We start from the raw sequence: 88,066 nt of genomic DNA on the forward strand, positions 1-88,066 counted from the left end.
CGCGTGCGGCGACCGCCGGTCCGTCTCCACCCGAATGTGTAATGCGACGGCAGCGTGGCAGTCTCGGAGAATCGTGCAGCCGATGGTTCGCGACCGGATCTGTGAGGTGCTGCGAATACGCATGACACCTGTCGCACAGGAGACACGGCCCAAGAATGCCACGGGCATTGCCACATGGAGCAATATCGGGACCGCACGAACACCGTTAAGGGTTTAGTCCCGCGTACGGCGACCGCCGGTCCGCATCCACCCGAATTTGAGATGCGACGGCGGCGTCCGGCATCCGGACCGTCATGGGAGTTCGTGAATGCTCGGCTGGTTCAAGGCCCTGATGCCCAGGGAAGATCGCTTCTTCGATCTGTTCGCGCGGCATTCCCAGACGCTGGTTGCCGGGGCCGAAGCGCTCCAGGGCGTGCTGGAGGGCGGTGAGTCCGTGCCGCGCTACTGCCAGGTCATCGTGGATCGCGAGCACGAGGCCGACGGGATCACCGCCGAGGTGCTGCTGGCTGTGCGCCGCAGCTTCATCACCCCCTTCGACCGGGGCGACATCAAGGACCTGATCCAGTCGATGGACGATGCCATCGACCAGATGAACAAGACGGTGAAGACCATCGCGCTCTACGAGGTCCGCAGCTTCGAGCCCCTAATGCGCGAGATGGGCGGGACGGTCATCGAAGCGGCGCGCCTCACCGCCGAAGCGATCCCCTTGCTTACCGCGATCGACAAGCACGCTGCCCGCCTCAACACCCTCACCGAGCAGATCACCCGCGTGGAGGGGCGCTCGGACGAGATGCAGGAGCGCGGTCTCAAGGCCCTCTACCAGGCTCACCGCAAGGATGGCGGCGACGGCGACACCATGGCCTACCTCATCGGCGCCGAGATCTATGGCCACCTGGAGGATGTCGTCGACCGTTTCGAAGACGTCGCCAACGAGATCAGCGGCATCGTAATCGAGAACGTTTGAGGCGATGACCGAAGTCACCCTCGCCTTCCCGCTCCTCGTCGGCCTGATCGCGGTCGCGCTGCTGTTCGATTTCCTGAACGGCCTGCACGACGCGGCCAATTCCATCGCCACCATCGTGTCGACGCGGGTGCTGCGCCCGCAATACGCGGTGCTCTGGGCCGCGTTCTTTAATTTCATCGCGTTCCTGTTCTTCGGTCTGCACGTGGCGCAGACGCTCGGAACCGGCATCATTGATGCGGGAATCGTGACCCCGCAGGTCATCTTCAGTGCTCTCGTGGGCGCGATCGTCTGGAACGTCGTCACCTGGATCTTCGGCATTCCGTCGAGTTCGTCGCACGCGCTCGTGGGCGGCCTCCTGGGGGCGGGCCTGACGAAAGTCGGGCTCAGCGCTGTGGTTTGGAGCGGGGTCCTGAAGACGGCGGCGGCCATCGTGCTCTCACCGCTCGTCGGCTTCCTGCTGGCGCTGCTGCTGGTGCTGATCGTCTCCTGGATCTGCCGGCGCGCGACGCCCTTCGGGGTCGACCGCACGTTCCGCATCCTGCAATTCGCCTCCGCCTCCCTCTACTCCCTGGGGCATGGCGGCAACGACGCACAGAAGACCATGGGGATCATCGCCCTCCTGCTCTACTCGCAAGGGTATCTCGGGGGCGAGTTCCATGTCCCCCTCTGGGTCGTGCTCTCCTGCCACGGCGCCATCGCGCTCGGCACCCTCAGCGGGGGCTGGCGCATCGTTCACACGATGGGCTCGAAGCTGACGCGGCTCAACCCGATGCAGGGCTTCTGCGCCGAGACCGGCGGCGCGATCACGCTCTTCGCCGCGACCTTCGCGGGGGTGCCGGTCTCGACCACCCACACGATCACGGGAGCCATCGTCGGCGTCGGCGCGGCACGCCGGACCTCCGCCGTGCGTTGGGGCGTTGCCAGCAACATCGTCGTCGCCTGGGTGTTGACCTTGCCGGCGGCGGGACTGGTCTCGGCAGCCTGCTACGCGATCACCACCCTGTTCCGCTAGACGATCGGGTTCGCCGTGCCGTCCTCATCCCCGAAAGGCGCCAAGGCTGCGCCGAAGAAGAATACGCCGAGGACGGTCGCACAGGCGAAGGCCGAGCCCAAAGCCCTGAAGGCGAAAACCCAGGACGCAAAACTCCAACCGGCGAAGGCGCCGGGGCCAGAGGCCCCTCCACCCAAGGCGCCATCCCTGAAACTGAAGCCGGCCAAGGCGCCCTCCCCCAAGGCGCATACCTTCCTCGTCGGCGTGAAACGCCGGCGCGAAGCCTTGCGCGTCTATGCGGTGCTCACGGTGTCGGAAGCGGTGGCACTGGCCATCGTCGAGGCGGTGAGCGGCGAGGACGTCACGGTCGAGCCGGTCGGGCGCCTCTCGAAGAAGCTGGCCCGACCGCTCAAGCTTCTGACCGGCGAGCCGCGCCTGATCTGAGACGGGTCATACCAAATCCGTTTGATCCCCTCGGGATGGCGGATTTGGACTTCGCTCAAGCGCCGCGCGGGCTTGCTGATACGTCATTCGCTTTGATCACGCTTTGATCAAGTGGATGACGTATCAGTCGTCCATCTTCAGGGCGGCGATGAACGCCTCCTGCGGGATCTCGACCTTGCCGAATTGGCGCATCTTCTTCTTGCCCTCCTTCTGCTTGTCGAGGAGCTTGCGCTTGCGGGAGATGTCGCCGCCGTAGCACTTGGCGGTCACGTCCTTCGAGAGGGCCTTGATGGTCTCGCGGGCGATGATCTTGCCGCCCAATGCCGCCTGCACCGGGATCTGGAAGAGGTGGCGGGGGATGAGGTCCTTCAGCTTCTCGCACATGGCCCGGCCGCGATGCTCGGCGCGGGTGCGGTGGACGAGCATGGAGAGCGCGTCCACGGGCTCGGCATTGACGAGGATCGACATCTTCACGAGGTCGCCCTCGCGGTAGTCGGAGATGTGATAGTCGAAGCTGGCATAGCCCTTCGAGATCGACTTCAGGCGGTCGTAGAAGTCGAACACCACCTCGTTCAGCGGCAGGTCGTAGACGACCATGGCGCGTTTTCCGACATAGTTCAGGTCGACCTGGGTGCCGCGCCGGTCCTGGCACAGCTTCAGCACGCCGCCGAGATACTCGTCGGGCGTGAGGATGGTGGCGCGGATCCACGGCTCCTCGATGGCGGTGATCTTCATCACGTCCGGCATGTCGGCTGGGTTGTGCAGCTCCTTGATGGTGCCGTCCGTCATCTGCAGGCGGTAGACCACGGAGGGCGCCGTCGAGATCAGGTCGAGGTTGAACTCGCGCTCGAGGCGTTCCTGGATGATCTCGAGGTGCAGCAGCCCGAGGAAGCCGCAGCGGAAGCCGAACCCCAGGGCCGCGCTGGTCTCCATCTCGTAGGAGAACGAAGCGTCGTTCAGGCGCAGCTTGCTCATCGCGCTGCGCAGGGTCTCGAACTCGGCCGCGTCCACGGGGAAGAGCCCGCAGAACACCACCGACTGCACGTCCTTGAAGCCCGGCAGCATCTCCTTGCAGGGGCGCTTGTCTTCCGTGAGGGTGTCGCCGACGCGGGTGTCGGCAACCTCCTTGATCGAGCCGGTGAAGAAGCCGACCTCGCCGGGGCCGAGTTCGCCGATATCGGCCATCTTGGGCCGGAACACGCCGATCTTGTCGACGCCGTGCACGGCGTCGGCCCGCATCATGCGGATGTTCATGCCCTTCTTCAGCACGCCGTCGACGATGCGCACCAGCACGACGACGCCGAGATAGACGTCGTACCAGCTGTCGACCAGCAGCGCCTTCAGGGGTGCGTCGCGGTCGCCCTTGGGGGGCGGGAGGCGGGTGACGATGGCCTCCAGCACCGCCTCGATGTTGAGGCCGCTTTTCGCCGAGATCGCCACGGCCTCGGAGGCGTCGATGCCGATCACCTCCTCGATCTGGGCGCGGATGCGCTCGGGCTCGGCGGCCGGCAGGTCGATCTTGTTGAGGACGGGGACGATCTCGTGGTTGGCGTCGAGGGCCTGGTAGACGTTGGCGAGCGTCTGCGCCTCGACGCCCTGGCTCGCATCCACCACCAGCAACGAGCCTTCACAGGCGGCCAGACTCCGCGACACCTCGTAGGCGAAGTCCACGTGGCCGGGCGTGTCCATCAGGTTGAGGATGTAGTCCTTGCCGTCCTCGGCCCGGTATTCCAGGCGCACGGTCTGCGCCTTGATGGTGATGCCGCGCTCCTTCTCGATGTCCATCGAGTCGAGCATCTGTTCGCTCATGTCGCGCAGCGCCACCGTGCCGGTGGTCTGGATCAGCCGGTCGGCCAGCGTCGACTTACCGTGGTCGATATGCGCGACGATGGAGAAGTTGCGGATGTTGTCGATGGGGGACGTGGTCATCGAGGATGCGATCTCCGGCGCGCGCGGCCCGCCGTCAAGGGACGGACCCGGCGCACGGTCTCATGAGTGAGGGAAACTGATCGCTCGCAGATAGCAGCGCAGGCCCCGTGCGCCAAGCGCGTGCGCCGAACCGCGATGTTTCAGACCGCGGACGAAGCCGGGCCGCACCCGTGGGGATGGATGCCCGGCGCTTTGCCGGCGCGACCCCGGTCCGCCGAGGGTATCGGTAGTTGCCAGCATTGACGGAATGCAATCGGCGTGGCGGCCATGGGGCCGGTCAGGTGATCGCGCCCGCACGGCACCGACGAATGACAGCATTCCGGCCACCAGACCTTCCTTGTTCGCCGCCCACGACATCCCGAAGACCAAGACGAAAACAAATCAACCTTCGAATGGTGAAAGGAACCAACGCGATACTATTTCACTCAATATTATTCGCCAATCATGCATAGACGCCGATTTTAAATTATCTTTAATCATTCAGTATTTATAAAAATTTACAAATAGATCACGGCAGATCTTTCCCGGTTTAACAAAAAGCAAGACTCAATGATTCCATCAGTGCGAAAGCTCATCCTGTTGGCGGCGAGCGCTTTGGCTCTGGGATTCAATCCGGCGAACGCCCAAGGAATCGAGGCGGAAAAACTGAATTACCGCCGTCCGACCTCGATCCCGTTTCCAGACGATGCTCCGTATTCGCCTCAGATGGCGACACTCGGCAAGATGCTGTTCTTCGATCCGCGCCTGAGCGGCAAGCAGAACCTCAGCTGCGCGAGCTGCCACAATCCATCCTTCGGCTTCGAAGTCCCGGTGCCCGGCGCGATCGGAGCGACGAACAAGCCCCTGGCCCGCAAGGCGCCGACCGTACTGAACGCAGCCTGGCTTCCGACGCTTTTCTGGGACGGGCGCGCGCCGAACCTCGAAACGCAGGCGATCGGCCCGATCACGGCCAGTGCGGAGATGGACGGGAAGTTCCCGGAGATCATCGCCCGCCTGAAGGGCACGCCGGAATACGAAGCCTGGTTCGGCAAGCTGTTTCCCCGCGACGGCGTCACCCAGGACAACATCCTGACCGCGATCGCCACCTACGAGCGGACGGTGGTGTCGGGATGGGCGCCCTTCGACCGCTGGGTCGAGGGTGACGCGACGGCGATCTCGGCGTCCGCCCAGCGCGGCTTCGCGGTGTTCACCGGCAAGGGCCAATGCGCGGCCTGCCACGCCGGGTGGAACTTCACCGACAACCAGTTCCACGATCTTGGTATGCAGACGAAGGACATCGGCCGTGCGGCCTTCGAGCCCGACAACCCGTTGGCCAAACACGCGTTCAAGACGCCGGGCCTGCGCAACCTGACCTACCGCGCCCCCTTCGGCCATGCGGGTCAGTTCGCGACTCTCGACCAGATCGTCGCCTTCTACGAGACCGGCGGCATCGTGCGGCCCTCGAAGTCGCCCCTGATGAATCCCTTCCGGCTCGAATCGCAGGAGCGCGAGGATCTGATCGCCTTCCTGCATTCGCTGACCGCGGAACAGACGCGTATCGCCCTGCCGAACCTGCCGAACTGACGCCCGAGACAGGACGCACCACGATGTCGATCCGCTACAAGATCCTGCTTCCGCTCCTCGGCTTCATGCTCCTGGCGGGCCTCCTGGCCGGTGTCACCGGCCTGCTCGGTCTCCGGGTGGCCGGCGACCTGTCGACCCTTGCCGAGCGCACGACCGAGGTCAGCGACGCGAGCCGCGCGGCCCGCGACCGCTTCCGCCGCATGGAGGAACTCGTCGGCCGCGTCAGCGCGATGACCGACCTCATCGACATGGCGCCGGTCAACGCCGAGTTCACGGCCGCAAGCGACAAGCTGACCGTCCTTCTCGAAAGCCTGACCACCAATGCCCTGTCCGAGCGGATGCGGATCCTGTCACGAAGCACGGAAGCCGAGGCGGGAGAGTGGCGCAGCGACGCGGAGGTCGTGCTCGGCCTCCGGTCGGCGCGCGAGGTCCCGACCCTGGAGCGCCTGTCCCAGCGGAGCCAGCAGTTGCGGCAGCACTTCGACGAGGCCGTAACCCTGGCCGCCGAGGATGCGCGTGCGCAGATTCAGGCGACCCGCGAGGCGACGGCCTGGGAGATCTGGGCGATGCTCGGACTGAGCGGCGCGGCGGTCCTGGCCGGTTCGGGCACGGCCTGGTGGCTTGCCGGCAATCTGGCGCGGCCGCTGATGAGGCTGACGGCGGAGACCTCACGCCTCGCTGCCGGCGATACGCGGGTCGACCTCGCGGCCGCGATCCGCCGGGACGAGATCGGCGACATCGCCCGGGCCGTCGTGGCGATCCGCGACATGTCCCTCGCGAAGGCCGCGCGGCAACTCGAGACCACCGAGGCCGCACGCATGCGGGCGGAGGAGGTGCGGCGGACCTTGTTGCGTGACCTCGCCGATCGGTTCGAGACGTCCGTCGGCGGGATCGTCGCGGGTGTGTCGCAGGCCGTGGCCGGCCTTCAGGCCTCATCCGGCTCCATGCGGTCGGCCGTCGAAGGAACGGCCCTGCGCTCCTCCAGCGCGGCGGATGCCGCGCGGCAGACCTCCGACAACGTCGACGCCGTGGCGGCCGCGGCGGACGAACTGGGCTCGACGGTGAACGAGATCGGCCGGCAGGTCGTGCAGGCCGCCGGGATCTCGTCGACCGCCGTCCACACCGCGACCCGCACCGCCGAGACCATGGCGGCCTTGTCCAACGCCGCGACCCGGATCGGCGACGTCGTCGGCCTGGTGTCGACCATCGCGGGTCAGACGAACCTGCTGGCCCTCAACGCCACGATCGAGGCGGCCCGCGCCGGAGAGGCGGGCCGTGGCTTCGCGGTCGTGGCGACCGAAGTGAAGGAACTGGCCTCCCAGACCGCCAGGGCGACCGAGGACATCGGCCGCCAGATCGGAGCGATCCAGGCGGCCACCAGCGGAGCCGCGCAGGCGATCCAGGAGATCACCGCGCAGATCCAGGCGATGAGCGGCGTGACGACGAGCATCGCCAGCGCCATCGAGGAGCAGGGTGTCACCACGCAGGAGATTGTGCGCAGCATGGCGGAAGCGTCAGCCGGTGCCGGCCAGGTGACGGCCGACATCTCGGAAGTGGCCCATTCGGCGGATGGCGCCGGACAGGCCGCTCACGCCGTGGCGACGGCCGCCGACGTCCTGGCCGGACAGGCGCGCACGCTGCAGACGGAAATCGACCAGTTCCTGCGCAACGTCCGAGCCGCGTGAGCGGATCGCCGGTCCCGGGCGACGGCCTATTCGGCCTTCGCCTCGCCCCGGCGCGCCTCGGTCGCCATCGTCACCAGCACCTTGCGCAAGGCACCCATCTCACGAACCGGCTCCGGGTATAGCACCCGCGAGGTCCGGTCCGCGGCTAGAAGGTCCATGCCCTCCGGATCGAGGCCGGTGAGGCGCCAGGGGCCCGGCTCGGCGCCGGAGGCGACGGCGTAGAGCGCGAGGGCGTCGGCGTGATCGGCGTTCATGTGCTCGACGGCGCCGGCCTCGCCGGCCACGAGCCCTTCGGCGCCCGCGAGATCGAGGCGCAGTTCATCCGCCCTCAGCACAGCGGCCTTGGCAAAGCCCCCGTTGAGATGCCCGGCGCCCGGCTCCAGGGCGAAGAACCCGAAATCCGGAAAGTCCGCGTACAGCTTGGATTTCGGGTGCCGCGCGACGAAGCGGGCGCGGGCGCGCGGTTCGGCCGTCTGCGTCACGCGCCCCGTCACCGTCAGGCGCGGATGCGCGAGCGGGTCGCCCTTGCCGCCGGCGCTGAACAGCAGCGAGGCGCGCGGGTCGGCCAGCAGATTGCGGGTGTGCGCCGAGAGGCGCGAGAGCAGCATCAGGGGGGTGCCGTCGACGTCCGTGGCGATGGTCACCAGGGAGACGAAGGGCGTCCCGTCCTCCGGATCGAGGGTGGCGAGCGCGCCCGAGCGGATCGAGCGCAGGAGATGGCGGGCCAGCCCGATCGCGTCGAATGGCGCCTCGGCGGCCGGCAGCGGCACCGCCGGCCCGCGCCGCTCGCCTCCCGTGTTCGTCTCGCCTTCGGCCATGGATACTCCCCCGATTCGATGCCCGCGAACCGGCGCTCAGGCCGCGTTCAGCCGGGCGATCATAGCCAGGGTTTCGGGCTCCGCACGAGGGCGCCGGACTGCGGCCCGTTGGCATCAGTCAAGCCGCAAACGAACAAACGACCGAGGTCGCTCGCTTTTATCGCATAGAGTCATTACACAGCCTGACTCTCCGCGCGAACGCGGCCCGCCTCCCCGGCACGGTCGCCACCGCGTTTTTGCCGATCCCTGCCCACCGTCCGCGACGGGGGACGGGGTGGGATGCGGAGGGGTGGGCGCCATCAGACGTCCGCCGATCCGCATCCGAGCAACAGGACACGCGCATGCCGACCATCGCCCTCGTGGACGACGACCGAAACATCCTCACCTCAGTCTCGATCGCCCTCGAGACCGAAGGCTATCGCATCCAGACCTACACCGATGGCGCCTCGGCGCTGGACGGTCTGAAGCATTCCCCGCCGGACCTCGCGATCTTCGATATCAAGATGCCGCGCATGGACGGGATGGAGCTTCTCAGGCGTCTGCGGCAGAAATCCGACCTTCCGGTGATCTTCCTCACCTCGAAGGACGAGGAGATCGACGAGCTGTTCGGCCTCAAGATGGGCGCCGACGATTTCATCCATAAGCCGTTCTCGCAGCGCCTGCTGGTCGAGCGCGTGAAAGCCGTGCTGCGCCGCTTCGCCCCCAAGGACGGTCCGGGCGCCGCCGCCCGCGAGGCCGATGCCGCCGCCCGCTCCCTGGAGCGCGGCCTCCTGATGATGGACCCCGAGCGCCACACCTGCACCTGGAAGGGCGAACCCGTCACCCTGACGGTAACGGAGTTCCTGATTCTCCAGGCCCTGGCGCACCGGCCCGGCGTCGTGAAGAGCCGCAACGCCCTGATGGACGCGGCCTACGACGATCAGGTCTACGTGGACGACCGGACCATCGACAGCCACATCAAGCGCCTGCGCAAGAAGTTCAAGGTGACCGACACGAGCTTCGACATGATCGAAACGCTCTACGGCGTCGGCTACCGCTTCAAGGAGAGCTGAGCGCCCGCCCGGGCCTCAGGCGCTCCCTCCCCGCAACGCTGTTCCCTCACCACCGGACGCCCGTGGCCACCACCGACCAAGCCGAAACCCCGTCGCGCGGCATGCTGGGATGGCCGCGCCAGATCTGGAACGGGATCGGTCAGCGGGCCTCGTCGAGCCTGACGCGGCGCATCGTCGTGCTCAACCTCGTCGGGCTCATCGCCCTGCTGTTCGGCTTCCTCTACCTGAACCAGTTCCGCCAGGGGCTGATCCAGGCCCGGGTGCAGAGCCTGCTGATCCAGGGCGAGATCATCGCGGGCGCCATCGCTTCATCGGCCTCGGTCGAGACCGACGCGATCCGGATCGACCCCGACAAGCTGCTCCAGCTCCAGGCCGGCGAGGCCGAGGAGCCCTCCTCCCCCCTCACCTTCTCGCTGAACCCCGAGCGCGTCGCCCCGCTGCTGCGCCGCCTGATCACCCCGACGGGCAACCGCGCCCGGGTCTACGACCAGGAGGGCGGCCTCCTGTTCGACACCCGTACCCTCTCGGCCCGGGGCGAGATGAGTCGCAGCGACCCGGATGTCCGCCCGCGCAAGGGCACGTGGCTGGAGAAGGCCTGGGAGGCCGTGCAGTCGAAGTTCGCCGGGAGCACGCCGTCCCCCGGTGTCACCGAGGATGTCGGCCCTGCCAGCGGGCGCAGCCTCAAGGAGGTGCAGGTGGCGCTCGGCGGCGCGCGCGGCAACATCGTGCGGCGCAATCCGGCCGGGGAGACCATCGTGTCCGTCGCGGTGCCGATCCAGCGGGCGAATTCCGTCCGCGGCGCCCTGATGCTCTCGACGCAAGGGGGCGACATCGACCGGGTCATCGCCTCGGAGCGCTTCGGCCTGCTCCAGGTGTTCCTCATCGCGGCGGCCGTGATGCTGGTCCTGTCCATCCTGCTTGCCGGCGCCATCGCGGGGCCGGTGCGGCGCCTCGCGGATGCGGCCGAGAAGGTGCGGCTCGGCATCAAGTCGCGGGAGGAAATCCCCGACTTCACCAGCCGCACCGACGAGATCGGCCACCTCTCGGGCGCCCTGCGCGACATGACCCAGGCGCTGTACCGGCGCATCGACGCCATCGAGAGCTTCGCGGCGGACGTCAGCCACGAGCTGAAGAACCCGCTGACCTCGCTGCGCAGCGCCGTCGAGACCCTGCCGCTGGCCAAATCCGACGATTCGCGCACCCGGCTGCTGGCGATCATCCAGCACGACGTGAAGCGCCTCGACCGGCTGATCTCCGACATTTCGGACGCCTCGCGCCTGGATGCCGAGCTTGCCCGCGCGGAGGCACGCCGCGTCGATATGCGCAAGCTGATGACCACCGTGGTCTCTGTAGCCAACGAGCGCCGGCGCCCGAAGGACGCCCCGATCCAGTTCGACGTCGACGCGGCGGCCGGCGATGGGGAATCGCCCCTGACGATCTTCGGGCACGACAGCCGGCTGGGCCAGGTGGTCAACAATCTCCTCGACAATGCCCGCTCATTCTCACCCCCCGACGCCAAGGTGCGGGTGGCCCTTCGGCGCGTCCGAAACGACGTGGAGCTGATCGTCGAGGACGAGGGGCCGGGCATCCCCGAGCACGCCCTGGAGCGCATCTTCGAGCGTTTCTATACGGATCGCCCCGAGCAGGGCTTCGGCCAGAATTCCGGCCTCGGTCTCTCCATCTCCCGCCAGATCGTCCAGGCCCACCGGGGCACGATCCGGGCCGAGAACCGGCCGGGCCCCGCCGACGAGGAGGGCGAGCCCACCGTGCGAGGCGCTCGCTTCATCGTGCGCCTCCCGGCGGCGGCCCGCTGAGCGCGAAGGGCCTCCCGATGGCGGACGCCGTCGCATGGGTCCATGCGAGTTGCGTGGCCGTCGATGGCGCCGGCATCCTGATCCGGGGGGCGTCGGGGTCGGGCAAATCAAGCCTCGCCCTGCTTCTGCTCGACCGTGTCGACGCGGCGCGTGGGAACGCCGGCCTCGTCGGCGACGATCGGGTCGGTCTCACGCGCGAGGGCGAACGGATCCTGGCCCGGCCGCACCCCGCGCTCGGTTCCCGTATTGAAGTGCGCGGCCTCGGCCTCGTGCCGGCCGCAAAAACCCTGACCGATGCGCCGGTCCACCTCGTGGTCGATCTCGTGGAGGCCTGCCCGCGCCTTCCCGATGCACCGATGCAAGGGGTGACCCTGCTCGGCTTCGCCCGGCCGGGTCTCGTCCTCGACCGTGCGATGCTGCGCGCCGGACTCGGCCCTCGCCTCGTGCTCGACGCGCTCGCGGGGTGCCCCGGCGTGGCCCGCATGCCGCAGGACCCCGTTCTGTTCCTGTCGCCCGCCACCGAACCGTAGCGCCGGGGCCACCACCGTGGCATGATCATGACGTTCGAGCACACAAAATGCCGCATTCACCTTGCGCTCGACCTTGCGCTGCACAAGATGGCGGCTCCGCTCACAAGGCGTTGGAACCCGCGTCGATGATTGGAATGGTGCTCGTTACACACGGGCTGCTGGCAACGGAGTTCAAGGCTGCCCTTGAGCACGTCGTCGGGCCGCAGAAGCAGATCGAGACCATCACCATCGGTCCCGAGGACGATATGGAGCTGCGCCGGCTCGACATCATGAATGCGGTCAGCCGCGTCAACAGCGGCAAGGGCGTCGTGGTGCTCACGGACATGTTCGGCGGCACGCCCTCGAACCTCGCCCTCTCGTGCATGAACGGCGGCGAAGTCGAGGTGGTGGCCGGCATCAACTTGCCCATGCTGATCAAGCTCGCCAGCGTGCGCGACGCCGAGCCCCTCGGCGAGGCCGTCCTGCACGCACAGGAGGCGGGCCGGAAGTACATCAACGTCGCGTCCCGCGTGCTCGCCGGCAAATAGCCTTCCTTCCCCTCGCGCCACAGCTTACAGCCATTCCAAGGCCCTGCTCCGCCAGCGGGCCCGCCGGAGCCGCTTCAAGCGGCGCGGGACGCCACGGAGGGGATGGCCAACGCCCATGAGCGACGACGACATCGACGACCTGCCGACCGTGCCCGAGGGTGGCCTGCTCCAGGTGCTCCCGATCATCAACCGGCGTGGCCTGCACGCGCGAGCCTCCGCCAAGTTCGTGCAAACGGTGGAGCGCTTCGACGCCGCCGTCACCGTGACACGCTCCGGCGAGACGGTGGGGGGGCGCTCCATCATGGGACTGCTGACGCTGGGCGCCGCGCAGGGCACCTCCATCGCGGTGGTGGCCTCGGGCAGCGACGCCGAGGCCTGCATGCAGGCCATCAGCGATCTCCTCGCCAACAAGTTCGGCGAGGACGAGTAGCCCCGTTCAGGCGGAGCGCTCAAGCCGCTCCGGCGCGGCGTCCGCCTGACGCCAGACCAAGGCGGACGCACCGGCGCCGAGGGTGATCGTGGCCGCGACGACCTTGTCCGCGCGCCGGGTCAGCGTCACCGTGACCTGATTGCGGCGGGCGAACAGGCGCGTCACCACCCGCACCATCGCGGCCTCGGAGGGGTCGCCGATGATGGGCGCGGACGACGCCTCGGCATCGAGCAGAAGAAACGCCTCCACCGCGTCTCGCACCTGATTCGGATCACGCACACGCTCGATGCGGGCAGGCTCGACGTGGGCAAACTCCGGCGCGTGAACGGGACGCACGCCGACGAGGCTATGCGCCGGGATCGTGCCGCGCGCGGTCACGGTCCGGAGACGGGACGCCGGTTCGGCCTCCGGGATCGCCGGAGCGACCGGCGTGTCGAGCTCCAGGGTGGCGCGGGGCCGGATCGCCTGCAGCGCGGTCACGAGCGCCGCGCGAACCGGCTCGACGCTGCCGGGCGCGAAGGTCGGAGCGAGCGCGCTGCCGTAGGGCTGCCAGACCACGATCCGGCCATGCCCGAAAAGCGTGTGCGGCATCGCCAGGGGAATCACGGCGCCGAGCCGGTCCGGACCGTTCCCCACTGCCCAGGCCAGGGCGAAGATGAGGTCCCGGCCGCCCGCCTGATGCTGGGCCGCCGAGAGGAGATAGTCCGGGTCGGCCCGGACGGGATCCGCGACGCCGGCGCGGGCAAGCAGCGCCCGCCAGGCCGCGATTTCGCCCGCGCCGATGGAAGCCGCCCGGCGCAGGTCGACGCGCCAGGCCACGGGAGTCTCCTCAGCGACGACCTCGACCACCGCGTCGGTCGACAACGCGCCGCCCTCGATGACCGTGAAGCGGTGTCTCATGTCTCGATCCGATCCCGAATGCGTCCCGATGCGGGACACTCTCGCGCCGTGCGGCGCCCTGTGGGGCTCAGGTTTCAAGAACGGGACCGCCCGATTCCGGACAGCGAGCGCGGTCTCAGCCGCCGGGAATCGCGAGGGGATTGTCCGTCAGCGCCGCGGCGTCCGGGCCGTCGACGCGCGGGCGGCCGAGGAAGGCGTCCCACAGGCGGGTGACGAAGGCCGGGTCGAGGTCACGCACGATGAGCACCAGGCGTGAGCGGTGATCCGCGTCCGGCCAGGCCGTGAGATGCACGGGCGCATGGATGACGTGCTGGACCCCGTGCACCACAAGGGGTCGTTCCGGCGCGTCCGCGAGGGCCACCAGGCCCTTGAGGCGCAGGAGATTCGGGCCGTGGCTGGAACGCAGCAGGTCCAGGAACATCTCGAAGGCCGCGCGCGGCACCGGTGCGTCGCTGGTCAGGCTGAAGGCCCGGATCGCGGCATCGTGCCGGTTCACGTCGTGATGGTGGTGGCCGTGATGGTGTCCATGGTCGTGATGGTGTCCATGCTCGGCCCGCTCGGACTCGGCGCCGAGCCAGGCGCGCACGTCGTCGCTCTTTCCGTCGAGGCCGAACAGGCCGCCGAGAAGCTCGGACGGCGGCACGGACGCGTCGCGGAACGGAGCCGAGGGGTTCAGCGCCCGCAACCGAGCTTCCAGCGCATCGCCGTCCTCACCCGCCAGATCCCGCTTCGTGACGACGATCTGGTCGGCAACGGCCACCTGCCGCACCGCTTCGGCATGCGCGTCGAGGGTCGAGGCCCCGTTCACCGCGTCCACCACGGTGACGACGCCCTGTAGGCGGTACCGGATGACGAGGTAGGGATGGTAGATCAGCGCGTGCAGGATCGGAGCGGGGTCGGCGAGCCCCGTCGTCTCGATCACCACCCGGCGAAAGGGTTGGATGCGGCCGTTGTCGCGCTTGCGCAGCAGATCTTCGAGGGTGGCGATGAGATCGCCGCGCACGGTGCAGCAGAGGCAGCCGGCGCCGAGCAGGACCATGCCCTCGTCGATCGTCTCGATGAGCAGGTGGTCGAGGCCGATCTCCCCGAACTCGTTGACGATCACCACCGTGTCGGTGAGCGCCGGATCGCGCAGCATCCGATTCAGCAGCGTCGTCTTGCCCGCCCCGAGAAACCCTGTGAGGACGGTCAGCGGAATCGGCTCGGGCGCACGGGGATCGGGCTTGGACAGGTCGGTCATGTCCCTGACCTAGCCTTCCGGGACGCGCCGCTCAATCCTACGGCGGTGTAATATTATAACACCGCTGATCGCCGGGTGCGTCCGGGCACGGGTAGGGTCAGTCGTCCGCCTGAGCCTTGCTCGCCGACCGGGTTGATTTTCCCGCCGTCGCGGGCTTCGCGCTCGAGGCCTTGGCGGCGGGCTTCGCCTTCGCCTCCGGCTTGGCCTGGGGCTTCACGGCGGCTTTCGCGGCCGGCTTGCGGACCGTATCGACCTTCAGCTTAGGCGCGCCCTCCATGACGGGGGTGGATTCCGCAGGGGCGAAGGCACTCGCCGTAGCGGGGACGCCGCCTTTGCCACGGGCCAGGGCCTTCTTCGCCTCGGGCTTGGCTGCCTTGGCCGCGCCGGCTGCCGGTCCCTTGGCCTGCCGGGCCGCCTGAGTGGCCTCGCGCTTGGCAGCGATCGCCTCCAGCTTCGCCTTGCGCGCCTCGGCGAGCTTGGCGGCCTTCTCCGCCTTCTCGGCCTCCTCCTGCTCGTTGAGCGCGATGGCGCCCTCAGCGGGGTCGCGACCGATCCAGACCAGGATCGGCTGCAGCGGCGCGCGGGGCGGCAGGGCGCGGTTGCGCAGAGCCGCGCTGTTCATGGTGGCGAAGGCGAGCGCGGCGGAGGGCGGCGCGGCGGCGGCCATCAGTTGGGCGTTGGCGTTGTCGGCGCTGGCGCCGGCCGCTCCGGCGCTCGCCGTGATGGCACCCTGTCCCTCGTCGACAGGCAAGGCCTTGCGCTTGTCGCAGATATAGGGCCGCAGGTCCGGCGGCTCGCCGAGGTTGGAAGTCGGCAGCGCGTCGAGGGTTTGGGCGGTCCAGCCGGCGCTTTGCGAGAATCCGTAATCGAACAGGTCCGAGGCCTTGAGGTCGCGTTCGCGGGCACTCGGCTGGCCCATCACCACCGTGATGATGCGACGGCCGTTGCGGGTGGCGCTCGCCACCACGTTGAAGCCCCCCGAGCAGATGAAGCCGGTCTTCATGCCGTCCGCGCCGGCATAGCGGCCCAGCAGTCCGTTGTGGTTGGCCATCACCGAGCGGCCGAACTGGATGGCGCTGATGGAGAACAGGGCGCGGCTCTCGGGAAAGTCGCGGATGAGGGCGCGGCCGAGGATCGCCATGTCGCGGGCCGTGGTCCATTGCCGGGCGTCGGGGAGGCCGTTGGGGTTGGTCCAGCGGCTCTCGCGCATGCCGATGCGCTGGGCGGTCTCGTTCATCATTTGGGCGAAGCCCTCGATGGAGCCACCGAGATTCTCGCCGATCGCCCAGGCGACATCGTTGGCCGACTTGACCATGATGATCTTGAGGGCGTTGTCGAGAGTGAGCTTGGTGCCCGGGCGGAAGCCCATTTTCGAAGGCGGCTCGGCGGCGGCGGCGGCTGAGATCGTGATCAGCGAATCGAGGGAGAGCCGGCCCTGCCGTACAAGGTCGAGGGCGACGTAGGTGGTCATCAGCTTGGTGATCGAGGCCGGGAACCACGGATCGGTGGCCGCCTGCCCGTAGATCACCTTGCCGGAATCGACCTCCACCACCAGGATCGGCGACGTCACGGCACCCGCCGGCGCGGCGGCCAGCACACTCGCCGCCATCGCCAGGCCAGCGGCCAGGCGCCTCAACAATCCGTTCGACATCTGACCTGTCTCAAGAAGGTATGCCCCCGGCCCGACGAATATCGGCCCGCGCGGGTCGGCCGGTCAACGGCCAAGCTTGAGGCAGGCCGACGGAAGATCGTCGTCAAGCATGGTACGACTTGGCCGTGACTGAACGCCTAACAACCGGCGTTCCGTGGCGAGAGCATGGCAAAGCGCTTCGCGGATGCGAGATCCGGGCGGTTTCATGGTATGACCGCGTTCGGCGCATGGGTGCGGCCCGCGGCCTGTCCGTGGCCCCGGATGGCCGCCACCCCTATGTGCGATGCGTCGGTCAGGGTATTTCGAAAATCGGAGCGTCGCCGCCCGGCAGGGCCGGGTCGGCGCGGGAACGTGATGGCGTACGCAGTCAAGGAACTTTTCCACACCCTTCAGGGCGAGGGCGCGCAGGCGGGGCGGGCGGCGGTGTTCTGCCGGTTCTCCGGCTGCAATCTCTGGTCGGGCCGCGAGGAGGACCGCGCCACCGCCGCCTGCACCTTCTGCGACACCGATTTCATCGGCATGGATGGCGCGGGCGGCGGACGCTTCGCGACGTCAGATGACCTCGCGGACGCGATCGCGCGCACCTGGGAGGGCGGCCCGCGACACCGCTACGTGGTCTTCACCGGCGGCGAACCCCTGCTGCAGCTCGATCCGGCGCTCATCGCCGCCGTCCATGCGCGCGGGTTCGAGATCGCGGTGGAGACCAACGGCACGCTTCCCGCACCCGCGGGCATCGATTGGATCTGCGTCAGCCCGAAGGCCGGCAACCCCATCGTGCAGCGCAGCGGACACGAACTGAAACTCGTCTTCCCGCAGGCCGAGGCCCTCCCGGAGGCCTTCGCGGAGCTCGACTTCCACCACCATTGGCTCCAGCCGATGGACGGGCCGGAGCGGCTCGCCAACACCGCCGAGGCCGTCGCCTATTGCCGGCGCGACGCGCGCTGGCGCCTCTCGCTCCAGACGCACAAGATCATCGGGATCCCGTGAGGCTCCTAACCCCGCTCGCAGCATGAAGTTTCCGCAATGAAGATCACGCAAGCCTTCACCTTCGAGGCGGCCCACCGCCTGCCGAACGTGCCCGAGACCCACCGCTGCCACCGCATGCACGGGCATTCCTACCGGGTCGAACTCACCCTCTCGGGCGCCGTCGATCCGGCCACCGGCTGGGTGGTGGATTTCTTCGACGTGGAGCACGCCTTCGCGCCGGTGCTGGCCCGCCTCGACCATTACTGCCTCAACGAGATCGAGGGGCTGGAGAACCCCACCGCCGAGCACATCGCTGCCTGGATCTGGGAGCGCACCAAGGCGGCGCTGCCGGCCCTCTCCTCCGTGAAGGTCTACGAGACGCCGATGTCCTGGGCCGAGTACGAGGGCGAGGCCCTGCGATGAGGGACTCGGCGATGGGCGGGGGCGCCCTGGTCCTGTTCTCGGGCGGACAGGATTCCACCACCTGCCTCGCCTGGGCGCTCGCGCGCTTCGACCGGGTCGAGACCCTCGGCTTCGATTACGGACAGCGCCACCGCATCGAACTCGACTGCCGGGACATTCTGCGCCGGGGGATCGCGGCCCTGAAGCCCGAATGGGCGGCGCGGCTCGGGGACGACCATACGCTCGCCCTCGACGCCCTCGGTCAGGTCTCCGAGACGGCGCTGACCCGCGACACCGCGATCGCCTTCGCGGATGGCGGCCTGCCCAACACCTTCGTGCCCGGCCGCAACCTGCTGTTCCTCACCTTCGCGGCAGCCCTCGCCTATCGCCGCTCCCTGACCCACCTCGTCGGCGGCATGTGCGAGACGGATTATTCGGGCTACCCGGATTGCCGGGACGACACCATCAAGGCGCTGCAGGTGGCGCTGAATCTCGGGATGGACCGCCGCTTCGTCCTGCACACGCCGCTGATGTGGATCGACAAGGCCGAGACCTGGCGGCTGGCGCAGGATCTCGGCGGACAGGCCCTGGTGGACCTCATCGTGGAGGACAGCCACACCTGCTACCTCGGCACGCGCGGCGACCGCCACCCCTGGGGCCACGGCTGCGGCCAATGCCCGGCCTGCGACCTGCGCGCCAAGGGGTTCGCCAAATTCACCGCCACGGACGCGACAGCGGCAAGCTGAACGCCTCACCGCGTCGCCGGTGGCGGCGCATCGTCGGTGCGACGCGATACCAGCACGTCGCGCTCCGCACTTAGGAAGTCGATCAGGCGCTCCCTGAGGCGCCCCGGCGGGCAGTGCCGGGTCGGCACACGAACAGGCTGGTCTCCGCCGCGAGCTGAGCCATAGCCCGGCTGACATGCGGATCGCAGATCCCCGGGGCCTCGGCGGCCCGGGTCATTCCGCCATGGCGCATCACCGCGTGGAAGAGATCGGGATGCGCCCGATTGATCATGCCCTGTCTGGATGGAAACGCGCCGATGCGTCATTTGACGGCATGGCTCCGGGATGGTTGTCAAGGCGCCCGCGTCCGGCGCTTCGCCCCCGTTCAGGTCTCAAGCCCATGCTCAACCTCTTGCTTCCCGTGGCGCTCTCCGTCACGGCGGGCGCCTGCATCGTGCTTCAGCAGGCCCTGATCGCGAACCTGAGGATCGCCCTGAATTCCTCGGCCTGGGCGGGCTTCGCGAGCTACTTCGTCGGACTCCTGTCCATGGTCGTACTGGCCCTGGCCCTGCGCGATCCACTGCCGGCGACGAGCCTGACCGCGCGCATCCCCTGGTGGGCATGGAGCGGGGGGTTCTTTGGCGCGGTCTTCATCGCGCTGGCCACGATTCTCGTGCCGGAACTCGGGGCGGCGACCTTCCTGGCGCTCCTCGTCACCGGCCAGATGCTCGCCTCGGTGGCCTTCGACCATTTTTGGCTGGCTCGGCCTCGCCCAGCGCGCCGTCGACGGGCCGCGGCTGATCGGCGTGGCGCTCCTGATCGGTGGCGTCGTCCTCATCCGGCGCTGAGGCTTCGGCTCAACCGACCCCAGTGGCGGTCATCCGCACGCGCAGCACCTCCACGTCGGCGTGGTTGCTCGACAGGAGGTCGGTGATGTCGCCGTCGAGCAGCGCCTTCACGTGGCGGCACCGGGTGCCGTAGCGTCCGGCCATGCAGGTGCAGCGCAGGTGCGGGCCGTTGGAGCGATCCTCAAGGGTCACGGCGTAGCGGTTGCCGCTGCTGCCGCGCACCGCGAAGTGCAGGCCCGCGGAGGCCGTGGGACGCGCCCCCGCCGCGACGCGGGCCCGCGCCGTCAAGGAGGCTGGCTGGTCCTGCGGCGGCGGTGCGCGGTCGGGCCCCGCCGGGACCGTGGTGATCGGCAGGCGAAGCGTCCGCGACAGGGCGGGCACGTCCTGCGCGCCCGTCTCCCGGACAGCGGCGAGGGCGATCTCCGCGCAGGCATAGGCATCCTCGCCGGCATCGTGGTGGGCGAACCGGATACCGAGGCGCGCCGCGACCTTGCCGAGGCCGCAGCCCTCCTCAGCCGGAAACACCCGCCGGGCGATCTGCACCGTACAGAGGTAGGAGAAGGCCGGAGGCCGGACCCCGTAGGCCGCCAGGGAGGCGCGCAGCACGCCGAGGTCGAAGCCCGCATTGTGGGCGAGGATCAGCCCCGAGGCGAGATCGGGCAGGAACTCCGCCATCACGGTTGGGAAATCGGGCTTGTCGCGGACGTCGGCCGGGAGAATGCCGTGGACGCGGATGTTGCCGGGCGAGAAGCGCAGGTCCGGCGGGCGGATCAGGCGGGATTCACGCCGGACCACCCGGCCGCCGGCGATCCAGGCGAGGCCGACCGCACAGGCGCTGTCGCGCCGCTCGTTGGCGGTCTCGAAATCGAGGGCGATGACGGTCATGCGGTGGCCGAGAAATCCTCTGCCGGCCGGGCGCGGCCAGGCGCCCACGGGTGCGGGGCTCACCGAGTCTAGGCGCCCGCGATTCCCGGCTCAAGCGCTGGCAACGAGCGCCAGCCATGCCGCCTCGCTGATGACCTCGACGCCGTGCTTCTCGGCATCCTTGAGCTTGGAACCCGCCCCCGGCCCCGCCACGACGAGGTCGGTCTTGGCCGAGACCGAGCCGGAGACCTTGGCTCCCAGGCGCTCGGCCGTGGCCTTGGCCTCCGAGCGGGTCATCTGCTCCAGGCTGCCGGTGAACACCACCGTCTTGCCCGCGAAGGCGGTCGCGGTGGCGGGGGCCGCCATGGGTTCAGTCCTCACCTGATCGAGCAGAGCACGGACCGCCGTGTCGTTGTGCGGCTCGGCAAAGAAGGCGATCAGCGAATCCGTCGCGACCGGGCCGATCTCGCCATCATCGGCGAAGTGGCGATAGGCATCGCCCGGCCGCTGCCCGGCCGCCCGCGCGATGCCGGCCGCGATGGCATCCTCGTCGCCGTAATGCTCCAGCAGGATGGCGCGCTGGGGCACCGACAGGCGCACGTGCCCCTGCGGCTGAGCCTCCGCCGCCTCGTCCTCAGCGGCCTCCGCCTCGCCACCCGCGCGGGGGTACCCCACCTCCAGCAGGCGGTCGCGGGTGGTCGGGCCGATGCGGGGCAGCGCCGAGAGTTCGATCCAGGCCGGCCCGGCCTGGTCGCGGGCGGCCGCAGCGACCCCGTCCATCAGGGCGGGCATGTCGGGGAACCGCTTGGCCAGGGCCTTGGCGGTGGATTCGCCGATCTCCGGAATGCCGAGGGCGAAGAGGACGCGGTTCAGCGGTAGGCTGCGGCGGTCCTCGACCGAGGCGAGGAGGTTCTTGATCGCCTTGTCCTCCTCCTCGCCCTTCTTCTTGGTCGGCTTCTTCGGGGCGGGTACCCCTTCCGCCCGGCGCTCGGCGGACAACGCCTCGCGCCGGGCCACGATGGCGGCCTTCAGGGGCTCGAATTCGAGTCGGAAGAGGTCGGCGGGCTGGCGCACCAGACCGGCCTCGAACAGCACCTCGATATAGGTCTGGCCGAAGCCCTCAAGGTCGAAGCCGTTGCGCGAGACGAAGTGCTTCAGGCGCTCGACGCCCTGCGCCGGGCAGATCAGGCCGCCGGTGCAGCGGCGCACGGCGTCGGGCTTGCCCGTGCGCGGGTTGATCTCGCGCACCGCCCGGCTCTCGCAGGCGGGGCAACGGGTCGGGAATTCGTAGGGCTTCGAATCGGCGGGGCGCTTCTCCAGCACGACGTCCATCACCTTCGGGATCACGTCGCCGGCCCGCTGGACCACGACGGTGTCGCCGACCCGGATGTCGCGCCCGTCGCGGATCGGTTCGCCGTCGCCGCCGACCCCCTGGACGTAGCCCTCGTTGTGCAGGGTGGCGTTCGACACCACGACGCCGCCGACCGTGACGGGGCGGAGCTTGGCCAGCGGGTTCAGGGAGCCGGTGCGCCCGACATTGATCTCGATGTCCTCGACGACGGTCAGCGCCTTCTGGGCGGCGAACTTGTGGGCGAGCGCCCAGCGCGGCGAGCGCGAGACGAAGCCGAGGCGGCGCTGCAGGGCGAGGTCGTCGACCTTGTAGACAACGCCGTCGATATCGTAGCCGAGGTCGGCGCGCTCGGCCTCGATGCTCCGGTAATGCGCGATCATCGCCTCGGCGTCGGCGCAGAGTCGGGTGCGATCGTTGACCGGCAGCCCCCAGGCCCGGAACCGCTCCAGCACGCCGTGCTGCGTCCCCTCGAAGGCCGGCACCACCTCGCCCCAGGCATAGGCGAAGAACTTGAGCGGCCGCGAGCGGGTGATCTCGGGGTCGAGTTGGCGCAGGGAGCCGGCCGCCGCGTTGCGGGGATTGGCGAACAGGGCCTTTCCGGCCGCCGCCTGGCGCGCGTTGATGGCGGCGAAATCCGCGTGGCCGAGATAGACCTCGCCCCGCACCTCGCAGACCCGCGGCACGTCCGCCCCGGCGAGTTGCTGTGGAATATCCGCGACCGTGCGGGCATTGGCGGTGACGTCCTCGCCGACCTCGCCGTCGCCGCGGGTCGCCGCCGTGACGAGGCGCCCATCCTCGTAGCGCAGGGCCAAGGAGAGACCGTCGATCTTCGGCTCGGCGGTAAAGGCCAGGGGCTCGGCCTCGGGCCGATTCAGGAAGCGTCGGACCCGGGCGACGAACTCCGCCACCTCCTCGTCCGCGAAGGCGTTGCCGAGGGAGAGCATGGGCACCGCGTGCCGCACCTTCGCGAATTTTTCGGATGGTTTGGCGCCCACGGACGCGCTGGCGGCGCCGGTTCCGGCGAGGTCCGGAAACCGCGCCTCGATCTGCTCCAGCCGGCGACGCAGAGCGTCGTATTCCGCATCCGTGATCTCGGGGGCGTCCTCCTGGTGATAGAGGCGGTCCGCCTCGGCGATCCGTTCGGACAGGTCCGCGTGCTCGGTCCGCGCCGTCTCGGCGGTCATCGTCTCAAGGCTGTCGACGGCGGTCTCTGTGGGCATGGGGATGCTTCGTGATCGGGGGCGGGCGCGACGGCGGCTTATAGCAACCGACAACCGTCGCGGCACCGGCCAAGGTTCCGGCCGGAGCGCAGCTCTGCATAGGGGTGTAACCCGTGCGTCGGCCGAGCGAAGAGGTCTCGACACTAAGGCGCCGCGATGGATTCGCGGGACCGGCTGCGACCCCACGCCGCCTCACGGATCCTCACCGGCCCCTATCTTCCGACACGAACACCCAACGATCCCGGATCGCCATGCCAGCCCTGCCTGCCTTCTCCGCGCCCTGGCGCGACCGCGCCGGACGCGTCTCCGGCCTGAAGCTCGCGACCTTCCTGTTCGCCCTGGCTCCCGGCCTGTGGCTTGCCGGCGCCTACGCGGCCGATGCCCTCGGGGCGAAGCCCATCACCGCGCTGCTGCACGGCACCGGCGAATGGGCGGTGCGGTTCCTCATGCTCTCGCTGGCGGTGACGCCCCTGCGCCGCATCGCTCACGCGCCGAAGCTCATTCTCGTGCGCCGCATGCTCGGCCTGACGGTGCTGGCCTACGGGCTGATCCACCTGATGCTCTACGTCGTTGATCAGAACTTCGTGCTGACCAAGGTCGTCAGCGAGATCGTGTCCCGGATCTACCTCACCATCGGCTTCGTCGCGCTGCTCGGCCTCACGGTGCTCGGCATCACCTCTACGGACGGGATGATCCGGCGTCTCGGCAAGGCCTGGCCGCGCCTGCACAAGACCGTCTACGTCATCGCGATCCTGGGCCTCATCCACTACTTCCTGCAGGCCAAGATCGACGTGTCCGACCCGGTCTTCTGGACCGGCGCGTTCCTGCTGCTGATGGGTCACCGCGCCATGCAGCGCCTGGGCTGGCCGACCAACCCGCTCACCCTCCTGGGCCTCGCGGTCGCCGCCGCCCTTGTGACGGCACTGCTGGAAGCGGCTTGGTACGGCGTCGCCAGCGGCATCCCGGCGAGCCTCGTCCTGTCGGCCAACCTGGACTTCCCGGAGACCATCCGGCCGGCCTGGTGGGTGTTGGCCCTCGGGCTCGCCGTGCCCATGCTGAACGCCGTCCGAGCGCGGATGGACAAGAGCGGGCGCGGCAAGCCGAAGCCCGCACCGGCCATGCGCCCGGCCCCGGCGCGGGAGGCGGTGGCGGCGCGCTGACGTCACGGGTGCCCGGGGCTTGCTCCGGCTGGCCGGCACGCGCATGAAGCGGCCGGCGTCACGGAGGGAGCAGCCCGCATGTGGACACGGATCTTGACGGTGACGGCCCTCGGCCTCGGCGTCTCGGCGAATGCGGCGCGCGCCGCGTGCACCCTGCCCGAGGCCCCTCCGGCGGCGTCCCGTCCGGCCAAGCCGCCACTTCCGGCCAAGCCCGCCTGCCTCGAGGCCAAGGGCGGCTGCCCGGGCTGGGAGGCCTACAGCTACAACGACGCGATCAAGGCCTACAATGAGAAGGCCGCCGCGTTCCGCCCCCTGGCCGAGGCCTACGTCAAGGCGCTCAATGCTTACGTGAAGGCGAGCAGCGACTACGCGCAGTGTGAGGTGAAGGCCTTGCAGCCGGGATGATCGCTTCCGGGCTCGCTTGACCCCCGCCGGGGGCGATGCCACAGCCCGGCGCAGTTTCTCCTTCGATCGCCAGACTGGACGGCCCGATGCCCGAATCCCTCGACCTCCTCGTTCTCGGCAACGCCATCGTCGACCTCATCGCCCGCACCGAGGAGGACTTCCTCGCGGCTCAGGGCGTGCCCAAGGGCGCGATGCAGCTGATCGACGAGGCACGGGCGGAATCGCTCTTTGCCGCCATGGGCCCGGCCACCATCGTGTCGGGGGGCTCCGGCGCCAACACGGCCGTGGGCGCGGCGATGCTGGGCGCTAGGACCGGCTTCGTCGGCAAGGTCCGCGACGACGAGCTCGGCGGCCTGTTCGCGCACGACCTCAAGGCCACCGGCGTCCGCTTCCCCGTCGCCGCCGCCAGCGACGGCCCCGCCACCGCCCGCTGCTTCATTCTGGTCACGCCGGACGGCGAGCGCACCATGAACACGTATCTCGGTGCCTGCCAGGGCCTGTCCCCGGCCGACGTCGACGCCGCCACCGTGGCGAGCGCCCGCGTGGTCTATCTCGAGGGCTACCTCTGGGACCCGCCGGCCGCGAAGGACGCGTTCCGCAAGGCCGTGACCATCGCCCACGAGGCCGGCAACGCCGCGGCACTGACGTTGTCGGACGCGTTCTGCGTCGGGCGCTACCGCGACGAGTTCCTGGGCCTGATCCGCGACGGCAGCATCGACATCCTGTTCGCCAACATGGCCGAACTGCAGAGCCTCTACGAGACCGACGACGCCGAGGCCGCCATCAAGGCCCTGCGCGACGAGAGCGCGGCCCGCGGCAAGGACCTGCTCGGCCTCGTCACGCGCTCAGCGGACGGCGCCCTCGTGATCCAGGGCGGCAACGTGCAGGCCGTCTCCGCATCGCCTGTGCACGAACTCGTCGACACGACGGGGGCGGGCGACCTTTTCGCGGCCGGCTTCCTCGCCGGACATGCCCGCGGCCTCGACCATGGCGCCAGCGCCCGCCTCGGGGCGCTGGCCGCCGCCGAAGTGATCCAGCACATCGGCGCCCGGCCGCAGCACGATCTCGTCGCCCTCGCCAAGGCGCAGGGTCTGCTCTGACGCCGTCGCTCCGAGCGCTTCGGGTCGGCGGCCCCCGGGGTCCGCGCGGGGTCCATCCCGCGCGGATCGGCGTTCACAGCCGCAGCAGGACCTTCCCGACGGCTTCGCGCCGCTTGAGGATGCCGAGCGCCGCCGCGTAGTCGGCGAGCGGGTACACGCCGTGCACCTTCGCGGTGAGGCGCCCCTCTGCCACCCAGGCGAGCAGCTGCTCCTGGTTGGCCCGGTGCGCTTCGGGCTCGCGATCCACGAATACACCCCAGTGCACGCCCTGGATGTCGATCCCCTTGAGAAGCGCCAGGTTGAGCGGGATGCGCGGAATGTCGCCGGCCGCGAAGCCGATGACGAGGTAGCGGCCCTTCCAGCCGAGGGACCGCAAGGCGGGCTCGGCATACTCGCCACCGATCGGATCGTAGATCACGTCGACGCCCTGCCCGTCAGTGAGCGTGCGCAGGGCCTCGCGCAGATTGTCCGCGGCGTAGTCCACCGTACGCGTGGCGCCGTGGGCCTGCGCGGTCGCCAGCTTTTCCGGGGAGGACGCGCAGGCAATGACCTGGGCCCCCATGATCGCCCCAAGCTCCACCGCCGCGAGGCCGACCCCGCCGGAGGCGCCGAGCACCGCCAGCGTCTCACCGGGCTGCAGCCGGGCGCGGTCGCGCAGGGCGTGGAGCGAGGTGCCGTAGGTGATGGTCAGTCCGGCTGCCTGCTCGTCCGAGACGCCCGCCGGCACGGACGTGAGATGCCGGGTGGCGACCGCGATCCGCTCGCGGCAGGTGCCGAATTTCTGGTGGACGATGACGCGGTCGCCGACCGAAAAGCCCTCGGTCCCGTCGCCCAGGGCCTCGATCACACCGCAGGCCTCGCCGCCGGGCGAGAACGGCAGGTCGGGCTTCACCTGGTAGCGCCCGGCGATGATCAGGGTGTCGAAAAAGTTGAGCGCCGCGAGCGTGATGCGGACCAGAGCTTCACCCGGTCCCGCCACCGGATCGGGCAGATCCGCAAGCTCCAGATCCTCCGGTCCCCCGAGCCGGGTGCACAGCAGCGCCTTCATGCCCAAACCTCCGCCTGAACTTCGTTCCCGGGCGCTTGCACCGGCGCGGGCGCTCGCGCAAGCGCCCGGATCGGGTCAGGGGCGTTCGTATATCCCGGCGAGGCTGCCCTTGGCGAGAACGCGTCCCGCCATCGCCTCCAGCAGTGCCCCCCGGCCGGGATGCTCGGGCAGGTCCAGGGCGCGGTCGAGGGCATAGGCCTGGAACAGGTAGACGTGCGGCCCGTGTCCGGTGGGCGGATCGGGCGGCAGCCAGCCCGGCTTGAGGAAGCTGTTCTGGCCGAGGTCGAGGGCCGATTCGGGCTGGCTCGCAGCGCCCTCCGACAGCGGCGCGCCGGGGTCGAGGTTCCAGGCGATCAGGTGGACGAGGGGGCTGGGCGTCGGGCTGCCGGCATCCTCGCAGAGGAGGACGATCCGCGTCGTGCCGGGCGGCAGGCTGGTCCAGGCCAGCGGCGGCGATGCGCCCGGTCCATCGGCCGTGAAGCGTGCCGGCATGGGGCTGCCATCCGCGAAGGCCAGGCTGGTGAGCGCGAGGCCCTCGGGCACCGCTGCGAAGGCGGTCCGATAGGCGGTCTTGTCGAGCCCGGCCTTCAGGCCGGACAGGGCAGCGCCCACGGCGTGCGGAATCTTTTCGAGCAAGGTCGGTCTCCCAAGAACTATGCCGACCAACCGCGCATGCCTCGGAAGGTTCAGGCCGGGTTCCCGGTGTCGGCCGGGCGCTGCGCCGTGATCATGTAGTTCACCGCCGTATCCCGGCTCGCCCGCCAGGACCCATCCAGGGGGTTGAGCACCACGCCGGTCGTGTCGGTGACGGTCAGGCCGCCGGCATTCACCGCGCGGGCGAGTTCGTCGGGGCGCACGAACTTGTCCCAGTCGTGGGTGCCTTTGGGCAGCCAGCCGAGAACGTACTCGGCCCCCACGATCGCCAGCGCGAAGGAGCGCAGGGTCCGGTTGAGGGTGGCGGCGAACAGGAGACCGCCCGGCCTCACCGCCCGGGCCGCCTGCGCCACGAAGGCCGGCATGTCGACGACGTGTTCAACGACCTCCATCGCGAGCACGATGTCGAAGCGCTCGCCCCCGGCCACCACGTCCTCGATGGTGCGGGCGCGGTAATCCACCGGCACGCCCTCGGCATCGGCATGGGCCTGCGCGACCTTGATGTTCGTGGGCGCCGGATCGAGCCCGGTCACCCGCGCGCCGAGGCGGGCCAGCGGCTCGGACAGCACGCCGCCGCCGCACCCGATATCCACGACGGCCAGGCCGTCCAGGGCGAAGGGCGCGCGCGGATCGCGCCCGAAATGCCGGCAGGCCGTATCGCGGATATAGGCGAGGCGGACGGGGTTGAAGCGATGCAGCACCCGCATCGGCCCGGCCTCGTCCCACCACGTCGCCGCGATGGCCTCGAAGCGGGCGACCTCGTCGCGGTCGATGGAGGCACCTGTGGGTCCGGTCATCGTCTCGGCATGTCTCGTGCGGGGTGGGCGCGCACCATTGTTGACACGCCCGGGCGGCCCTTGTACGCGCCGAAGCCCTGTCCGGTACAGCAGCCAAGCGACGCGGCCGGGCGTGCGGGTCAAGGAAATCCGTCTCGCGCCCGCCGAGTCCCTGGTCACGCCGAATCCCTGGCGAACGCGACGTGTCGCGGACGCGACAGGCTCCGTCTGGTGAGAACATGCCCCGTCTGGTGATGAAGTTCGGCGGTACGTCCGTCGCGAATGTCGAGCGCATCCGCAACGTGGCGGCCCACGTGGCACGCGAGGTCGCGGCCGGCTACGAGGTGGCCGTCGTGGTCTCGGCCATGTCGGGCAAGACCAACGAGCTGGTCGCCTGGGTCAAGGACGCGAACCCGATCTACGACGAGGCCGAGTACGACGCCGTGGTCGCCTCGGGCGAACTCGTCACCGCCGGCCTGCTGGCGATCGCGCTCCAGAAGAACGGCATCAAGGCCCGCTCCTGGCAGGGCTGGCAGATCCCGATCCTGACCTCCGACGCCCACGGCTCCGCCCGCATCGAGGGTATCGACGGCGCCCGCCTCGATGCCGGATTCCAGCGCGGCGAAGTCGCGGTCATCGCCGGCTTCCAGGGCATGCACCAGGATACCGGCCGGGTCACCACCCTGGGCCGCGGCGGCTCCGACACCAGCGCCGTGGCCATCGCGGCCGCCATCGGCGCCGAGCGCTGCGACATCTACACCGACGTCGACGGCGTCTACACAACCGATCCGCGCGTGGTCCAGAAGGCCAGGCGCATGGAGCGCGTGACGTTCGAGGAAATGCTGGAGATGGCGTCGCTCGGCGCCAAGGTCCTGCAGGTCCGCTCCGTCGAGCTCGCCATGGTCCACCGCGTGCCGACCACGGTACGCTCCTCCTTCGATCCGCCGGACAATGCCCGGCCCGGCACCCTCATCTGCGACGAGGACGACATCGTGGAACAGCAGATCATCACCGGGATCGCCTTCTCCCGGGACGAGGCGCAGATCACGCTTCGTCGCGTGAAGGACAGCCCCGGCATCGCCGCCGCCATCTTCGGGCCGCTGGCGGATGCCAACATCAACGTCGACATGATCATCCAGACCGTGTCGGGCGACCAGTCCACCACCGACATGACCTTCACGGTCCCGTCGGCCGATTACGAGCGCGCCCGCAAGATCCTCGACGCGCAGAGCGGCGCGATCGAGTTCGGCCAGATCGAGGGCGCCACCGACGTGGTGAAAGTCTCGGCGATCGGCGTCGGCATGCGCAGCCACGCCGGCGTCGCCGCCAAGGCTTTCCGCGCCCTAGCGCAGAAGGGCATCAACATCCGTGCCATCACGACCTCGGAGATCAAGTTCTCCGTGTTGATCGATGCCGCCTACACGGAGCTTGCCGTTCGCACGCTCCACTCGCTATACGGCCTCGACCAGGCCTGACGTCCCGGAGCGCGCGAACGCCAAGCGCGCTAACCGGATCCGAGGCCGAAGCCGGATCGAGGAGACCATGCCCGCTGCGCCCGGAGGCCCGCGCCTGCTTCTGCGCCGCCTCCGCGAAGCGATGGCGGAGCCGGTCAGTCCACAGGCGCGTCTCGACCGCATCGTCACGCTGATCGCCGCCAACGTGATCGCGGAGGTGTGCTCCGTCTACGTGCTCAGCGATGACAATATCCTCGAACTGTTTGCAACCGAGGGGCTGAACCGCGAGGCCGTCCACCTGACCCGTCTGCGGGCGGACGAGGGCCTCGTCGGCCTCATCGCCAAGACCGCCGAGCCGCTCTCGCTCTCCGACGCCCAGTCGCACCCGGCCTTCTCCTACCGCCCGGAGACGGGCGAGGAGGCCTACCACGCCTTCCTGGGCGTGCCGCTCCTGCGCGCGGGCAACACCCTCGGCGTCCTCGTCGTCCAGAACAAGACGTACCGCGTCTATTCCGAGGAGGAGATCGAGGCGCTCCAGACCACCGCCATGGTGCTCTCGGAGATGATCGCGTCGGGCGAGTTGCAGGCGCTCGCGCCCGGTGCCGGCTCGGCCGCCCGCCGGGCGGTGAGCCAGCGCGGCGTGGCGCTGGCCGACGGCATCGGGCTCGGGCACGTGGTGCTGCACGAGCCGCGCATCGTCATCAAGCAGCTCATCGCCGAGAACGTGGACCGCGAGGTCGAGCGCCTGGAGCAGGCCATCGGCGAGGTCCGCTCGGCCATCGACGATCTCGTCACGCGCGGCGACAGCATCGGCACGGGGGAATCCCGCGAGGTGCTCGAGACCGTGCGCATGTTCGCGCACGACAAGGGCTGGCTGCGCCGGATGCGCGAGGCCGTGCATTCGGGCCTCACCGCCGAGGCCGCCGTGGAGCGCGTCCAGTCGGACAACCGCGCCCGGATGATGCGCCAGAGCGACCCCTATCTCCGCGACCGCCTTCACGACCTCGACGATCTCGCCAACCGCCTGCTGCGGACCCTGATCGGCGCGGAGGGCAACGGTGCGCAGCGCGTCCTGCCCGAGAACGCGATCCTGGTGGCGCGCTCCATGGGTCCGGCCGCGCTCCTCGATTACGACCGCACCGCTCTGCGCGGCGTCGTGCTGGAGGAAGGCGGTCCGACGAGCCACATCGCCATCGTGGCGCGGGCGCTCGGCATCCCGGCGGTGGGCGAGATCGCCAACGCCACCGCGCTCTGCGATGCCGGCGACGCGATCATCGTCGACGGCGCCACGGGCGAGATCCAGGTGCGGCCCGGCCCCGAGATCGAGGCGGCCTATGCCGAGATGGTGCGCCTGCGCGCCCGCCGGCAGGAGCAGTACCGGGCGCTTCGCGACGTGCCGGCCGTCACCCTCGACGGCACCAAGATCGGCCTGCAGCTGAATGCCGGCCTCCTCATCGACCTGAGCCACCTGCACGAGACCGGAGCGGACGGCATCGGCCTGTTTCGCACCGAGCTGCAGTTCATGGTGGCCCAGCGCATGCCCTCGGCCGCCGAGCAGCAGACGCTCTACGAGGCCGTGTTCGCCGCCACCGGCGACCTGCCCGTCACGATCCGCACCCTCGATATCGGCGGCGACAAGATCCTGCCCTACATGCCGGCTCTGGAGGAGGAGAATCCCGCGCTCGGCTGGCGCGCGATCCGCATCGGCCTCGACCGGCCCGCCCTCCTCCGGGTGCAGCTGCGCGCGCTCCTGAAGGCGGCTGGCGGACGCCCCCTCAAGATCATGTTCCCGATGGTGGCCACGGTGGACGAGTTCACCCGCGCCAAGGCCATCGTCGAGCGCGAGAAGGCGCACCTGCGCCGGCACGGCCATGCCCTGCCCAGCGACTGCAAGCTCGGCGTGATGGTGGAGGTGCCCTCGCTCCTGTTCCAGATCGACGAGATCTCGAAGGCCGCCGACTTCCTGTCGGTCGGCTCCAACGACCTCATGCAGTTCCTGTTCGCGGTGGACCGCGAGAACCGCCGCGTCGCCGACCGCTTCGACACCCTCAGCGTCCCGGCCCTGCGGGCCTTCCGCGTCATCGCCGAGCGGGCGGCCGCGGCCGGCTGCCCGGCCACCGTCTGCGGCGAGATCGGCGGGCGTCCGCTGGAGGCCATGGCGCTGATCGGTCTCGGCTTCCGCCACCTCTCGATGTCGCCCGCCGCCATCGGCCCCGTGAAGGCCATGGTGCTGGGCCTCGACGCCAAGGCGGTGGCGGCGCTGATCGACACCGAACTCGCCCGTGCGGGGGACGGTGCCTCCCTTCGCCCCGCGCTGGCCGCCTTCGCGAAGGCGCACGGTGTGCCAATTTAGGTCCGGCGTGCCTATCTGAACGGGTCGTGCCGCGGCCCCGTCGTCGAACGAGGCCTCCGGCCCGACGAGCCCTTGTCCCCATGAGAGTTTCCGAAGGGCGATGACCCCAATTCCTCCCGACCGTCTCGATGCGATCCTGACGCGCCACGACATCGTCACCGCCACGCTGAGCGCCGGATCGGCCGATTCCGACACGTTCGTGCAATTGTCGCGCGAATTGTCGGAGTTGGAGGGCGTCGTCGCCGCGATCCACGCCTATCGCGCGGCGGCGCGGAATCTCGCCGACATCGAGGCACTGATCGACGAACCGGGCAGCGATTCCGAGATGCGGGCGCTGGCCGCCGACGAGAAGCCGGAGGCCGAGGCCGGCCTGGAGGCGGCACACCGCGCGCTCCAGCTCATCCTGCTGCCGAAGGACTCGGCGGACGAGAAGAGCGCCATCCTGGAAATCCGGGCCGGTACCGGCGGCGACGAGGCCGCCCTCTTCGCCGGCGATCTCTTTCGCATGTACGGCAAGTATGCCGACGCCAAGGGCTGGAAGGTCGAGGTGATCTCCGAGAGCGAGGGCACCGTCGGCGGCTACCGCGAAGTCATCGCCGAGGTGAAGGGCAAGGGCGTGTTCGCCCGTCTGAAGTTCGAGAGCGGCGCCCACCGGGTCCAGCGCGTGCCCGACACCGAGACCCAGGGGCGCATCCACACCTCCGCCGCCACGGTGGCGGTGCTGCCCGAAGCCGAGGAGGTCGACATCGTGATCAACGACGCCGACCTGAAGATCGACACCATGCGTTCGCAGGGCGCGGGCGGCCAGCACGTCAACAAGACCGAATCGGCGATTCGCATCACCCACATGCCGAGCGGCATCGTCATCTTCGTCCAGGAGGAGCGCTCGCAGCACAAGAACCGCGCCCGGGCGATGTCGCTGCTGCGCTCCAAGCTCTACGACGCCGAGCGCACCGCCAAGGACGCGGCCCGGGCCGCCGACCGCAAGTCGCAGGTCGGCTCCGGCGATCGCTCCGAGCGAATCCGCACCTACAACTTCCCCCAGGCCCGCGTCACCGACCACCGCATCAACCTGACCCTCTACAAGCTGGAAGAGGTCCTGGCCGGCGAGGCGCTGGACGAACTCGTCGACGCCCTCGTCATAGAACATCAGGCGGAATTGCTGGCGGCCGAAGGCATGGCCTGACGGCGCGGGCGACATCCGGCATGCCGACGGTGCGCTTCGATCCGACACTCAGCCGCAGCGCGGCCCTCAAGCAGATGACGGAGGCGTTGGCGGCGCAGGGCATCCTCGGCAACGATGCCCGCTTCCTCGTCCTCGACCTGCTCGGGCTCAGCACGACCGAACTCATCCTGCACGGCGACCGGCCGCTGGGCACGCCCGATGCGAGCCGGCTCGAAGCGGGCCTGGCGCGGCGGATTTCCGGAGAGCCCGTGGCGCGCATCGTCGGCGCCTGGGAGTTCTGGGGCCTGCCCTTTGGGCTCTGCGCCGAAACTCTGGTGCCCCGCGCCGACACCGAGACCCTGGTGGAGGTGGCCCTTGCCGCCCAGGCCGACCGCCGCCGCCCCTTGCGCGTTCTTGACCTCGGCACGGGCTCGGGCTGCATCCTGGTGGCTCTGCTCAGCGAATTGCCGAACGCTTTCGGGATCGGGCTCGACCGCGCGCACGCGGCCCTGGTGCAGGCCCGGACCAACGCGGACCGGAACGGCGTCGGCCGGCGGGCGGCTTTCGTCCAGGCCGACTGGACGGCCGGCCTGGACGGGGCCTTCGATCTCGTCGTCTCGAACCCGCCCTACATTGCCAGCCCGGCGATTCCGGGCCTCGCCGTGGAGGTCCGGTGTCACGATCCCCTAGCCGCCCTCGACGGCGGGACCGACGGGCTCGATGCGTATCGCCACATCCTACGCAATCTGACCCTGGGACCGACCCGACTCGCACCGGGCGGCACGCTGGCGTTCGAGATCGGCTACGATCAGGCTGAGGCCGTTCAACGGCTCGGGCTGGAGGCCGGGTTCGGGCCGGGGCGGGTCACGCGTGACCTCGCGGGCCATGCCCGCGTCGTGTGTTTCCGGCCGGACTGAACCGGTTTGGAGAACGGGACTTGTGGGGTGGACGCGCGAAACTTATCTACGGATCGGTAAGCGGCGCAAAAAGAGCTTGTTGCCACGCGCATCAACCGCTAGTCTCCCGTGCAGATCGCGAACGGTCCATTAAGATGGACTGCGGTAAGGTGGGTAGCGGCTTCGTTCCGCAACGCTCTTAGACGGTCTCCCCACGATCAGGCTGGCGCGCGCAGGACGAGGCGTAGAAGCTTGGTCAACTTCGAGCCTGAGACCCGAAGGACGCCTGAACGCTCAGAGCGCTTCGGCCGAGGGACAGACGGCAAGCACGGCGAAACCGATCACGGATAAACCGGACCCGGATCACGCGGCGCCACCGACGAGCCACAGCCAAGGTGTCGTCGTCATCGCCTGGAACCGCCGCATCATCAGACGCTCCGAGACGAACGAGGGTCAATCGAGACCGATGAGACCAAACCAGAATAGACGGATGCGCGGTCGTAACCGCCCCAAGGGTCCCAATCCGCTCACGCGTTCCTACGAATCCAACGGGCCGGACGTCAAGATTCGCGGCACCGCTCAGCACATCGCCGACAAGTACGCCCAGCTTGCACGCGATGCGCAAGCCAGTGGTGACCCGGTTGCGGCTGAGAATTACTTTCAGCACGGCGAGCATTATTTTCGGATCATTTCCGGAGCGCAGGAGCAGGCCCGCCAGCAGGTCGGCGGCTACGCTCGTGGCTTCGACGATGCCGACGATGACGGCGACGATGACGGCGCTGGCGCGCCCCAGGGCTACGCCGCCTCCAGCTACGGCGCGAACGGCTACAACGACGAGTACGCGGAGACCGCACCGGCGGCCCAGCCGCAGACCTACGAGCCGCGGCAGGACACGCGTGGCGAGGCCCGCCCCGATACGCGATCCGATGGGGCCCAGGACGGCAACCGCCAGAACCGCCGTGACCGCTTCGCGAACCGGAACGATCGTCAGCAGCGCTTCGAGAACCAGCGCGACGGATATCGTCCGGATTCGAACCGGCAAGACGCGAATCGACAGGACGGCAACCGGCAGGATTTCGCCCGTAACGATGCCCCGCGTGGGGATTACGGTCGCCAAGATGCCAATCGCCAGGATACCGGTCGCCAAGATTCCGGTCGCCAAGATTCCGGTCGCCAAGACTCAAGTCGCCAGGATGCCAATCGGGCGGATTTCAGCCGTCAGGAGCAGCCGCGCGCGGAGTTCCCGCGCCAGGACTATTCCCGGCAAGACCAGCCACGACAGGACCAGCCGCGACAGGACCAGCCCCGCCAGGAGTTCGGGCGGTCCGGTTCCGCTCGGGGTGAGACCCCGCGCTACGGGAACGGTCGGGCCGACAACGGCGGGAACGAGCCGAGTCGGCTCGATCAGAACGCCCCGGATGCAGGCCGTCAGGAATTGCCCCGTCAGGAAATCCCTCGGCAAGAGCTTCCTCGGCAGGAGCAATCGCGTCCGGTCCGCACGAACGAGGCTCCGCCCCGTCGCAGCCGCCGTCGTGACGAGCAGGAGCCGCGCGACGCCGAGGATGTCGCCGCGCTGCCGGCCTTCCTGATGACGCCGCCCCGCCCGGTGCCCGCGGTCGAACCCGCGTCCGAGCCGGTGCCGTCGCAGTCCCCATCGAGCCCCGCCTCGGACGAGCCTCCCCTGCCGCCGAAGCCCCGGCGCCGCCGCCGCGCCCGCTTCGAGGGTTCGGAGGGCTCAGAGGGGAATGAGACCTCCGGCGACGTCTCGCCGATCACCGAGTAGGCGTCTGCCTAATCAAGCGCTTCAGGAAAGCCGTCCCGGTTCGGGGCGGCTTTCTCGTGTCTGGGGTCCGCGCCAGTCGAGAAAGGCCACCACGCGATGGCGGTGGCGTAGATGGCGCGCCGCTTCGCCGTAGGGCGCGAGGTCCCAGGTCCAGCGACGGTCGGGCGTCCCGGGGTCGACACCGTGCAGGAGATCGAGCCGGTCGGTGATCCGGCCCACGCGGTCCTCTTCCAGTTGCTCCACATCCGTGAGGAGGCAGACCCGGGCGGCGAGGCGCGCCAATCCGTCGAGATGGGCGCCGACGATGCGGGCCCCGAGTTCGGCCGGAACCGGTCCCGCCCGGTCGAGGGGCAGGATCGGCAGTTGCGAGAGAACGTTCGCCGAGACCACGAAATCCACGCGGTCACCGCCGCAGAGCGCCGGCAGGGGATCGCCTCCGTTGCGCCCGCCCGTCAGGTCGGCCGTGATCAACCGCACGTTGGGGAAGGCCCGCGCCTGCCGGCGCGCCGGCCAGAGATGCACGGCATCCACGAGGTGGACCGCCTCGAAGGTCTGCGCGAGGTGGGCGAGCGGCACGTCCTGCAGGAGGCCGGACCCGAGCACCACCGCGACCCGCCGCTGCTGCAGCCCGGCGCAGGACGCGATCACCGCAGCGCGCGCCTGTTCGAGGTGGCTCGCCCAAGCCGCCCGGCAGCGCCGGGAGCGCGAGAGCAGCAGCACGCTCTCCCGCAGGTGGCGACGATGCGCCAGGGGCACCGGCGTGGTCATCAGGTGAAGCAATTCGATCAGCATGGATGTCGCTTCAAAGATTGCCCGATCGGGAACCGTGGCACGCGGCTGCCGTTGCGCTTGGGCCCTGGCGAGCGCGAACCCGCGCCTGCAATCTTCCCGGAGCGACCGTGTCGAACCTCGTCCGTATCCTACTCGCGATCTTTCTGCCCCCAGTCGCGGTCCTGATGACCAACGGCATCGGCCTGCAATTCCTGCTCAACATCCTTTTGACCATCTTCTTCGTCCTGCCGGGCACCATCCACGCCCTCTGGCTGGTGCTGCGCGAGCGCTGAGAGGATGATAGCCTTCCACCTCGCCGGGGCGCCGCGAACCGGCCTTCGGCGTGATGGGATCATGAGGTTGCGATGAGCACACGCGGGTTCACCGGGCGCAAGCCGCCGGAGGCGACGCGAGAGCGCCTTCCGCCAGGGCAGTACCTGACCGACGATTTCCCCGTCCTGCAGATCGGCCCAAATCCTCGCATCGATCTGGCGACCTGGTCCTTCACCCTGCGCGAGGGTTCGCGGCCCCTGAAGAGCTGGACCTGGGACGAGTTCAACGCGCTGCCCCGCACGCGCTGGGGCGGGGACATCCACTGCGTGACGAAGTGGTCGAAGTTCGACACCGCCTGGGAAGGCGTGAGCTTCGACGCGCTGTTGGCCGCTGCGGGGATCGAAGCCCCGACTGAGTTCCTGCTCGCCGAGGGCTACGACGATTACACCACCAACGTCCCGGTGACGGATCTCGTCGGCGGCAAGGGCATGGTGGCGACCCATTACGACGGCAAGCCGATCCCGACCGACCATGGTGGCCCTGCCCGGCTCCTCGTGCCGCACCTCTATTTCTGGAAGAGCGCTAAGTGGGTGAAGGGCCTGCGCTTCACGAAGCGCGACGAGGGCGGGTTCTGGGAAATGCGCGGTTATCACATGTACGGCGATCCCTGGCGCGAGCAGCGCTTCACCGGTGACTGATCCGGACCCGAGGCCCCTCCCCTGGCAGACCGCCACCCTCACGGCGATCCGGCCGATCACCCAGCGGGTGAAGAGCTACCGCTTCCAGGTCGGTTTCGACCGGCCGGTGTTGGCCGGTCAGCATGTCGATGTCCGGCTCACCGCGCCGGACGGCTATCAGGCCCAGCGCAGCTACTCCATCGCCTCCGCGCCCGCCGGCGACGGCACAATCGAGCTGATGATCGAGGGCCTGCCGGACGGTGAAGTCTCGGGCTTCTTCGACGCGGTAGCGGAGATCGGCGATACGATCGAGCTGCGTGGACCGATCGGCGGCGCCTTCGTCTGGCGACCGGAGGATGGCGGCCCCCTGCTGCTGGCCGGCGGCGGCTCGGGCGTGGTGCCGCTCCTGGCGATGCTGCGCCACCGCGCGGCGGCGGCGCCCGGCGTCCCGGCCCTCCTCCTCTATTCGGTGCGCGAGGCGAGCGAGGTCATCGCCGCGGAGGAACTGGCCGTCCGTGCCCGGGACGAGCCGCATTTTCAACTGATGCTCAACCTCACCCGCGCTGGCGGCCGCCGGGTCGACGCGGCGATGATCGCCGAGGCGCTCGAACGGCTCGGGCCGCCCCGCCACGCCTATTTGTGCGGCGGCAATCCGTTCGTCGGGGCGGTGGCGGATCTGCTCCTCGACGCCGGACTGGACCCCGCCCGCGTCCACACCGAGCGCTTCGGCGGCTGATCGGGCCCAGACTTGTCGCTTCACCGGCCTCGGTCGTAGATTGTCCGAGCAAGCGGAGGTTCGAGCCATCATGGCGAAGGAATCTGACCAGCACACCGGGCAGTGTCACTGCGGCGGCGTCCGTTTCCGGGCGACATTGGTCGACGGGTTCGACACGCTGCGCCGGTGCACCTACTCGTATTGCCGGATGCGCGGTGCCGTCGTCGTCTCGGCGGAGATCGGCGGCGTCGAAATCCTGCAGGGCGAAGCGTTGCTGACCTCCTATCGCTTCAACACCGGCACGGCGCAGCACTTCTTTTGCGGGCGCTGCGGGATCTACACCCACCACCAGCGCCGCTCGAACCCGAACCAGTACGGCGTCAACGTCGCCTGCCTCGACGGGGTCAGTCCGTTCGATTTCGCCGAAATTCCCGTCTTCGACGGCGTGAATCACCCGAGCGATACCGGCGGTGTGACCCGCCGCGCGGGGACGCTGCGCTTCGCCACCGAGACCTAAACGTCGATCAGGCGGTCGGCGACCTCCTCGGCGAGCGAAAGGCTCGACGTCAGCCCCGGGCTCTCGATGCCAAAGAGATGGATCAGGCGGCGGAACCCGTGCTCGCCCGGACCGTCGATGTGGAAATCGGCCGCCGGCTCGCCCGGGCCGGTGAGCTTCGGACGGATGCCCGCGTAGTCCGGCGTCAGTACGCCCTCCGGCAGGCCGGGCCAGTAGCGGCGGATGGCGCTGGCGAAACGATCGGCTCGGGCCGGATCGACCTGATAGTCGAGGGTGTCGACCCACTCGACATCCGGCCCGAAGCGCATGCGCCCGGCGAGATCCAGGGTGAGGTGGATGCCGAGGCCGCCTTCCACCGGCGCCGGATAGATCAGCCGTGCGAAAGCCGGGCGTCCCAGGCAACCGAAATAGCTGCCCTTGGCCAGAACCTGGCGCGGGATGCGCGCGGCCGGGTAGCCCTCGACCGTGCCGGCCACCGCCTGCGCGCCGAGGCCGGCGGCGTTGACCACGGCATCGAACGGCAGGGCCTCACCGTTGACCGCGACGCGCCATCCATCGGGGGCCTGCGCGATATGCGCGACCCGGCTGTTGAAGGCGACGGCCCCGCCGGCATCTTCGAGATCGCCCTGAAGGGCGAGCATCAGGGCGTGGCTGTCGACGATGCCGGTCACGGGCGAATGGAGGGCGGCGACGCAGGCGAGGTTCGGCTCGAGCGCCCTCGCCTCGGACCCGTCCAGCATGACGAGGCCCGGAACGCCGTTGGCCTCGCCCCGCGCGGCGATCGCGGCGATCGCCTCACGCTCCGAATCGTTCGTGGCAACGATGAGCTTGCCGCAGCGCCGATGCGGTACGCCGTGGCTCTCGCAGAAGGCGTAGAGCAGGGCGGCCCCGGCGACGCAGTGGCGCGCGCGCGACGATCCGGCCGGATAGTACATCCCGGCATGGATCACCTCGGAGCTGCGGGCCGAGACGCCCGTTCCGATCGCGCCTTCGGATTCCGCGACGATGACCGAATGCCCCCGGCGCGCGAGCGCACGGGCCGTGGCGAGTCCGACGATTCCGGCACCGACGACGAGGATATCCATGGCGGCGGACATGAGCACGAGGGCGAGGCGGAAGACAACCGCCCGAATCACGTGCCGGGCAAGCGCGAGTCGCGCGCCAGATGCCGGTCGGGAAGAATCCGCCGCGCCCTGCCTTTGCCTGGTAAAACCACGACGTCTCGGGCGGCGGCATCGGCATGCCCGGTGGGCGAGGGTCGCGCATGCATGTGCGGTCATGGCGCTGCGTCGAAGTTCCAGCTACAAGGGCGTCCATCCGTAACCGTTCGAGGCCGGAATCACGTCGGTTCGGAGGATCGCGCCCCTGGGCGCATCCCTCCCCGGCGGGTTCTTCGCCTGCTTGCCCGCTAAGGCTTCCGTCACAGTGCCCTTCCCGACCCTGCCGGCCCCGCTCGCACGAGCACTGACCGCGCGCGACTATGAAGACCCGACGCCCGTCCAGAGCGCCGTCATCGAGGCGGCCGCGCAGGGGCGCGATCTCCTCGTCTCGGCCCAGACCGGCTCGGGCAAGACCGTGGCCTATGGCCTCGCCTTCGCCGAGACCCTGCTCGACGGCGCCGAGCGTTTCGGCCCCGCCGGCGCGCCGCTGGCCCTCGTCATCGCCCCAACGCGGGAACTGGCGCTGCAGGTCGAGCGCGAACTGTCCTGGCTCTACGCGGAGACCGGCGCGCGCGTCATCTCCTGCGTCGGCGGCATGGACCCCCGGCGCGAGAGCCGGCAGCTCAACGACGGCGCCCACATCGTCGTCGGCACCCCGGGCCGCCTGCGCGACCACCTGGAGCGGCGCAACCTCGCGACGCAGGATCTGCGCGCTGTCGTCCTCGACGAGGCCGACGAGATGCTCGACCTGGGCTTCCGCGACGACCTCGAGTTCATCCTGTCGGTGACTCCGAAGGAGCGCCGCACCCTGCTGTTCTCCGCGACACTGCCCAAGGCCATCGCGACCCTGGCCGAGCGCTATCAGAACGACGCGCTCCGCATCGCCGTGAAGGGTCAGGAGCGCGGCCACGCGGACATCACCTACAAGGCCATCCGCGTGGTGCCGCGCGAGCTGGAGCACGTGGTGGTCAACACCCTGCGCTTCATGGATGCGCCGACCGCGATCATCTTCTGCAACACCCGCAACGCCGTGCGCCACCTCCAGGCGGTACTGACCGAGCGCGGGTTCTCGGCCGTGGCCCTGTCGGGCGAGCTCGGCCAGGGCGAGCGCAACGCCGCCCTCCAGGCACTGCGCGACGGCCGGGCCAAGGTCTGCGTCGCCACCGACGTCGCGGCCCGCGGCATCGATCTGCCGACCGTCAGCCTCGTCATCCACGCCGACCTGCCGCACGACGCGGAGGTGCTGCAGCACCGCTCCGGCCGCACCGGCCGCGCCGGTCGCAAGGGCACCAGCCTCCTGCTCATCCCGGCCTCGAAGCGGCGCCGGGCCGAGCAGATGCTGATGATCGCCAAGGTCTCGTTCGAGTGGGCCGGCCCGCCCACCGCCGACGAGATCCGCCGCCTCGACGGCGAGCGCATGTGGCAGGACCCGATCTTCACCGAGGAGCCGGCCGAGGAAGACATCGCCATGGCCGAGACCCTGATGGCGCAGCGCACGCCCCAGGAACTCGCCGCCGCGCTCGCCCGGATCTACCGCTCGCGCCTCCCGTCGCCCGAAGACGTCACCGACCCGGGCGCAGGCCCCGAGCGCAAGACCCGCCCAGTCTACGACCCCGCCGATGTGGACCGGATCGACGCCCAGGGCCCGGCCGTATGGTTCCGGCTCAATCTCGGCCGGCGCGACAACGCCGATCCGCGCCGCCTGCTGCCGATGCTGACCCGGCGCGGAAATATCGGCCGCCAGGAAATCGGCGCGATCCGCATCTTCGATCGCGAGACCAAGTTCGAGGTGCGCGGCGGCGCGGCTTCGCGCTTCGCGCAGACCTTCGCCAAGAACGGTTCGCCCGAGATCCAGGTGGAACCCCTGCTCGACGGGGAGCCGGCGCGCGAGGAGGCGGGGCCGAAGAGCTTCAAGAGCCCGCGCGGCGCACGCCACGAGCGCGAGATCGCCAAGAAGCCCCGCGCCAGCCGGGCCAAGTAACACACCAGGTCATCTAACGGGTTAGACAATCGGGGCGCCGGACGGCGCCCCGGCTCAGAAGCTGTTGGGCAGGTTCTTCACGGCGTTGCCGAGGGCCTCGACCCCTTCCGCGAGCTTGCGCCCGGCGGGCGCCAGGGACGGCACCTTCATCCCGAACACCTCCGTGTGCTCCGCCTCGGCCTCTGCCGGAGGCTCGGGCGCAGCGGCGGCGGCTGCGACCTTCGCGGGCACCGGCTTGACGGCCGCCGGCTTGGCATGGGCCACCGGTGTGGGAGCAACGCGCTTTGCAGGCGCCTCGCGCTCGCTGGTCAGGGCCGTGAAGGTGCCGTTGGTGGCCCGCGAACGAGTGGTTTCGTTGGGCGACGGCGGGATCAGCGTTGCGGTTCGGGCAGCCGGCACCAGGGCAGCGGGCCGGGCCGGCGGGAGGACCGCGGCATTCTCGATCGGCGGAAGGCGCGCGGGCTTCGGCGTCGCGGCGGCCTCGATCCGCTTCTGGGGCGCAGGCGGCTCCGGCGCGACGGCGGCGGGCGTGACCGCTGGCTGGGCCACGGCAGCCTGGATCGAAGCCGGCGGCGCCGTGATCTTCGGGTCGGCCGGTACCGTCCCGGTGACGGACGCCACGACATCGGCCTTGGCCTTCTCGGACCCCTGATCGACGACCTTCACAGGCTCGACCGTGGCGGGTGCCAGCGCCGGAACGCCGTCACGCAGGTCCGGCCACTCGGAGGCCTTCTGCGCCATGGCGGCGGATTGGAGGGTCGGCCGGGTGTATTGCGGCCCGGCCAGCCCGCCGAGCATCGAAGAGGCCAGGGCGGCAAAGCCCGCCAGGCCGAGCACGCCGAGGCCGGACAGGAGCACGATGCGCAGATGGGGGCGAGAGGGACGCGACGCCGGCACGGCCGGGCTTCGTGTCTCGGAGGGGTCGATCGTCACGGGCATCATCGGTTGAGACATCTCGGACGCTGGAAACCGTTTGGATTGACCGTTGCGGGTCGATCACGCCGCGCCGTCCGGTTCCGGGCTGTGCGAGGCCACCCCGGGGTAGACGCTCGGCGTGTCATGAAAAAGGCCGCGCATTGGGGCATGAAGATGTCATCGCGGCGTCATCAGGTCATCGGCGGTCCTGAGGGGCCGCGAATCTAAATAAACCCCACAGCTTTAACGAGACGTATCGTCAATCGACTTTCCGGCGTCGTGCATCGTCGCCATCGCGTCGGCCTGCACCCGGACCACCCGCGCCACGTTTCGCGCCCGCCGCGTCGCCGATCCCGTATCGAGGACCGCACCGGCCACGAGGCGCTCCTTGAGGGCGACGAGGTCCGGGTCGCCCCAGCGGCGGTGGAGCGCCTGAAAGCATCGGTGCCGCGAGTGGTCGAAGACCCGCGGATGCCGGTCGACATCGCGGCAGGGATGGGCCGGGTGCAGGACAGCGACAGGCATCAACCTATTGGGAATCGATGCCGTCGCGGCGTGGGTTCGGCCGAGGGCGAGAACGCGGGGCGCCAGGAAGGCGCGGGGCCCGGGCACCATGGGCTCGGCGCCCGCGAAAACCTCGATGCGCCCGAGTGGAGTTACCACCACGACATCGACGGCGCGGCGCGCGACGAGATCGAGGACGGGCGCAGCGGGATCGAAGGCGTGAAGGCCCACCGCGCGGCGTAGATCTGCGAGCGCCTCCGGGTCGGACGTGCGCAGCACGAAGCGGCCCTGGTGCAATCCGAGGCCGAGATCGAACATGGGATCCCCGCGATTCTCCGGGCGGACCGCATCGCCGTCCGGCCCGCTCTCCGTGAGCACGTCGGGATTCGGCGCGCCGTGCGCGGTGGGAAGACAGAGGGCGACCGCGTGGCTCCAGCCCCCGTGGAAAGCGGTCTCGTAGGCGACCGGGATGGCGGCGCGGGGGTCGAGCCTGATCGCGCCGCGCGCCGTCACCAAGCCGGGTCGCGGGCCCACGATCCGCGTGCCCGACTCCGCATGTCCATGGCCGAACTCGGCCAGCGCGCCGAAGCCACCGAGACTCCAGGTCGCCTCGGGATCGGCGAGCCCGTCCGCGACGAGGGCCGCCACGGCCTCCGCCGCCCCGTTCACCGGCCTCATGGGTCCGGCATGCCGAGGTGCCGGGGGCAAGCAGGACGCACGGGGTCGGGGCAAGCAGCGCCCCCCTGCCATCCCGTTCCGCTTCGGCTAGAAGCGGGGGCGCGCACCCTGACCCATCCGGCGCTTCCGCTCACGGTCCGATGTCCCAGAACCCAGCCCCCATGGCCGCTCGCCCCCCCTGGCGCGGGCCCACGCGCCGCACGCCGGACCCTGCCCGCACAGGATGGGCGAGCTGGCTGAACTGGTCCTCCTGGCCCACCCGCGCGCGGATGATCGCCCTCGTCCTCGCCATCGACGTCCTCGCCGCCCTGGTGTCCTGCGCGGTCATCGTGCTGAACGCCCGCTCCGCCGTCGAGGTCGAGATGCAGGCGGCCATGTCCAATGTCGAGCTTCTGGTCTCGGACACCATCGATCTGGCCCAGAACGAGGCGCCCTCGGGCATCCTGCAGACCCTGAACCTGCGCATTCACGACCTCCGGCACGTCCGCGTCACGGTACTGGACGCCTCGGGCAAGGTCGTCCCGAGCGGCTTTGGGCGTCTGCGGCGCGATCAGCACGTCTCGCCGGACTGGTTCGCCGTCCTGATCGCGCCATCGATCCGCGAGCACGACCTGCCGATCGTCGCCCGGGGCGCGCGGATCGGGACCGCACGCATCACCACCCAGCCGCGCGACGAGATCGACGAGGTCTGGGGCTACGCGGTCTCGCTCTCGCTGACGAGCTTCAGCCTCAGCCTCGGCCTGCTCGTCGCGCTCACCGTCGCCTTCGGCCGGGTCCTGGCCCCCCTCACCCGCCTCGCCGACGGTCTGACCCAGTTGGAGCGGCAGGACTACACCGCCCGTCTCGAACCGCCCGCCTCGCGGGAACTCGCCATCATCGCCAGGCGCTTCAACAGCGTGGCCCAGGCCCTGGCCGAGACGCGGGCCGCCAACGGCCGGCTCAACCGGCAGCTTCTCAGCGCGCAGGACGACGAGCGCCGCCGCACCGCCCTCGAGCTGCACGACGAGTTCGGTCCGTGCCTGTTCGCCCTGGAAGCCAATGCCGCCTCGGTGATCCGCATGGCCGAGGCCGAGGCGCCGCCCGATCGCGAGCGCCTGAAGCAGCGCGCCCAGGAGATCGCCAGCATCGTCGGCCAAGTCCAGGTCCAGAACCGCGACCTGCTCAACCGCCTGCGGCCGCACGCCCTCGGCCAGGTGCCGCTGGCCGACTGCCTCGAACTGCTGCTGCGCGACTTCCGGCGGCGGCACGCCGGCACGCGCTTCGCCGGCACCTTCGACGGGCTCGCACGCGGCTACGGCGACGTGACCGACCTCACCGTATTCCGCTGCATCCAGGAGAGCATGACCAACGCCGTGCGCCACGGCCGGGCCTCGAACGTCACGGTGCGGGCGCAGGACGAAGCCGAGTCGGGCGCGGCAAGTGGGCGCGCCCTTCGGATCACGATCCGCGACGACGGGGCGGGCGTGCCCGAGGATCACGGCCTCGGCCTCGGTCTGTCGGGGATGCGCGAGCGGGTGGAGGCGCTCGGGGGCACCTTCGGGCTTGACAACGGGCAGCCTGGCGCGGTTGTCCGGATCATGATCCCGCTCGACCGCGAGCCGGACACGGACACGAGCTCGAACGCACGCGCATGAACGCGATCGCCCTGAAGACCGAGGCTTTCAAGACAGAGGCACCCGCCCTCGTCATCGACGACCATCCCATCGTGCTCCAGGGCTGCCGCCGGGTGCTGGAGGACGCGGGCATCGAACGCATCGCCGAGGCGACCAGCGTGGTGGCGGGCTATCGCATGTTCCTACGCCTGCGGCCCGGGACGGTGATCTGCGACCTCACCTTCCAGGGCAGCGGCCTCGCGGGCCTGCACCTGATCCGACGCATGCGGGACGTGAACCCGGCGGCGCGCATCCTCGTCTTCAGCATGCACAACGACCCGGTGATCGTATCGCGCGCGCTCGAGGCGGGGGCGCTCGGTTACGTGCTGAAGGACCACGCCTCCGGCGAGCTCTTCGAGGCCTTCGAGCGCGTCCGCGCCGGCCAGCCCTATCTCGACCGGCGCCTCGCCACCGAGGTCGCGATGCTGCGCACCGACCCCAAGCGCACCCCCGAGACACAGTTGACCCCGCGCGAGCTGCAGATCCTGCAGCGGCTGGCCCAGGGCAAGTCCTACGGCACCATCGCGAGCGACCTGTCGGTGAGCTACAAGACCGTGACGAACGCCTGCTCGCTGATGCGCCAGAAGCTCGGGGTGCGCACGCTCGCCGAACTGATCCACGTGGCGGTGACGCAGGCGCAACGCCAGGGCTGAGACGTCAGTCGAGTCCGCCCATCGCGCGGACGATGGCCCATTCGGCCTCGGTCACCGGCTGCACGGAGAGCCTCGAATTGTTGGCGAGCACCATCGCGGACAGGCGCGGCTCGGCCTTGATCGCCTCCAGCGTCACGGGCCGGGGCAGTGCCTCAAGGGCGCGCAGGTCCACCATGCCGAAGCGGCCGGTCTCGTCGCTGTCGTCCGGGTAATAGGGGCGGATCACCTCGACGATGCCGACCACCGCCTTGCCCTCGTTCGAGTGGTAGAAGAAGCCCCGCTCGCCGACCTCCATGGCCATCAGGTGCTTCTTGGCGACGTGGTTGCGCACGCCGTTCCAGTGCGTGCCCGCCGCCCCCGCCGCAACCTGCTGGTCCCACGACCAGGTCGAAGGCTCGGATTTGTAGAGCCAGTGGGCCATGCGCGTCTCCCGGAAAACGCGCACTCTCTAGCACCGGAGAAGCGTGGCCGTCAGGCCCCGCGAAGCGCGGAATTCCAGTAGCGCAAGCTCGTGGCGTTGACCGGTCCGCCGGCCTTGGCGTTGCGCGCCGTGACGAAGGCGTGAAACTCGGCGGCCGGCTCCGGTCCGAGGAAGTCGGACAGAGCGGAGAGGATGCGGGTGATGCGCAGGTGGTTGTGGTCGTAGGCACGCAGCCAGCCGTCGGTCTCGGCGTAGAAGCGGGTCATCCGTCCGAGCGCAGCGCGCAGGCCCGAGAGGGCGGCGGGATCGGACCGGATCGCCTCGGCCTCGGCGCGGGACAGGACCGGCGCGCCCGGCACCGCGAGGCTCGCCTCGTGCAGGGGGAAGCACCACTGGATGAAGTCGTGCACGCCCTCGATATGGGGGTCGTCATACGCGAGGATGTCCTTGAGGACACGCCCGGCCCCGTCGCGGCCGGTACCTGCGAGGAAGGCCTGGATCGGGTACTGGCTCATTCGGCCTCCCCCCTCAGGGGCCGGGCCAGCAGGGCGGCGACGACCGAATCGACGCTGGCGCCGCCGGACACGATGGAAGCCACCGCTTCCGCCACCGGCATCTCGACGCCCCGGGCCCGCGCGAGGTCCACCAGGGCGGCGGCCGTGAAGGCGCCCTCCGCGAGCTTGCCGCCGGCGGCCTCCTCCGGCGAGGCGCCGGCCCCGAGGCGCTGGCCGAAGGCGAAGTTGCGCGATTGCGGCGAGGAGGCGGTCAGCACCAGGTCGCCGAGGCCCGACAGCCCCATCAGGGTCTCGGGCCGCCCGCCATAGGCGCGGGCGAAGCGCATGAGTTCGGCGAAGGCCCGGGCGATCAGGGCGGCGCGCGCGCTCTCGCCGAGGCCGCGCCCGGCCACGATGCCCGACGCGATGGCGAGCACGTTCTTTCCGGCTCCCCCGATCTCGACGCCCCGCACGTCGTCGGTGTGATAGACCCGCAGGGCCGGGCCCGAGAGGGTGGTGGCGAGGCGAGCGGCGAGCCCCGCATCGGCCGCCGCGAGCGTGACGGCGGTGGGCAGGTTGCGGGCGACATCGGCCGCGAAGCTCGGCCCGGACAGCACCGCCACGGGCGCCGAAGGGCCCAGCCTCTCCCCGGCGACCTCGCTCATGAAGGCGTCGCTGCCGCTCTCGATTCCCTTGGCGCAGAGCACAATGGCCGCCCCCGGCGCGAAGGCGGGCGCGAGATCACCGAGCACGCCCCGCAGGGTCTGGGCCGGGACCACCATCAGCAGGGTGCCGGCCGCCGTCAGGGCACCGGCCTCGGCGGTCGCGGTGATGCGGCGGTGGAGCGGCACGCCGGGGAGGTAGCGCGCGTTCTCGCGCGTCCTCTCCAGGCGCTCGGCCGACGCCCCGTCACGCAGCCAGAGGATGACGTCGTGCCCGGCCGCCGCCGCCGCGTTGGCGAGCGCCGTGCCCCAGGCGCCTCCGCCGACGACCCCGATTCGCGTGGCCGGACTGCTCATGCTGGTCACGCGCCAGACCTCTCGCTTGCGTAGGATTCCGCGGACAGACGATACAGGAGATGCGCCCGCAGGGGATGCCCCGACGGCAGGGCCGGATGCGAAAAGCGCTCCGCGGCGCGCATGCCGAGGCGCTCCATCACCCGGCGCGAGGGCGCGTTGACCTCCGCCGTGAGGGCGATCACCTCTGTGAGGCCGCAGCGGCCGAACAGATCGCCGAGGGCGCGTTGGGCCGCCCGCGTGGCAATGCCTCGGCCCCAGGCCGCGCGGGCGAGGCGCCAGACGATCTCGACGGATTCGCCGGGCCGCTCCCCGCCCGCGAAGGGCATGACCCGCATCAGGCGCGCACCACCGACCAGGCCGGCAAAACCCAGCCCGGCCGCCTCGACCGCCCAGGGGCCGAAGCCGTCCACCGCGAAGCGCCGCTCGCAGGCCCGCGCCTCGGCCCGGCTCGCATCCGCGTCCCGGATCGCCGGGAAATGGCGCATGACCTCCGGATCGGCGTTGAGGGCCGCGAGGCTATCGGCATCGTCCGGCCGCCAGCGACGCAGCACGCAGTCCCCGTCACCCAGACGCTCCGGCGGTGCGGCCTGGGCGGAAGCCCGGAGCTTGCCCCGCAGGGCCAGCGAGCGCCGGTTCAGGGCAGCGAGGTCGGCCTGCCCGGCGAGCACCGCCTCGCCGAGGCCGATGGCGCAGGCGAGCTGATCCGGCGACAGGTTCGCCCAGGCGGGTGCCGCGACGGTTTCGCGCCAGGGCGCGCCGCAGGTGTTGTCGAGGAGAATGCGGGCGAAGCAGTGGTCGAGCCGCACCGGCCAGTCGGGTCGCGCGGCCTCCGGCAGGCGGCGCTCCACGAGGTCGCGCCAGCGCCCTCGCTCAGCCTCAGGCAATCGCGGCCGGCTCCGCGAAGGGCCAGCGGGCCCGGGCCGGGGCCGTGAGGTCGTCAACCAGGCCGAGGCGCAGGCGCTCGATGCCCGCCCAGGCGATCATCGCGCCGTTGTCGCCGCAGAGGGCCAGGGGCGGCGCCACGAAGGCGAGGCCGGCCTCGCCGGCCTGTGTGGTCAGCGCCCGCCGGATCGCGCCGTTGGCCGCGACGCCGCCCGCCGCCACTAGGGCGGTCGGGTGCCCGGCCACGGTAGCGAAATCGCGCATCGCCACGCGCAGGCGGTCGACAACGACGTCGACCACCGCCGCCTGGAAGCTGGCGCAGAGGTCGGCAACGTCGGCGGTGGAAAGCGGGGCCAGCTTCTCCGCCTCGATCCGAAGGGCGGTCTTCAGGCCGGACAGGGAGAAGTTGGCCTCGCGCCGCCCCAGCATCGGACGCGGCAGGGCGAAACGCTCGGGATCGCCCGTCTCGGCCATGCGCTCCACCTCGGGGCCGCCCGGATAGCCGAGGCCCAGGAGCTTGGCGACCTTGTCGAAGGCCTCGCCGATGGCGTCGTCGATGGTGGTGCCGAGGCGGACATAGTCGCCGACACCCTTCACCGCGACGAGCTGGGTGTGCCCCCCCGAGGCGAGGAGGAGCAGGTAGGGAAACCCGATGCCGTCGGTGAGCCGGGCCGTCAGCGCGTGCGCCTCCAGGTGGTTGACGGCAATGAGGGGCTTGCGCGTCACCAGCGCCAGGGTCTTGGCGGTGACGAGGCCGATGAGTACGCCCCCGATCAGGCCCGGCCCGGCCGCCACCGCGATGCCGTCGACCTGCGCCAGGGTCAGGCCGGCGCCGGAGACCGCCCGATCGATCAGGCGATCGAGCACCTCAACATGGGCGCGGGCGGCGATCTCGGGAACGACGCCGCCATAGGCCGCGTGCTCGGCGATCTGGCTTAGCACCTCGTTGGACAGGATGCGGCCCCGGCCGTTCTCGCCCGGTGCGACGACGGCGGCGGCGGTCTCGTCGCAGGTGGTTTCGATGCCGAGGACGTTCATGGACGGCGGATCATTCCGGGAGGCGGGAGACGGGCTGTGTCCCCGTCACCCTAGCCGCCCCGCCCCCATCCCGGCAACGGACGGCTTGCCTCGCGGCGGTGAACCGGCATGGATGGGCGGAGATTGCGAGGGAGCGCGGGACAACATGCGGATCTGGGTGGCGCGGCCGGAACCGGGAGCCTCGCGCACCGCCATCCGCCTTCGCGACCTGGGTCATCGTCCCCTCGTCGCCCCGGTCCTCGCCGTGGCGGAAACGGGTGAACGCCTGCCGGCGGGGCACTTCGCGGGGCTGATCCTGACCAGCACGAACGGCGTGGCCGCCTTGCGCCCGGACGAGCGCGCCCGGTTTCGCGACGTCCCCACATTCACCGTGGGGGCCCGCACGGGCGCCGCCGCGCGGGCCGCCGGCCTGAGGGATGTCCGCATCGCGGGGGGTGAAGCGCGCGCGCTCGCCGCCCTCGTCGCGGCCTCCTTGCCGCGAGGGTCCACCCTGCTCCATGCCGCCGGTGCCGAGCGCAAGGCCGAGCCCGCCGCCGCGCTGGCGGAGGCCGGATACGCGCTCAGCGTGAGTGAACTCTACGCGACGCGCATCGCCCCGAGCCTTCCGGACGCGCTGCTGGACGCCCTCGGTGCGCGCGCCCTCGACGCCGCCCTGCACTATTCCCGTCGCAGTGCCGCGGCGGCACACGATCTCGCGGGGACCCACGGCCTCGGCGGAGCCTTCCGAGCCCTGACGCATTACTGCTTGTCGGCGGATGTAGCCGTGCCCCTGGTCGCTGCCGGGGTCGCGGTCCATTTTGTGGCCGAACGACCCGACGAGGAAATGCTCCTCGCCGGATTGGCGGCATCGAAACCGTCAGGAATCTGACAAGGGTCTCGCTCCGGCGGCGCCCCTGGTGCTAGGACGAGCAAAAGAAGCTGCGCCGTCAGCCTCGACCCACCGGGCGCCGGACGCGCCGCACGGGGCGAGGCCGAGCGGCAGGTCGGGAAGGGAGCCTTGAACCGTGAAACCACCCAACAGCGACGCCAACCGTCCGGGAACTCCCACCGGCAGCCAGCCGGGCAAGCCCGGCACACCACCCGTCGCCGCGAGCGGCAAGAGCGACACGAAGACCGACACGCAGGCCCCCGGCGCCAGCCAGGACGGCGTGAAGACCGATCCGGTGAAGACGGAAGCCGCCAGGGCCGACCTCCTCAGGCCGGAGGCGACGACGCCCGGCGCGGTCAAGGCGGAGGCGCCGAAGAGCGATCCGCTCAAGAGCGGGCCGGGCCCGATCGAAGGCAGCAAACCCGAATTGGGCAAGTCCGAACCAAAGGCTGACGCGGGCATTGGGGCTGCCAAGTCGGACACCCTCAAGCCGGATGCCCTGAAGCCGGAAATGACGAAGCCCGATGCGCCCAAGGGCGAAGCCCCCAAGGCTGCGGACGCCAAGGCTGCGGACGCCAAGCCTGAGGCGACGCGAACCGGTGCCTTCGGCGGCCCCCAGAGCGGCGCGCGCCCGGCGGGTTCCGTGACCGACGGTCCGATCATCGACCTGAAGGCCAAGCGCCTGCCCGATTTCGTTCCGCCCGCCAAGCCGGGGGCTGCGGCTGCGGCCGGCGTCGGCTCTACCATGTCCGGCAAGACCACGGACGCCAAGCCGAGCGACGCCAAGCCGAGCGAGACGAAGCCCGGCGAGATCAAGCCCGGTGATGTGCGTGCGTCCGACCCGAAGGCCGCGGAGGCTGCCAAGCCAGGAGCCGGGGGCGATGCCGGCGCCAAGCCGCCCGGTTCCGCCACGCCACGGATTTCGCCCGCCGCAGCCGCCACCACGCCCCCACCCGCAGCGCGCGGACCTGGCTTCGGCTCCCTCGCCACCGCCGGCCTCCTGGGCGGCGTGATCGGCGCCGGCCTGCTCTTCGGCGTGGAGCGCAGCGGCCTGCTGCATCAGGCCGACGATGGCCGTCTCGCCGCCCTCGACCAGCGCATCGCCGCCCTTGCCCCGAAGGACGCGGTGGCGGGCCTCGACAAGCGTGTCGCCGCCAACGAGGCCGCCGTGAAGGCCGTGCCGGAGGCCCTGTCGAAGGCGCGCGAAGCCTTGGAGAAGGCGAGCGCGACCCCCGCCCAAGCTGGAGCCTCGGCCGCCCCCGCCGCCGAGGGCTCTGCCCCGGCTCCGGCGATCCCGTCAGACCTGACCGCGCGCCTCGACGCCCTCGATCAGCGCGTCTCCGCGCTCCAGGAGGAGCCGGGCCGCGACCAGGGCGGCGACGCCCGGATGGCGGCGACGCAGCCCGGCGCGAGCACGGCCCAGGTCAGCGCCCTCGAGGAGCGCCTGAAGTCGCTCGAAGGCAAGATCGACGCGGCCCCCAAGCCCACCGAGGTGCCCGACCTCGCGCCGAAGATCGCGGCCCTCCAGGGTGATGTCGAGGCACGGACCAAGGCGAATGCCGAGGCGGCCCAGGCCGTGAGCCAGAAGGTGGCGGCGCTGCAATCGTCCCTGGAGGCGCGCATCCAGGCCGCGACGGAGGCGGTCCAGTCCGCGACACAGGCGAGCGAGAAGGTCGCCGACGCGAGCAAGACCCAGGCGGCCGAGGCGGCCAAGGCGGTGGAGCGCCAGCTCCAGGCCCAGGCCGAGAAGATCGCCGGCCTCGATAAGGCCGTCTCCGAGCGGGCCGAGACCGCAACGGTCCAGGCGGCTCTCCGGGTGGTCTCGGCCGACCGGATCGTCACGGCCCTCAACACCGGCGCGCCCTACGCCGACGCCCTGGCCGCCCTGCGCGGCCTGGAGCCCGGCGACCCGGCCCGCCTAACGGCCGTGGCGGCCTTCGCCGACAAGGGTGCGCCGACAGCCCGTTCCCTCGCGGCCGAGTTCCGGCCGATCGCCGAGAAGATCGCGGCGAGCCGCCGGGCCGCCCAGAGCAAGGCCGTGGCGGAGAGCGGCGACATCGGTACCAAGCTGATGAGCATGGCGGAATCGATCGTGCAGGTCCGCCGCGTCGAGGCACCGGCCAACGGGGGCGCCGCGAACGCGCCGGCCCCCGACACGGCGCCGAAGGTGCAGGAGGCCCTCGATCGCGGCGCGATCAAGGAGGCCGCCGAGGCGTTCGCCGCGATGCCGGAGGCGGCCCGCGCGGAGGCCGGCGAGTTCGGCACGAAGCTGCGCTCACGAGCCGCGGCCGGCGACGCGGCGCAGGCCCTGCTCGCCGACGCCTTCAAGGGTCTGCCCGCCACCGGCGCGTCCCGTTGACCGGGTGGCTGCGCCCCGCGCCCGATCCGGCGGCGGGGCGCGGCACCCTGGATTTCGCGCGGCGGCGCCCAGCGCTTCCGCCCTCCAATCTCGGTGTCGCCGGACCGGCCGACGCCACTCCCGGGAGTTTCTGATCTCATGTGGCGCGCCCTCGCCTTCCTAGCTCTCCTCGCCGTCGCCGCCTACGGCGCGACCTGGATCGCTGACCATCCCGGCACCGTCACCATCGTGTGGAACGGCTACGAGGTCGCGACGAGCCTTGCCTTCGGCCTGATCGGGGTCCTGATCGCGGCGATCCTCCTCGGCTTCGTCTGGGCGATCGTGCGCGGGTTCATCACCCTGCCGGAAACCCTGGTGCGCGGCTCGCGCGAGCGGCGCCGGGCCAAGGGCTTCTCCGCCCTGTCCCGCGGCATGGTGGCGGTGGGCTCGGGCGATCCCCTGGCCGCCCGGCGCCACGCCAACGACGCCGAGCGCCTGCTCGGCGCCGAGCCGCTGGCGCTGCTGCTGAAGGCTCAGGCCGCGCAGATCTCCGGCGACCGCGAGGCGGCCGAACACGCGTTCCAGCGCATGGTCAACGATCCCGAGACCCGGGTGCTCGGCCTGCGCGGCCTCTTCGTCGAGGCGCGCCGCCGCGAGGACGATGCCTCCGCCCGCGCCTACGCGGCGGAAGCCGCCCGCCTGGCGCCCAGCGTCACCTGGGCGAACGAAGCCGTGCTGGAGGCACAGTGCGCCGACGGCGACTGGAGCGGCGCCACCGAGACCGTGGAGCGCCGCGCCTCCATCGGACTCATCGAGAAGGGCACCGCCCGCCGCCAGCGTGCGGTACTGCTCACCGCCGCCGCCCAGGAGCGCGAGGCGGGCGAGCCCGAGGCCGCCACCGAGCGCGTCCTCAAGGCCATCAAGCTCGCTCCCGACCTCGTGCCGGCGGCAGTGCTTGCCGCGCGGCTGATGGTCCGTCGCGGCGACCTGCGCAAGGCGGCCAAAATCATCGAGACGGCCTGGCGTGCCGGGCCCCATCCGGACCTCGCAAGGACCTATGTGAGCCTGCGCACCGGCGACTCCGTGCGCGACCGCATGGCTCGCGCCGAGACGCTGGCGAAGATCTCCTCGTGGCACCCGGAAGCCCGCCTCGCGATGGCGCAGGCCGCCTACGAGGCCCGGGAGTTCGGCAAGGCCCGCGAAGCCCTCGCGCCGCTTCTGGCGGACCGTCCGACGGTGCGCGCCTGCCTCGCCATGGCGCGCTTGGAGGAGACCGAGCACGGCGCCGGCTCCGGCCGGGCCCGCGAATGGCTGGCCCGCGCGGCCCACGCGCCCCGCGACCCGCTCTGGATCGCGGACGGCGTCGCCTCCGAGACCTGGGCTCCGGTCTCGCCCGTCAGCGGACGCCTCGACGCCTTCGTCTGGAAGACGCCGACCGAAGTTCTCGCCGGCCCGGATGCGACCGGGGCGGAAGACGAGGCCGCGCCGGTCTCCGGAACGGCGCAGTTGGCCCCGTCAGGCCCGGCCCCCGGCGTGCAGCCCGAGGCAGCCCCGAAGCCCGAGGTGAAGGCGCCGACGGTGCCGGTTCCCACGGTTGCCAAGGCTAGCGAGGCGCCCTCCCACGGCCCGAAGGCCGGCGAGGCCGAGCCGGCCAAGGCCAACGGTGTCGCCCCCATAGCTGCGGGTATGGCACAGGCGGCGGCCGATGTGAGCGCCCCCCCCGCAGGTCCGCTCGCCTCTGGTACGCCGAGCCCCGTGGTGTTCCCGCCGGCCCGCACGGGGGACGACGTCAAGCCCCGTCGGGCAAGCTGAAAGGCCGGGATACGCCACGCTCTCCGCGTATCCCGAAGGACGCATCGCCGCCGAGGGGCTCGCGCCCCTGGCGCAGGAAGGGACGGGGGTGGGCCCCCGTCCTTAAAGGTCGGTTCATGCAATTCGCCTAAAGCTTGGCTTCAGCGAGTTCTGCGTAAACCGAAGTGCCATGTCCCCATCACTCGACGATGCGCCGGACCTCTCCGGCCTGATCGAATTGTCACGCCTCGACAATCTCGATCTCAAACCGGTCATCCTTCGGGTGCAGACGGACCTCTTCCTGTCGGCTTCGGTCCGGGACCGAAAGACGATCTCGGCCTTCGCGTCGCTCGCCGGCGGCCTCATTCCCATCGTCGACGACGAGACCGCCGAGATTGTCGCGCGCAAGCTGGCGCCGTTCCCGGAGACGCCTCCTACCCTGCTCGCCGCGCTCGCGGCCCGGGGCGGAGCGGCGCGCGATGCCGTCCTCGCGGGCGCGCCGATCCTCACGCAAGCCATGATCGCGGCGGCCCGCACCGATGGCGCCGATGTGGGCATCGCCCTCGCGCAGCGGCCCGACCTCGACCGCGCCACTCTGGCGGACCTGATCGCCCGCGACGAGCCCGCAATCGACCGTGCGCTCGTGGCCAACCGCGCCGTGAACCTCCAGGGCGAGATACTGGCCCGGCTCGTGGCCCGCGCGCGCAAGGCCCCGGACCTGGCGCGCCTCCTCCTCGAACGACCCGACCTCGCGCACGGCGACGTCGCACCCCTCTTCCTCGTCGCGGACGAGACCCGGCGCGAGGCCATCGGCCACGCGATGCTGGCGACAGCCGCCCTGCGGCCCCTGCCGCCCGCGCCGCGCGAGGCCGGGGCCGTGCTCACCGGCTTCTCGGCGCGCGGCGATATCGCCGGCTTCGTCGCCGCCCTCACGGATCTCCTCGGCCTGCCCAAGGGCTTCCTGGCGGCCACGCCCGACCCGTCTCTGCGCTACGAATTGCTGACGGTGGCTCTGCGGGTTGCGGGCCTCCACGAGGAGGAAGCGGTCTACATCTTCCTTACCCTGAACGAGACCGTGGCGCGCTCGGTGGACCGAGTCTTCGACCTCGTGAAGCTGTTCCGGACCCTGCCCCGCGCGGCGGCGCGCGATATCCTCGCGGCGGTTCTCGACTGGACGCCGCAGGACCGCGCGGCTGCGGCGAGCGCGCATCAGCCCTACCATGCCCCCGACGCCCAGCGCCCGCGCATGCAGGCGGCGAGCATGGAGCGGCCGTCCCTGCGCACGCCTCTCCCGGCGCGTCAGCGCCAAACGTCCTGAACCACCGGCGCGTCGGCACCAGACCTCCTGAACGGACCTACTCCGCCAGATCCAGACAGTGACGCCCAGCGCGGTCGTCGATCTCGACGATCCAGAGATCGGCGTCGAAACGCAGCTCCTTGGTCAGGCGCAGTTCCACGTCGGCCGGAGAGGCTTGCATGAGCAGGGCGACGAAACGCCGGTCGCCGTCGGTCTCGGTATCGACCAGGGATTGTGGCGCCGGGCCGAAGAGGTCTGCGCTGCCGTCGAGCCGGTCGACCTTCACGAAGATCGCACCGGCTTCGGGCGACCCGCGCCGCCGCTGAACGGCCGCGATGCCGTCGATTCCGAGGCGGCGCAGATGGGCCGAAACCCAGAAATCCGATCGTAGGCGTGCCATGGGCCGCCCTATAGCATCATCCCCGCCGTGCCGCCCATCCGACAGGCGCCGGATGACGGGCGCGGGGCTCAGCCCCGCGTGACGCCGGCGCGGGCCGCGAGTTCGCGCAAGGTCCGGGGCGTCGGCTCACCCTTCACCGGCAGCTTCCGGTCGCGTTCGAACTTCTCCAGGGCCGCCCGGGTGCCGGGTCCCATCAGGCCGTCCGCCTTAAGGGGCCCGTAGCCGAGCTTGACCAGGGCGCGTTGCGCCTGCGCGAGCGAGAGGTTGCCTGTGGTGGAGACGGAGGCCGTCGTCTCGGTGCCCTTCGGGTCGGCACCCTTGATCAGTTCGCCGATCGTGTCGCGGCCGGGACGCGAAGCGTCGGCCTTCGGCGTCTCCGCGATCGCGGAAGGCGTGGTCTCGGCCACGGCTCCCGATGGGGCGGCCTTCGGCTTCTCCGGGATCCGGCCCGCGAGCGCCTGTGGCGGAAGCTTCGGGAAGATCGGCGCGGGGTGGCGGCCGGCCTGGTAGCCGAGGGCGTTCAGACAGATCAGCGAGACCGCGCCCAGCACGACGCCTACGCCGAGGATCTCGCCGGGATGACGCAGGAAGGCCCGGCCGGCGCCGGCAGCCGTCGCCGTGAGGACGGCGAACCGCCCCGAGGCCCCGGCGGCGGGGCGGCGGCGGGCCGCGCCGCGCGGTTCGCGGCTCCGGGCGGGAACGACGATCTCACGCTGGTCGCGGCGTGCTTGCGGCTCGCGCATCACAACTCCTTGGGACTCGAAACAGGACCGGCCAGGCGCGTCCAGGGGAATATCGGCGCACCGTCATCCGGCGCGCCGCATCGGGACGTAGCTCTCGCGAACGGTTTCGGGACTGACGTCGAACAGACCCATCGGCCGGCGGATCGGCACGAGGCCGGGGGGGGCGACGAGGCGTCCGTCGACCACGGGGGGACGTAGACGGGTCTGGATCGGCGCGAGGGGCACGGGTCCGCCCGCCCGGCGGCACTCGCGCGGCAGGGTCACGATCACGGTTGTGCCTTCGCCGGAGGTGCTCTCGATGGCGATGGCGCCGCCGTGCAGGCCAGCCAAACCCTGCACCACCGACAGACCGAGCCCGGTCCCCTCGTGGGTGCGGGCATAGCCGCTGGCGCATTGGTAGAACGGATTGCCAACCTGCGGCAGGTCCTTCGCGCCGATGCCGATGCCGGTATCGGCGACGATGAGGTCGAGCTGCTGGCTCGATCCGCGAAGGGCGATCTCCACCCGGCCGCCGCGCGGCGTGAACTTCAGCGCGTTGGACAGGAGGTTGATGAACATCTGCCGGCAGGCGCGCGAGTCGGCGGTGATCTCCACCGGCATGGGGCCGGCGTCGCGCACCAGTATGATCCCGGCCTGATCGAACTTGAGCTGCATCAGGTCACAGCAGCTGTGCACCAGGGCGCTCATGTCGACGGGTTCGGGCGCGTAGTCGAAATGCCCGCTCTGGATCCGCGACATGTCGAGGAGCGTGTTGACCACTTCCAGCAGGTGCTGGCCGGATTCCCGGATGATACCGGCATATTCGCGCGTCCGGCCGGCATCGGTGGCCAGGCCACCCTCCCCCGCCAGCACCTCGGAGAAGCCGATGATGGCATTGAGCGGCGTGCGCAGCTCATGGCTGACATTGGCGAGGAAGCGGCTCTTCACCTCGTCGGCCCGTTCCGCTTCGGCCCGCGCCTGCTCCAGCTCGGCCGCGTGGCGGCGATGCTCGGTGACGTCGCGGGTGACCGCGACCACGCTCGACTCCGAACGAGCGCCGGCGCCCTCGTCGATCCGATGGATGCGCATCTCGGCGAAGATGACCCGCGAGGCCCCCTGCGCCCGGATCGCGGACGGGTCGAGATGCAGGCGGAACTGGACGGTGGCCGGACTGCCGTGGGCGGCGACATCGCTGAGGGCCTGGAGCAGCAGCGGGCGGTCGGCGACATGCACCCGCTCGAGCAGGCCATGGCCCTGCAGGCAGGCGGCCTCGGCGCCGACGAAGCGCTCGGCCGAGGCGCTGGCCTCGATGACGCGGCCGTTGTGGTCGTGCCAGGTCACGAGGTCGTCGATAGCCGAGAGCAGCATGCGGTCGCGCCGCTCGTTGTCCCGCATGCGGGCCAGCCAGCGGCCCTCGTGCCGGAAGTGCTCCGAGGCCTGGGCGGCGATGTGACCGATGGCCGTCAGGGCGAAGATCGGCATGGCCAGGGCGCGCGACCAGTCGGGGAGCGCCGTGCCGTCCCCGAGGGGCGGCAGGAGGGCGACGGCGAGTGCGCCGATTCCCGCGATGATCGCAGCCGCCAAGGTCGCCCGCCGGGAGCCGGAGACCACCGCCTCGAGGGGAATCGCCACGAGCCAGATCACGGCCGCCGACTGCGCTCCGCCGGTCATCGACGCGAGGCAGACCACCACGCCGGTGAGGCCGGCCGAGGAGATGGCATGGGCGAGCCAGAGGATGCCGGTCCGCGACAGGAGCACGGCGGCAAAGACCGGGAGCATCAGGCTCGCGATGGCCAGGGCCTCGATGCCGGTCGGCACTCCGCGAAGCACCAGATAGGGCGGCAGGCCCAGCATCATGATGAGCCCGGTCGCGAGGCGCGAGACCAGGAAACGCTCGTGCCGGAAGCGAACGCCGCTCTCTTCGATCACGGACTCATGGACGAGCCCCGCGAGGCGCACGTCGATGAGAGAAGCCAGGGCACCGTAGATACGCAATACCGACACGCACAGCGCGGAGGTGGCTCGACTGGCCGCTCCGACGCCCCTTGGCTCGACTGAAACTCGACGAAAGGCAACTTCGCAGAGGCGACTTAAGCGAGTCTTTCGCAAGACGATCCGATTGTCGCCGCATGCTTTCCGGGATGTAACTATCGTCGATCCGAGCCCCAGTCGTTTTCGGGGCAACACGTACGAAGTGTCCGGCGGGTCCGAGATAAGCTTGTATTTACCATATGGGCCTTCGGGGCAGGCGACCGGCGGCCTGGGCCTCCGTCCGTCAGGGAGCCTTTACCGGTCGGCCCGAAAGCTTCTTCCCGCGTCGTCCCGGCCCCGTCCGGGCCAGACCCCTGGGGCCGGACCCATGTCGTTCTTCCTTCGTGCCGCCCTGGTTATCGGCTTCCTGTCCTGGCTCGCCTTGCAACGGCAGGGTCCGGCCGCGCCGGCCCTGGTCCCGGACCGGGCCGAGGTCGCGGCCGCCGCCCTCGACCTCTGGGAGGCACTGCCCGAGGAAGCGCGGGCCGACGTTCTGCACGGGGGCGGTGCCGAGGTGATCCGGCGCGTCGCCGGCCCGCCACCGTCCTCCCGCGACACCCTTTCGGACAGCGACCGGAAACCGCCCTGGCGGGGTGCGCAAAGCCGACGGGATGGGGCTAGAGTGGCCGAGCGCGGGGAGCGCTCGATCCCTTAGGGCGCAAATCCGTCCGCGGCACAGGAGTGAAACCAGCGGATGTTCGGCTTCGGGATGGAATACGAGGGTGCCGCCTTCTGGCTCCCCCGGTCTGGGCGGGCCTGCTCGCGGTGGCCGTCGCCATGTCCGTGGTCATCGACGGGTTCGACCTCGGGGTCGACATCCTGTTCACGGCAGCGCGAAAGGGGAACTGGCGCGACCGGATGATGGTCTCGGTGGCGCCGATCTGGGACGGCAACGAGACCTGGCTGGCGCTCGGCAGCGGCGGTCTGTTCGCGGTCTTCAGTGTCGCCTACGCCATTCTGCTTCCGGCACTCTACCTGCCGCTGATTCCATGCTGATCGCGCCGATCTTCCGCAGCGTCGCCTTCGAGTTCCGCTTCAAGGCCAACCGCTCGCAGTTCGTCTGGGACAACGCCTTCCACTACGGCTTCTTGGTGGCGACCTTCGCGCAGGGGATGGTGCTCGGCGCCTTCGTGCAGGGCTTCCAGATCGAGGGCCGCAGCTTCACCGGCGGCACCCTGGACTGGCTCACGATCTGGCAGGCGGCGAACGCGGTGTTCATGCCGCTGGCGCTCGCCGACACCGCCTATGCCGGCTGGGTCTTTCGCGGAAAGGTCGCGGAGGACATCGGCTCCGGGGGCTACGGACCTTGAGCGGGCGGGCGCCCATGCTCAAAGGCAAGCGCGTACTCTGATTCGTCGCCTTCTCCGCGGTCAGCCTCCTCGTCTTCACGGCGCTGATTTACGTGCTGCGCTTCGTCGTGAAACGCTGAGGGCTCACCCCCAGAGCGCGGGTTCGGGCGGGTAGATCAGGCTCCCCTCGAAGCGCAAGGCCGGGTCGCGGTCGCGGGCCAGCAGCAGCGGACCGTCGAGATCCACGTAGTCGGCGTGGTGCGCCAGTAGCATGGCGGGCGCCATGGCCAGGGAGGTTCCCACCATGCAGCCGATCATCAGCGAGAAGCCCCGCGCCCGGGCCTCGTGGGCCAGCATCACCGCCTCGGTCAGGCCGCCGGCCTTGTCGAGCTTGATGTTGATGGCGTCGTAACGCCGGCTCAGGGCGTCGAGGCCGGCGCGGTCGTGCAGGCTCTCATCGGCGCAGATCGGGATCGGCCGGGCGATCTCGGCGAGCAGGGCGTCCGCGTCCGCCGGCAGGGGCTGCTCGATCAGGCGGACGTCGGCGGCGACGCAGGCCGCGAGGTTGGCCTCGATCGTGTCCGGGCGCCAGGCTTCGTTGGCATCCACGATGAGGCGTGCCTCCGGGGCGCCGCGCCGCACGGCGGCGATCCGCTCGGGGTCGCCGGCGCCACCGAGTTTCACCTTGAGCAGTGGCCGGTGCGCGGCCTTGCATGCCGCCGCCTCCATGCCCGCCGGGTCGCCGAGGCTCAGGGTGTAGGCCGTGGTGGCGACCTGCGGCGCCGACAGGCCCGCGATCATGAAGGCGGGGCGTCCGAGCTGCTTGGCCTCCAGGTCGAACAGGGCGCAATCGAGGGCGTTGCGCGCGGCACCCGCCTTCATGCCGGTCTGCAGATCGGCCCGGCTGGCCCCGTCGGCGATGTCGCCGGCCCGTGCCAGGATCAAGTCGGCGACGCTCTCCACGGTCTCCCCGTAGCGGGCATAGGGCACGCACTCGCCGCGCCCGACCCGGCCCTCGGCGTCGGTGATGGTGGCGACCACCACCACCGCCTCGGTGCGGCTGCCCCGCGCGATGGTGAACGCCCCCGCGATGGGGAAGCGCTCGACCGCGACGTCGAGACGCCGGCTCACGCGCTCGCCCCCGTCACGGCAGGCGGAAACTCCGCGACGATCCGGTCGACGATGCCCTCGACGCCGAAACGCACCGGATCGGTAGCGGGAAGGTCGTGCGTCCGGGCGAGGTCGGCCAGCAACGCCCGCGCCGCCCCCTCCTCCAGGTCCTGCGTGTTGACGGCGATGCCCACCGGACGGATGTCCGGATTGGTCAGGCTCCCGAGCTGGATCGTGAGGTCGATGACCTGCTGGATCGTGGGTAGCGGATGCTGGACGCCGCGCATCGTCGTGCGGGTCGGCTCGTGGCACACTACAAAGGCGTCGGCCTGCGCCCCGTGCAGCAGCCCGAGGCTGACCCCGGCGAAGGAGGGGTGGAACAGCGAGCCCTGGCCTTCGAGGAGGTCCCAGTGGTCCGGCGCGGCGGCCGGCGCGATCCACTCCACGGCACCGGAGATGAAGTCGGCCACCACCGCGTCGATGGCGACGCCGCGTCCCGAGATGAAGACGCCGGTCTGGCCGGTGGCGCGGAAATCGGCGTCGAAACCGCGCTCGCGCATGCCCTTCTCGAGGGCGAGCACAGTGTACTTCTTGCCGACCGAGCAGTCGGTGCCGACGCTGAGCAGGCGGCGGCCGGGACGCTTCGTACCCTTGCCGGTGGCGAACGTCTCCGCGGTGTGGCGCACGTCGTGCAGTTGGCGACCGTTGCGCTCGGCGGCCTCGGCGATGGCCGGCACCGCCCCGAGGCGGGCATGCAGTCCGCTGGCGATGTCGAGGCCGGCATCCAGGGCCGCCACGACCTGGGCGATCCAGTGCTCCGGCAGGACGCCGCCGGCATTGGCGACGCCGATCACCATCGTGCGGCAGCCCTTCTGTACGGCCTCGGCGAGGGTCAGGTCCGGAATGCCGAGATCGGCGGCGCAGCCCGGCAGCCGCAACTGGCCGACGCACCACTCGGGGCGCCAGTCCTTGATGCCGTAGGCGGTCTTGGCGGCCAGCCGGTCCGGCACGTCGCCGAGGAACATCAGGTAGGGCGTTTCGATCTGCATCGCGTCAATCACCGGCCGAGGCTCGACACCTCGCGTTCTCCTATGCGCGATGATCACGGCGCTGCCAAATCATGGGCCTCGCGCGCCTGCGCCCGCAGAACGGGCTTGCGGGCGGGCGCGATGTCGGGTGTGGTCGGGGCGACGAGAGACGGACCAGAGTCCGCGAAGAGGGAACGTCGCACGCATGAAGATGTACGGCAATTGGCGCTCGGCCGCCGCCTTCCGGGTCCGGGTCGCCCTCAACCTGAAGGGCATCCCCTACGAGGAGGTCTTCCTCGACCTCGATGCCGGCGAGCAGTTCAAGCCGGATTTCCTGGCGATCAATCCCCAGGGCGCGGTGCCTGCCTTCTTCGACGGCGACGGCCCGCCCCTGATCCAGTCCCTGGCGATCCTCGACTACCTCGAGGACATCCACCCGGCGACGCCGCTCCTGCCGAGCCAGCCCCGCGAGCGCGCCCGCGCCCGGTCGCTCGCTCAGGTCGTCGCCTGCGACACGCATCCGCTCTACGTGCCGCGGGTGCGCAACTTCCTGATGGAGACCTACGACCTGCCGCGCGAGCGCATGCTCGGCTTCGTGCGCCACTGGATGGCGACCGGGCTGAAGACCCTGGAGACACGCCTCACCCAGGAGCCGGGCACCGGGCGCTACGCACAAGGCGACGCGGTCAGCCACGCCGACCTCTGCCTCGTCAGCCTCTGGGTGGGCACCGGCATCTTCGGTGTCGACACCGCCCCCTTCCCGACGGTGCGCCGGATCGCCGAGGATTGCCTCGCGCAGGACGCCTTCGCCCGGGCGCATCCCCTGCGCCAGCCGGGCGCACCGGCGTGACGGGAATGGCGGTCGGATTGCAATCCTACTAAGCTGAACCCTGGGATGAACGCGCATAGCCCGACGTCGGGGCACGCATCCGCGCACTTGCGGCACACGAGGACCTGATCGACATGGTACCGGGCGAAACCGAGGACAAACTCCACCGCATCGTCGTCGTCGGCGGTGGTGCGGCGGGCCTGCAACTCGCAACGAAGCTGGGCGACAAGCTCGGCCGCACGCACAAGGCCCACATCACCCTCGTCGACCGGGCCCGGACCCATATCTGGAAGCCGCTGCTGCACGAGGTCGCCGCCGGCAGCCTCGATGTCGGCCACCACGCGGTCGACTACCTGCACCACGCCCACCGGCACCATTTCCGCTACCGTATCGGCGAGATGACCGGCCTCGACCGTACCAAGCGCGCGATCCACCTCGCGGCCAGCCACGACACCGAGGGCCGCGAGGTCACGCCGGTGCGCGAGATCCCCTACGACACCCTGGTGATGGCGGTGGGTTCGACCACCAACGATTTCGGCACGCCCGGCGTGAAGGAGAACGCCATCGCCCTCGACACCCAGGGCCAGGCGGTGCGGTTCCACCAGCGCCTGATCAACGGCATGCTGCGCGCCCATACCCAGCCGGGTCCGGTGCGGCCGGGCCAGCTCCACGTCACGGTCATCGGCGCCGGGGCGACCGGCACCGAGCTCGCCGCCGAGCTCCACCGCACCACGCGCGCCGTGGCCGCCACCGGCCTCGACCGGATCGATCCGGCCAAGGACCTCAAGATCACCCTGGTCGAGGCGGCGAGCCGCATCCTGCCGGCGGTGCCGGAGCGGATGTCCCGCGACGTCATGGTGCTGCTCGACAAGATCGGCGTCGAGGTTCGCGCCGGCGCGCGGGTGACGGAGGTCCGGCCCGATGGGGTCCAGCTCGCCGATGGCGGCTTCATCCCCTCCGAACTCGTGGTCTGGGCGGCCGGCGTGAAGGCGCCGCCCTTCCTACACGAGATCGGCGGCCTCGAGACCACGCGCAACAACCAGCTCGTGGTGACCCCGACCCTGCAGACCACCCGCGACCCGGACATCTTCGCCATGGGCGACTGCGCTTATCTGGTCGAGAAGGGCTCCGACACGCCGATCCCGCCCCGCGCCCAGGCCGCGCACCAGCAGGCCTCGCACCTCATCAAGATCATTCCCGACAAGATGGCCGGCAAGCCGTTGAAGGCTTTCAAGTACCGCGATTTCGGCTCGCTGGTCTCGCTGGGCGAGTACTCCACGGTGGGCAGCCTGATGGGTTTCATCAAGGGCAAGAACATGTTCATCGCCGGGCTCTTCGCTCGGATGATGTACCGTTCGCTCTACAAGATGCACGAGCAGGCTCTGCACGGAACGGTCAAGACCACCCTCGACGCGGTCGCCCGCGCGCTGACGCGGCGCACCGAGTCCCGCGTGAAGCTGCACTGAGAACGAGCGGACACGAGCGCCATGTTCATCGACATCGTGAAGGCCGTGCAGCAGCGCAATCCGGCGTTGGGCTCCTACGTCCTGGTGTTGCGCGGGGATTCCCGCGCACGCGACCCGGCCGACTCGAGCCGCCTCCTGCCCGAAGTGGAGGCCTGGCTCGCTGAGCATGCCCCGGGCGCCACGTTCTCGCAGGAGAAGGTGCTTCTGGCGCCTTATCCCGGGGCGATGCCGGAGGATCGAGCCGTCGCGGTGATGGCCTTCGCCGATGCCCGACACCTTGCGGCCTTCGCCACCGCCTGGACGGCCGATCCCGAGCCGGAGGAACCGGAAGCCGACAGCGCGCCCCGGGACGCCTGAACGATCCCGGTCAGGTACAGACCCGGCCGGCGAGCCAGCGCAGGCGGGCGGCCTCCAGGCCCCAGATCATGCCCAGCATCATGTAGACGTGGCGCCACTTCTCGATGTCGATCTGCGCCGCCTGCAGGAAGAACATCATCAGCGCGGGCCAGACGATCTGTGCGTGCCGCCGGTAGGGCGTGTCCCGGCTCATCAGGCGGAAGCCCACGAAGCTCGTCATCACCACGAGGCCGATGAAGGTGGCGCCCCCGACCCAGCCGCCATTGGCGAAGCTGCCGATGTAGCTGTTGTGCGGCTCCAGGGCGAAGATCAGGCGCCAGCGCAAGGGCCCCATTCCGAGGGGCTCGTCGACCAGCATGCCGATGCCGCGCATCTGGTTGCCGAAACGGCCGGTCTCGCCGGTGTCGTAATCCTGCGTGACCGCCGCGCGCTTGGAGAACATCTCCGCCGTGTCGCCGATCGACATCAGGCCGACGATGGCGAGCGCCGAACCCGCGACCGCCAGGACCATGAGCGTGACGATGCGCCGGCGCAGGGCCGTGGACCGCGTGGTGCGGTAGACGCTGCCGACCATCACCGCGATGGCGATGAGGGTCCCGCCCCAGGAGCCGCGCGAGAACGACAGGAAGATGCCGGCCACGATCACCAGAAGCACGACGGCGGAGAGGATCGGCCGGCGGGTGGTGCCGAGGAGCAGCCCGTGCATGAGGTAGAGGGCGCCGAGCGTCAGGAACGAGCCGAAGACGTTCGGGTCCTGGAAGGTCCCGGAGGCGCGTCCGTACTTGTAGAACAGGTCCTCCGTCGGGATGAAGCCGAAATACCCGACGATGCCGAAAGCGCTCGACAGGAGGCAGCTCGCCACGAAGGTCTTGAGCGCCAGTTCCATGCGCGCATGCGTGTCGTCGGAGAACAGCATCGCGAAGAACACGCCGGTGATCGACAGGTAGGCGAGCTGGATCGTCCAGGTCACCGGCAGCGGCTGGTCGATGAAGGGCAGCAGCGCGACGGTGATGGCGCTGACGTAGAGGATCAGGAGCCAGAGCAGCGGCAGCATGCCCCGGTGCAGGCGCAGACCCAAGCAGAGCCAGAGCAGGATGGTGGGGATCGCCACCATGTCGTAGGGCGACGTGTCCGAGAAGGCGAAGCAGGCGAAGAAGATGAAGGCGACGAGAAGCACCGTCGCGAGACGCCGGAGCACGTGCAGGACGGGAAGCCCCGCCCAGGCGCCCGCCTGCCAGCGCGAAGCGCCGGGTGCCATCGTGAACGCCATGCACGCAACCCATCATCGCGCCGCCGACAGGCTGGGGCGCGCTCCAGGCTTCGATGAGGCGCGAGAATGATTGAGATTTCGAGAAAAGCCGGGTCTCAGGGCAGCGCGCGCACCAGATTCCGGAACTGATCCCCGCGATCCTCGAAGCTGCGGAACTGGTCGTAGGAGGCGCAGGCCGGCGAGAGCAGGACCACGGGTTCCGCCGCCTCAGACGCGGCCGCCGCCTCGGCTGCCTTGGCGGTCGCGACCGCGAGGGTGCCGCAAGCCGTGTAGGGCACCCGCCCCTCCAGGGTGGCGGCGAACGCGTCGCTCGCCGCGCCGATGAGATAGGCATGGGCGACCCGGCCGAAGAGCGGCGCCAGGGGTACGATCCCGCCCTCCTTGGCCTTGCCGCCGAGGATCCAGTGGATGTCGTGGAAGGCGGTGAGCGCTTTCTCGGTGGAGTCGGCGTTGGTCGCCTTCGAATCGTTGACGAAGAGCACGCGCCCGCGCCGGGCGACCTCCTCCATGCGGTGGGGCAGGCCGGGAAAGCTGCGCAGGCCGGCGACGAGTTCGGCGTCGCTGATCCCGAGGGCCCGGACGCAGGCAGCGGCCACGGCCGCGTTCTGCCAGTTGTGCGCGCCCCGCAGGGAGCCGACTCCCGTCAGGTCGACGATCGGCGTCCCGTCGGCGTCGAACACCGTTCCGTCCCGGGCCGACAGGCCATCGAAGCCCGCTTGCGGCGTCCCGACATGGATGCGCACGGTCGGCCCCGTCCGCGCATCCGCGATGGCCCGGCTGAGATCGTCGTCGACGCCGACGATGGCGCGGTCCGCACCCGCCACCAGCCGCCCCTTGATGGCAGCGTAGTCGGCGAGCGTGCCGTGGCGGTCGAGGTGGTCGGGCGTGATGTTGAGGAGGATGCCGAGGCTCGGGTCGAGGCTGGGTGTCAAATCGATCTGGAACGAGGACATCTCGATCACGTGGATCCGGTCCGGCGCTGGCGGTGCCAGCGAGAGGATCGCGGTGCCGATATTGCCGCCCATCTGAACGTCGCGGCCCGCGGAGGCCAGGATATGGGCGATCAGCGCCGTGGTGGTCGACTTGCCGTTGGTGCCCGTGATGGCGACGAAGGGCGCGCCCGGCGCCAGCGCCCGGCGCTCCTCGGCGAACAGTTCGATGTCGCCGATGACGGGAATGCCGGCTTCGCGCGCCTTCTCCACGGTCCAGTGCGGCGCCGGATGGGTCAGCGGCACGCCGGGGGCGAGGATGAGGGCCGAGAAGCCGGACCAGTCGGCCTCGTTCAGGTCGAACACCGTAACGCCCTGGTCGCGGGCGCGGCCCGTACTCTCCGGGCTGTCGTCCCAGGCGAGCACGTCGGCGCCGCCGGCGATGAGGGCTCGGACAGTGGCGAGACCGGAGCCGCCGAGGCCGAACAGGGCGACCTTCCGGCCGGCGAAGGTGGTGACGGGCGTCATCGTGACGGGGCTCAGCGCAGCTTCAGGGTGGCGAGACCGGCGAGCGCCAGGATCACCGCGATGATCCAGAACCGGATCACGACCTGCGGCTCCTTCCAGCCCTTCTGCTCGAAATGATGGTGGATCGGCGCCATGCGGAAGACCCGCTTCCCCGTGAGCTTGAACGAGGCGACCTGGATGATCACCGACATCATCTCCAGCACGAACAGGCCGCCGACGATGGCCAGCACGATCTCGTGCTTGGTCGCCACCGCGATGGTGCCCAGCAGACCGCCGAGCGCCAGGGACCCGGTATCGCCCATGAAGACCTGCGCGGGGGGCGCGTTGAACCAGAGGAAGCCGAGCCCCGCCCCGATCACCGCCCCGCAGACCACCGCGAGTTCACCCGTGTCGCGAACGTAGTTCACCTGGAGGTAGCCCGCCGTGAAGACGTTGCCCACGAGGTAGGCGATCACGCCGAAGGTGCCGCAGGCGATCATCACCGGCACGATGGCGAGACCGTCGAGGCCATCGGTCATGTTCACGGAGTTGCCGGCGCCGACGATCACGAAGGCGGCGAACAGCACGTAGAACCAGCCGAGGTTCAGAAGCGCGTCCTTGAAGACCGGGAAGGCGAGCTGGTTCTGAAGGGCGGGCGGCGAGTAGACCGCGATCAGCGTGCAGGCCGCGATGGCGATGGCGGCTTCGAGGGCCAGGCGGAACTTGCCGGAGAAGCCCTTGTGCGACTGCTTCGTGACCTTGAGGTAGTCGTCGTAGAACCCGATCGCGCCGAAGCCGAGGGTCACCGCCAGCGTCACCCAGACGTAGTGATTGCGCGGGTTCGCCCAGAGCAGGATCGCCACCACGCAGCCGGCCAGGATCATCAGGCCGCCCATGGTGGGCGTGCCGCGCTTCGTCAGCAGGTGCGACTGGGGGCCGTCCTCGCGGATCGGCTGGCCCTTGCCCTGGCGCAGGCGGAGCAGGGAGATGATCAGCGGCCCGAACCAGAACACGAACAGGCCCGCCGTGAACAGCGCGCCGCCGGTGCGGAAGGTGATGTAGCGGAAGACGTTGAGGGCGGAGACGGTGCCGCTCAAGTCCGAGAGGAGATACAGCATCCAGCACCCGGCCGTGGTTCAGTTCGGAACTCGGCCGGAGGCGCGCGCGCGTCACCCTCCCCGGCCGTCATGAAGGTCGCCTCAGCGCGCGGCGGCGTGCGGCGGTTCGGCTTGGGCGTTCGCGTAACGGGCTTTGAGCGCTTCGACAATCCGGCCCATGCGGATGCTGTTCGATCCCTTCACCATCACGGCGTCGCCGGGGCGCAGGGCCGAGAGCACGGGTTCGAGGAGGTCGGCCGAGGTCGCCGCCGCGGCGCCGCGGCGGCTCACGGGCAGGGCCTCGAACAGGTTGCGCATCAGCGGGCCGGCCGTGAAGACGAGGTCGACCTTGGCGGCCTCCACCGGCCCGGCGAGGTCGCGGTGGTGGGCCTCGCCCTCGGGCCCGAGCTCCAGCATGTCGCCCAGCACCGCGATGCGGCGGCCGCGTGGGCCGGTCTCGATGCCGGCCAGCGTCGCGAGAGCCGCGCGGATCGAGGCCGGGTTGGCGTTGTAGCTCTCGTCGACCAGGAAGGCCTCGCCCTCCCCGACCGCCAGAGCGGTGCGCTCGCCGCGCCCCACCGGGGGCCGCAGGGCCGCCAGGGACAGGGCCGCGCGGGCGAGGTCCGCCCCGAGTGCATGCACCACCGCCATCACGCCCAGCGAATTCATGGCCGTGTGCCGACCGGGGGTGCCGAGCTGGTAGGTCACCGGAATGCCCATCACCACCGCGTCGACCACCGAGAGGTCGGGGCGCAGGACGATGCGCCGGGCGCGGACATCCGCCTCCGGATGCTCGCCGAACGAGATGACCCGACCGGCGCGCGAAGCCTGGGCGTGGGCGAGGAGGCGGGGATAGTTCGGGTTGTCGCGGTTGATGATCGCGGTGCCGCCCACCTTCAATCCGGAGAAGATCTCGCCCTTGGCGTCGGCGATGGCCGAGAGCGAGGCGAAGTGCTCGATGTGCACGGGCTCGACGGTGGTTACCAGGGCGATGTCGGGCTGCACCATCGCGGTGAGTGGCACGATCTCGCCCGGGTGGTTCATGCCGATCTCGAACACGCCGAACCGGGTCTCGGCGGGCATCCGCGCCAGGGTCAGGGGCACGCCCCAGTGGTTGTTGTACGAGGCGATGGAAGCGTGCGTCGCCCCCTGCGCGGAGAGGACGTGGCGCAGCGCCTCCTTGGTCCCGGTCTTGCCGACCGACCCTGTCACCGCGACGATGCTCGCGTCCGTGCGGGCGCGGGCCGCGGCGCCGAGCGCCCGCATGGCGCCGAGGACGGGATCTTCACCCGTGCCCGGGACGGCCAGGACCGGCCCGACGCCCGCGAAATCCTGCGCCCGATCTTCCGCGACCACGGCCGCGCCGGCGCCCCGCGCCAGGGCGGCCGCGACGAAGTCGTGCCCGTCCCGAGCCTCGCCCCGGATGGCGAAGAACAGGTCGCCGGGCTGCAGCGTGCGGGTGTCGATCGAGGCGCCGGTGATCGGCGTTGGCGCGCCCGACAGCGTGCCGCCGGTGGCGGCCTCCAGGGCGTCGGACGTCCAGAGCGGGGTGGTGTCGGTCATGCTGAGCGTTCCGCGATCGCAGCCCGGAGGACGTCGTGGTCCGAGAAGGGCAGGACCTGTGACCCCACGATCTGGCCGGTTTCATGGCCCTTGCCGGCCACCACGAGCACGTCACCGGGCTCCAGCGCCCGCACGGCGGTGCGGATCGCCTCGGCCCGGTCGCCGATCTCGACGGCGCCCGGCGCGGCGGCCAGGATCGCGGCGCGAATTGCGGCCGGGTCCTCGCTGCGGGGATTGTCGTCGGTGACGATGACGGCATCGGCTTGTCTCGCCGCGATGGCGCCCATGATCGGGCGCTTGCCGGTGTCACGGTCTCCGCCGCAGCCAAAAACGAGGCGCAGGCGCCCCGTCGCGAAGGGACGGAGCGCCGTCAGCACGCCCTTGAGGGCTTCGGGCTTGTGGGCGTAGTCCACGAGGCAGAGCCCGCCATTGGCTTCGCCGATCCGCTCCATGCGGCCCGGCACGCCGGTGAGGTGCTCAAGGGCGGCGATCACGCCCGCCGGATCGGCCCGGCCGGCGGGGGTCACCAGCACGAGGCCGGCGGCGAGCAGCGCGTTCTCCACCTGAAAGCCGCCGACCAGCGGCAGGCGCACGGTGTAGTCCTGCAACCGGCCCGAGGCGCCGGGCGCCTGCAAGGCGAGATGTTGGTGAAAGCCCTCGGTGCGCGCGGAGATCAGCCGCACCGTATCGCCCTTCGACCCCGTGGTGTGGACATCGAGGCCACGGGCGGCGGCGGCCGCCACGACGACATCCGCATAGGCGCCGTCGCTGTTGATCACCGACGGGATGCCGGGCTGCGCCAGTGTCGTGAACAGCCGCAACTTGGCCGCCAGGTAGTCGTCCATGGTGGCGTGGTAGTCGAGATGGTCACGGCCGAGATTGGTGTAGCCCACCGCGGCGAGCGCGACCCCGTCGAGGCGGCGCTGCTCGATCCCGTGGGAGGACGCCTCCATGGCCAGATCGTCGATGCCGTCGTCGGCGAGCCGCGCCAGGGTGGCGTGCAGGGTCACGGGGTCGGGAGTGGTGAGCGAACCGTAGGTGGCGCCCCGGCTGGTGACGATGCCGACCGTGCCGAGGCTCGCGGCCTCGGCGCCGAGGCGCGCCAGGATCTGGCGCACGAAATCGGTGACCGAACTCTTTCCGCTCGTCCCCGTCACCGCCACCACCCGGGCCGGCTGCCGGCCCGAGAAGGCCTGCGCCGCGCGGGCGAGGCTGCGGCGCACATCCGCCACGGTGACGTAGGGCACGCTTGGCCCGAGACCCTCCGGGCGTGGGCCCTCGCTCACCACCGCCACGGCGCCGGCCGCCGCAGCCTTGGCGGCGAAGCGGCGGCCGTCGGCCACGGTGCCCGGCACGGCGACGAAGACGAAGCCCGGCCCGACCTTTCGCGAATCCGCCGTCAGACCCGCGACCGGCAGGTCGGCGAGGCCGGCCTCCGCCTCGGGAAAGAGCCCACCGAGGGTCGGCCCGCTCATCGCCCGTCCACCTGCGTGGCGTGGTAGGCGCCGAGCTTCACCATGAGGGGGAAGGGCTTCACCGGCGGGTCGAACTGGGGCGGCAGGCCGAGGACGGGGGCGACGCGCTCGATCACGCGTCCGGTGACGACCCCGGAGTTCCAGGCGGCGGTGGCGTAACCGCCGGATTCCGGCAGGCCCTGGGGCTCGTCCATGATGGTCACGAAAAGGTATTTCGGGTTGTTCATGGGTGCGGCGGCCATGAAGGTCGTGAACAGGCGGTTCTTCACGTAGCGGCCGTGGATCACCTTCTCGGCGGTGCCGGTCTTGCCGCCCACGAAGTAGTACGGAATCGCCGCCTTCTTGGCCGAGCCCTCGACGGCGTTGAGCCGCATGATGAAGCGCATCGCCTCGCTGGTCTCGGGCTTGAGCACGCGGGTGGCCTTGGCCATCGCCTCCTCGGCGGTCGTCTTGAGAAAGGTCGGCGTCATCAGGAAGCCGCCGTTGGCGATCGCCGCCACCGCCGCCGTGGCCTGGATCGGTGCCACCGCGAGGCCGTGGCCGAACGCGATGGTGATGGTGTTGATCTCGGTCCAGCGAGCGGGAACGATGGGCTCGGCGCTCTCGGGCAGTTCCGTGCGGACGCGGTCGGTCAGGCCCATCTTCTTCAGGAAGGCCTTGTGGCCGGGCACGCCGATGCCGAGGGCCATCTTGGCCGAGCCGATGTTGGACGAGTGCGTGAACACCTCCGGCATCGTGATGACGCGGTTGGTGCCGTGGTACTCGTGGATCTTCTGCCGGCCCCAGTTCAGCACGCCGCCGCGCGTGTCGAAGGTCGAGTTGACGTTGAACTTGCCGGAATCGAGGGCCATCGCCAAGGTCATCGCCTTGAAGGTCGAACCCATCTCGTAGACGCCGACGTTCATCCGGTTGATGCGGTCGGGATTGAGCGCGTCGGCCGGATCGTTCGGGTCGAAGTCCGGCAGGGAGGCGAGTGCGATCACCTCCCCGGTCTGCACGTCGAGGATCATGCCAGCGGCGGCCTTGGCCTTGAAGTGCTCGAGACCCCAGGCCAGCTCGTCCCGCACGGCGAACTGCGCCCGCAGATCGATGGAGAGTTGCACCGGCTTCAGGTCGGTCTGCTTGGCGACCAGACCGAAATCGTTGAGCGCCTTGTTACCCTGGTTGTCGATGTACTTCTCGATGCCGGCGATGCCGATGTTGTCGAGGTTGGTCACCCCCAGGATGTGGGCGGCGGCCGTGCCGTTCGGGTAGACGCGCTTGTGGTCGGGCAGGAAGCCGATGCCCGGAATGCCGAGCCGGTGGACCTCCGCCTGCTGCTTCGGAGTGATCTCGCGCTTGACCCAGACGAAGCCTTTCTTCGTGGAGAGCTTGGCCCGCAATTCGGTGGCGTTGATCTGCGGCAGCACGGCAGTGAGGAGTTCGACCGCCTCGTCCTTGTCGTAGATGTTGCGGGGTTCGGCGAAGATCGAGACCGTGCGGATGTCGGTGGCCAGAATCTCACCGTTGCGGTCGACGATATCGGGTCGGATCGCCGTGGTGGCGGCGGCCGCGATCCGGCGATCGCCATTATCCGGCTCCGGGAAAGCCGCCATGTAGATGAGACGGCCGGAGATGGTGGCGAAGACCAGAGCGAAGCCGAGGCCCACGAGGCCCACGCGGGCGTAGGAGCGCTCGATGGCGAGGTGGAACATGGCCTTCGCGCCGCGCACCAGCCAGCTGGTCCGGGCGACGGACGCGTCGGCGATGCGCTCGACTGGCGCCGGGGCTTCGGACTCCACCGGAGCTTGCGAGTCGACCGAACCTTGCGAGTCGACCGAACCTTGGGACTCGACCCGATGCTCGTGGAGCGCGGAGTCCTGGGCCTCCGGGATCGGGTCGGGCCGGGATACGTCGGGGGGCTGGACTTCGGACACGGACACTACCTCGAAGTCGTGGTCGGGGTTCTGGTGGTGGTGGTCCGGGGCGTGACGCTGCCCGTGGTGCGCGGGTCGTCGGAGGCGCGCCCGGCCACCGGCTTCTCCTTCGGCGTCGCGGTGGCGGCGAGGAGACGGCCGATTTCGTCGCCGCGGTCGGGACGGGTCGGCAGGTCGGCGAGGCGCCCGAGATGGACGGTGCCGATCGGCTCCAGCGCGAGGTAGCGGTCCACCGCCGCCTGCAGGCGATCGGGGCGGGTGAGGAGCTGCCACTCGGCGCGCAGGACCGCGATGGCCTGGCGCTCCCGTTTGAGCTGGCTCTGGGCCTTCGAGACCTGACCGGCCTGATAGAGTGTGTCGTACTTGATCGAGTAGGCGTAGATCGCCGACCCGATCAGGCCCAGCACCGCGACGAGGTTCAGCAATCGGATCACCGGCGCGCTCCTCCACTGCGGCCCGTCCGCGCGGGCAGCGCGGCCAGGGTCTCGATGGCCGCCAGGGGCTCTGGCGCGGGCGCATCCGTGCGCTGGACCGCGCGCAGCTTGGCCGAGCGGGCGCGGGGATTGACGGCGATCTCGGCCTCCGACGGCAGGACCGGCCCTTTGGTGACGGCCGCGAAGCTGCGCGGCGCCGGCGCCTCGAGGCTCGGCACGTGGCGCGAGGCCTGGGCCGCCCGGCCGCTCCGGGCCGAGAAGAACTGCTTCACGATCCGGTCCTCCAGCGAGTGGAACGTGACCACGCCGAGGCGCCCGCCCGGCTTCAGGATCCGCTCGGCGGCATGCAGCGCCTGCACCAGCTCGCCGAGTTCGTCGTTCACGGCGATCCGCAATCCCTGGAAGGTGCGGGTCGCTGGGTGGATGCCGCTCGCCGGATCGGCCCAGACCACGCTGGCGACGATCTCCGCCAGGGCTGCGGTGGTCTCGATCCGGGCCTTGCGCCGGGCCTCGATGATCGCGCGCGCCACGGCGCGCGAGCGGCGCTCCTCGCCGTAATGGTAGATGATGTCGGCCAGATCCGCTTCCTCGGACTCGTTGACGAGGTCGGCGGCGCTCGGTCCGGCGCGCTCCATGCGCATGTCGAGGGGACCATCGTTGCGGAACGAGAAGCCGCGCTCGGGCTGGTCGATCTGCATCGACGAGACGCCGATATCGAGAATGACCGCATCGGCCTCGGCGTGACCCGCCGCCCGCACGCAGGAATCCAGGGTGCCGAAGCGGCCGGACACCAGGGCGAGGCGGCCGGCGGCCTCCGCCACCAGGGGCGCGCCCCCCGCGATGGCGCCGGGGTCGCGGTCGATTGCCAGGACCTGCACCGCGGGGTCGGCCTTCAGCATGGCACGCGTATAGCCGCCGGCGCCGAAGGTCCCGTCCACCGCTAGGGTGCGGCCCGGAAGGTCGAGGGCCTGCAGAACCTCGTTGAGGAGGACCGGAACGTGCGGCGCTCCGTCGACCGGCCGCGGCGCGCGCGGCGCACGGGTCATCGGGCGGCCCCGATACGGGACGGTCGTACGACGCGCACACGGGACGAAGGTCGGGGCGAGAGCGAGGACGAAACCGGACTGAAGCGGCGCATGCGTCCCTTCCACGGGGCTGGAGCGCGCTGGCGCGGCTCGGAGAGACGGGGCGTCTCCGGGTCGACGCGTGACGCGACCGCGCGAGCGGACACCGGCCTGCCTTGGACAGGCTGCGTCCGTCGATCCGAAAATCGCCGTTGACGGGATGAATCGGGGTACCATGGGCCTCTGAGCGCCGTCAACGAACCTGGGCGGGAGTGCGCCGCCGGCAGCGATCAGACCTCAGCAAGGTTAACCGAGCGTAAGTTTTCGTTCGGGTTTCGGTAGCAGTCGCAGGGTGAAACGCGGATCAGCCGGCCTTTAAGCCGGGTTCTGTAGGGCCCGAGCGATCCGCAAGGATCGCTCTGACGTGGCGGCCATTCCTCTGGGACGATCGTTACCGAACGCCTCGAGCAACCAACCCGGGCGACGAGCCTGGAGAGAGAGCCTGCGCGGACCGAAGCCCGCGCGTGTCGCCCCTATTCGGTTTTGCTCCCGGTGGGGTTTGCCGTGCCGTCCGCGTTGCCGCGTCCGCGGTGCGCTCTTACCGCACCCTTTCACCCTTACCGCAGCATCGACCGAGGTCGACACCATGGCGGTCTGCTCTCTGTGGCACTGTCCCTGGGGTCGCCCCCGCCGGACGTTATCCGGCACCGTCTCTCCATGGAGCCCGGACTTTCCTCCCCAGGCAAGGAGCTTTGAACTCTGCGCCCGGAGCGGCCGCCCGGCCGACTGATCCGCGGCGGATGTGCGCCGGGCGGGCGCGACAGGTCAAGGGCGTTCGCGACGCAAGGCGTGACGCCAGGATCGGCATGCCGAGATTTTGGACACCCCGCTTGGCGAGGCCGATGCCCCGCTCCAACTGCCGGACTCGGCCCGCTGGCGGCAGCGCCCCGGCCGGTAGACACACGGAACAGGAGGAAGCGATGGCGACGAACGACACGGCCTGGACGCTCGAATCCGTCCAGCAACTCACCGCGATGGCCCGGGAGGGCATTCCGGTCTCGGTGATGAGCCTGAAGCTGCGCCGGCCGATCGAGATCGTGGCGGCCAAACTGACCCAGCTCGGCCTCACGCCCGCGCCCGAGACCGGCGCCTGACGACGGGACGAGCCGCCGGCGCACGGCGGCTCGTCGGTTCGGGCTACCAGGAGCCCGTGTTCTCCATGGAGGACCAGGGCTCCTGAGGCGGCTTGGCCGGGCCCTTCTGCAACAGCTCGATCGAGATGCCGTCCGGCGACTTCACGAAGGCCATGTTGCCGTCGCGGGGCGGGCGGTTGATGGTGATGCCGGCCGCCTGGAGCTTGGCGCAAAACGCGTAGATGTCGTCCACCTCGTAGGCGAGGTGTCCGAAATTGCGCCCGCCCGAATAGCTCTCGGGGTCCCAGTTGTGGGTCAGCTCGATGACGGGCGCCTGGGTCTCGCGCGCCGTGCCGGCATCGTCGGGGGCGGCGAGGAAGACCAGGGTGAAGCGGCCCTTCTCGTTATCGACCCGGCGCACCTCCTGGAGCCCGAAGGTGTTCACGTAGAAGTCGAGGGCCCGGTCGAGGTCGGCGACTCGGACCATGGTGTGCAGGAAACGCATGGGGTAGTGCTCTCTTCCAATGGATGGCGCCTATGTGGACCGGCGCACGCACGCGTCAACGGGCCTGGGGCCCGCGCGTTGCGCCGCTGCCGCCGCCCCCGCAAGATGGGGCGGACGCCGGAAGGGACCCGCATGCGCACCGAGACTCCGATCGCGACCCGCCTCGAGGATTACCGCCCGAGCGACTACCTGATCGAGACCGTGGCGCTCGACGTCGCACTGCATCCCACCGCGACGCGGGTGCGCGCGGAGATCAGGTTACGACCCAACCCGGACGGCCGGGCCGGCGCCCCCCTTGTCCTCGATGGGGACGACCTCACCCTGACGGACTTGCGCCTCGACGGAACGCCCCTGGCGGCCGACGCCTACACGGTCACGCCCTCGACCCTGACCCTGACGCACCCGCCGGCCGGGGCCTTCACCCTCACGATCGAGACCGAGATCGACCCGACGGCCAACACGAAGCTGATGGGGCTCTACCGGTCGAACGGCGTCTACTGCACGCAGTGCGAGGCCGACGGCTTCCGCCGGATCACTTATTTCCTCGACCGACCCGACGTGATGGCGGTCTACAGAACCCGCATCGAGGCGGACCAGACCGAGGCGCCGGTTCTTCTGGGCAACGGCAACCCGATGGAGGCTGGCGAGGCCGGGCCGGGGCGGCACTACGCGATCTGGCACGATCCCCACCCGAAGCCGGCCTACCTCTTCGCCCTGGTCGGCGGGCGCCTCGACCACGTCCAGCGCGATTTCACCACGAGCGAGGGCCGCCGGGTCACGCTCGCCGTCTATGTCGAGCCGGGCAAAGCCGCACGGGCGGACTACGCCCTAGAGGCCGTCGCGCGCGCCATGGCCTGGGACGAGACCGTCTTCGGCCGCGCCTACGACCTCGATGTCTTCAATGTGGTCGCGGTCTCCGACTTCAACATGGGCGCGATGGAGAACAAGGGCCTCAACATCTTCAACGACCGCTACGTGCTGGCCTCCCCCGAGACGGCGACGGATGCCGATTACGCGGCGATCGAGGCCATCATCGCGCACGAGTACTTTCATAATTGGACGGGCAACCGCATCACCTGCCGGGACTGGTTCCAGCTCTGCCTCAAGGAGGGGCTGACGGTCTTCCGCGACCAGGAATTCTCCTCCGACATGCGCTCGCGCGCAGTGCATCGCATCGGCGAGGTCCGCACCCTGCGGGCCCGGCAGTTCCCAGAGGATGCCGGGCCGCTGGCCCACCCGGTGCGGCCCCGGCAATATGCCGAGATCAACAACTTCTACACGGCGACCGTCTACGAGAAGGGCGCCGAGATCGTGCGGATGCTGCGCACGCTCCTCGGTGCGCAGACCTTCCGCGCCGGAATGGATCGCTACTTTGCCGACAATGACGGCCGCGCGGCCACGGTGGAGGATTTCCTGGCTGCCTTCGCGGTCGCCTCCGGGCGGGATCTCGACGCATTCGCGCGCTGGTACGAACGACCCGGCACGCCGCGCGTCGCCGTGCAGGGCGCCTACGACGCGGACGCGCGCAGCTATCGGCTGACCTTCCGCCAGAGTCTGCCCGGCGCCCCCGACAGCCCGCCCCTGACCATCCCGGTGAGCCTCGGACTCGTCGGCAGCGATGGTCCTCTCGCTGTGGTCTGCGACCGGGTCCGGGACGGCGTGTTCGTGCTGGAGCGGGCCAGCGACACCCTTACCTTCACCGACGTCGCCACCCCGCCGGTGCCGTCGCTGTTTCGCGGCTTCTCCGCCCCGGTGCGAATCGAGATGGACATGGCCGACGCCGATCGGCTCGTGCTGCTGCGCCACGACAGCGATCCGTTCAACCGCTGGCAGGCGTCCCAGAGTGTCGCCATGCGTCTCCTCGTGCAGGGCACGCGCTCGGGCGTCCTGCCGAAGGAAGCCGCCGAGGCCTTCGCGGCGGCCCTCGCCGCCTTCCTCGACGGGGAGGCGCTGGCCGATCCCGCCTTCGCCGCCCTGGTCCTGGCACTTCCGAGCGAGGCGGATGTCGCCAACGAGATCGGCGCCGAGATCGACCCCGATGCCATCCATCGCGCCCGTCACGATCTGCGACGAACTCTCGGGGCCATCCTCGCGGAGCACTTCCAACACCTGCGCGATGCCCTGGCGGACGCGCCCGGGACCCCGTTCAGCCCCGACGCAGCCTCAGCGGGCCGACGTGCGCTGCGCAATGCCGCCCTCGAGCTCCTGGCCGCGACCGATCCGGACGGCGCCACGGCGCAGGCCGAGGCTCAGATGGCCGGCGCCACGACGATGACCGATCGCCTCGCCGCGCTCGCGGTCCTGGCGCAGAGGCCCGGGCCGGCGCGCGAGAACGCCCTCGCGCGATTCGCCGAAACCTACCGCACCGAACCCCTCGTCCTCGACAAATGGCTTGCGATCCAGGCCACGATTCCGGAGGCGGGCACGCCCGAGCGCATCCGCCACCTTCAGGCCCACCCGACCTTCTCGATGACCAATCCGAACCGCGTCCGCGCCCTCATCGGCAGCTTCAGCATGGGGAACCCGACGCAATTTAACCGTGCAGACGGCGCTGGCTATCGCCTGGTGGCAGAAACGGTCCTGGCCCTGGATCGGACGAATCCCCAGGTCGCCGCGCGCATGCTCACGGCCTTCGGCTCCTGGCGGATGCTCGAGTCCGGCCGGCGCGACGTGGCAAGATCCACACTGCTGGAAATTCGTGCGGCGCCCGGACTGTCGCGTGATGTCGGCGACATCCTCGGGCGGACCCTTGCCGGCTAGCCAAGCCACTGGCGCGAATCGTCTTTTCGGGCTGACTTAACACTTGTTTTCGCTCTGCGATTCGGCGGACGAGTCAAGCGACGCCAAAAAAACGCGTGGACAAAACACCGGTGGAAATGCTGAATCGTATACGATTCGAAGCGGCGCTCGCGGGCCCGCTTCCACCGATTCAACGCAGTTGCGGGGTCAGACCATGCTGGAGGCGGATTCCGCTTCCCTCTCCGCGCGCGCCGATACCATCCTGGGTATTCATCGGCCGCAGCATTCCACACATGTGCGGTTCGTTCGTGCGGAGACCTGGCTGCGCTTCGCCCTCCCGGCGCTGTTCGCGACCTTCCTGATTTGCCTCGCGGTTGTGGCGACCCTGCTGCTGCAGACGCAGCGCGAGGACGTGATCCGGTCGGCGGTAACGGACGTTGACGCCCTGACCCGGCTAGCGGCGGCGGCATTCTCCAGCGTCGAAATCGCCGACGAGGTGAAGGGCGCGGAGGCGCACCAGACCCTGCGCACGCTGTTGCCGCCGGGCCTGCTCCATGCGGGCCGCCGCATCCTCTTGATCGCGCCGGACGATAGCATCGTGGCGGCCAATCCGCCGTTGCCGGGCCCCCGGCGGACCCTGACCGAGCATCTCGGGGAGATGCAGGCGCTCAGCACCCTCGGTGAACGCGCCGGCGTCATGACCGTGACCCTCGCCGACGGATCGACGGCGGTGGCGGCTCTTCGCAGCCTGCCCGGTGGGCGTGGGCAGGTCGCGGTCCTCCAGCCGCTGGAGGACATCACGGCGAGTTGGGGCTTGCGCGCGCGCAATCAGGCGATTCTGCTCGGCGCTGCCGCCCTCGTCATCATCGGCACCGGCATCGCCTACGCCCTCCAGACCAACCGGGCCCACGCGGTCGACCGCGTCTGCGAGCAGATCAAGCAGCGCCTCGACACCGCCCTCGGACGGGGCCGCTGCGGCCTGTGGGACTGGGACATCCCACGCGGCCGGATCTACTGGTCGGACTCGATGTATGCCCTGCTGGGGTATCACCGCGAGCGTGAGTTCTTGTCCTTCGGCGACGTGAACGCCCTGGTGCATCCCGACGACGGCGATCTCTACAGCCTCGCCCGACACCTGGCTGCGAGCCAGTCGACCGTCGACCACGAGTTCCGCGTCCGGGGGGCGACGGGCAATTGGGTCTGGATGCGCATGCGCGCCGAGATCGTGCCCGACACCATCGACGGCGGGCGCCACCTCGTCGGCATCGCGCTCGACGTGACGGAGCAGCGCAACCTCGCGGAACTCAACGCCACCGCCGACATGCGCCTGCGTGACGCCGTCGAGGCGATCTCCGAGGCATTCGTTCTATGGGACACCGGCAATCGCCTCGTCCTGTGCAACTCGAAGTTCCGCCACCTACACGCGCTGAGCCCCGACGATGCGATTCCCGGCCGGCGCTACGCCGAGATCATGGGCCGGGGCGTTCTGCCGCCGGTCCGGCGCGAGTTGCGCGACCTGGAGCCGAGCGGCGCCACCGCCCGGACCTTCGAGGCAGAGCTGACCGACGGTCGCTGGCTGCAGATCAGCGAACGCCGCACCAAGGACGGCGGCTACGTCTCGGTCGGCACCGACATCACGAACCTCAAGCGCCATCAGGAACAACTCGTTAAATCCGAGGGCGAGCTGATCGAGACCGTGCGCGACCTCAAGCGCTCGCGCCGTACCCTCGAGCTTCAGACCCAGCAGCTCGCCGACCTCGCCGAGCGCTACCTCGACCAGAAGGCGCAGGCGGAGAGCGCCAACCAGACGAAATCCGAGTTCCTCGCCAACATGAGCCACGAGCTGCGCACGCCGCTCAACGCCATCATAGGCTTTGCCGAACTCATGGAGAGCGAAGTCTACGGCTCCCTCGGCTCGCCGCGCTACACCGACTATTGCCGCGACATCCGCACCAGCGGCGACTACCTGCTCTCCGTGATCGACGACATCCTGCACATGTCGCGCATCGAAGCCCACCGGGTGAAACTCGCCCCACGCGAGATCCCGGTCGCGACCGCCATCGAGGGAGCGCTCAAACTCGTCGGCGAGGCGGCACGGGCGAAATCACTCAGCATCCACGTCGACGTGGTCGAGGCCCTCCCGGTCCTGGCCGACGAGCGCGCCTTGCACCAGATCCTCAGCAACCTTCTTCAGAACGCCGTAAAATTCACGCCGTCCGGCAACGGGCGCATCATCGTCAAGGCCCGGCCGGCCGGCGACAGCGTGCACGTCTTCGTGGAAGATACCGGCATCGGTATCCCGAAATCGGCCCTGCGCCGGCTCGGCGCGCCTTTCCAACAGGTCGAAACCAACCTGACCCGCAGCCACAAGGGGTCTGGCCTCGGCCTCGCCATCGCCCGCTCCATGGCCGAATTGCACGGGGGCGCCCTGCGCATCCGTTCGCAGGAGGGCCTCGGCACCATCGTGATGGTACGCCTGCCCGCTCCGACGCCCGAGCACCGGCAGGCCCTCTCGACCGAGGCGGCCCAGGAGACCGTGGCTTCCCTGCGTGATGCCGCCGGCGCCACCGTCCGCCTGCCGGAGCGAACGGCGGCGCGGGTCTGAAGCCCGTTCCCCCGGCCTCTCCCGCGAGTCCGTCAATCCGCCAGAAGGCGATCGAACAGGACCCGCACCGCGTGGCGCTGTTCGTCGAGTTGGGCCACCAACCGCGTCGCGTCGGGCGCGCCCATGGCAATCGCGAGCCGCGACAGGGTCACGGGTGACGCCGCCGCGGAATCGCCCTCCACCATCAGCCGCTGCCAGTGCAGCACGGCGTCGAAAGTCCGATAGGCTTCCGCCAACGCCTCGGCCTCGCCCGCGGCCAGCAGCCCCGCTTCGGCGGCGCGGGCGAACACCGCGCAGGCGCCGAGCCCGATGAGATCGGGCAGGCGATGGGCGTGAGCGAGTACGAGCGCCTGGGCCAGGAAGTCGAGGTCGAGCAGCCCGCCCGGGGCGAGCTTGAGGTCGAGGGCGCCGCGATCCCCCTTCTCCCGCTCCACCAGCATGCGCATGGCATGGACCGCGCGGTGGACCTCGTCGGCCTCCCGCGCGCGGCCGACGATGGCGCGGATGTCCCGGTCGAGGTCGGCGGCCAGTTCCGCATTTCCCGCGATGACCCGCGCACGGGTCAGGGCCATGTGCTCCCAAAGCTCCGCTTCGTCGGCATGATAGGTGCGAAAGCCACGCACCTGTACCGCCACAGGTCCCTGCCCGCCCCCCGGCCGCAGCCGTAGATCGACCTCGTAGAGATGTCCGCGCCGGGTCGGCACGGTCAGCGACGCGACGAGACGCTGGGTAAGGCGGTTATAGGCCACCGCTGCGTCGAGGGGCTTGGGGCCCGCGCTCATGCGCGCGGCCGGGTCGAAATCGTAGAGGACCACGAGGTCGAGATCGGAATCGGCGGTGAGTTGGCGCGAACCCAGGCGGCCGAGACCGAGAATCGCCATGCGCCCACCCGGTACCGCGCCGTGCTCGGAGAAGAACGCTCCCGCGATACGCTCCAGGGTGGTGCCGATGACCGCGTCCGCGATGCCCGTGAAGGCGCGGCCGGCCTCCTCCGGGGACAGGATCCCGGAGAGGAGCCGTGCCCCCGTCAGGAAGCGGAGCTGCCGGGCGGCATCGCGGCTGCGGTCGAGGAAATCCTCGTAGTCGCTCGGCTGGCCGAGACGGTTCCGGAACTGCGCGGCGAGGTCCGCAGCATCCGTCGTTGCCTCGCCGAAATCCCGGTCGATCACCGCATCGAGCACGTGCGGGCTGAAAGCGACGGTCTCCGCCAGGCGCGGCGCGGTGCCGAGGAGATCGGCGAAGAGCAGCCGCAGCCGCTCGTTCGAACGCAGGATGGTCAGGAGTTCGAGGGCCGCCGGCATCCGGGCGAAGGCCCGGTCGAGGGTATCGAGGGCGACGTCCGGATGCGCCGTGCCGCCGAGCGCCTGCATCAGAGCCGGCACCAGTTCCGTCAGCACTTCCCGGGCGCGCGGCGTCCGCACGGCGGGGCGCCGCCCGAAATGCCAGCCGCGCACGGTCTCCACAGCCCGCTCCGGCTCCCGGAAACCGAGCTTGCGCAGGGTCGCCAGGGTGGCGGGATCGTCACCCGTGCCGCTGAAGACGAGGTCGCCCACATTCGAGGAAAGGTCCGGCTCGGCCTCGAACAGCATCGCGTAGTGGCCCTGCACGTGTCGGGCGTGATGGAGCAGCGCCGCCTCGAACGCCGAACGGTCGGCGAAACCGGCGAAGCGCGCGAAGCGCTCGAGCTCCTCCGGCTCCTGGGGCAGGCGCTGGGTCTGCTCGTCGCGCACCATCTGGAGGCGATGCTCGACCGTGCGCAGGAAATCGTAGGCCGCGGTCAGGTCGTCGCGTGCGGTCGCGTCGATCCAACCGTCCCGCGTCAGGCCCGTGAGCATCGCGACGGTGCCACGTCCGCGCAGTTCGGGCCGGCGCCCGCCGAAGACGAGTTGCTGGGTCTGGACGAAGAACTCGATCTCCCGGATGCCTCCACGCCCGAGCTTGATGTCGTGTCCCGCCACCGCGATGGTGTCGTGGCCGCGCACCGCGTGGATCTGGCGCTTCATTGCGTGCACGTCGGCAATGGAGGCGAAATCGAAGTACTTGCGCCAGACGAACGGGCGCAGGTTCGCCAGGAATGCTTCACCGGCCGGGATGTCACCCGCGATCGCCCGCGCCTTGATGTAGGCTGCGCGCTCCCAGTTCTGACCGAGGGTCTCGTAATACAGGTAGGCCGCGTTCAGGGAGAGGGCCGCCGGGGTCGAGCCGGGGTCCGGCCGCAGGCGGTAATCGACGCGGTGAACGTAGCCGTCGGCGGTCCGCTCCTGCAGGAGCTTGGCCATGCCCTGCGCGAGCTTGGTGAAGAACGGGGTCGGGGACAAGTCGGCCTTCAGCGGCGCGGCCTCGGCGTCGAAGAACACTACGAGGTCGATATCGCTGGAATAGTTGAGCTCGCCCGCGCCATGCTTGCCGAGCGCCAGCACGACGAGGCCGGACCCGGCCTGCGGGTCGTCCAGGTCGCGGGGCAGGAAGCGTCCCGCGTCCGCCGCCTGGAAGAGCATCGCGTCCGCGGCGGCACGCACGGAGGCATCGGCGAAATCCGAGAGCGCCGCCGTCACCTCGGCCAGCGACCACAAGCCTCCGATATCGGCGAGTGCCACGAGGAGCGCGTGCTCGGCCCGGTTTCGCCGCAGATTCGTCGCCACGATCGCGTGGTCGGCCTCCCGCCCCGCTGTCCGCTGCCGGGCGACGATCTCCGCATGGGCCGCTTCGGGCTCCGCGTCGACCAGTGCCGCGAGGCGGTCGGGGCTCCGGGCAACCAATTGCCAGAGGAACGGCGAATGATCCGTGAGCCCGAGCAGGAGCGCCCGGACCTCCGGCGTGAGAAACCCCTGTGCGAAGCCCGGCGCGACGTCATCGAGCCGGGCGGCGGCGGCCTCGGGATCGGACAGGACCGGGGCCGCGCGCAGGCGCGCGCGAAGGCTGCCGCTTCGTCCGCCACCGTCCTGAGCCATGGCCCTACCCTCCCGACGCATCCGCCGGCAGGGTTACCACGACCCGAAGTCCGGGGGCATCGTCCTCGAGGCTCAGCGTGCCCTGGTGCAGCCGCACCACCGCGTTGACGAGGCTGAGCCCGAGGCCGAAGCCCGGCCGGGAACGAGCCTCCTCCAGGCGCACGAAGCGGTCGAGGACCCGCCCCCGTGCCTCCGCGGGGATGCCGGGACCGGAATCGGCGACGCTGAGGCGCAGGGCATCTCCGAAGCGCGCAGCGGTGAGGCGGATCACGCCCGGCGCGCCGCCATACTTCACCGCATTGTCGACGAGGTTTGCCAGCGCCTGGCCGACCAATTCTCGGTTACCCCGCATCAACAGCGCCGCATCGCCGGTCTCGACGATCAGTGTCGTTCCCTGCTCCGAGGCCAGGGGCTCGTAGAGTTCGGCGACGGCCCGCATCACCGCGCCGGCATCGAACGCGACGAAGTCCTGGTTGGCATCGACGCCCTCGAGCCGAGCGATCATCAGGAGGGCGTTGAAGACGCGGATCAGGCCGTCGCTCTCCGCGATCACACCCTCCAGGGCGGCCCGCAGGGTCTCCGGCGTCTCGGCGGTCCGGAGTGCCTCTTCGGCCCGGTTGCGCAGGCGGGTCAGGGGCGTCTTGAGATCGTGCGCGATGTTGTCGGAGACATCGCGCAGGCCCCGCATCAGTTCGCCGATCCGCTCCAGCATCGCGTTGAGGTTGCGAGCAAGGCGATCGAGTTCGTCACCCGTGCCTGCGACGGCGAGCCGCCCGTCGAGGTCGCCGGCCATGATCCGGCGCGTGGTCTCGGTCATCGCATCGACGCGCTTGAGGACGCGGCTGGCAATGAACCAGGCGCCCGCCACCCCGAGCAACACCACGAGCCCCACCGAGGAGCCGAAGGTCCGTCCGATCACGAGCCGCAGGCGATCCCGCTCCTCCACGTCGCGCCCGACCAGCAGGCGAAAACCGCCGGGCAGCACGAAGATCTGCATGATCGCGCGGTGGTCGAGGGACTGGGACTCGCCGTTGCGAACGTAACCGGCCTCCGTCTGGCCAGGATCGACGAGGAGGCCGGTGGGCAGCGCCTCGATATTGCCGACGATGCGTTCGCCCGCCGCGTTGGTCACGAGGTAGAGGGAGGCGCCGGGCTCACCGGCACGCCGCTGAACGGCGGCAATCAGGCGACGCAGGCCACCGACCTTGTACTGCTCGGACAGGCCGTTGATCTCGGCCTCGATAGTGGAAACCATCTGGTCGTCGAGGGCGCGGCTCGCATTCCAGGCGACATAGCCGAGGGCCAGCAACGCGAAGGTCGCGAAGACCACGAGGTAGGCGAAGGACAGCTTGAAGGCGGTGGTGCGAAACAGGTTGCGAAGCCGCCCGCCCCGTCCCTCCTCCACCGCTCTCACGAGGCTACGACGGGGCCGCGGGCCTCGTCGGCCCGGAGCACGTAGCCGGTGCCCCGCACCGTGTGGAGAATCGGCGGTCCAAACTCCTTGTCGATCTTGGCGCGCAGGCGTGAGACGTGCACGTCGATGACATTGGTCTGCGGATCGAAGTGATAATCCCACACGTGTTCGAGAAGCATCGTGCGGGTCACCACCTGCCCGGCATGGCGCATCAGGTATTCGAGCAACCGGAACTCACGGGGCTGGAGCGCAATCTCATGGCCCGCGCGGGTGACCCGGTGGGACAGGCGGTCGAGCTCCAGATCGCCCACTCGGTAGAAGGTAGCCTCGGGCGCGGCGTTCGGACCGGAGCGGCGTCGCGCGAGAACCTCGGCCCTGGCGAGCAGTTCTGAAAACGCATAGGGCTTTGGTAGATAGTCGTCCCCACCGGCGCGCAAACCCTTCACCCGATCATCCACCTGGCCCAGGGCCGACAGGATGAGCACCGGGACCGTCACGCCCTGTTCCCGCAGGGATCGGATCAGCGACAGGCCGTCGAGCTTCGGCAGCATGCGGTCGACGATGAGCACATCGTACGCACCCTCGCAGGCGAGGGCATAGCCGTCGAGGCCGTCGGTGGCGTGATCCGGGACATGGCCAGCCTCCCGGAATGCCTTGACGAGATAGGCGACCGCCTCACGGTCGTCCTCAATGATGAGCAGACGCATGGGCGCGAGTGATACGGCTTCGCCCGCTCGCGGGAAACTGCCTTCTCCGGATACCCTCATCCCACCCCTCCCCACGCGCTCGACGGAGCGGATCGTAGGGAGTTGAACGTTGCACGTGTCTGGCAGGCGGATGACGGTTTGGTCATGTCCGCAGACACGCGAACGCCCGCGAC

At 70.1% G+C, this 88,066-nt stretch carries 76 protein-coding genes, 1 other RNA gene and 2 pseudogenes; 41 read left to right on the plus strand and 38 right to left on the minus strand.

Annotated elements, in window-relative coordinates:
* Positions 1 to 307: 307 nt before the first annotated feature.
* The 3 genes from MFF30_RS02945 to MFF30_RS02955 are packed head-to-tail and all read left to right on the plus strand — an operon-like array spanning position 308 to position 2,399.
* On the plus strand, positions 308 to 964 hold the full coding sequence (locus MFF30_RS02945; protein ID WP_238276342.1) for a DUF47 domain-containing protein: 657 nt from the start codon (positions 308 to 310) through the stop codon (positions 962 to 964).
* 4 nt (positions 965 to 968) lie between these two features.
* On the plus strand, positions 969 to 1,976 hold the full coding sequence (locus tag MFF30_RS02950; protein ID WP_238276344.1) for an inorganic phosphate transporter: 1,008 nt from the start codon (positions 969 to 971) through the stop codon (positions 1,974 to 1,976).
* 15 nt (positions 1,977 to 1,991) lie between these two features.
* Positions 1,992 to 2,399, plus strand: coding sequence for a hypothetical protein (locus tag MFF30_RS02955; protein WP_238276346.1), 408 nt, complete (start codon positions 1,992 to 1,994; stop codon positions 2,397 to 2,399).
* Positions 2,400 to 2,522: 123 nt separating this feature from the next.
* Here the strand turns inward: MFF30_RS02955 and lepA are convergent, their stop codons facing one another.
* Positions 2,523 to 4,328: a translation elongation factor 4 gene (gene lepA, locus MFF30_RS02960; RefSeq protein ID WP_238276355.1), complete on the minus strand. Its 1,806-nt coding sequence runs from the start codon at positions 4,326 to 4,328 to the stop codon at positions 2,523 to 2,525.
* 549 nt (positions 4,329 to 4,877) lie between these two features.
* Here lepA and MFF30_RS02965 point away from each other — a divergent pair.
* Both MFF30_RS02965 and MFF30_RS02970 read left to right on the plus strand, forming a co-directional pair.
* A complete protein-coding gene (locus MFF30_RS02965; protein WP_238276357.1) occupies positions 4,878 to 5,891 on the plus strand; it encodes a cytochrome-c peroxidase in 1,014 nt (337 codons plus the stop codon).
* Positions 5,892 to 5,914: 23 nt separating this feature from the next.
* On the plus strand, positions 5,915 to 7,576 hold the full coding sequence (locus MFF30_RS02970; protein WP_238276359.1) for a methyl-accepting chemotaxis protein: 1,662 nt from the start codon (positions 5,915 to 5,917) through the stop codon (positions 7,574 to 7,576).
* A 26-nt stretch (positions 7,577 to 7,602) separates the two neighbouring features.
* Here MFF30_RS02970 and MFF30_RS02975 read toward each other — a convergent pair whose 3' ends face one another.
* On the minus strand, positions 7,603 to 8,394 hold the full coding sequence (locus MFF30_RS02975; RefSeq protein ID WP_238276361.1) for a HugZ family pyridoxamine 5'-phosphate oxidase: 792 nt from the start codon (positions 8,392 to 8,394) through the stop codon (positions 7,603 to 7,605).
* Between the two features lie 341 nt (positions 8,395 to 8,735).
* Between MFF30_RS02975 and MFF30_RS02980 the strand changes: the two genes are divergently transcribed.
* From MFF30_RS02980 to MFF30_RS03000, 5 genes are all read left to right on the plus strand, one after another.
* On the plus strand, positions 8,736 to 9,446 hold the full coding sequence (locus MFF30_RS02980; RefSeq protein ID WP_055947774.1) for a response regulator transcription factor: 711 nt from the start codon (positions 8,736 to 8,738) through the stop codon (positions 9,444 to 9,446).
* Positions 9,447 to 9,547: 101 nt separating this feature from the next.
* Positions 9,548 to 11,260: a sensor histidine kinase gene (locus tag MFF30_RS02985; protein WP_238276527.1), complete on the plus strand. Its 1,713-nt coding sequence runs from the start codon at positions 9,548 to 9,550 to the stop codon at positions 11,258 to 11,260.
* Between the two features lie 17 nt (positions 11,261 to 11,277).
* A complete protein-coding gene (locus tag MFF30_RS02990) occupies positions 11,278 to 11,790 on the plus strand; it encodes an HPr kinase/phosphorylase (protein WP_238276364.1) in 513 nt (170 codons plus the stop codon).
* A 125-nt stretch (positions 11,791 to 11,915) separates the two neighbouring features.
* Positions 11,916 to 12,317 carry a PTS sugar transporter subunit IIA gene (locus tag MFF30_RS02995; RefSeq protein ID WP_238276371.1) on the plus strand — a complete coding sequence of 134 codons (402 nt, stop codon included), beginning with the start codon at positions 11,916 to 11,918 and terminating at the stop codon, positions 12,315 to 12,317.
* A gap of 115 nt (positions 12,318 to 12,432) precedes the next feature.
* On the plus strand, positions 12,433 to 12,747 hold the full coding sequence (locus MFF30_RS03000) for an HPr family phosphocarrier protein (protein WP_238276373.1): 315 nt from the start codon (positions 12,433 to 12,435) through the stop codon (positions 12,745 to 12,747).
* Positions 12,748 to 12,753: 6 nt separating this feature from the next.
* Here MFF30_RS03000 and MFF30_RS03005 read toward each other — a convergent pair whose 3' ends face one another.
* From MFF30_RS03005 to MFF30_RS03015, 3 genes are all read right to left on the minus strand, one after another.
* The gene (locus tag MFF30_RS03005) at positions 12,754 to 13,647 is read right to left on the minus strand and encodes a hypothetical protein (protein WP_238276375.1); all 894 of its coding nucleotides are present in this window, start codon (positions 13,645 to 13,647) and stop codon (positions 12,754 to 12,756) included.
* Positions 13,648 to 13,762: 115 nt separating this feature from the next.
* Complete coding sequence (locus MFF30_RS03010; RefSeq protein WP_238276378.1) at positions 13,763 to 14,887, minus strand: CobW family GTP-binding protein; 1,125 nt, start codon at positions 14,885 to 14,887, stop codon at positions 13,763 to 13,765.
* 97 nt (positions 14,888 to 14,984) lie between these two features.
* Complete coding sequence (locus MFF30_RS03015; protein WP_238276380.1) at positions 14,985 to 16,538, minus strand: D-alanyl-D-alanine carboxypeptidase family protein; 1,554 nt, start codon at positions 16,536 to 16,538, stop codon at positions 14,985 to 14,987.
* Positions 16,539 to 16,892: 354 nt separating this feature from the next.
* On the opposite strand from MFF30_RS03015, the gene queE reads away from it, so the two are divergent.
* From queE to queC, 3 genes are read left to right on the plus strand one after another with little or no spacing between them, the layout of a single operon-like run.
* Complete coding sequence (gene queE / locus MFF30_RS03020; RefSeq protein ID WP_238276382.1) at positions 16,893 to 17,525, plus strand: 7-carboxy-7-deazaguanine synthase; 633 nt, start codon at positions 16,893 to 16,895, stop codon at positions 17,523 to 17,525.
* A 36-nt stretch (positions 17,526 to 17,561) separates the two neighbouring features.
* The gene (gene queD, locus MFF30_RS03025; protein ID WP_056466423.1) at positions 17,562 to 17,927 is read left to right on the plus strand and encodes a 6-carboxytetrahydropterin synthase QueD; all 366 of its coding nucleotides are present in this window, start codon (positions 17,562 to 17,564) and stop codon (positions 17,925 to 17,927) included.
* Entirely contained in the window at positions 17,924 to 18,652 is a 729-nt protein-coding gene (gene queC, locus MFF30_RS03030; protein WP_238276398.1) for a 7-cyano-7-deazaguanine synthase QueC, read from the plus strand. Before queD ends, queC begins: the two co-directional genes overlap by 4 nt.
* Positions 18,653 to 18,734: 82 nt before the next feature.
* Here queC and MFF30_RS03035 read toward each other — a convergent pair whose 3' ends face one another.
* Complete coding sequence (locus tag MFF30_RS03035) at positions 18,735 to 18,923, minus strand: helix-turn-helix domain-containing protein (protein ID WP_238276400.1); 189 nt, start codon at positions 18,921 to 18,923, stop codon at positions 18,735 to 18,737.
* 108 nt (positions 18,924 to 19,031) lie between these two features.
* Here MFF30_RS03035 and MFF30_RS03040 point away from each other — a divergent pair.
* Positions 19,032 to 19,479: pseudogene (locus MFF30_RS03040) on the plus strand (DMT family transporter).
* 9 nt (positions 19,480 to 19,488) lie between these two features.
* On the opposite strand, the gene MFF30_RS03045 reads toward MFF30_RS03040, so the two are convergent.
* Positions 19,489 to 20,364 (minus strand): 3'-5' exonuclease, encoded by an 876-nt coding sequence (locus tag MFF30_RS03045; protein ID WP_238276402.1) that lies wholly within the window; start codon positions 20,362 to 20,364, stop codon positions 19,489 to 19,491.
* Positions 20,365 to 20,454: 90 nt separating this feature from the next.
* Positions 20,455 to 22,914 carry an NAD-dependent DNA ligase LigA gene (gene ligA / locus MFF30_RS03050; RefSeq protein WP_238276404.1) on the minus strand — a complete coding sequence of 820 codons (2,460 nt, stop codon included), beginning with the start codon at positions 22,912 to 22,914 and terminating at the stop codon, positions 20,455 to 20,457.
* Positions 22,915 to 23,165: 251 nt separating this feature from the next.
* Between ligA and msrQ the strand changes: the two genes are divergently transcribed.
* The 3 genes from msrQ to MFF30_RS03065 all read left to right on the plus strand — a co-directional run bounded on the left by msrQ (position 23,166) and on the right by MFF30_RS03065 (position 25,579).
* On the plus strand, positions 23,166 to 24,074 hold the full coding sequence (gene msrQ / locus MFF30_RS03055; RefSeq protein WP_238276406.1) for a protein-methionine-sulfoxide reductase heme-binding subunit MsrQ: 909 nt from the start codon (positions 23,166 to 23,168) through the stop codon (positions 24,072 to 24,074).
* A gap of 78 nt (positions 24,075 to 24,152) precedes the next feature.
* The gene (locus MFF30_RS03060; protein ID WP_238276408.1) at positions 24,153 to 24,479 is read left to right on the plus strand and encodes a hypothetical protein; all 327 of its coding nucleotides are present in this window, start codon (positions 24,153 to 24,155) and stop codon (positions 24,477 to 24,479) included.
* An 86-nt stretch (positions 24,480 to 24,565) separates the two neighbouring features.
* Positions 24,566 to 25,579 (plus strand): adenosine kinase, encoded by a 1,014-nt coding sequence (locus MFF30_RS03065; RefSeq protein ID WP_238276410.1) that lies wholly within the window; start codon positions 24,566 to 24,568, stop codon positions 25,577 to 25,579.
* Between the two features lie 73 nt (positions 25,580 to 25,652).
* Here MFF30_RS03065 and MFF30_RS03070 read toward each other — a convergent pair whose 3' ends face one another.
* The 3 genes from MFF30_RS03070 to ubiG all read right to left on the minus strand — a co-directional run bounded on the left by MFF30_RS03070 (position 25,653) and on the right by ubiG (position 28,078).
* Positions 25,653 to 26,627 (minus strand): NADPH:quinone oxidoreductase family protein, encoded by a 975-nt coding sequence (locus tag MFF30_RS03070; protein WP_238276419.1) that lies wholly within the window; start codon positions 26,625 to 26,627, stop codon positions 25,653 to 25,655.
* A gap of 75 nt (positions 26,628 to 26,702) precedes the next feature.
* Positions 26,703 to 27,263 (minus strand): YbhB/YbcL family Raf kinase inhibitor-like protein, encoded by a 561-nt coding sequence (locus tag MFF30_RS03075; RefSeq protein ID WP_238276420.1) that lies wholly within the window; start codon positions 27,261 to 27,263, stop codon positions 26,703 to 26,705.
* A gap of 50 nt (positions 27,264 to 27,313) precedes the next feature.
* A complete protein-coding gene (ubiG, locus tag MFF30_RS03080) occupies positions 27,314 to 28,078 on the minus strand; it encodes a bifunctional 2-polyprenyl-6-hydroxyphenol methylase/3-demethylubiquinol 3-O-methyltransferase UbiG (RefSeq protein WP_238276429.1) in 765 nt (254 codons plus the stop codon).
* 218 nt (positions 28,079 to 28,296) lie between these two features.
* Between ubiG and MFF30_RS03085 the strand changes: the two genes are divergently transcribed.
* The 5 genes from MFF30_RS03085 (at position 28,297) to MFF30_RS03105 (ending at position 35,708) form a co-directional block, all read left to right on the plus strand.
* Positions 28,297 to 29,532 carry an aspartate kinase gene (locus MFF30_RS03085; protein ID WP_238276431.1) on the plus strand — a complete coding sequence of 412 codons (1,236 nt, stop codon included), beginning with the start codon at positions 28,297 to 28,299 and terminating at the stop codon, positions 29,530 to 29,532.
* A 67-nt stretch (positions 29,533 to 29,599) separates the two neighbouring features.
* Entirely contained in the window at positions 29,600 to 31,864 is a 2,265-nt protein-coding gene (gene ptsP / locus MFF30_RS03090; protein ID WP_238276433.1) for a phosphoenolpyruvate--protein phosphotransferase, read from the plus strand.
* A gap of 100 nt (positions 31,865 to 31,964) precedes the next feature.
* Positions 31,965 to 33,050 (plus strand): peptide chain release factor 1, encoded by a 1,086-nt coding sequence (prfA, locus tag MFF30_RS03095; RefSeq protein ID WP_238276435.1) that lies wholly within the window; start codon positions 31,965 to 31,967, stop codon positions 33,048 to 33,050.
* A gap of 20 nt (positions 33,051 to 33,070) precedes the next feature.
* Complete coding sequence (prmC, locus tag MFF30_RS03100; RefSeq protein ID WP_238276437.1) at positions 33,071 to 33,946, plus strand: peptide chain release factor N(5)-glutamine methyltransferase; 876 nt, start codon at positions 33,071 to 33,073, stop codon at positions 33,944 to 33,946.
* Between the two features lie 469 nt (positions 33,947 to 34,415).
* Entirely contained in the window at positions 34,416 to 35,708 is a 1,293-nt protein-coding gene (locus tag MFF30_RS03105) for a DUF4167 domain-containing protein (RefSeq protein WP_238276438.1), read from the plus strand.
* A 21-nt stretch (positions 35,709 to 35,729) separates the two neighbouring features.
* Here MFF30_RS03105 and MFF30_RS03110 read toward each other — a convergent pair whose 3' ends face one another.
* Positions 35,730 to 36,500, minus strand: a complete 771-nt coding sequence (locus tag MFF30_RS03110; protein ID WP_238276440.1) for a hypothetical protein — start codon at positions 36,498 to 36,500, stop codon at positions 35,730 to 35,732.
* 107 nt (positions 36,501 to 36,607) lie between these two features.
* Here MFF30_RS03110 and MFF30_RS03115 point away from each other — a divergent pair, with 107 nt between their 5' ends.
* From MFF30_RS03115 to MFF30_RS03130, 4 genes are all read left to right on the plus strand, one after another.
* Positions 36,608 to 36,772: a YqaE/Pmp3 family membrane protein gene (locus MFF30_RS03115; RefSeq protein ID WP_238276442.1), complete on the plus strand. Its 165-nt coding sequence runs from the start codon at positions 36,608 to 36,610 to the stop codon at positions 36,770 to 36,772.
* Between the two features lie 72 nt (positions 36,773 to 36,844).
* Positions 36,845 to 37,450 (plus strand): sulfite oxidase-like oxidoreductase, encoded by a 606-nt coding sequence (locus MFF30_RS03120; protein ID WP_238276444.1) that lies wholly within the window; start codon positions 36,845 to 36,847, stop codon positions 37,448 to 37,450.
* Positions 37,443 to 38,165: an FAD-binding oxidoreductase gene (locus tag MFF30_RS03125; RefSeq protein ID WP_238276446.1), complete on the plus strand. Its 723-nt coding sequence runs from the start codon at positions 37,443 to 37,445 to the stop codon at positions 38,163 to 38,165. The genes MFF30_RS03120 and MFF30_RS03125 overlap by 8 nt, the downstream gene beginning before the upstream one ends.
* Before the next feature lie 70 nt (positions 38,166 to 38,235).
* On the plus strand, positions 38,236 to 38,661 hold the full coding sequence (locus tag MFF30_RS03130; RefSeq protein WP_238276448.1) for a GFA family protein: 426 nt from the start codon (positions 38,236 to 38,238) through the stop codon (positions 38,659 to 38,661).
* Here the strand turns inward: MFF30_RS03130 and MFF30_RS03135 are convergent.
* On the minus strand, positions 38,658 to 39,746 hold the full coding sequence (locus MFF30_RS03135; RefSeq protein WP_238276528.1) for an NAD(P)/FAD-dependent oxidoreductase: 1,089 nt from the start codon (positions 39,744 to 39,746) through the stop codon (positions 38,658 to 38,660). The two genes, MFF30_RS03130 and MFF30_RS03135, sit on opposite strands and share 4 nt — an antisense overlap.
* A 340-nt stretch (positions 39,747 to 40,086) precedes the next feature.
* Between MFF30_RS03135 and MFF30_RS03140 the strand changes: the two genes are divergently transcribed.
* Positions 40,087 to 41,802 carry a DEAD/DEAH box helicase gene (locus MFF30_RS03140; RefSeq protein WP_238276450.1) on the plus strand — a complete coding sequence of 572 codons (1,716 nt, stop codon included), beginning with the start codon at positions 40,087 to 40,089 and terminating at the stop codon, positions 41,800 to 41,802.
* 54 nt (positions 41,803 to 41,856) lie between these two features.
* Here the strand turns inward: MFF30_RS03140 and MFF30_RS03145 are convergent, their stop codons facing one another.
* Together MFF30_RS03145 and MFF30_RS03150 are read right to left on the minus strand one after the other, a co-directional pair.
* Complete coding sequence (locus MFF30_RS03145) at positions 41,857 to 42,744, minus strand: hypothetical protein (protein ID WP_238276452.1); 888 nt, start codon at positions 42,742 to 42,744, stop codon at positions 41,857 to 41,859.
* 216 nt (positions 42,745 to 42,960) lie between these two features.
* On the minus strand, positions 42,961 to 43,899 hold the full coding sequence (locus MFF30_RS03150) for a DUF6925 family protein (RefSeq protein WP_238276454.1): 939 nt from the start codon (positions 43,897 to 43,899) through the stop codon (positions 42,961 to 42,963).
* 161 nt (positions 43,900 to 44,060) lie between these two features.
* Here MFF30_RS03150 and MFF30_RS03155 point away from each other — a divergent pair, with 161 nt between their 5' ends.
* Positions 44,061 to 45,533, plus strand: a complete 1,473-nt coding sequence (locus MFF30_RS03155) for an ATP-binding protein (protein ID WP_238276456.1) — start codon at positions 44,061 to 44,063, stop codon at positions 45,531 to 45,533.
* Positions 45,530 to 46,204, plus strand: coding sequence for a response regulator (locus tag MFF30_RS03160; RefSeq protein WP_238276458.1), 675 nt, complete (start codon positions 45,530 to 45,532; stop codon positions 46,202 to 46,204). Before MFF30_RS03155 ends, MFF30_RS03160 begins: the two co-directional genes overlap by 4 nt.
* 4 nt (positions 46,205 to 46,208) lie before the next feature.
* Here the strand turns inward: MFF30_RS03160 and MFF30_RS03165 are convergent, their stop codons facing one another.
* Genes MFF30_RS03165 through tsaD form a run of 5 tightly spaced genes read right to left on the minus strand, consistent with a single transcriptional unit; the run spans position 46,209 to position 50,058 of the window.
* On the minus strand, positions 46,209 to 46,625 hold the full coding sequence (locus tag MFF30_RS03165; protein ID WP_238276460.1) for an EVE domain-containing protein: 417 nt from the start codon (positions 46,623 to 46,625) through the stop codon (positions 46,209 to 46,211).
* Between the two features lie 50 nt (positions 46,626 to 46,675).
* On the minus strand, positions 46,676 to 47,140 hold the full coding sequence (locus tag MFF30_RS03170) for an opioid growth factor receptor-related protein (RefSeq protein ID WP_238276462.1): 465 nt from the start codon (positions 47,138 to 47,140) through the stop codon (positions 46,676 to 46,678).
* Positions 47,137 to 48,138: an NAD(P)H-dependent glycerol-3-phosphate dehydrogenase gene (locus MFF30_RS03175; protein WP_238276464.1), complete on the minus strand. Its 1,002-nt coding sequence runs from the start codon at positions 48,136 to 48,138 to the stop codon at positions 47,137 to 47,139. The genes MFF30_RS03170 and MFF30_RS03175 overlap by 4 nt, the downstream gene beginning before the upstream one ends.
* Before the next feature lie 5 nt (positions 48,139 to 48,143).
* Positions 48,144 to 49,022 carry a GNAT family N-acetyltransferase gene (locus MFF30_RS03180; RefSeq protein WP_238276466.1) on the minus strand — a complete coding sequence of 293 codons (879 nt, stop codon included), beginning with the start codon at positions 49,020 to 49,022 and terminating at the stop codon, positions 48,144 to 48,146.
* The gene (gene tsaD / locus MFF30_RS03185) at positions 49,015 to 50,058 is read right to left on the minus strand and encodes a tRNA (adenosine(37)-N6)-threonylcarbamoyltransferase complex transferase subunit TsaD (RefSeq protein WP_238276468.1); all 1,044 of its coding nucleotides are present in this window, start codon (positions 50,056 to 50,058) and stop codon (positions 49,015 to 49,017) included. The genes MFF30_RS03180 and tsaD overlap by 8 nt, the downstream gene beginning before the upstream one ends.
* Positions 50,059 to 50,203: 145 nt before the next feature.
* On the opposite strand from tsaD, the gene MFF30_RS03190 reads away from it, so the two are divergent.
* From MFF30_RS03190 to MFF30_RS03205, 4 genes are all read left to right on the plus strand, one after another.
* Positions 50,204 to 50,926: a uroporphyrinogen-III synthase gene (locus MFF30_RS03190; RefSeq protein ID WP_238276529.1), complete on the plus strand. Its 723-nt coding sequence runs from the start codon at positions 50,204 to 50,206 to the stop codon at positions 50,924 to 50,926.
* Between the two features lie 136 nt (positions 50,927 to 51,062).
* Positions 51,063 to 53,285 (plus strand): hypothetical protein, encoded by a 2,223-nt coding sequence (locus MFF30_RS03195; protein WP_238276470.1) that lies wholly within the window; start codon positions 51,063 to 51,065, stop codon positions 53,283 to 53,285.
* 138 nt (positions 53,286 to 53,423) lie between these two features.
* Positions 53,424 to 55,076, plus strand: a complete 1,653-nt coding sequence (locus MFF30_RS03200) for a heme biosynthesis HemY N-terminal domain-containing protein (RefSeq protein ID WP_238276472.1) — start codon at positions 53,424 to 53,426, stop codon at positions 55,074 to 55,076.
* 169 nt (positions 55,077 to 55,245) lie between these two features.
* Entirely contained in the window at positions 55,246 to 56,373 is a 1,128-nt protein-coding gene (locus MFF30_RS03205) for a DUF2336 domain-containing protein (RefSeq protein WP_238276474.1), read from the plus strand.
* A gap of 37 nt (positions 56,374 to 56,410) precedes the next feature.
* Here MFF30_RS03205 and MFF30_RS03210 read toward each other — a convergent pair whose 3' ends face one another.
* The 3 genes from MFF30_RS03210 to MFF30_RS03220 all read right to left on the minus strand — a co-directional run bounded on the left by MFF30_RS03210 (position 56,411) and on the right by MFF30_RS03220 (position 59,478).
* Positions 56,411 to 56,752, minus strand: a complete 342-nt coding sequence (locus MFF30_RS03210; RefSeq protein ID WP_238276476.1) for a DUF1491 family protein — start codon at positions 56,750 to 56,752, stop codon at positions 56,411 to 56,413.
* A gap of 68 nt (positions 56,753 to 56,820) precedes the next feature.
* The gene (locus MFF30_RS03215) at positions 56,821 to 57,495 is read right to left on the minus strand and encodes a peptidoglycan-binding domain-containing protein (RefSeq protein ID WP_238276478.1); all 675 of its coding nucleotides are present in this window, start codon (positions 57,493 to 57,495) and stop codon (positions 56,821 to 56,823) included.
* 63 nt (positions 57,496 to 57,558) lie between these two features.
* The gene (locus MFF30_RS03220; RefSeq protein WP_238276480.1) at positions 57,559 to 59,478 is read right to left on the minus strand and encodes a PAS domain-containing sensor histidine kinase; all 1,920 of its coding nucleotides are present in this window, start codon (positions 59,476 to 59,478) and stop codon (positions 57,559 to 57,561) included.
* A 355-nt stretch (positions 59,479 to 59,833) separates the two neighbouring features.
* On the opposite strand from MFF30_RS03220, the gene MFF30_RS03225 reads away from it, so the two are divergent.
* Positions 59,834 to 60,160, plus strand: a complete 327-nt coding sequence (locus MFF30_RS03225; protein ID WP_238276482.1) for a hypothetical protein — start codon at positions 59,834 to 59,836, stop codon at positions 60,158 to 60,160.
* Positions 60,161 to 60,282: 122 nt separating this feature from the next.
* Positions 60,283 to 60,815 (plus strand): annotated as a pseudogene (locus MFF30_RS03230) (cytochrome d ubiquinol oxidase subunit II).
* 123 nt (positions 60,816 to 60,938) lie between these two features.
* On the opposite strand, the gene dgcA reads toward MFF30_RS03230, so the two are convergent.
* Together dgcA and dgcN are read right to left on the minus strand one after the other, a co-directional pair.
* Positions 60,939 to 61,925: an N-acetyl-D-Glu racemase DgcA gene (dgcA, locus tag MFF30_RS03235; RefSeq protein ID WP_238276484.1), complete on the minus strand. Its 987-nt coding sequence runs from the start codon at positions 61,923 to 61,925 to the stop codon at positions 60,939 to 60,941.
* Complete coding sequence (gene dgcN / locus MFF30_RS03240) at positions 61,922 to 62,953, minus strand: N-acetyltransferase DgcN (protein WP_238276486.1); 1,032 nt, start codon at positions 62,951 to 62,953, stop codon at positions 61,922 to 61,924. The genes dgcA and dgcN overlap by 4 nt, the downstream gene beginning before the upstream one ends.
* A gap of 184 nt (positions 62,954 to 63,137) precedes the next feature.
* Between dgcN and maiA the strand changes: the two genes are divergently transcribed.
* From maiA to MFF30_RS03255, 3 genes are all read left to right on the plus strand, one after another.
* Complete coding sequence (gene maiA / locus MFF30_RS03245) at positions 63,138 to 63,782, plus strand: maleylacetoacetate isomerase (RefSeq protein WP_238276488.1); 645 nt, start codon at positions 63,138 to 63,140, stop codon at positions 63,780 to 63,782.
* 113 nt (positions 63,783 to 63,895) lie between these two features.
* On the plus strand, positions 63,896 to 65,227 hold the full coding sequence (locus MFF30_RS03250) for an NAD(P)/FAD-dependent oxidoreductase (protein ID WP_238276490.1): 1,332 nt from the start codon (positions 63,896 to 63,898) through the stop codon (positions 65,225 to 65,227).
* A 21-nt stretch (positions 65,228 to 65,248) separates the two neighbouring features.
* Complete coding sequence (locus MFF30_RS03255) at positions 65,249 to 65,584, plus strand: hypothetical protein (RefSeq protein ID WP_238276492.1); 336 nt, start codon at positions 65,249 to 65,251, stop codon at positions 65,582 to 65,584.
* A gap of 10 nt (positions 65,585 to 65,594) precedes the next feature.
* Here the strand turns inward: MFF30_RS03255 and MFF30_RS03260 are convergent, their stop codons facing one another.
* From MFF30_RS03260 to rnpB, 9 genes are all read right to left on the minus strand, one after another.
* Entirely contained in the window at positions 65,595 to 66,854 is a 1,260-nt protein-coding gene (locus MFF30_RS03260) for an O-antigen ligase family protein (protein ID WP_238276494.1), read from the minus strand.
* 95 nt (positions 66,855 to 66,949) lie between these two features.
* Positions 66,950 to 68,311: a UDP-N-acetylmuramoyl-L-alanine--D-glutamate ligase gene (gene murD / locus MFF30_RS03265; protein WP_238276510.1), complete on the minus strand. Its 1,362-nt coding sequence runs from the start codon at positions 68,309 to 68,311 to the stop codon at positions 66,950 to 66,952.
* Between the two features lie 11 nt (positions 68,312 to 68,322).
* Positions 68,323 to 69,408 carry a phospho-N-acetylmuramoyl-pentapeptide-transferase gene (gene mraY / locus MFF30_RS03270; protein ID WP_238276512.1) on the minus strand — a complete coding sequence of 362 codons (1,086 nt, stop codon included), beginning with the start codon at positions 69,406 to 69,408 and terminating at the stop codon, positions 68,323 to 68,325.
* Between the two features lie 81 nt (positions 69,409 to 69,489).
* A complete protein-coding gene (locus tag MFF30_RS03275; RefSeq protein WP_238276514.1) occupies positions 69,490 to 70,950 on the minus strand; it encodes a UDP-N-acetylmuramoylalanyl-D-glutamyl-2,6-diaminopimelate--D-alanyl-D-alanine ligase in 1,461 nt (486 codons plus the stop codon).
* Complete coding sequence (locus tag MFF30_RS03280) at positions 70,947 to 72,425, minus strand: UDP-N-acetylmuramoyl-L-alanyl-D-glutamate--2,6-diaminopimelate ligase (protein ID WP_238276516.1); 1,479 nt, start codon at positions 72,423 to 72,425, stop codon at positions 70,947 to 70,949. The genes MFF30_RS03275 and MFF30_RS03280 overlap by 4 nt, the downstream gene beginning before the upstream one ends.
* Positions 72,422 to 74,173: a peptidoglycan D,D-transpeptidase FtsI family protein gene (locus MFF30_RS03285; protein WP_238276530.1), complete on the minus strand. Its 1,752-nt coding sequence runs from the start codon at positions 74,171 to 74,173 to the stop codon at positions 72,422 to 72,424. Before MFF30_RS03285 ends, MFF30_RS03280 begins: the two co-directional genes overlap by 4 nt.
* A 173-nt stretch (positions 74,174 to 74,346) precedes the next feature.
* Complete coding sequence (gene ftsL, locus MFF30_RS03290; protein WP_238276518.1) at positions 74,347 to 74,775, minus strand: cell division protein FtsL; 429 nt, start codon at positions 74,773 to 74,775, stop codon at positions 74,347 to 74,349.
* Positions 74,772 to 75,821, minus strand: a complete 1,050-nt coding sequence (gene rsmH, locus MFF30_RS03295) for a 16S rRNA (cytosine(1402)-N(4))-methyltransferase RsmH (RefSeq protein WP_238276521.1) — start codon at positions 75,819 to 75,821, stop codon at positions 74,772 to 74,774. The genes ftsL and rsmH overlap by 4 nt, the downstream gene beginning before the upstream one ends.
* Positions 75,822 to 76,199: 378 nt before the next feature.
* Positions 76,200 to 76,629: RNase P RNA component class A (gene rnpB, locus MFF30_RS03300), an RNA gene on the minus strand.
* Positions 76,630 to 76,819: 190 nt separating this feature from the next.
* Between rnpB and MFF30_RS03305 the strand changes: the two genes are divergently transcribed.
* Positions 76,820 to 76,993: a hypothetical protein gene (locus MFF30_RS03305; protein WP_238276522.1), complete on the plus strand. Its 174-nt coding sequence runs from the start codon at positions 76,820 to 76,822 to the stop codon at positions 76,991 to 76,993.
* Positions 76,994 to 77,036: 43 nt separating this feature from the next.
* Here MFF30_RS03305 and gloA read toward each other — a convergent pair whose 3' ends face one another.
* The gene (gloA, locus tag MFF30_RS03310) at positions 77,037 to 77,477 is read right to left on the minus strand and encodes a lactoylglutathione lyase (RefSeq protein WP_238276523.1); all 441 of its coding nucleotides are present in this window, start codon (positions 77,475 to 77,477) and stop codon (positions 77,037 to 77,039) included.
* A gap of 132 nt (positions 77,478 to 77,609) precedes the next feature.
* Here gloA and pepN point away from each other — a divergent pair, with 132 nt between their 5' ends.
* Positions 77,610 to 80,237, plus strand: coding sequence for an aminopeptidase N (gene pepN, locus MFF30_RS03315; protein ID WP_238276524.1), 2,628 nt, complete (start codon positions 77,610 to 77,612; stop codon positions 80,235 to 80,237).
* A gap of 193 nt (positions 80,238 to 80,430) precedes the next feature.
* A complete protein-coding gene (locus MFF30_RS03320) occupies positions 80,431 to 82,821 on the plus strand; it encodes a PAS domain-containing sensor histidine kinase (protein WP_238276531.1) in 2,391 nt (796 codons plus the stop codon).
* A 32-nt stretch (positions 82,822 to 82,853) separates the two neighbouring features.
* On the opposite strand, the gene MFF30_RS03325 is transcribed toward MFF30_RS03320, so the two are convergent.
* The 3 genes from MFF30_RS03325 to MFF30_RS03335 are packed head-to-tail and all read right to left on the minus strand — an operon-like array spanning position 82,854 to position 87,893.
* Complete coding sequence (locus MFF30_RS03325) at positions 82,854 to 85,772, minus strand: bifunctional [glutamine synthetase] adenylyltransferase/[glutamine synthetase]-adenylyl-L-tyrosine phosphorylase (protein ID WP_238276525.1); 2,919 nt, start codon at positions 85,770 to 85,772, stop codon at positions 82,854 to 82,856.
* Positions 85,773 to 85,776: 4 nt separating this feature from the next.
* The gene (locus MFF30_RS03330) at positions 85,777 to 87,177 is read right to left on the minus strand and encodes a sensor histidine kinase (RefSeq protein WP_238276526.1); all 1,401 of its coding nucleotides are present in this window, start codon (positions 87,175 to 87,177) and stop codon (positions 85,777 to 85,779) included.
* Between the two features lie 5 nt (positions 87,178 to 87,182).
* Positions 87,183 to 87,893 (minus strand): response regulator transcription factor, encoded by a 711-nt coding sequence (locus tag MFF30_RS03335; protein WP_238276532.1) that lies wholly within the window; start codon positions 87,891 to 87,893, stop codon positions 87,183 to 87,185.
* Positions 87,894 to 88,066 lie beyond the last annotated feature (173 nt).

The sequence above is a fragment of the Methylobacterium goesingense genome (genome assembly GCF_022179225.1).
Taxonomy (GTDB): Bacteria; Pseudomonadota; Alphaproteobacteria; order Rhizobiales; family Beijerinckiaceae; genus Methylobacterium; species Methylobacterium goesingense.

Excerpts from the sequence above, each read along its gene's own strand:
- MFF30_RS02945 (WP_238276342.1), top strand. The coding sequence starts at position 308 with ATGCTCGGCTGGTTCAAGGCCCTGATGCCCAGGGAAGATCGCTTCTTC.
- MFF30_RS02950 (WP_238276344.1), top strand. The coding sequence starts at position 969 with ATGACCGAAGTCACCCTCGCCTTCCCGCTCCTCGTCGGCCTGATCGCG.
- lepA (WP_238276355.1), bottom strand. The coding sequence starts at position 4,328 with ATGACCACGTCCCCCATCGACAACATCCGCAACTTCTCCATCGTCGCG.
- MFF30_RS02965 (WP_238276357.1), top strand. The coding sequence starts at position 4,878 with ATGATTCCATCAGTGCGAAAGCTCATCCTGTTGGCGGCGAGCGCTTTG.
- MFF30_RS02970 (WP_238276359.1), top strand. The coding sequence starts at position 5,915 with ATGTCGATCCGCTACAAGATCCTGCTTCCGCTCCTCGGCTTCATGCTC.
- MFF30_RS02975 (WP_238276361.1), bottom strand. The coding sequence starts at position 8,394 with ATGGCCGAAGGCGAGACGAACACGGGAGGCGAGCGGCGCGGGCCGGCG.
- MFF30_RS02980 (WP_055947774.1), top strand. The coding sequence starts at position 8,736 with ATGCCGACCATCGCCCTCGTGGACGACGACCGAAACATCCTCACCTCA.
- MFF30_RS02985 (WP_238276527.1), top strand. The coding sequence starts at position 9,548 with ATGCTGGGATGGCCGCGCCAGATCTGGAACGGGATCGGTCAGCGGGCC.
- MFF30_RS02990 (WP_238276364.1), top strand. The coding sequence starts at position 11,278 with ATGGCGGACGCCGTCGCATGGGTCCATGCGAGTTGCGTGGCCGTCGAT.
- MFF30_RS02995 (WP_238276371.1), top strand. The coding sequence starts at position 11,916 with ATGATTGGAATGGTGCTCGTTACACACGGGCTGCTGGCAACGGAGTTC.
- MFF30_RS03000 (WP_238276373.1), top strand. The coding sequence starts at position 12,433 with ATGAGCGACGACGACATCGACGACCTGCCGACCGTGCCCGAGGGTGGC.
- MFF30_RS03005 (WP_238276375.1), bottom strand. The coding sequence starts at position 13,647 with ATGAGACACCGCTTCACGGTCATCGAGGGCGGCGCGTTGTCGACCGAC.
- MFF30_RS03010 (WP_238276378.1), bottom strand. The coding sequence starts at position 14,887 with ATGACCGACCTGTCCAAGCCCGATCCCCGTGCGCCCGAGCCGATTCCG.
- MFF30_RS03015 (WP_238276380.1), bottom strand. The coding sequence starts at position 16,538 with ATGTCGAACGGATTGTTGAGGCGCCTGGCCGCTGGCCTGGCGATGGCG.
- queE (WP_238276382.1), top strand. The coding sequence starts at position 16,893 with ATGGCGTACGCAGTCAAGGAACTTTTCCACACCCTTCAGGGCGAGGGC.
- queD (WP_056466423.1), top strand. The coding sequence starts at position 17,562 with ATGAAGATCACGCAAGCCTTCACCTTCGAGGCGGCCCACCGCCTGCCG.
- queC (WP_238276398.1), top strand. The coding sequence starts at position 17,924 with ATGAGGGACTCGGCGATGGGCGGGGGCGCCCTGGTCCTGTTCTCGGGC.
- MFF30_RS03035 (WP_238276400.1), bottom strand. The coding sequence starts at position 18,923 with ATGATCAATCGGGCGCATCCCGATCTCTTCCACGCGGTGATGCGCCAT.
- MFF30_RS03045 (WP_238276402.1), bottom strand. The coding sequence starts at position 20,364 with ATGACCGTCATCGCCCTCGATTTCGAGACCGCCAACGAGCGGCGCGAC.
- ligA (WP_238276404.1), bottom strand. The coding sequence starts at position 22,914 with ATGCCCACAGAGACCGCCGTCGACAGCCTTGAGACGATGACCGCCGAG.
- msrQ (WP_238276406.1), top strand. The coding sequence starts at position 23,166 with ATGCCAGCCCTGCCTGCCTTCTCCGCGCCCTGGCGCGACCGCGCCGGA.
- MFF30_RS03060 (WP_238276408.1), top strand. The coding sequence starts at position 24,153 with ATGTGGACACGGATCTTGACGGTGACGGCCCTCGGCCTCGGCGTCTCG.
- MFF30_RS03065 (WP_238276410.1), top strand. The coding sequence starts at position 24,566 with ATGCCCGAATCCCTCGACCTCCTCGTTCTCGGCAACGCCATCGTCGAC.
- MFF30_RS03070 (WP_238276419.1), bottom strand. The coding sequence starts at position 26,627 with ATGAAGGCGCTGCTGTGCACCCGGCTCGGGGGACCGGAGGATCTGGAG.
- ubiG (WP_238276429.1), bottom strand. The coding sequence starts at position 28,078 with ATGACCGGACCCACAGGTGCCTCCATCGACCGCGACGAGGTCGCCCGC.
- MFF30_RS03085 (WP_238276431.1), top strand. The coding sequence starts at position 28,297 with ATGCCCCGTCTGGTGATGAAGTTCGGCGGTACGTCCGTCGCGAATGTC.
- ptsP (WP_238276433.1), top strand. The coding sequence starts at position 29,600 with ATGCCCGCTGCGCCCGGAGGCCCGCGCCTGCTTCTGCGCCGCCTCCGC.
- prfA (WP_238276435.1), top strand. The coding sequence starts at position 31,965 with ATGACCCCAATTCCTCCCGACCGTCTCGATGCGATCCTGACGCGCCAC.
- prmC (WP_238276437.1), top strand. The coding sequence starts at position 33,071 with ATGCCGACGGTGCGCTTCGATCCGACACTCAGCCGCAGCGCGGCCCTC.
- MFF30_RS03105 (WP_238276438.1), top strand. The coding sequence starts at position 34,416 with ATGCGCGGTCGTAACCGCCCCAAGGGTCCCAATCCGCTCACGCGTTCC.
- MFF30_RS03110 (WP_238276440.1), bottom strand. The coding sequence starts at position 36,500 with ATGCTGATCGAATTGCTTCACCTGATGACCACGCCGGTGCCCCTGGCG.
- MFF30_RS03120 (WP_238276444.1), top strand. The coding sequence starts at position 36,845 with ATGAGCACACGCGGGTTCACCGGGCGCAAGCCGCCGGAGGCGACGCGA.
- MFF30_RS03130 (WP_238276448.1), top strand. The coding sequence starts at position 38,236 with ATGGCGAAGGAATCTGACCAGCACACCGGGCAGTGTCACTGCGGCGGC.
- MFF30_RS03135 (WP_238276528.1), bottom strand. The coding sequence starts at position 39,746 with ATGGATATCCTCGTCGTCGGTGCCGGAATCGTCGGACTCGCCACGGCC.
- MFF30_RS03145 (WP_238276452.1), bottom strand. The coding sequence starts at position 42,744 with ATGATGCCCGTGACGATCGACCCCTCCGAGACACGAAGCCCGGCCGTG.
- MFF30_RS03150 (WP_238276454.1), bottom strand. The coding sequence starts at position 43,899 with ATGAGGCCGGTGAACGGGGCGGCGGAGGCCGTGGCGGCCCTCGTCGCG.
- MFF30_RS03155 (WP_238276456.1), top strand. The coding sequence starts at position 44,061 with ATGGCCGCTCGCCCCCCCTGGCGCGGGCCCACGCGCCGCACGCCGGAC.
- MFF30_RS03160 (WP_238276458.1), top strand. The coding sequence starts at position 45,530 with ATGAACGCGATCGCCCTGAAGACCGAGGCTTTCAAGACAGAGGCACCC.
- MFF30_RS03165 (WP_238276460.1), bottom strand. The coding sequence starts at position 46,625 with ATGGCCCACTGGCTCTACAAATCCGAGCCTTCGACCTGGTCGTGGGAC.
- MFF30_RS03170 (WP_238276462.1), bottom strand. The coding sequence starts at position 47,140 with ATGAGCCAGTACCCGATCCAGGCCTTCCTCGCAGGTACCGGCCGCGAC.
- MFF30_RS03175 (WP_238276464.1), bottom strand. The coding sequence starts at position 48,138 with ATGAGCAGTCCGGCCACGCGAATCGGGGTCGTCGGCGGAGGCGCCTGG.
- tsaD (WP_238276468.1), bottom strand. The coding sequence starts at position 50,058 with ATGAACGTCCTCGGCATCGAAACCACCTGCGACGAGACCGCCGCCGCC.
- MFF30_RS03190 (WP_238276529.1), top strand. The coding sequence starts at position 50,204 with ATGCGGATCTGGGTGGCGCGGCCGGAACCGGGAGCCTCGCGCACCGCC.
- MFF30_RS03200 (WP_238276472.1), top strand. The coding sequence starts at position 53,424 with ATGTGGCGCGCCCTCGCCTTCCTAGCTCTCCTCGCCGTCGCCGCCTAC.
- MFF30_RS03205 (WP_238276474.1), top strand. The coding sequence starts at position 55,246 with ATGTCCCCATCACTCGACGATGCGCCGGACCTCTCCGGCCTGATCGAA.
- MFF30_RS03210 (WP_238276476.1), bottom strand. The coding sequence starts at position 56,752 with ATGGCACGCCTACGATCGGATTTCTGGGTTTCGGCCCATCTGCGCCGC.
- MFF30_RS03215 (WP_238276478.1), bottom strand. The coding sequence starts at position 57,495 with ATGCGCGAGCCGCAAGCACGCCGCGACCAGCGTGAGATCGTCGTTCCC.
- MFF30_RS03225 (WP_238276482.1), top strand. The coding sequence starts at position 59,834 with ATGTCGTTCTTCCTTCGTGCCGCCCTGGTTATCGGCTTCCTGTCCTGG.
- dgcN (WP_238276486.1), bottom strand. The coding sequence starts at position 62,953 with ATGCAGATCGAAACGCCCTACCTGATGTTCCTCGGCGACGTGCCGGAC.
- maiA (WP_238276488.1), top strand. The coding sequence starts at position 63,138 with ATGAAGATGTACGGCAATTGGCGCTCGGCCGCCGCCTTCCGGGTCCGG.
- MFF30_RS03250 (WP_238276490.1), top strand. The coding sequence starts at position 63,896 with ATGGTACCGGGCGAAACCGAGGACAAACTCCACCGCATCGTCGTCGTC.
- MFF30_RS03255 (WP_238276492.1), top strand. The coding sequence starts at position 65,249 with ATGTTCATCGACATCGTGAAGGCCGTGCAGCAGCGCAATCCGGCGTTG.
- MFF30_RS03260 (WP_238276494.1), bottom strand. The coding sequence starts at position 66,854 with ATGGCGTTCACGATGGCACCCGGCGCTTCGCGCTGGCAGGCGGGCGCC.
- murD (WP_238276510.1), bottom strand. The coding sequence starts at position 68,311 with ATGACGCCCGTCACCACCTTCGCCGGCCGGAAGGTCGCCCTGTTCGGC.
- mraY (WP_238276512.1), bottom strand. The coding sequence starts at position 69,408 with ATGCTGTATCTCCTCTCGGACTTGAGCGGCACCGTCTCCGCCCTCAAC.
- MFF30_RS03275 (WP_238276514.1), bottom strand. The coding sequence starts at position 70,950 with ATGACCGACACCACCCCGCTCTGGACGTCCGACGCCCTGGAGGCCGCC.
- MFF30_RS03280 (WP_238276516.1), bottom strand. The coding sequence starts at position 72,425 with ATGAGCGGGCCGACCCTCGGTGGGCTCTTTCCCGAGGCGGAGGCCGGC.
- rsmH (WP_238276521.1), bottom strand. The coding sequence starts at position 75,821 with ATGACCCGTGCGCCGCGCGCGCCGCGGCCGGTCGACGGAGCGCCGCAC.
- MFF30_RS03305 (WP_238276522.1), top strand. The coding sequence starts at position 76,820 with ATGGCGACGAACGACACGGCCTGGACGCTCGAATCCGTCCAGCAACTC.
- gloA (WP_238276523.1), bottom strand. The coding sequence starts at position 77,477 with ATGCGTTTCCTGCACACCATGGTCCGAGTCGCCGACCTCGACCGGGCC.
- pepN (WP_238276524.1), top strand. The coding sequence starts at position 77,610 with ATGCGCACCGAGACTCCGATCGCGACCCGCCTCGAGGATTACCGCCCG.
- MFF30_RS03320 (WP_238276531.1), top strand. The coding sequence starts at position 80,431 with ATGCTGGAGGCGGATTCCGCTTCCCTCTCCGCGCGCGCCGATACCATC.
- MFF30_RS03325 (WP_238276525.1), bottom strand. The coding sequence starts at position 85,772 with ATGGCTCAGGACGGTGGCGGACGAAGCGGCAGCCTTCGCGCGCGCCTG.
- MFF30_RS03335 (WP_238276532.1), bottom strand. The coding sequence starts at position 87,893 with ATGCGTCTGCTCATCATTGAGGACGACCGTGAGGCGGTCGCCTATCTC.